Raw genomic sequence first — 115,343 nt, 5'->3', positions numbered from 1 at the left:
AGGCCCGGCCGGACGAGAACGAGCAGGTCGTGCGGCGCGTCGGCTCCTCGATCACCGCGATGCTCTTCGACGCGCTCGTCGTCCGCACCGCCGTGCCCGCGACCCTGCACCTCCTGAACGTGGCCGCCGGCCGGATCGACGCCTTCTGGCAGTTCGCCGGCGCCCGTGCGGACCTGCTGCCCGGGGCGCTGCTCGTCACCGAGGCCGGCGGACAGATCTCCGACGCCGAGGGCCGCCCCTGGACCCCGCAGAGCGAGAGCTTCCTGGCCGCCGCGCCCGGCCTCCACGCCGAGGCCGTCGCCACGCTCTCACGCTGACCGCGCATCACAACCTGCACGCACGGAAGGACCAGATCATCATGACCACGATCGCAGTTCTCGGAAACGGCCGCGTAGGCGGCAACCTGGCCACAGCCCTCACCCGGGCCGGGCATGAGGTGACCGTGGCGGACCGCGCGCCGGGCGCCGCCGCCGACGCTGCCCGGACAGCCCAGATCGTCATCAACGCCACCCCGGGCGCCGGCTCGCTGGACCGGCTCGTCGCCCTGCGCGAGGAACTGCGCGACAAGATCCTCGTCGACGTCTCCAACGCCACCACCGACGGACCGGACGGACTGCCCGCCGACCTGCTCTACCCCGGCTCAAGCCTCGCCGAGCAACTCCAGGAAGCGCTCCCCGAAACGCGCGTCGTCAAGACCCTCAACACCATGCTCTTCCCGGTGATGACCGCGCCGGCCACGCTCCCCCAGACGCCGACCGCGTTCCTCTCCGGCGAGGACCCGCAGGCCAAGCAGACCGTCCGTGAACTGCTCACCGACCTCGGCTGGCAAAAGGAATGGATCACTGATCTCGGCGGGATCCAGACCGCCCGCGCCACAGAGGCCGCGATCCTCTTCGTCCCGCACGTCATCCGCTCCAGCGGACTCGCGCCCTTCGCGATCTCAATCGCCCGCTGACCACCCGTACCCAGCGCACCGCCCTGGGAGGAATCACCTCGCCGGATCCTCCACTGTGGGCCTGGGGCAAGAAGCTTGCCACCAAAGGCTCGTGGATCAAGTTGCGCCTCGGGCAGAAATCCCGGACCTGACTGCCCAAGAACTCCACGGGCTGAATAGCGAAGCGCCTGGCCCACGACTGCGTCCCGATGGAGCTCGACTGACCCTGAAACACAAGATCTGCAGCGCCTTCTTGATCCCGGCAGGCCAGAGGGCCACGGCGGGGAGCTCACGCAGGGCTACTACAAGGAGCCCCTCGTATGGCCCGTGAAGAGCTGACCGGACGCCCGCGCAACAGGTGCGAAGCGCAACGGCGCCGACCCGGCAGACGTCCGCAACGCGAACCCCGGCCGTCGCCGCGCCATTTCCCGGACGTCGTCGGCCTGGTCCGCACCCGTATCCACCCCATCAACTCGCCAATTGTGGCGAATCGTGAGGAGAGAAACATGAACCATCTGCCGAGCACCGACGTTGGGGTCCTGGTCCCAGTGGATGTCCACTTCGACGATCTGGACCCGATGGGGATGCTGCACAACAGCCGGTATCAGGTCTGGGTCGAGCGAGCGTGGGTGGAGTTCGGCCGGGGGCAGGGCCTCGGCGGCGCGTCAGGCTTCGAAGGGGACGCCTTCCAGGTGGTGAAGGCGTTCGCCATCACCTACGACGTCCCTGTGATGGGCCTTGGTCAGTGCGCGGTGCACCTGTGGATGGAGCGCCTGGGCAGCGCTTCGGCCACCGCGGGCTATCGGGTGTGTTCAGACGAGGGCAGGACCACGCACGCGCACGGTACTCGCACCGTCGTTCGTCTCGACAGCACCACGCTGCGGCCCACGCCGTGGTCTGACCGAGCCCGTGAGGTGTCCCGGACCATCGAACGGCCGAAGAGCAGCGATCAGCCCCAGGTGGGGACGGGGCCCGCCTCTTGATGGCATAGCCATGTTGCTGCCTGACGGACCCCGTGCTGCCAGCCCCAAGCTGGCGGGCGACTGTACCGCGGGACGTCCGGCCATCGACGATTCCGGTCATGAAGGTGGCCGCGGTGCGGCCGTTCAACGGGGGGCGCCAGGGGGTGCCCCCAATCTCTTCGGTCACATTGTCTGGGCGTCCGCGGGGGTCATCGGTGCGAGCGTCAGTCGTCCGTGGCTGTGTCGGCCCCGGTGCATTCGTAGATCCAGCCGACGGGAGCATCGGCCGGAACGGACGGGCGTGTAGATGTGCCAGGCGGCAGGGTTGCGAGGTCCATGTCCCCGACCGCCGCGAGCACGGAGGCGTGAAGGCGGAAGCCCATCTTGATCGAGCTGGACGGTGCCCCCACCAGCGAGCACGGTGGCTATCCGTTCCTTGGCCTGCTGCGGCCGCCCGGAACGCTCGGGCGAGGCTAGAGCGGCATCACACCTTGGCCCTCAGGTCACGCCCGTGTCCCAGCTGGTGTGCCAGCGGTGTGAGTGACGGTCCTCTAACAGCGAGAACACCACGGCTCAAAAGGATCAGTGGAAGGCGATCAGCTTCTATGAATGGTGCCGAGACTCTCCTGCGCACCCTGCTCAACAACGGCGTGGACGTCTGCTTTGCCAATCCCGGTACGTCGGAGATGCAGTTCGTCGCGGCGCTCGACCGCCACCCGGCCATGCGCGGTGTGCTGTGCCTATTCGAAGGAGTAGCGACCGGGGCCGCCGACGGCTACGCCCGCATGACCGGCCAGCCGGCCGCGACCTTGCTCCACCTCGGCCCCGGCCTGGCCAACGGCCTGGCGAACCTCCACAACGCCCGGCGAGCGCACACCCCAATTGTCAACGTCATCGGCGACCACGCCCGCTCGCACAAGGAGCTCGACTCGCCCCTGGAATCCGACATCGATGCCGCAGCCGCGACCGTCTCCAACTGGGTGTGCCGGCCAATGACCTCGGCGGATATCGGTCCCGACACCGCCGCAGCCGTGGCGGCGGCGATGAGCGCCGGGGTGCCCGGCGCCCCGGACCAGTCACGCACCGGCACCTCCGGCGCGATCTCAACACTCATCATGGCCGCCGACCTTTCCTGGGAAGAGAGCGCCCCGCCCGCGCCACACCTCCCGGCACCGCCACTGCGGTCCGTCACCCGTGCAGACGTGGAAACCACAGCGGTATTGGTCGCCGGACCCGAGCCCGTCGCGCTGCTGATCGACGGCGCCGGACTGACTGAGCGCGGCCTGCAAACTGCCGCCCGGATACAGAAAACCACCGGAACCGCCGCCTTCTGCCCAACCTGGCCCGCCCGGTTGCGGCGCGGTGCAGGCGTACCGGCGATCCAGCCCCTGGGCTACCGGGCTGAAGCCGTCAACCAGCAACTGGCAGGCATCAAGCACCTGATCCTGGTCGGAGCACGCGAACCAGTGGCATCGTTCGCCTATCCGGGCCGTCCGGGCATTCTCACTCCACCGGGAACGCGCGTGCACCACTTCGTCCCCGACGAGGGCTTCGATGTCGTCAACGCGCTGACCGAACTGGCAGACATCGTCGCACCGGGCACCCTCGCAGTGCTGCCAGCACAAGACGCTCCGCCTCCAATCGTGAACGAGCCGTTGCGCACAGAGAATTGGGCACAAGTCATCGGCGCCCTGCTTCCACAGGAAACGATCATCGTCGACGAGTCCATAACCGAGGGGATGAACACCCTCTTCCCAGCGACCGCCAACTCTGCACCACACGACGTACTCGGCCTGACCGGCCTCGCCATCGGGCAGGGCATCCCCGTGGCCGCCGGCGCAGCCATTGCATGTCCCGAACGGCCCGTCGTCTGCCTGCAAGCCGACGGCAGCGCGCTCTACACCATCTCCGGACTATGGACCCAGGCCCGCGAGAAGCTCAACGTGACCACCGTCATACTCAACAACCGCTCCTACGCAATCCTCCGCGCCGAACTGGACCGCGTCGGCGGCAGCCAAGCCGGACCGGCCGCCAACGCCCTCTTCGACCTCAGCCAACCCGACATCGACTTCACCGCCGTGGCCACCGGCATGGGTGTCCCCGCGACCCGGGCTGCAAGCACAACCGAACTAGCCGAACAATTCTCCACCGCGCTGGCCACACCCGGACCACACCTCATCGAAGCGATCCTCCAGCCGACCTGAAATCGTCGGGAACAGCGACAGCCAAAGACCTCGAAACGGCATGCGGTTGCCGCACCTATTCGCGAGAATGGATTTCAGACAGACACTGAACACAGGAGCGGCCGAGTCGACCCCGCGCCCGCGGGGGTGCTCTGTAGACCAGCGGCACGCGGCCGCCGTCGTCCAGGTCGGCCCCGCGCTCGCGGGGATGCTCCAAGCATGACGCCGAAGCTGGAAACAGCTACGGCCGTTACTACCGCGGGCGCGGCAAGCACTCCGGCACCTACATCAGTCCCGAGATCTGCGCGGAGACCGACCGCAGGTTCAAGCCAGCCCGGGAACTGCTGCGCGAGTGGTGCGGAGCGGCAGCCATGGAGAGCATTGAAGAGCTCAAGGCCCTGTGTGAAGAAGTGCTCCGCATCGGTCGACTCATGGAGCAGGCCGTCGGCTGCCTCCGCCACGCCGGACAGACCAGAGCAGTCGACGGGCTGGAGCGTGAACTCGGCATCCCCCTCGAGACACTGCGCCAGGCCGAGCGCGACGACTGACACCATCCCGAGCGTTCCGCAACCGACACGCTGGGGATGGCCCGCCGGAGCCTGTCCGACCCCTCAGAGATCGCCTACTACCTCGCCTACGCATCCGTTGAGGTCGAGCTTGCCGGACTGGTCCGCGTCGCCGGCTCCCGCTGGGCGATCGAGGAGTGCTTTCAGGCCGCGAAGAACGAATGCGGCCTGGACGAGTACGAGGTCCGCCGCTACATCGGCTGGTACCGGCACATTTCCCTGGCCATGCTCGCCCACGCCGTGCTGACCGCACTCGCCGCCCAGGCCGACAACGAGGCCGCAAAGGGGGCTGCAGAATCGGATCAGCCTTCGTCCCGCTCACCGTGGCAGAGATCCGGCGCCTCCTGGACACTCTCATGCCCCGCCCCCGAGCCGACCGCGACCCCGTCACCCACGCACTGAACTGGTCAGCCTGGAGAAGGCACCACCAAGCCACCGCCCGCCGCTGCCACTACCGAAAACGCAGTCTGAAGCTTCCCTGCACCCTCACGCGATACGGCAACGGTTCCTGGTCGAGACGGCGTGCTTGGTCGCCGTTCCATAGGGTCGGACGCTGAGCCGGCACAACCTAACCCCGAGCGATACCGGCAGATGCGCGACGAACACGGCGCGCGTGAGCACCGCTTGGTGCAGTTCAGCGAGCCAAGCGGGTCGGCTGGTCCCGGTCAGGCTGCCGGGGCGGTCAGGACGGCCTTGGCCGCCAGCCGGAGATTCCTGATCATCGGATTCGGGTCGCCCTTGCGGCTGACCAGGACGACCTGACTGGGGGGAGCGCCCTCGATCGGGACGGTGACGAGGTTGGGACGCAGTGAGCTACGCCGATCGCCGACCGGTAGCACGGCGATCGCCCTGCCACTCGCGACGAGTTCGAGCTTGTCCTCGTAGCTCTCGATCGGCGGCACGCCGGCCCCGAGGATCCGGTAGGAAGTCCAGTCCGCGGTCTCGAACGCGCACGGCGCCGCCTCCTCGCCGGCCAGTTCTTCCGCGGTCACCGACGCGCGGTCGGCCAAGGGATGGCCGCGCGGGACCGCGAGCATCCGGGGCTCCTCGTACAGCGGGGTGGTGAACACGTCGTCAGCGGCGAGGGGCAGCGGGGCCCGCGCGATCAGGGCGTCGACGCGCTTGTCGGACAGCGCCCCGACGTCGCGGCAGCTCAGGTACCGGGTGGCGATCTCGGCGTCCGGGTAACGGCGGCGCAGTTCCCGTACGGCGGCAGTGATCACCAGGTCTTCAACGTAGCCGATGGCGATTCGTTCGGTCTCGGCTTGTTCACGCACGGCCAGCTCGGCCTGGCGGGCGGCCTGCAGCAGGGCTTGGGCCCGGGGGAGGAAGCTCTGGCCGGCCGGAGTGAGCCGGGTGCCCTGGGGTACGCGGTCCAGCAGTCGTGCGCCGAGATACTTCTCGAGCCGTTGGATCTGGCGGCTCAGCGCCGGCTGGGCCACGTGCAAGTCGGCGGCGGCCCGGCCGAAGTGCTGGTGCGCCGCCACCACGGTGAAGTAGCGCACCAGCCGCAGTTCCAGGTCCTGTCCGAGATCGTTCACCCTTCCAGCGTACGCGTCATGCCGTTTCGGAATGATTAGGTTGCCGAACCGGTCTTGGACGGCCATGCCGTCCTGGGCCTTGACTGAAGGAGCAACGTTTCCCCAAGAAAGCGACAGGCGCGATGAAGGCGATCCAGTTCCACGAAGCGGGCGGGCCGGAAGTTTTGCAGTATGACGAGGTGCCGGTTCCCGAGATCAGCCCGGGCGAGGTGCTCGTCCGGGTGCACGCGGCGGGCATCAACCCGCCGGACTGGTACCTGCGTGAGGGAATGAAGGTCATGCCGGCTGAGATGAGGCCGGCGCTGGAGTTCCCCCTGATCCCCGGAACGGACATGTCGGGCGTGGTCCAGGCGGTCGCTCCGGACGTGCTGGGGTTCGCCGTCGGTGACGAGGTCTTCGGCATGCTGCGGTTCCCCGGATTCGACGGCCGGACGTACGCCGAGTTCGTGGCCGCGCCGGCTTCGGACCTGGCTCACAAGCCGGCCGGTATCGACCACGTGCAGGCGGCTGGGGCGCCGATGGCCGTGCTTACGGCCTGGCAGTACCTGGTTGATCTCGGCCATGACGTGCCGTCTCCTTTCACCGGCCAGGTGCACCAGCCGGTGCCGATCACGCCAGGGATGACCGTGCTGGTCAACGGGGCCGCCGGTGGAGTGGGCCACTTCTCGGTGCAGTTGGCGAAATGGAAGGGGGCACACGTAATCGCGGTGGCCTCGGGCCGGCACGAGCAGTTCCTGCGCAAGCTCGGCGCCGATGAGTTCATCGACTACACAAGGACGCAGGCCGCGGACGTGGTCAGCGGTGTCGACCTGGTGATCGACACCGTCTCTGGCCCGGACAGCTCACGCTTCCTGACCGTGCTCAAGCGCGGCGGCACCATGCTTCCGGTGTTCTTCGCCCAGTACGACCCGGAAGAGACGGCGAGTCTGGGCATCACAGTCTCGAACATTCAGGTGCGTTCCAACGGCCCCCAGCTCGCCGAGATCGGGCGCCTGTTCGACGAGGGCAAGCTCCAGGTCGGGGTGGACAGCACCTACCCGCTGCCCGAGGCGGGCAGCGCACACACGCGAGCCGCGCAGGGCCACATCCAAGGCAAGATCGTGCTGACGGTGGTCTCGTGATCGCCGAACTCCAGCAGGCGGTGGCGAACTACGCCCACGCCCTGGACGAGCTGAATGTGCCCGAGCTGGAAGCGGTCCTGACCGAAGACACCACCTGGACCTTCACGATGCCCGGACAGGGAGTGCTCGGCCCGGTCACCGGACGCGCGGCGGTGCTCGACTTCATCCGTGACGGGCACACGGCCCAGACCGGAAGGGTGCGGCACCACCTGGGCAATGTTGTGGTCACGACGACGGACGCCGCCACCGCTGAGGTGCGGGCCTATCTGGTGCAGACGAGGAACACCGGCGAGAGCATCCAGATGATCTCGACCGGGGTCTACACGTTCGGCCTGCGCCGGTCGGACGGTGGGTGGCGGGTCGCTGAGCTCACCCTGACGCTGGACAACGCCTTTTAGGGCGGGGCCAGGCAGTGTGTCCGGCGGATCATCGGGTGCCTGCCGGCGGCGCCCGGGTACCGATTGGGCCGACGACGAACAGCACGGCCCTCTGTAGGGACATGGTCAGCCGGTCGACGCGTTGTTGAACGCCAGCAGGTTCGGCTACCCACTGGCAGATCGAGCAGGCGGTCGGGGACAGCCAGAATGGTGATGGCCTTTCCGACGGTCGCGGGGGTCAGATCCTTCGACGTGGAGAGCAGGGCGGCGAGTCCCGCCACGTGTGCCGCGGCCTGCGAGGCTGACGATGCCCGTTGTGTTCACCCTATGGTCCCTCGGCTCCGGGATGTGCGACATCCCGTGGGTTGCTCTGAGCCGCGCTGAGTCCTCGACCTCGTGGCCAGGGGGTTCGTCTTCTCTCCGGCAGTGGTTCGCGGGCTGACGTAACTTCGGGATTCCTGAAGCGTTCTCACCATGCCTGATCGATTCACGATCGAGGTGAAGGTGAGGGGGCTCGGGTTGGCGCTGGCTGTCGTACGGGACCTGCGCGATGTCCGGCCGCCGGCCACGGCGGAGGAGCTGGAGCAGTTCGAGACCGATGTGCTGGCGGGGTTCGTGCTGGCGCGGGCCTCGGCCGGGCTGGCGGACGGCACGATCCGCGGGGACGTCGGACACCTGGAGCAGATGCGGTCCTGGTTCGGCCGACCGCTGTGGGAGATGGAGCCGCCCGACGCCGACGCGTACTTCGGGAAGGTACTGCGGGCATCGCCGAGCGGCACCCGGCTGGGGCGCTCTCAGGCGCTGACCACGTACTTCCTGTTCCTGGAGCTGCGGTACAAGGTCGAGATCCACCGGATGACCGGTCGGGTGATCGAGTGCCCGATCGACGAGATGAACCGGCCGCGCGGGTCGAAGGACGCGGCACTGCGGATTCCGCCGTCCGGGCCGGAGGTCAAGACGCTGTTCACCGGGTGGGGCGGCGAGCTGGCGACCTGCCGGAAGTTCGCCCCGACCGCCCGGAACTACACCGCCTCCAAACTGATGTCCCAGGTCGGGTTGCGGGTCAGCGAGGCGTGCAAGCTCGATCTGGCGGACATCAAGTGGGACCTGGGCCGCTTCGGCAAGCTCCACGTCCGCCACGGCAAGGGCGCCCGGGGCTCGGGCCCGCGCGAGCGGATGGTCCCCCTGATCAACGGCGCTGACCGCACGCTCCGTTGGTTCATCGAGGACGTCTGGGCCCAGTTCGACGACGACCACACCCGCCCTGGCGCCCCGCTGTTCCCCTCCGAACGCAGATGCGCCGACGGCTCCTCGGGCCGGGTCGGCGACGATGCTCTGCGCGGTGGGCTCAAGGCCGCGGCCATGGCGCATCTGCCCGGCTGGGGCGACAAACTCACCCCGCACGTCCTGCGGCACTTCTGCGCGTCCGAGCTCTACCTTGGCGGACTCGACCTGATCGCCATCCAGGAAGTCCTCGGACATTCCTGGATCGCCACGACCATGCGATACGTCCACGTCCAGCAGACCCGGGTCGAGGACGCCTGGGTGGCCGGGCAGCAGCGGGCCGCGAAGCGGCTGGAAGGACTTCTGCAATGAAGTGGAATCTGCGGCTGACCGCCGCGAACAAGGGGATCTGGAAAGCCTCCGAGCTCCAGCGGAGCCTGGCCGAGCACGGCCTGGTGATCTCGACCGGGAAGATGTCCGGGCTGTGGTCTGGCCAGCCGGTCTCCCTGAAGCTGGAGGACCTGGACGTCATCTGCGTCGTCCTCGGCTGCGAGATCGGCGACCTCCTGATCCCCGAGCCGGAGAAGGTGCACCGCCCCGGCCAGGAGGAGACGGTCCGGGCAGCTGTCGGCTGGGGGACCGCCGTGCCGAACGTGATCCCCAAGCGCCGGGACGGCCGGTCGCTGCCCCCGGAGTGATCCGATGGGACGCTTCCCGAAGGGCTACGTCAAGCCCACCAGTTCCTGCCCAGGCTGCCTGGCCTGGGGCGACTTCCGCGGACGACTCTGCCACACCTGCTACATGTTCGGCCGCGGGCACGACGCGGCGGAATGCACCGGCTGCCGTCGCGTCCAGCCGCTGAAGTGGAACTACTGCCGCTTGTGCTGGTGCCAGGCCCGCTTCGGTGCCAAGACAGCCGACGGCCACCCCTCGGATGGGGCGGACGTGCGGGAGCGGCTCGCCGCCGTCCGGCACCATCAGTTGTTCTTCGTCCAGATGCACTACCGCAGGAGACCGACGCCCCCGGCCCGGCGGAAGGGAGGACGGCGTGGAGCCCCACGCAAACCACCTCCCGCGCCGGCCTGGCGCCCGGACCCCGGCTGGCGGCAGCCGCCGCTGTTCGAGCAGATCCCCCGGGACTTCGGCCGACTCGACCCGGCCGACGCCGACCTGGCCAGCCCGTGGCTGGCCTGGGCGAAGTACCTCGCTCACCGATTCGCCGAGGCCCGCGGCTGGGGACGCAACATCCGCTTCGCCGTCAACCGGGGCCTGGCCGTCGTCCTCACCGGCCACGTCGAAGGCGGCGTGATCCGGCACACAGAGATCTTCGCCCCGCTACGGGCCTTGGACCTGCCCGTCGGCCACGTCGTCACGGTCCTGGAGGAGATGGGGATCTTTGAGGACGACAGCGAACCGTCCTTCGAACGCTGGCTCGTCGGGCGCCTGGAAGGACTCGCACCCGGCATCCGCTCAGAAGCCGAGCGCTGGACCCGCGTCCTGCGCGACGGCGGCCCCCGCAGTCTCCCGCGACGGGAAGGAACGGTCTGGCTCTCCCTCAACCAAGTCCGCCCAGCCCTGCTGGAGTGGTCGAACCACTATCACCACCTGCGGGAAGTAACCCGTGACGACGTCCTCACCTACGTCAGGACACTGCACGGTCACCAGCGGCGTGACCAACTCGTCGCCCTGCGCTCGCTGTTCACCTGGGCCAAACGGCACGGGCTGGTCTTCCTCAACCCCACCAGCCGCGTCAAGGTCGGGCAGAACGAGTACAGCGTGCTCCAACCGCTCCTTCGGGAGCAGGTCGAGAGCTCTGTCGCGGCGGCCACCACCCCGGCGGCACGGCTCGTCCTCGCGCTCGCGGCGGTCCACGCCGCCCGGGTCTCCCAGATCGCCACCCTCACACTCGACGACGTCGACCTCGGCAACCGCCGACTGACCATCGCCGGACGCGCCCGGCCTCTTGACGACCTCACCCTGAAGCTCCTGACGGACTGGCTGGACCACCGACGCCGCCGGTGGCCGAGCACGGCGAATCTCCACCTGCTGATCAACGAAAAGACCGCCAACACGACCGGCCGGGCCAGCAACCACTGGATCAGTGCTCCGCTACGGGGGCAGGACGCCACCCTGGAGCGACTCCGCGTCGACCGGCAGCTCGAAGAAGCCATGGTCCACGGCCCTGACCCCCTCCACCTCGCAGAGGTCTTCGGGCTCGACGAGAAGACCGCGATGCGCTACGCGGACTCCGCACGGGCCCTCCTGGAACAGGCCGCCGAGACCGACCCCACAGGTTGACCACGAACCCACGGGCCCAACCGCCAGAATCAGGGAATCGACCCGTGGGTTCATGGTGAAGAACCTTCAGTTTCCCTGAACCCACGGGCCTCACCGCCCATGACCCAGGTGAAGCCAAAAGGGGCCATGGGTGGATCTTGAACCAGTAAACGACCTGGTCAACGGCCCGAGCAATATGGCCCGTTCGGCATCGACGAAGCGTCGGCCTCCCATTCTCGCTGCTCAGGAGGAGTACGAGATTCCAGCGGTGGCGTGTGACCCAGGTGAGCAAGATCGGGGCCATGGCCCCGATCTTGCTCACCTGGGTCACACGCCACTACCGGGTGACGGCGATCTCGAACAGCGGGTTGCCGCTACGGTCGGCGAACTCCAGCACGCCGTCCTGGTCGGGAACGACTGCCGCCGCGGAGCCAGTGACGCTCTCCCCCGGGCGCGGGTCGGGCTGGAGGAAGTCACCGACATCACCAAGGAACACTCCCGGCGCCGCCACCTGGGCGTTGGACGTCCACCGGCTCGCCACAGTCAACGGGTACAAGTCAAACTCGTCCGGTCCGGTGTTGGTGACCTTGAACTTCCAGATGACGACTTGCGTGCCGGGTTCTGCCTTCTGCACGCCGAAGTCCTTGGACACACGCACCTCCAGCAGGGTCACGTCGGCGGCACCGGCAGGGATCGGCCTGGCCAGCTCCGCGGGCGAGGTGGAGATGTGGAGGGTCTGTCCCACGGCCAGCCTGGGCGTGCTGCTGGTTGGTGTCTGCGATTGCTTGGGTGTCTGTGGCGTGCTGCTGGGCGGTGCTTTGGACGGTGTGGAGTTGCCTCCGCCGCCTCCGTCACCTCCGCAGGCTGTCGCGCTGCCGCCGACGGCTAGGACCGCGACGACCGCGATGCTGGCAGCCTTGTGTTTCATGACGATCCTCTTCGCGGGTCGCCCCCCTGCCTCTATGTCCATCATGCGCCGGACTCGCACTGACCGCTGCCGGTAGGTCACCCCATCAATGTTGCGTCGCTCCCGAGGGGCCTGGCAGCGGCCGAGGTGCTGTCCGAGCTGTTCGGTGACGCCGATCGGGCCGCCGTGCTGCGCAGCCTGGAGGCCGGGATCGAGGCAGGAGCGGAGCACTACCGCAGGCTCGTCGCCCGTGTGCGCGGGCAGAATTCGTCGCCCGACGCGACCGAGGAGCTGGAATGGCTGGCGCGAGCCCTGCGCGCCGCGGATCAGACCTGACCTGGTGCTCGACCTCGGCACGGGGGCAGGCCGCCGACCTTGCGGTGCCGCCGGGACGAGCTGATCGCCTACGGGCCGCGGCTGTCCGACAACGGCGCCACCCGGCTGGGGACGGCGGCATTGGTCCGGAGGCCGGACCCGGACACGGCACGCGCCATCCCGACCCCGGACCGGTACGCCGACCCTGGGTGCACAACTGGCAGTTCGGCAGGCGGTCGTGATGACCGAGGACATCCAGGCCGACGTCACCGCCGAACCCTTCGGATCGCTCAGCATCCTCGCGTTTCACCCGAACCCACGGATGCATCGGCCTGACGCACACCGATGGACCCGTGGGTTCGCACTGAAGGACCTCCAGTTTCCCTAAACCCACGGGAATTCGGGGCGTGAGTAGTTGAGGTACAGGAAATCCCGGTGAGATTGATCTGCACACCGGCGATCCGCGATTGTGAGCCGCAGGCGTCGGTCTGGCCGCCTCCACGGCCAGCACCGGCACGGACAAGCCGCTGCTGACGTTCAAGCAGATCGCCGTGGTGGTCGCGTGGACGTATGGGTGAAGCGGCCGGACGGCGCCGACTGCAACGCTCCGCGCATGGCCAGCGCGGTTCGCGCCGGCCCGCGCAGCCAGGCGTGGGGCGTGGTCGGTGTCGTAGCGCTGATGCCACGACAGGTATATCGGTGCCGACGGCAGTTCGAGCGGGAGGGGGAGCACGACCAGGCCGAGGCCGGCGACGCGCGGCGAGGTGATGCCCCGCCACGCACAGGGCGCAACCGGTGATCTTGGTGCCAACTATCCCTGTTTTGTGCCAACTAAAGACGGTGGTCGCACACGCTCAGCGCCGCACCCGCGGCATCCCCAGTCCGATCCAGGAGATGATCTCGCGCTGGATCTCGTTGTTGCCGCCGCCGAAGGTGAAGATCACGGCGGAGCGGTAGCCGCGTTCCAGTTCGCCGTGCAGGACGGCTCCCGCCGAGCCCTCCTTGAGCGGGCCTGCCGCACCGACGACCTCCATCAGCCAGGCATACGCGTCGCGGCGCGCCTCCGATCCGTAGACCTTGACGGCGGAGGCGTCCTGCGGGGTCAGGGTGCCCTCCTGGACGGCGCCCACCATCTGCCAGTTGAGCAGTTTCATCGCGTCGAGCTTGGTGTGGGTCTGCGCCAGTCGCTTGCGTACCCAGCCGAGGTCGATGACGCGCCGTCCGTCGGCGAGTTTGGTGTCGGCGGCCCAGCGCTGGACGTTGTGGAGGGCGCGGATGGCCATGGTGCCGTGGGCGGCGAGGGTGACGCGCTCGTGGTTGAGCTGGTTGGTGATCAGCCGCCAGCCCTTGTTCTCCTGGCCGACCCGGCGGGATGCCGGCACCCGGATGTTCTCGTAGTAGCTGGCGGTGGTGTCGTGCGAGGCGAGGGTGTTGATGATGGTGCAGGAGTAGCCGGGATCGGACGTCGGCACCAGCAGCATGGTGATGCCCTTGTGCGGCGGGGCTTCGGGGTCGGTGCGCACGGCGAGCCAGACCCAGTCGGCGGTGTCGCCGTTGGTGGTCCAGATCTTCTGTCCGTTGACGGTGTACGTGCCCGTGTCCTCGTCGCCCTCCCGTACGGCGCGGGTCTTGAGGGCGGCGAGGTCGGTGCCCGCGTCGGGCTCGCTGTAACCGATCGCGAAGTCGATCTCGCCGCAGAGGATCTTCGGCAGGAAGTGGGCCTTCTGCTCCTGGGTGCCGAACTGCATGATCGTCGGGCCGACGGTGTTGAGGGCCATGAGCGGCAGCGGTACGCCTGCCTGGGCGGCCTCGTCGAAGAAGATGAACTGCTCCATGGGGCTGAGACCGCGGCCGCCGTACTCCTTGGGCCAGCCGACGCCGAGCCATCCGTCGCCGCCGAGGCGGCGAATCGTCTCGCGGTAGAAGCGCTTCTGTTCGCCGGGGTCGCCGTAGCGGGCGTAGACGTTGTCCGGCACGAGTTCGGCGAAGTACGTGCGCAGCTCGGCGCGCAACTGCTGCTGCTCAGGCGTGTATTCGAGGTGCACGGCCCCTCCAGGAGTCTCGCGATCCGTCGCATGCGCGGCGCACACAGTAGAACGTGTTGCAAGAATCCGGAAGGGCCGTCGAGCGATTCGGGATCCTGCTACCGCAGCAGCCGGACCGCCTCATACAGGGCGTCCACCAGAGCCATCTTCCGTGGATCGTCGGCGATGTTGGGGCCCATGCGGTTCATGACGTAACCGAGGCTGATGCCCGCCTCCGGGTCGGCAAGTCCGCAGGAGCCGCCGAAGCCGTCGTGCCCGAAGGCACGGGGATTGGGTCCGTACGAACCGTTCTCGCCGCTCAGCCAGAGGCCGAGCCCGACCTCCGTCTCGTGCTCGAACCCGGCGCCGAGTACCAGGTCCCGGCAGCTGCCCTGGCCCTCGCGGACGCGTTCGGCCGCTTCGGGCGACAGCAGGCGCCGACCGGCGAACTCACCGCGGCCCGCGAAGATCCCGTAGAGCGCGGCGACGGCGCGTGCGGTGCCGTGGCCGTTGGCGGCGGGGATCTGGGCCGCGCGCCAGGCGGGGGTGTTGGCGTCCGCCGCCCCGACGATGGGGTTGACCAGGGCCGCCAGGGCGGCGGGCTGCAACTGGGCGAAGACTGCGGCCTGTTCGCTGCTGGACGCGGCGGGCGGATGCACCAGCTCGGCGACGCGCCCCGCCTCCTTCTCCGGCAGGCCGATGGTGAAGTCGATACCGAGCGGCCCGGTGACCTCCTGGTGCAGAAACTCTCCCGGGAGCTGTCCGGTGATGCGCCGGATCACCTCACCGACCAGGAACCCGTACGTCATCGCGTGGTACCCCGACCGGGTGCCCGGCTCCCACCAGGGCTCGGTGGCCGCGAGGCGGGCGCAGGTCAGCTCCCAGTCGTAGAGCTGGCCGAGGCTGTGCGGCTCACGGAGCCCGGACAGGCCCGCACGGTGCGAGAGCAGATGGCGTACGGGGAGGGTCTCCTTGCCCGCCGCGGCGAACTCCGGCCAGTAGGTGGCGACGGGGGCGTCAAGGTCGAGCAGCCCGCGGTCGGCGAGCAGATGCGCGCACAGGGCGGTGGGGCCCTTGGTCGTCGACCACACATTGACCAGCGTCTCGCGCTCCCAGGGGCGGGTGCGCGCCTCGTCGGCCCAGCCGCCCCACAGGTCGACGACGGACTCCCCGTCGAGGATGACGGTAACGGCCGCGCCCAGTTCGCCGCGCTCGCCGAAGTTCTCCTCGAAGGCGGCACGCACCGCGCGAAAACGATCGTCGCAGTGGCCTTCGATGTGGGGTGCACGTTCTGGCATGGGGGCCTCCGTCGCCTCTGACCGGTGGATTCCGGCCTGCCGGTGTCCAGCTCATGGAGAACGTACCGACTGGTCGGACTGCCGGGAAGAGTGCGAACAAGCCGCACCCGGCGGCCCCGCGCACGGTCGCGATGAACCCCTGCCCACGGACCGTCGGTCAGGGGTGAGCGAGGATGGGACCAGAAGATCCGTCCCGCGGAAGGAACACCTCATGGCTCTCGACACGGCCCTCGACGAGTCGGAGCCGGTACTGCTGCGCACCGAGGGCCGCGCCGGGTACATCACGCTCAACCGCCCGCGGGCTCTCAACGCCCTGACCCACCCCATGGTCCGCACCGTCGACGAGGCACTCGCCGCCTGGGAGCAGGACCCGGCCGTCGAGGTCGTGGTCATCGCGGGAGCCGGCGGGCGCGGACTCTGCGCGGGCGGCGACATCCGCGCGATCCAAGCGGACGCGCTCGCGGGCGGCAGCGCATCGGTGGCCTTCTGGCGCGACGAGTACCGCCTCAATGCCCGTATCGCCCGCTGCTCCAAGCCCTACGTCGCCGTGATGGACGGCATCGTCATGGGCGGCGGAGTGGGCGTGTCCGCGCACGGCGACGTGCGCATCGTCACGGAACGATCTGCCGTCGCCATGCCGGAGACGGGCATCGGCTTCGTACCGGACGTCGGCGGTACGCACCTGCTCGCGCAGGCGCCCGGCGAGCTCGGCACGCATCTGGCGCTCACCGGCTCGGCGGTGGGCGCCGCCGACGCGCTGCTGTGCGGGCTCGCCGACCACTTCGTGCCCTCACAGCGGCTGGCCGAGCTCACCGCTTCTCTCGCGGTGCTGGATGTCTCCGAGACGGTCCGGCGGTACGCGGCCGCAGCGCCCGAGGGGGAACTGGCCCTGCACCGCGAGTGGATCGACCACTCCTACGCGGCCGACACCGTGGAGGAGATCCTCGCGCGGCTGCTCGACTGCGGCGAGCCGGCGGCGAAGGAGGCCGCGGAGACGATCCTCACCCGGTCCCCCACCTCCTTGAAGGTGACCCTCGCGGCGATGCGCGGGGCCCGGGCGCTGGGTGAGCTGGAGCCGGTCCTGGACCAGGAGTTCCGCGTCTCGTGCGCGGCCTTCTCATCGCCCGATCTGATCGAAGGGGTCCGGGCCCAGGTCATCGACAAGGACCGCAGGCCGCGCTGGTCGCCCGCGGAGCTCTCGGAGGTGACGGAGGCGGACGTGGCCCGGTTCTTCGCACCCCTCGGTGAGCGCGAACTCGGTCTCGCCGGCTGAACGTCAGCCGCCGAGGAACGCGTGGAGGGAGGCCTTCATCCGGGCGACGAAGGCCTCGCGCACGCTGTCCTCGACAAGGTCCAGCGAGAGATACGGATTGAGATCCTCCAGCTCGACGAGCAGCAGCTCGCCGTCCGGTGCCCGGCAGGCGTCGACGCGCTGGATGCCGTGGTCCATGGTGTTCCAGTCGATGAACCGCTGCGCGAACTCCAGGTCGTCCGGGCCCGGTTCGTATGGCTCCAGCTCCCAGCGGCGCTCCGGGCGCGGGGCGTACAGGGCGTACTGGAAGTCCCGGTCGACGAAGTAGAACGACACCTCGTAGCGGAACGGGATCCTCGGCTGCACCAGGACCTCGCCGTACACGAGTCCGTCCAGGCCGTCTCTGTCGACGAACTCCATGCCTATCGAGTCCGCGCCGAGCTTGGGTTTGACGACGTACTGCGCCGCGTGCGGCAGCCGTCCGACGTGCTCGCCGCGGTCCACGGTCGGGATGACCGGAAATCCGGCGGCGCTCAGCTCCACCAGATACTGCTTGCCCGCCATGTCGGCTCGGCCCGTCGGCGGGTTGTAGAGGCGGACGCCGGACCGGCGGACGAGGGCCAGGAACGCGTCGTACTCGCGCTGGTAGTGGAGCACCGGACCGCTGTTGCGTACGACGACGGCGTCGAAGGGGCCCATGAGGCGCGCCGCGTCCAGCGGATGGCACAGGGCGATGTCGAAGTCCTCACGCAGGCGGCCGGAGAGCCGGATGTCCTCGTCGCAGTAGCGCCGCCCCTTGGCCTCGTAGCCGAGATCGGTGACGTAGAGGAGGCTGTTGCGTGCGGCGGTCATGGGGCTCCTGTGCTTGGCGTGACTGGTCATGCCGGATCCGCGGCGGCGCTCACGAACCAGGCTGCCGGGTGCGGGGCGGTCGCGCGCGTCGAGCCCGTGCGGTGCGGCTGGGCCGGGGCTGGATATGCGGCTCGGCCGCACATCCAGCCCGTCCGGCGTTTGAGGACATGCGGCCGAAGGTCGCATACGGGGGTCTGAGGGCTTTCCCCCAGTTCGGGAAGGGGGGTAGGGGACAAGCCCGCCGCAGGCGCCCCCTACGCCGCCGCCCCCACCCCCTCCTCCGCGACACGGACCTCCGTGCGGCTCGTGACGCCCGCAACCGTCACCGCCAGCGTCACCGTCCCCGGCCGCAGCGCCGTCAGGCGGCCCGTCCTCGGGTCGAAGGACGCCACATGCCGGTGTCGGGCATCCTCCGGCGCGCCGATGAACAGATTCGGCGAGCCCGTCCAGTCCGCGCTCAGCGGGAACGCGACCGGGATCCGGCGCGCGCCCTGGGTGACCGTCGCCCCCACGGCCCCGCTGCGGCCCGGCGGCAATGCCGCGGGCGCGTCGAGCGTCAGGCCGTCGACATGGGCGCGGGTCTGGACGGAGACCCAGTCGGGCAGTCCCTCCCACGGCCGGAGACGAGCGGTCTGCTGCTCCGACCGGGACACCGTGTCGACGCCGACCAGCGACCAGCCCGTGAAGCCGCCTTCGTTCACCGGCCCCGCCGGCGCCTTGCCCGAGTTGCCGTTGATCAGATACGGCACGCCGTCCACGTGGTCCGCGTGGAAGACGCCGACATGGCTGCCGATGAGCCCCGCCCCTTTCCCCGTAGTACGGCGGAACTCCGCGAGCCACTGCTCGATCAGCGCCGCCTCCTTGCGGTCGCTCAGCTGGCTGCCCTTCTGTACGGTCGGGTCGCGCGGCGGTACGTGCTCGACGAGCATCACCGAGCTGACGCCCGGGTCCTTCGCAGCCGCGTCCAGCTGCGCCCGTACCTCCTTGATCTGGGCGAAGCCGCCGCCCCGCAGGCTCAGGCTCGATGTGTCCAGTGTGAGAAAGCGCGTACCACGATGGTCGAACACACGGTGTGCGGGACCGAATTCGGCGATGAAGTTGTCGATCTTTCCGCCCATCACCTCATGGTTGCCCGGCACGTAGTACCAGGGCAGCTCGTCCCCCAGCTCCTCAGTCAGCACCCGCCGGGCGAAGGCAAGGTCCGCCGGCGAGCCCTCGTCGACCAGGTCGCCGTTGACGACGAGGAAGTCGGGCCGCGCGGCCTTGATCTCGCGCAGCGTGCGCCGCGCCTGGGCGACGATCGCGCTGTCGGGGTCGCGGGCGACGAACTGCGCGTCGGACATGACCGCGAACTGCCAGTCCCTGGCCTCGGTTTCGGCCGCCGGGTCGATCAGCGGATCGGCCGTACGCGGCTGCGCGGGCAGGTCGACCGTCGGCGGCACCTGCGCGCTCAGCCCGTCGATGACGATCTTCCCGGTGTACTGCTTCGCGGCCACGGTCTCGGCCAGATAGAAACGGAATACGGACAGTGGCGTCGCGGCCCCCGGCGGCACCGCGAAGGTCACCTGCCGCCAACCGGTCCAGGTGACGTACGGCCCGCGCAGCAGCTGGTCGGACCCGGCCGCGTCCTTGAGGTGGAGGGTGGGCCAGGCGCCCTTCCCGTCGCCCTTGATCCAGAGCGTGAAGGACTGCGGCTGACCGGGGACGGGGATCGTCGTGGGCGGGTTGGCGTACGCGGCGCGGGTCGCCGTCGACTGCGTGAAGTCGTAGGTGAGCTCCAGGCCGGTGCCGCTCTGGCCCTCGGGCGTCGCCGCGACCGAACCGCTCGCGCGCGCCTGGCTGAAGGTCCAGGCCGCGGCGTCGTCGAAGCCGGAAACGGCGTGTTCGGCGAGGCCGACGCTGACGGCCAGAACGGTGGTGACGCCGTCGACGGTCACCGTGATCTGCCCGGCGCCGCTGCCCGTGAGGGACCTGACGGTGAAGGAGCCCCGTCCGTCGTCGCGGATGTCGAAGAGGGTGTGGTCGTAGGCGAGTTCGGCGTCGGCCGGTTCAACGGGCGCGCTGTTGCCCTGCGCGTCGAAGCCGAGAATGCCGAACGTGCCGGTGGCGTTCGCCTCCGCGAGGCCGACGCGCCGGGTGGTCGGTTCGATCCGGGCGAGGTCGTCGAGGACCGTCAGCCGGGTGCTGCCGTGGGCGTCCGCGCGTTCCGCGCGTACCTCGGTGGTGCCGCTGTGCCCGGCCCGGAACACACCGTGGTCGTCGACCCGGCCCACCGAGGTCCTGACGGTACGCCAGTGCGGGGTCCCGGCGGCCGGTCCGTACGTCTCGTCGTAACCGGCGGCGGTGAGCCGGCGGGTCAGTCCGGGGAAGACCCGCTCGGGGTGGCCGCCCTTGACCGGGTCGGCGGTGGGAGCGTTCCCGGCAGGCGTACGGCTCTCGACCCAGAAGCCGCGCAGCCGTCCGCTGCCGTCGGGCGCGGTGAGCGCGAGCCCGTTGGGGACGGTGCGTTCGCTGCCGTCGGAGGGGCTGTTCTCCACCTGGAGCGCGTCATTGCCAGGTTCGCGGGCCACGAGTGTCGATGATCCGCCGCCGTCGAGGTTCAGGGCGCTGTGGGCACCGGCCTGCTTCATCATCAGGCCGAGCTCGGTGAGGGTGACTCCGCCGCTGTCGGCCTGTCGGCCGTCGACGGTGATGACCTGCATCGCGCGGCCGTCCTTGGAGAAGCCGACGGCGGTGCGGGGAGCGGCGGTGTTGTTGCCCTCGCCGTCGTGGTTCTGGGGTGTGCCGTCGACGACGAGGAGTTCACGGCCGCCGACCGCGGTGCGCGGGACGGGGCCGTTGTCGGTGCGCGGCCGGTACTCCAGGGCGACGGGGTCCCCCGGCCGCAGCGCGGCGAGCACCCCGGCGCCTGCCTCGCGGCCGACCAGGACGGTGGTGTCCGGCGCGATCGGCCCGCTGCCGGGCCTGCTCGCGACCTCGGTCACCTTGCCGTCACGAACGAGGACTTCGGCGACGGGAGTTGCGGCGTCGACGGTCAGCGCCCGGTCGGCCGTCCCCCAGGCCGCGGTGTACGCGCCGACGCCGCCCGCCGGGACATTGGCGGCGTTGTACGCGGTCAGCGGGTGCGTGCCCGATGGCAGCGTCAGGGTGCCGTCGAAGTACAGCTGCAGAACGCGTCCCGCGTTCCCGGGTCCGATCCCGACGGCCCGGTTGGCACCGGCAGCCGGTGAGTGGGTGACCTTGCCGTCCTTGATGCCGGGACCCTGCGGCGCGCCGGTCTGGTTGATGTCGAAGAAGTCGGCGTTGATGGCGGCGACTGTGCGCCGGCCCGGTCCCGGGTCGTGCCGGGCGGCGAGTTCGGAGACGGCACGGCGGTCGGCGACCTTGCCCGACGAGAGATAGTCCGCCTGTACGCCGCTGCCGCCGAGGTCGACAGAAAGCGCGTCGACCCGCAGCCACTTGTCCGATTCCAGGCGGTCGTACGAGGTGAGGCTGATGCCCGGAGCGATCGGCCGGGCGCTGCGCGCGGTCTCGATTCCGTCGCCGTCGGCGACAGCCCGGGGGCTTGTGGCCACGCTGCTCGCGGGCGGCGGCGCGAGCGGGCGCAACACTTCGGACACATCGCGGGGACGCGGGTCGGGGGTGGAATCGGCGACTGCGGGGGACATCGCCCCCGCCGCCAGGGCGGACACCGTCGCGACCAGCACGACGGAGCGTCTTGCTCTGCCAAGGCCCACAACTACTCCTGGAATACGGCGAGTTGAGTTCGCAGCAAGCGCTGTCGCCACAGCATCGCGGGGCTGGGACAACCGCACCAGGGGGCCGTGAGAACCAAGGGAGAACAGAGGCTGACGGCACGTCGACGCATCGGAGGACCGGCGGTCACGCTCACCGGGGGTGCGCCGGATCCGGCCGCCCGCGACTCTGCCCATACAGGCCACATTCGTGAAAGAAATCCGCAACAATTCAGCATGCGAGACGATTTCCGATGCTCATTGACGTGACCGGAAGTCGCTGTCATTCTCTTGGGTGTGAGTCAAGCTGACATTCTCGTATCGCGCCTGCACGTCGATCTTCGACGGCACGCCAGCGCACTCTGTGCCGCCGGCCGCTGAGACACGCTCAGCTGATCTCTTTCTCCGCCTCCGGCCCTTGCTCCGGGGCCCTTACGACGGGCTGAGCACATTCGCTCCCGTCACGCGGTAATTCCTCGGCAGGCCTTCCGCTGAATTCCCCTGCCGAATTACACCTGTCTCCTTCCTGAATGAACTGCGCCTTTCGGCATGGCGATTCAGGCATCTTCGCGTACCCCGAAACGGAATGACTGATGACCTCCAGACGCACCTTTCTTGTGCTCTCCGGCCTCTCGGCGCTGGCGGCCGCCGGCTGCGGCACGGCGAGCGGCAGCGGCATCCGCAACACCACGACGCTCCGCTACCAGGGTTCGGCCGGCGCGGTCACCCCACCCGAACTGGCCGCTTCCCTCGGCTTCCTGGACGATCTGAAGCTCGACTGGGTGGGCAACACCATCAGCGGCCCGCAGGACATCCAGTCCGCCGCGTCGGGCCAGACCGACTTCGGCGGCGCGTTCAACGGCGCGGTGGTCAAGCTCGCCGCCCGCAAGGCCCCCATCAAGGCCGTCGTCAGCTACTACGGCTCCGACAAGTACGCCTACAGCGGTTTCTACGTCACCGAGAACAGCGCGATCCGCTCGCCCCGCGACCTCATCGGCAAGAAGGTCGGGATGAACACCCTCGGCGCCCACCACGAGGCGATGCTCGACATCTACCTCAAGAAGAACGGGCTCAGCCGGGCCGAGGCCGAGCAGGTCGAACGGATCGTCATCCCGCCCGTCAACACCGAACAGTCGCTGCGCCAGCGGCAGATCGACGTGGCGGTCCTCGGCGGAATCCTGCGCGACAAGGCTCTTGCGACCGGGGGCGTGCGCAAACTCTTCAGCGACTTCGATCTGCGCGGGCCTTTCAGCGCCGGGACGTTGGTCCTGACCGAGCGCTTCATCAAGCAGAACCCGGAGACGGTACGCACCTTCGTCACCGGAGTGGGCAGGGCGCTGGACTGGTCCCGTACGACACCCCGCGAGGAGGTCGTGGCCCGGATGACGGAGATCGTCGCCAAGCGCAAGCGCAACGAGAGCCCCGACGCGCTCGCGTTCTGGCGCTCGTACGGCGTCTTGGCGCCCGGCGGCCGGATCGAGGAGAAGGAGCTGTCGGTCTGGGCCGACTGGCTGACCGAGCGCGGGGACATCAAGTCCGGCCAGGTCAGCGTCCGCGACCTGTTCACCAACGAGTTCAACACCAACCGGGCCAAGGCGGGGAGTTGACCCCATGACCGCGAAAATCAGCTTCCAGGGAGTCGGCAAGACCTTTCCCGTACGCGGGAAACAGGGGCAGGTCACCGCGCTCGACGGCATCGATCTCGATGTCGCCGCCGGTGAGTTCGTGGTCATCGTCGGCCCCAGCGGCTGCGGCAAATCGACGCTGCTCGACCTCCTCGGCGGTCTCTCGACGCCCACCTCCGGCCGGATCCTGCTGGACGGAGAGCCCGTCACCGGCCCGGGCCTGGACCGGGGCATCGTCTTCCAGCAATACGCCCTGCTCCCCTGGCGCACCGCCCTGGGCAATGTGGAGTTCGGCCTCGAAGCGACCCGGGTGCCCCGCCGGGTCAGGGCCGGGCGGGCCAGGGAGTATCTGGCGCTCGTCGGGCTCACCGGCTTCGAGGACCGGCATCCGCACGAGCTCTCCGGCGGTATGCGCCAGCGGGTCGCCATCGCGCGCAGCCTCGCGTACGACCCCGATGTGCTGCTTATGGACGAGCCGTTCGCCGCGCTCGACGCGCAGACCCGCGAGTCCCTCCAGGACGAGCTGCTGCGGATCTGGCAGCGCACCGGCAAGACGATCGTGTTCATCACGCACGGCATCGACGAGGCGGTCCACCTCGGACAGCGGGTCGCCGTGCTGACCTCGCGGCCCGGCCGGATCAAGGAGGTCGTGCCGATCGATCTGGGCGAGCGAGGCGCGGATGGCGATTCGCGCTCCAGCCCCGAGTTCGCGCACCACCGCCACCAGATCTGGAGCCTGCTGCGCGACGAGGTCAGCCGGGCCCAGCAAGAGGAGAGGGAGGCCGCAACGCTATGAGCATCACCACCGAGAAGGCGCTCGCGACAGCCGTCGATGTCGGCGGCGCCGCGCAGCGCACCGATCCGGCGCTCGCCGCCCCGCGCCGGACGCTGCCGACTCCCGTGCGGCGCACCGGCCGCGTGCTACTGGCGGTGTTCACGCGGACCGTGGCGATCGGGTTGCTCCTTGCGGTGTGGGAGACCGCCCCCCGGCTCGCCCTGGTGGACCGCACCTTCCTGCCGCCGTTCTCCGAGGTCGCCGTCGCCTGGTGGCGGCTGCTGCTCGACGGGCAACTCGCCGAGCACACACAGGCCAGCCTCGGCCGCTCGCTCGCCGGATTCGGGCTCGCGGTCGCACTGGCCGTACCGCTCGGCCTGCTGATCGGCTGGTACCGGCCGCTCGCGGACCTCCTCGGGCCGCTGCTGGAAGTCTTCCGCAACACCGCGGCGCTGGCCCTGCTTCCCGTCTTCGTCCTGCTGCTCGGCATCGGCGAGACCTCGAAGATCTCCATCGTGCTGTACGCATGCACCTGGCCGATCCTGCTGAACACCATCAGTGCCGTACGCAGCGTCGACCCGACCCTGCTGAGGCTGGCCAGGTCGATGGATCTGCCCGCGCCGAGGATCTTCCAGAAGGTGATCCTGCCTGCCTCGGTGCCGACGGTCTTCACCGGCATCCGGCTGGCGGGCGCGGTCGCGATCCTCGTCCTCGTCGCCGCCGAAATGGTGGGTGCCAAGGCCGGGCTCGGCTATCTCGTCAACGCCTCGCAGTTCAACTTCGCGATCCCCGACATGTACGCCGGGATCATCACCATCTCCGCCATCGGCGTCGGCTTCAACCAGCTGCTCGTGGCCCTGGAGCGCCGCTTCACGTCCTGGCGCACCCCGACCGGAAACTGAGGGATCAGCCCATGTCCGCCGACTCTCCACGCCAGTTCCATCTCAACGCCTTTCTGATGAACGCCGGTCATCATGACGCGGCCTGGCGCCATCCGCGCACCCAGCCGGAACGCATCACCGACATCTCCTACTTCCAGGAGCTGGCCCGTACCGCCGAACGCGGCAGGCTCGACTCGCTGTTCCTCGCGGACGGGGTCGCCCTGTGGGGCAATGCCCGCTACAACGCGGTCGGCGGGTTCGAGCCGCTCACGCTGCTGTCCGCGCTGGCTGTGGCCACCGAGCACATCGGCCTGATCGCCACCGTCTCCACCACGTTCAACGAGCCGTTCCATGTGGCACGCAAGTTCGCCTCGCTCGACCACATCAGCGGCGGACGCGCGGGCTGGAACATCGTCACCTCCGGGAATGTCGCCGAGGCCAGGAACTTCGGCCGCGAGGAACACCTGGAGCACGCGCTGCGGTACGAGCGGGCCGCCGAGTTCCTCGATGTGACCAAGCAGTTGTGGGACAGCTGGCGCGACGACGCGCCGGTCGTCGACCGCGAGCGTGGCGTCTACTCCGAGGAGGGTGCGGTAACCCCGATCGACCACCGCGGCACGCACTTCCGGGTCGACGGGCCGCTCAACGTACAGCGCTCACCGCAGGGCCATCCGCTGCTGGTGCAGGCCGGATCGTCGGAGGACGGCAAGGAGTTCGCCGCCCGGTACGCGGAGGCGGTGTTCACCGCCCAGCAGACCCTGGCGGACGGCCAGACCTTCTACAAGGACCTCAAGTCGCGGCTGGCGAAGTACGGCCGCCGACCGGACCAGTTGAAGATCCTGCCCGGCATCTGCCCCGTCATCGGCGCGACCGAGGCCGAGGCGCGGGCGCTGGAGGACGAGCTCACGGGCCTGCAGGTACCGGAGTACGGACTGCAGCAGCTGTCCGGGATGCTCGGCACGGATCTGAGCGGACTGCCGCTCGACGGCCCGCTGCCCGAGCTCCCCGAAGAGCAGGACATCAACGGCAACAAGTCACGCTTCACGCTGGTCGCGGACCTTGCCCGGCGCGAGCAGCTCACCATCCGGCAGCTGATCGCGCGGCTCGGCGGCGGGCGCGGGCACCGCGTCTTCGCCGGTACGCCCGAGCAGATCGCGGACCAGCTGGAGCAGTGGTTCACCCAGGGCGCGGCGGACGGCTTCAACATCATGCCGCCGTATCTGCCGGGCGGACTCGACGACTTCGTCGACCAGGTGATTCCGCTGCTCCAGGACCGTGGCCTGTTCCGCACCGAGTACGGCGGCCGCACGCTGCGCGAGCACTACGGCCTGGAGCGGCCGCCCGGCCGGGCCCACTGATCCCCTCCCGCCCCCGCACATTCCCTTACAGAGAGAGGAAGTTCCCGCATGACCAGCACCGGTTTCGACATCCGCCGGATCGGCGGCCGCATCGGCGCCGAGATCCTCGGCGTCGACATCTCCACGGACCTCGAGCCCGCCATCGTGAGCGAGATCAACGCGGCGCTCCTGGAACACAAGGCACTCTTCTTCCGCGGCCAGGAGCTCGACGACCCGGCGCAGCTCCGGTTCGCCTCGCTCTTCGGCGAACTCACCACGGCGCACCCGACCGTGCCGTCCGCCGAGGGGCAGCCGCACATCCTGGCGGTCGACGGCGACGAAGGAATCCGTGCCAACCAGTGGCACACCGACGTCACCTTCCTGCGTACCCCGCCCAAGGCGTCCACACTGCGCAGCCTCGTCGTTCCGCCCTACGGCGGCAATACCCTGATCGCCAACTCGGCTGCCGCCTACCGGGATCTGCCGGATGCGCTGCGCGAACTGGCCGACCGGCTGTGGGCGGTGCACACCAACGCCTACGACTATGCCGAGCCGAAGAGCGAGAAGGCAGCCGAGCAGCGCAGGCAGTTCGTCTCCAGGAAGTACCGCACCGAGCACCCGGTGGTGCGTGTCCACCCCGAGTCGGGCGAGCGCGGGCTGTTCATCGGCGGCTTCGCGCAGTCTCTGGTGGGCCTGTCCTCGTCCGAGTCCCGCGACATCCTGCGGATCCTGCAGTCGTACGTGACCCGCCCCGAGAACGTCGTCCGCTGGACCTGGGCGCCCGGCGACCTCGTCCTGTTCGACAACCGCATCACCCAGCACTACGCGCCCGACGACTACGGCGATCTGCCGCGCCTGCTGCACCGGGTGACGGTCGCGGGCGATGTCCCGGTCGGCGTCGACGGCACCCCCAGCCGGGTCGTCGAGGGCGACGAGGCCGCGCACTACACACCCGCAGTGGCCTGACAACGACGCAGGAAGGGCGGGCCGAGGGCCCGCCCTTCCCGTGTGCACCGCTGCGGCGGCGCTCCGCGGTTCGTTCCCCCGCGGCAAACGCGCCGGGGGTCAGTGCTGCGCGCTGCGCCGCTTGCGAGCGGCCCACATGATGCCGCCACCCGCGACTATGACCACGGCGGCAGCGCCGGCGATCAGGGGGGTGGAGCTGGAGGAGCCCGTCTCGGCCAGGTCACCCGAGGGGCTCGGCTTGGTCGAAGCCGGGGGCACCTCGGCGGAGCTGGTGGCGGTGCTCGGGGTGCTGCTGGGCGTGGGGGTGGACGTGCTGGGCGTCTCCGACGGGGTCGGAGAGGGGCTCGGCTTGTCCTCGCACACCGGCGCCGTCTTGCTCTCGTCGCGCGAGAACTTGTCGTCGTCGCCTGCCTTCACGACAAGGCGGACGGTGAGCTCCTTGTCGTGCTGGGGGAGTTCGAGCTTCTTGTGGAAGGCTCCCTTGAACGTCTCGGCCGGCAGCAGGTCCTTGCCGTCCACCGTGACGGTCACGGTGTTGTCTTCCTTGGGGCTGTAAGCGGTGAGGTCGACGCTGACCTCGGTGCAGGTCACCTCCCACACAGGGGTGTGCGCCTGCGCGGTGCCGGCGGCCAGGCCGACGCCGAGTGCACTGACCGTCGCGATCGTCGCGAGGGCTCCTGCCCGCCGCCACGATCTGTTGTTTGTTGTCACTCATTCCTCCACGGTTGCCGCGCCACCCATTTGGCGGTGCGCGCACAGTACCGCCAAGCTCCCAGAGGTTTACACCCACCCCACCCCCTTCTTTGACTGACTCGCGTCACCCAATCCGTCGCCCGCTCGGCGCAGTTGATGCGCTCGCCCGAAACGGCACGAGCGCATACGGTGACCGAAATGAAGCGCAACCATTCCGACGGAAAGACTCGCCTCACCGTCTTGGTGGCGCTCGCCGCGAATCTGGTGATCGTCGCGGCGAAGGCCGTCGGGGGTCTCGCGGCGGGCTCCCCCCTTGCTGTCTCCGAGGCCGCGCACTCGGTCGCCGACAGCACGAACTGCTCTCCGAGGGCGGCTCGCTGCTGCGTACCCTGCACCAGATGCGCGAGGAGAACGGGGCGCGAAACGTGGCCGGAAGCGGACCATGTCTTCCTCGACATCACGGAGGCGCCCGGCGACTGACGGCGGGCTCCCCCGCGCCGCCCGCGCAGGTCATTCGTCGGTTCGGCGGCTGATGGCGCGGGCCCAGAAGGGCAGGACGAACCAGCAGACGACGAACCAGGCGACCATCCCGACGACAAGCCACAGCGCGACCTCGTCGGCGACGACGATCCGCAGGATGAGCAGCAGCGCGGACGCCATCGTGCACAGCAGCAGAACCAGGCCCACGACCGTGAGGCGGGAGGCCCACTCGACCGTCTCCGGCTTGAGCCGCCGGCCGGTCAGGAGGCGATGGAAGGAGACGGGCCCGATGAGAGCACCGGTCGTCGCCGCCCCCAGCAGCATGGTGACCAGATAGATGTGTCGATCGGTGTCGGAAAGCCCGGCGAACCGGGGCTGGAAAGCCACCGCGAGCAGAAATCCGAACAGGATTTGAACCCCGGTCTGAGCGACCCGCAATTCCTGCAGCAGATCGGTCCATCTCCGGTCGGCCCTCTCCTCCGGCGTTTCGTCCCGGCCGCGGTCCGGGCTGTCGTCCGCTTTCTGTGTCATGTGGCACGTCCTCGATGTGTACGCCGAAGAATAGGGGGCACTCGCTTATCGGAGGTACAGACTATGGTTCCCATCCTGCTTGTTCTGCTTCTCGCACTGATTCTCTTCGGTGCCGGTTTTGCCGTGAAGGCGCTCTGGTGGATTGCCATCATTGTCCTCGTCGTGTGGCTGCTCGGATTCCTGATGCGGAGTACGTCGGCGGGCGGCACGCGGTCTCGCTGGTACCGGTGGTAGCGAGAAGAGAAATGAAATACGGCGGCCTTCGGGCCGCCGTATTTCTGCCTGTCAGCGAAGGGCACTGAGACGGTGCCTGGCAGGACCGAGTGCCCGGCCGCGACCGGGCGTGCCCGCCCAGGGCTTGGTGCGCGCCTGGTCGAGTACATCGGCCACGGTCCAGTGCCGGGCTGTGACGTCGGGGTCCTTCAGCTGGTCCCAGCCGATGGGGGTGGCCACCGGCGCGCCCGGTTTGGGGCGCACGGAATACGGCGCGACAGCCGTCTGCGCATAGGCATTGCGCTGGACGTCCAAGTAAAGGCGGCCGCCTCGCGCCTCTTTGCGTACCTCGGTGGTCAGCCGGTCGGGGTCGCGAGCGACGAGCGCCTGCGCAACCTCCTTGGCGAATCCCGCACCTCGTCGAAGCCGAAGTCGCCCGCCAGCGGAACGATCACGTGCAGGCCCCTGGAGCCCGTGGTCAACAGGGCGGATGGCAGTTGAAGCTGATCCAGCAGCTCCCCCAGTTGCTCGGCGGCCCGGCGTACGGACTCGAAGTCATCGTCCCCGGACGGGTCGAGGTCGAAGACGAGCCGGTCCGGCCGCCCCAGCCTGCCTGCCCGCGACTGCCGGCGGTGGAACGTGATGCACGCCTGGTCGACCAGATGGAGCAGGGTGGCGGTGTTGTCGCACACGGCGTGCGTCACGGTCCGTCCGCCTTGGCGACCTCCACCCTGCGCACCCAGTCCGGATAACTGTCCGGTGTCTGCTTCTGCATGAAGCGGGGACCGCCGATGCCGTCGGGGTGCCGCTCCAGCATCAGCGGCCTGCCGCGCAGCTGCGGCAGCATGAAGGGCGCGATCCGGCGGTAGTACTCGACGAGGTCTTCCTTGGTCAGGCCGTCGTCGGGAAACAGGACCTTGTCCGGACGGTGGACTTCCACCGTGCGCCGGCCGGCACGTACGCGGCGGGTGCCCATGCTCAGCGCACCACCACTTCTTCCACCAGCAGTCGTGCGGCGACCGCGATCGACTCCGCGTCGATACCGGAGACGCGCAACTGCTCCTCGGGCGTGGCCGATCCGGGCATGTTCCGGACTCCGAGCCGCACCAGCCGGGGCGCCGGGCGCCCGTCCGAGAAGACCTCCGCGACCGCGTCCCCCAGGCCGCCCTGCGGACGATGGTCCTCCACCGTCACCAGGCACCGTGTCTCGTCGGCCGCCTCCTGCAGTGTCCGCGCGTCGACCGGCTTGACCGAGTAGAGGTCGACAACCCGCACAGCGATGCCTTCGCCCTCGAGCAGCTCGGCCGCCGCCAGCGCCTCATGGACCGTCACTCCCGCGGCGATCACGGTCAACCGGTCCCGCTCGCTCGACCGCAGCACCTTGGAGCCGCCGACCGGGAACTCTTCGTCGGGTCCGTAGAGGACCGGCGTGTCGCCCCTGCTGGTGCGCAGATAGCTGACACCGGGCAGATCGGCCATGGCCTCGACCAGGCGGGCCGTCTGGTTGCCGTCGCACGGATAGAGCACGGTGCTGCCGGGCACCGCACGGAACATCGCCAGATCCTCGAGTCCCATCTGGGACGGTCCGTCCTGGCCGATGGCGACTCCCGCGTGTGAGCCGACGAGCCTGATGCTCGCTCGGCTGACGGCTGCCATGCGTATGAAGTCGTGGGCACGGGTCAGGAACGCCGCGAAGGTGGCGGCGTAGGGGACATAGCCCCGCGCCTGCATCCCCACGGCTGCCGCGACGAGTTGCTGCTCGGCGATGTAGCACTCGAAGTAGCGGCTGGGGTGCGCCTTCGCGAAGTATTCGGTACGGGTCGAGTCCCCGACCTCGCCGTCGAGCGCGACGACGTCGGCGCGCTCCGAGCCGAGTGCGGCCAGGGCCTTTCCGTACGCGGTACGGGTCGCGACCGAGTCACCGATGTCGAAGCGCGGCGGCTCGGCCTGCCCGCTGCGGGTGCCGTGCAGCACCCGTGCCGAGGGCGGCGGCTGGACATCGACGTGGATCGCGCGCGGTCCGCCGAGTTCCTCGATGGCTTCCTCGGCGTCGGGCAGCGGTTTGCCGTGCATGCCCTCCCGGTCCTCGACGGTGGAGACGCCGCGCCCCTTGTGGGTGCGGGCGATGACCGCGGTGGGCCGGCGGAAGGTGGTGCGGGCCTCGGCCAGTGCCTCGTCGACTGCGCCGACGTCATGGCCGTCGATCTCTATGGTGTGCCAGCCGAAGGCCTGCAATCGGCGGGCGTACGCGTCGAGGTCCCACTCGTGGCGCGTCGGACCGCGCTGGCCGAGCCGGTTCACATCGATGATCAGCGTCAGATTGTCGAGGTGTTCGTACGCTGCATGCTCGACGGCTTCCCAAACGGACCCCTCGGCCATCTCGCTGTCGCCGGACAACACCCACACCCGATAGGGGATCTGGTCGAGCTTCTTGCCCGCGAGCGCCATGCCGACACCGACCGGCAGACCCTGCCCGAGCGACCCGGTGGCCACGTCCACCCACGCCAGACGGGGGGTGGGATGTCCTTCGAGACGGCTGCCGAGGCGGCGGAAGGTGAACAGTTCCTTCTCGTCGATGACGCCCGCCGCCCGGTAGAGGGCGTACAGCAGCGGTGAGGCATGTCCCTTCGAGAAGATCAGCCGGTCGTTGCCGGGATGGCCGGGCCGGTCGAAGTCGTAGCGCAGATGGTTGGCCAGCAGCACGGCGGCCAGGTCCGCCGCCGACATGGAGGACGTGGGGTGCCCGGAGCCCGCCGCGTCGGCGGCACGGACGGAGTCCACACGCAACTGCTGCCCCAGTTCTGTCAGTTGTTCGTTTCGCATCTCACTCCTCCTTGGCGGTGGGGCCCGGCCCCGGGACACGGGCGAGTTCCGGTGAGGCGGTGTCCAGTGGAACCGACCAGGAACGGACGAGACCCAGCTGGACGGACTGACGCGGCAGCACGGCGTCCAGCAGCCAGTCGGCGGCGACACGCACCCGGTTGCCGGGCATGGCTGCCAGGTGGTAGCCGCGGGTCACGGCGCCCGCGAGCGGCCCGGACAGCGCAATGCCCAGGGGGTTCGCGGCGGCCTGGACGCCTCCGAGGTCCACGGCGAAGCCCAGATCATGATGTTCGTACGGGCGCTGGTCGCCGACGCCGATTGAGGCTGCGACATTGAGTCCGGCCAGCTTGCCCTGGCGCGAGGCGTGCTGGGCGGTCATCGGCGTGTACTCGCCGGGCCGGGTCAGGTCCGGCACGGCGGCCGCGTCGCCGCAGGCGAAGACCTCGGGATGTCCGGGCACGCCAAGCCGGGGGTCGACCACGAGACGGCCGCGTTCGACGGGCAGTCCGACCTCGGACACCAGCGGGTCGGGACGTACGCCCACACACCAGATCAACGTCCTCGTGTCGATGAACTCCCCGTCGTCCAGCAGCACTCCGGCCTCGGTGGCCTCCTTGACCGAGGTCCCGGTGCGTACGTCGACACCGCGCCGGCGCAGCACCCGGCCGGCCGTCGACGACAGCCTGCGGTCCAGCTCGGGCAGGACGCGGTCGGCGATGTCGAGCAGCACCCAGCGGGCCCGCCCGCTCCTGTTCCCGGCGCGCCGCTTGCGGGTCAGCGCGTCCGTGAACAGCTGCCCCTGAGCGGCGACTTCCGTTCCGGTGTACCCGGCGCCGACGACCACGAAGGTACGGCGCGACGCGCTCTCCCCCGCACTGGCGGCGACATCGGCCAGCTCGATCTGCCGGGTGATGTGGTCGCGCAGGTAGAGCGCCTCGGGAAGGCCGCGGAAGCCATGGGCGTGATCGGCGATCCCGGGCACGGGGAGCAGCTTGTTCACACTGCCGACGGCAAGCACCAGACGGTCGTACTCCAGCGTGCCGGAGCGGCCCTCGGGATCGGTGAAGCGGACGCGCCGCGCGTCCAGATCGACTCCGGTGGCCTCCCCCAGCTGCAGACGTACCCGCGGCAGTGCGCCGGGGAGCGAAACACTCACTCGTCGGGGTTCCAGGATCCCCGCCGCGACCTGCGGCAGCAGCGGCAGATAGAGGAAGTAGTCGGTGGGATTGAGCAGGACGATCTCGGCCTCGTCCCGCGCGGTCCTGGAGAGCGCGCGGGCGGCCTGGAAACCGGCGAATCCGGCTCCGACGACAACGACACGGGAACGATTCACGATCGACTCCGGCGCGAGTGGGGACTGAGCCTGACGAGCCCGGCGGGTGCCCCTGAGCCAAGGCGCCAAACCGGCGCCGTTACTCGTAGCTGCGGCGGTCGCGCTCTGCGTCGACCACCGGCGTCGACGGCGGCACGATGACGCGCCGGCGCTTGGCGATGCTGGTGAACGTGGCGACGCCGATGATGCCGACGGCCATCAGGATCAGGCCCACCACGTCGAGATTGGCGCCCTCCACCTTCCAGTCGGTGGCGAACGTCAGTATCGCTCCGGCGGCGATCAGGATGATGCACCCGCCAAGACCCATGTGACTCACCTTCCCTGTACGAATCCCTGCCTACGAACCGCTGCGCAGGGACGGTCACGGCCGGGTACCCGTGCCGGGAGGCAGAAAACGCCGGGCAGCGGGTTTGGCGGCGGCGCGGGAGTGGACTCGGCGGGCGCGCCGCTCGCGAGGACGCCTCCTCGGCGAGAGGATGGGCTGCGTCAGCCGACTCCCGTCACCCCCGCCGCTCACGCGCATTCGATCAGGACACCGAGGGTTATGGACAACGAACCGAGAGCAGTCAGATCGCAGACTGCCCCATCGAGCGCGTCCGTGTTCGGTGCGCCGTGCTGGGTCAGCCTGATGACCCGGGACCTGCAGGCCGCGCAGGACTTCTACGGTGCGGTACTGGGATGGCGCTTCCGCAAGGGCCGCATGGGCGAGGAGTTCAGCGTCGCCTTCTCCGACGGCGCGCCGGTCGCGGGCATCGGGGCGCTGGCGCCCCGGCTGCAGGTCGCCGTCGACTGGACTCCGTACTTCGCCGTGACCGACACCGACGAGGCGGCGGCCCGCGTCCGGGAGCGCAGCGGCACGGTCGCGGTCGGCCCGCTGTCGTTCGCCATGGGGCGGGGAGCCCTGGCGGCGGACCGCGACGGCGCCGTCTTCGGCATCTGGGAAGGGATGCTCATTCCCAACTGGCACCGGTGGCGCAAGAGCGCTCCCGCCTGGCTGCGCCTGCGCACCCGCAACGCCTTCGATGCCGCCATCTTCTACGGGGAGGTCCTCGAGTGGGCGACGGAACGCCCGGGCTGCTGCCAGGTCAGCTATGAGGGGGAGGAGGTCGTGCTCCGCAGTGAGGGGCACGTTCTGGCGCGCATCAGTTCCGGCGCGTCGGGAGAGGCGCCCGATCCCATGATCAGGCCCAGGTGGCATGTCCACTTCCCCGTCGAGGACGTAGCGGCCACTGTCGATGCGGCCCTGGACCACGGCGCCGTCGTCCTGGAGCGGCAGTCCTCGCCGCAAGGCCTTCAGGCGGCGCTGCGCGATCCCGACGGCGCCCTGTTCACCGTCACCTCCGCGCAGCCGTAGGGTCCGGCGCACAGCCCGCGCGGTGACGCGGCTGCCGGAGTCAGCGGCCCAGTGAGCGCTTGAGCTCGTCCTTGTTCATGGACGACCGGCCATGGATGTTGCGGCGCTGCGCCTCGGCGTACAGCTGGTCGTAGGTCGGCCCCTCGGATCCGCTGTGGGAACGCTTGCCACCGCGCCGCGAGGAGGACATGTCCTCGATGGAGCTCCTGCTCGCCGTGCGGGACTCCCCCGAGCGTGCTCGCTCCTTGTTCACCGTGCGCGCGGCGATCTCCTCGGCGCGCTTCTCGCTCTCGCCGCGCTCCTGAGCGCTCTCCTTGATGTGTTCGTACTGGCGTTCTCGCTTGGCGCTTGAACCGCGAGGCATGACAACTCCTTCGTGGCCCCGTCCGGATGGTTCCCCCACCACCCTGCGGCGGTCCGCCTGCGGCCGCAATCCGGGTCACCGCCGCGTAAAATCCAGATCGGGCGCGATCGCCCGCATCGCGCCGTCTGCCCGGGATGGGGGTAGTCGTGATCATGCCTGCGCAGGAGCCTTCGGGCCTCAGCGGCGGGCACGACGAACTGTCCGCCGCGCTCGCCGGTCTCGCCGCCGACAACGCGGGTCTGCGCGAGCAGCTCACGCGGCGGCATCTGATCGATCTGGCCACCGGGATCCTGGTGGCGCAGCTGCAGGCGTCGCCCGCCGAGGCCGCCGAGCACCTCGCCCGGCTCGCCGAGGCTACGGGGGTGAGTACGGAAGACCTGGCCGCGGACATCGTCAACGGCGTGGCGGGAAGCATCGCCATCGCGCCTTCCACGGGGGGCGAGGACGCTCTCGCCGGGGCCCGCCGGATGCGCCAGGTCGTCACCTCGGCCGAGGCGAACGAGGCGGTGAGCGAGGCGGCGGCCACCTTGCTGGACGGCGGCCTGCGCCCGCTCGGCGTGCAGAGCCTGTGGCTGTGGCGGCGTATGGAGTCCGACTGTCTGCGCCTGGCCGGACACGCCGGGGTGAGCGCCACCGAAGCCGCACGATGGCAGTGGATCCCGCCCGGCCTCCCGGCGCCCTTCCAATCGGTCCTCAGCGAGGGCTCGCCGGTGTGGCTGGCCACGGGGCTGCCCATGGACGTCGTCCTTCCCGGCCCGGGACCCGAAGCCGCCCGCGCACTGCTGCCGCTGCGGCTCCAGGGCGCGACCGTGGGGCTGGCCCTCGCCGTCTGGCCCGGCCGCGCGGATCTCGACGAGAACCTGCGCCGCGCGCTCACCGATCTGATCGACGTGGCGGCGAGGGTACTCAACGCCACGGAGGCCGAACCGTCGCGGTCACCGCTGCTCGACGACCTGGTCGAAGCCCTGGCCCATCCGGCGGCGACGGTGCGCCGGGGTCCGGATTCCTCGACGCTGTCGGTCGAGCACCTCAACGAGTCGGCGTCCGAAGCACTCGGCGGGACCTACCAGGCAGTGGGGCAGCCGCTCGAAGTGGCCTTCCCCCGGCACCATGCCGACCTCGCGCCGCTCATCCGGCGCGCCTACGAAGCCACTTCACTCCAGCGGGCGGCTCGCGTCCCCGTGGAACACCGCGAGGGCTCCCCCGCCCCTCTCCTCGATGTGCGGGTCCTGCCGGCCGGCGACGAACGGGCGGTCGTCCTGTGGCACACCGGCAGCGACCTGCGGACCGCCGCCACTCGCGCCGTGAGCCATCTCCAGGGTGTCGCGCCGTTCGAGGACGATCTCGTCTCCGGCACATCGAGCTGGAGCGAGCAGGCGTACGGAATTCTCGGCGTCGATCCGAAGTCGCAGCCGATCCCTCTCTCGAAGCTGCTGCCGCGCGTGCATCCGGAGGACGGCGACGATCTGACCGAGCTGCTGTCGACGCTCACCGAGCGGCGCAAGGGAGCGGTCGCGGTCGTGCGCGTCATCCGGGACGACGGTGGGCTGCGGCATGTACGGATCGCCGCCGAGCCGCTGCTCGACGAGGGGGTCCTCACCGGGCTCACCGGCGTGTATCAGGACGTCTCGGCCGGGTTCCACGCCGAGGTGGCTCTCACCGCCACCTTCGACCAGCTCACCGCCGTGCAGGCGCAGGCAGCCCTGCGGCACCGGCTGGCTCTCCAGCTCCAGCAGGCGATCGTCCCCGAGATGCCCGCCCTGCGGCGACTGCCCGGGCTGCAGGCGACGGCCCGTTACCGGCCCGCGGTCCAGGAGTACCGCGTGGGCGGGGACTGGTACGACGTGCTCCCGCTGCCCAACGGCAGGGTGCTGGTCGCGGTCGGCGACATCGCCGGGCACGGCATCGACTCCGCCACGGGAATGGTGGCCCTGCGCAACGCCCTGCGCGGGCTGGCCTTCACCGGTCACACACCGGGACGGCTCATGCAGTGGCTGAACGAGGTCACCCTGAACACGCAGGGACACCCGACGGCCACCGCGGTCTGCGCACTCTACGATCCGGCCGACCGGACGCTGTGCTGGGCAAGCGCCGGGCATCTGCCGCCGCTGCTGCTGCGGGACGGCACGGCGCAGCTGATCGACCCGCCGCGCGACATCCTGCTGGGGGCCGTACCCTCCTTCGTCTACAGGGAGACGACCACACAGCTGAAGCCCGGCGACACGCTTCTGCTGTACACCGACGGGCTCATTGAACGCCGTCACGACGGGCTGGACCAGGGCCTGGAGACGCTGCGGCGGGCTGCCCAGGAGCTGAGCGCCTGCGAGGTCGAGGAACAGGCCGACCGGCTGCTGAGCCAGGCCACGGGCGACACGGACGACGACACCAGCCTCATCGCGATCCGCGTGGTCTGACGTCGGCGCTCACTCAGCGTCCGCGCGCCAGCCAGGTACGGATGCGCGCCATCAGATCGTCCGCGTCCACGGGTTTGGCCACATAGTCGTTGGCTCCGGCCGCCAGGGCCTTGGCGCGGTCGCCGGGCATCGCCTTGGCGGTGACCGCGATGATGGGAACCTCGGCGAAACGCGGCAGTTCCCTGATCGCCGCCATGGTGGCGTTGCCGTCCATACCGGCCATCATCACGTCCATCACGATGAGATCCACCTCGCCGTGCTCCATGAGCAGATCGATCCCGACCCTGCCGTTGTCCGCCTGGAGCACCCGCATGCCCTCTCGCTCGAGGATCTGGGTCATCGCGAAGATGTTGCGGATGTCGTCGTCCACCACCAGGACCGTGTGTCCCGTGGCCGGTTCCTCCTCGCCGGGCGCTCCGGCCGGATGCTCCTGACTGTCGGCGCGGTCCTGCCGTCCGCGGTGCAGGGCCCGGACCGGCAGGTAGAGCGTGAAGGTGCTGCCAAGGCCCACCGTGCTCTCCACCACGATGGCGCCGCCGAGGAGTTGTGCCACCTCACGGCTGATGGACAGGCCGAGTCCGGTTCCGCCGTAACGGCGGGACGTGGTGCCGTCGCCCTGCTGAAAGGCTCCGAACACACTCTGGAGGCGGTCGGCCGGGATGCCGATTCCGGTGTCGGTGACCCGGAAGGCGACCACCGGCCCGGCATCGCGCAGGGCGGGCGGCAGCTGCTCGTCGGTGACGGTGTGGACGCGGAGTTCGACACTGCCCTCCTCGGTGAACTTCAGCGCATTGGACACGAGGTTGCGCAGCACCTGCCGCAGTCGTGCCTCGTCGGTGGTGAGTTCGTCGGGGATGCCCGACTCGGCCACCACCCGGAACGCCAGCCCGCGATCGCTCGCCACCGGCCGGAAGGTCGCCTCGACGTACTCGAGAAGCTGATGCAGCAAGACCGGCTCGGGATGGATGTCCATCTTTCCGGCTTCGACCTTCGACAGATCCAGGATGTCGTTGATCAGCTGGAGCAGATCGGAACCGGCGGAGTGGATCACCTCGGCATAGTCGACCTGCTTCTGTGTCAGGTTGCCTTCGAGGTTCTGGGCGAGCAACTGGGCGAGGATGAGAAGGCTGTTGAGCGGCGTACGCAGCTCATGGCTCATATTGGCAAGGAACTCCGACTTGTACATCGAGGTGCGCGACAGCTGCTGGGCGCGGGCCTCCAGTTCCTGACGCGCCTGCTCGATCTCCAGGTTCTTCTGCTCGATGTCGCGGTTGCGGTCGGCCAGCAGCGCCGCCTTCTCCTTCAGTTCGGCGTTGGAGCGCTGGAGCTCTTCCTGGCGCGCCTGCAACTCCCCCGAACGGGTGCTCAGTTCGGCCGTGAGGCGCTGCGACTGGTCGAGGAGTTCGTCCGTACGCACATTGGCGATCAGCGAGCTGAGGTTCACGCCGACCGTCTCGATGAACTGGTCGAGGAAGTCACGGTGGATGACGGTCAGGGGGCGCAGCGCCGCGAGTTCGATGACTCCCAGGACCTGCCCCTCGACGACGATCGGCAGCACGATGAGGTTGCCGGGGTCCATGCGGCCGGTGCCGGAGACGATGGTCGCGTAGCCGGGCGGCAGGTCCTCGACCGTGATGGTGTGGCGGCTCTGCGCGGCCTGCCCGACGAGGGACTGGCCGAGCCGGAAGGAGCGGGGTCCTGCCGCCGGGTCGTCGGGCACCCCGTACCCGGCGATCATGACCAACTCGAGCCCCTCGCCCCCGTCCTGGGCCAGGAAGAAGCCGCCGTACTGCGCGGAGACCAGCGGGGGCACCTCGGTCATGATCAGCTCGGCGACCGCGGAGAGGCTTCTGGTGCCCTGCATGAGGCTGGAGATACGGGCCAGATGCGTCTTGAGCCAGTCCTGCTCCTCATTGGCCCTTGTCGTCGCGCGCAGGGACTCCACCATCGCGTTGATGTTGTCCTTGAGGTCGCCGACCTCTCCGGGGGCCTCGACCGTGATGGACCGGGTGAGGTCGCCCTCCGCGACCGCACTGGTCACCTCCGCGATGGCGCGCACCTGCCGGGTCAGATTGCCGGCCAGTTCGTTGACGTTCTCGGTGAGTCTCTTCCACGTACCGGAAACGCCCTCCACCTCGGCCTGGCCGCCCAGCCGGCCCTCGCTGCCCACCTCGCGGGCCACGCGCGTGACCTCGGCGGCGAAGGAGGACAGCTGGTCGACCATGGTGTTGATGGTGGTCTTGAGCTCCAGAATCTCCCCGCGCGCGTCGACATCGATCTTGCGCCTCAGGTCGCCGCGTGCCACGGCGGTGGTCACCTGGGCGATGTTGCGTACCTGGTTGGTCAGGTTGTTCGCCATGGAGTTGACGTTGTCGGTCAGGTCCTTCCAGGTGCCCGACACGCCCTGGACGGTGGCCTGCCCGCCGAGTTTTCCGTCCGTGCCCACCTCGCGGGCGACCCTGCTGACCTCCTCGGCGAACGATGAGAGCCGGTCCACCATCGTGTTGATGGTCTCCTTGAGCTCCAGGATCTCCCCGCGGGCGTCCACTCTGATCTTCTGCGTGAGATCGCCGCGCGCCACGGCGGTCACGACCTGGGCGGTTGACCGGACCTGCGAGGTCAGATTGTCGGCCATGGTGTTGACGCCCGTGGTGAGTTCCCGCCAGACGCCACGCACATGGGGTTCCCGTGCGTGACCGCCGAGCAGCCCCTGGCCACCCACTTCCCGGGCGACCCGGGTGACCTCGGAGGTGACCAGCGTCAGCTGCTCCACCATGGCGTTGTAGATGGTCGCGATCTCGCCGAGCAGCCCGCCGGCGTCGTCGGGCAGCCGGGTGGAGAGGTCTCCGTCCCGCACGGCCGTGAGTCCGGCCAGCAGCTTTCTCAGCCCGTCCTCACCCAGCTCAGCGGGGGGCCGGGCCCGGTGTGGATCGGGCGTGTGGGCGGGCACATCCATCGCTGACCTCGCGCTGTCGTGGCTCAACGGCGCCCTGCTGTCCGACCGGGCGGACAGGCGGTCGGGGCGGCTCTCCCCACTCTGACACGCCGTACCGGCGCGGACACCCCGGGCGCCGGAAAACCGCAGCTCACCCGGTCCCTGGGCCTCTGGGTCACTCGGGAACGCCGACCACGAACCAGACGGCCTTGCCCGTTCCGCGCGGCACCCAACCCCAGCCGTCGGAGAGCTGCTGCAGCAGATACAGGCCGTGCCCCGAGGACCTGGCCGCCCGGTGCGGGCCGTGCGGTCGGGGCCCTGCCGGGCTGGTGTCGGTGACCTGGACCCACAGCCGCCCGGGAGCCCTGTCGAGCCCCAGCTCGACGGGCGTCCCGCCGTGCAGGCACGAATTGGTGACGACCTCGGAGACAAGCAGCAGTACGTCCGCCTTCAGGACGCTTCCGGACGGGCCGGAGAGGCTGTACCACTCGTCGAGCACCTGCCGCGTCAGGTCGCGGCACCGGCCCACCACACCCGGCCCGCCCGGCCCGCCCGGCCCGCCCGCCAGCGGAAATCGGCGGCTGTCGGTCGCCTGCACTTGTTTCTGTGCCCGATCCATAGGGTGCGAGTGCCCCATCCGGCGGCATCAAAGCACCGTAAATGGGCATCTTCAAGGCAGACGCTCATACGACGGTCACGCTGCATCGGCAGCGCCGGCCTCCGCCCCGTCGAGGAAGCCTCATGGCCACCAGGACTCGAACCGAGCCGATCGATACCAACCAGGCAGGCGTCGCACACCGTGGCGCGCCGGACGGCATACCGGAGATCGCGGACCCGATGTCCGTCAGCACCGTGGACGCACGGACCCTGTCGACCTCGCTGTTCAAGCGTCTCGCCACGCTCGAAGAGGGCACCGCTGAGTACTCGTATGTCCGCAACACCCTGGTCGAGCTCAACCTCAGCCTCGTGAAATTCGCCGCCCGGCGGTTCCGCAGCCGGTCCGAGCCCGCCGAGGACATCATCCAGGTCGGGACGATCGGCCTCATCAAGGCGATCAACCGCTTCGACGTCGAGCGCGGCATCGAATTCACCAGCTTCGCCCTGCCGACCATCGTCGGCGAGATCAAGCGCTTCTTCCGCGACACCAGTTGGGCCGTCCAGGTGCCACGCCGTCTCCAGGAGCTGCGTATCGACCTGGCCCGGGCCCGCGACCAGATGGAACAGCACCTTGGCCGCTGTCCGACCGTCGCCGAGCTGGCCGGCCATCTCGGGATCACCGAGGCCGAGGTGGTCGAGGGGGAGCAGGCGGCGAACGGTTACATGGCTCGCTCCCTGGACGCCCCGGTCAACGAGGACGACGCCCTGGGCGCCCTCACCCGCGGCCTGGGCAACGAGGACCCGGCCTTCGACATCGTGGAGGCCGTCGCGGCCCTCAAGCCGGTGATCGCCTCGCTCGGGGAGCGGGACCGGCTGATCCTCTCCCTGCGCTTCGGCGAGGAACTGACGCAGTCCGAGATCGGCGCCCGGCTCGGACTGTCGCAGATGCATGTCTCACGGCTGCTGGCCGCCATCTACGCGACGCTGCGGGCCGCACTCCTCGACGACGCCAGGCCCTGAACCGCTCGGGACCTACGGGGGCGGCCGCCCCCCCACCGCGTGCGCCGGAGTGCCGACTTCCAGCCAGACGACCTTGCCGTCGCCCACGGGCGCCCAGCCCCAGCTCCGCGCCAGCCGCTCAATCACGATCAGGCCGTGACCCCCGGGCTGCGAGACGACCTGCGGCACCCGCGGCCTCGGATGCTCGGGGCTGGCGTCGGCGACCTCGATCCGCAGCCGGTCGCCCGTGTGGTTGAGCATGAGCTCGGTGGGCCCGCCGGCGTGCAGACAGGCGTTGGTGACGAGTTCCGACACAAGGAGCAGTACATCCTCGGCAAGCTCCGCGTCCTGCCGCGTCCGGGCCGGCGTCCATCCCCAGTCTGCCAGGGCCTGTTCGGTGAAGTCACGGCAGCGGCTCACTACCCCCTTCGTACCGAACAGCGCCAGTCGGCGGGTCTGCCCCTGCCCGCGGACGCTCACGCCCATCCGTTCCTCGCCTACTTCGGCCGCTCGTCCGCCAGCGCCTCGTCGAGGCCGGCGTACACCGGGAACACCGCCTGGGCACCGGTGATGTCGAACATGCGGGCCACCGGCGGCCGCAGCGCGGTCAGCGCCAGACGGCTGTCCGCCTCGCGCGCCGCCAGCCGCGCCCGCAGCAGCAGGTTCAGGCCGGTGGAATCGCAGAAGCTCAGGTCCGCGCAGTCGACCACGATCCGCTCGGGTGCGGCCCGCACAGCGTCCGACAGGGCCTCACGCAGCGGCTCGGCCGTGTCGTGATCGAGTTCGCCCGAGAGTACGAGGACGACGGCACCGGCCACCGGCCTCACTTCGACGCCGAGGCGTCCCTTCTGGGCGGCACCATCCCCCTGCGGCTGTCCGGCAACTCCCGACACCATGGGGGTTCTCCCGCTCCTCGACGTCCATCCGGTCATGTCGATGCTTTCGACGTTGGCAGGGCGAGACCGCCTCCGCCACCGGGCCCGTTCCCGCGCCCGCTTCCCGAGACTCAGGAGAAGTACCCCCTGCCCGGGTCTCCACACCCCGAGGAGCTTGCTTCGACGAAGCCGTCAGGACCGGCGCGGGAGGGCGCTGACGATTTCGTGTGCGGTGCGGTACGTGTGGTGGGCGGGCAGCCGGTTCACCATGTCGACCAGCCGGTCGGGAGCATGCCGCGCGGTCAGAGTGTGTACCAGTTCGCGACGCGTGGCCGGGAAGGCCGTACGGCCCAGGTGTCGCGCCAGTTCGATCCCCAACTGCTCGTCGGGGCCCAGCGAGCCCATCGTGGTCACAAAGCCCGACGCGATCTCCAGGTCGTCGTCGGCTCCGGGCTCGGGGTCGTGCCACTCCTCCACCCGTGTGGGGTGTCCGGAACGGAGCAGACCCTGCAATTCATGCTTCATCTCTTCGTCCTTGTGGACGCTGAGGCGATCACTGCCTCGCTGCATGTCCTCCTCCTAGATCGTGGGGAGACTGTGCACGTACCCGATCGACGCCGTCCGACACAGGCCGAAGGCGCACGTTTCCGAGAGGTTGGACCGGGCACCTGCGTCATGTGCTCCGGACAGGCGGCACGTCCCGTGAGAGCGATCAGCGCCGGGCGTGCACCGGTCCTGCCCGGCGGATCTCCGGTGATCCGACTGGTCCTGTCCGGCCGATCAGGCCGGATCAGTGAGCGGGGTCTGGCGTGGCGCATCGCAAGGCGGAGGAGAGAGCCCACGCGGAGCGTCGGCGACTGACGACAACGCAGCGAGGTGCCGTGCCAGGGCACGCGAGCCCGGCAAGATCGGCCGGACAGGACCTACGCCCGCCCGAATGAGGAAGACCACTCTCAGGGAGCTGCGAGCACCATGCGTACCAACACGAACGGCAAGCATCCGCACGACGACGCACCCGACACCACGGACGCGTTCCGGAGGATGGCCGCACTGCCCGAGGGCGCCGAACGGCGGCTCCTGCGCCAGGAGATCGTGTACGCCTGGCTGCCCATGTCGGAACGGCTGGCCGGCCGCTTCCGCAACCGCGGGGAGTCCCTCGAGGATCTGCGGCAGGTCGCCGCCCTCGGCCTGGTCAAGGCCGTCGACCACTACGACCCGTCCCGCGGCCACGCATTCGAGAGCTACGCCGTACCGACCGTGGTCGGCGAGGTCAAGCGCCACTTCCGCGACCACATGTGGGCCCTGCATGTCCCGCGCCGGGTCCAGGATCTGCGCAACCGTGTCCGGGTCGCCCGCCAGGACCTCGCCCAGTCCATCCCCGGCCGTGACCCTTCCGCGGCCGAAATCGCCCATCACACCGGAATGACCGAGGAAGAGGTGCGGGAGGGTCTCGAGGCGCTCGAGAGCTTCACCGCGCTCTCCCTCGACGCCGAAACAGCCGGTTCCGAGGACGGATACTCACTGCGCGACACCCTCGGCACACCCGACCCGGCGATCGACGTGCTCGTGGACCGCGAGGCGGTCAAACCAGAGCTGAGCAAGCTCTCGCAGCGCGAGCAGCGCATCCTCTACCTGCGCTTCTTCCGGGACATGACCCAGAGCAGCATCGCGAGGGACCTGGGCATCTCCCAGATGCATGTGTCCCGGCTGATCAGCCGCTGCTGCGAGCATCTGCGCGAACAGGTCATGCAGGAGGCCGCGTAACCCGTGCCGCCCCGGCCCGCACGCACCGCGCGCGGACCGGTCAGCGGGACGCGGCCCGCCGCGGGCGTTTGCCGCGTGCCCACCGGCGTACGGCGGAGATCCACGGATACCGTTCGTGCTGCTCCCGGGTCACCCGGTCCAGTTCCTCCATCAGGCGCTGCGAGCGGTGGTCCATGTCCAGCTCGTCGAGGATCCGGTCGATCTCCGTGAGCAGCGCGCCGTGCAGCTGCCAGTCGCGCGGATGCCGTTGCACACCCTCGAGAAGCAGCTCCGCGGCCTTCTCCCGCGCGGCGGCGGCCGCGGCGAGCTCGTCGGCCAGCCGGGACTCCGCCGCGTCGGCGCTGCGGCTCACCTGTGTGGTCACCAGTACGGAGAAGCTGACCAGCGCATCGGCGACATGGCTCAGCAGTTCCTCGAGGGCGACGCCGACCGTCGGCGGGAAGACGTCCTGCCCACCGCGCTTCTTGGCGAGGTCGGTCATCGTGCGGGCCAGTACGCGCAGGACCACCGCACAGATTTCGAGGGTGTCGAGCCCCGTACGCAGCACTACCCGGTGCAGCAGCCCTTCCTTGACCCGCGGATTGAGCCGAAGGCTGTCCTCCGCCTGCCGCAGGGCCCCGTCGACTTCCGCGATGTTGTTGTCGAGGCGGCGTGCCTCATGAAGACGGGCGGCAGCGCGCTCGACGGGAGTGGGGCCGCTCAGCTCCTCGCCGATGCGCAGGAGCAGTCGGCGCATGCGCCGGGCGAGGTCCTCGATGGAGTCCCCGGCGGGACCCACCCATACCGGGGGCACGAACACGACGTTGAACATGAGCCCCACGACCGCACCGATCAGTGTCTCCAGGACCCGGTCCCAGGCCGCGCCGCCGACCTGGGTCACACCGAGCACGAGCATCGCGCTGATCGCGACCTCGGGCACGAACTCGTCGACGCGGACCAGTCGTCCGACCACGAGCGAAGCCACGATGATCAGCCCCAGGCTCCACCATGTCAGGCCGACGAGCGCACTGAAGCCGATGGCGATCAGTACGCCCGCGACGACGGAGTTCACCCGGCGGATGCCGGTCGTGAGGGTGGAGTAGAGGGTCACCTGGACAACGAGGAGCGCCGTGAGGGGCGCGGTGAGCGGCGCGGGTTCGCTGCTCAGCTGCAGGGCGACGACGTACGAAATCGTCGCGGCCGCCGTCGAGCGCACCGTCTGGACGACGGCGGGCTCGCGGCGCCGGCGGACCAGTTCGGCCACCGGCGCCGTCACGGACTTGGTTACCTCACGCACTCCTTGATCCTTCCCGCTCGTCAGCGGGCGGACCCGGGCAGTCGTCGAGCGGTGCCCCGGTCAGCTGACCGTGGGTGACGAGCGCTGCCCGGAGGACCCCTTCGTGTGCCGGGTCCGGGCGATGTAGCGCTCCGCCGCGAGCACGGCCTCTCTGGCCGTGCGCTCACCCATCAGCACGCACAGCGTGTACGCCGTGTCCTCGAAGCGCATCCGCGCGCCACGGTCGTGGGGCGCGTGCAGAAAGTGGTGTTCGTGTGCCCGATAGCGAGCCATCAGGCGGGCGATCACAGCGGTGTCCGGCATCAACATCAGTGCCCTCCTTGAGTGAAAAGCACCAGCGGGCGGTCCGATCCGGCCCCTAGGTCGTGTCTTCAACGTCCCGTCTGCCTGGCGACGCCAGGTCCGCCCTTCGGGCGGACGACGCTGCTTTGAAGACACTCCCTGGGCACGGACGGCCGCAGCGGGCCTGCCGTACGTCCGGAAGAGTCATCCGGCCGTTCATTTTCGCCCGGGGTTGTCACACCCGCCATTCGCGTGACTACCGTCAGCGACCTTCGGTTACCGAAGCGGCATACGCCCGTCCGGGGTGCCGCGGATTCCGGGGCGGGCGACAGTGGGAGCAACGGCCGGGAACCGGTGGATCCACCGGCACGGTGCGAAGGAGACGAGATGCACCCCGTGGAGGCGCTGGAACGGATCGCGTTTCTGCTGGAGCGCAGCGGCGCGGAGACCTATCGGGTCCGTGCCTTTCGCACCGCGTCCGCCGTACTGGTGGAGATGTCCGACGACGAGATCCGCCGGCGCGCGGCTTCGAGATCCCTGGAAGCGGTCAAGGGCATCGGCCCGAAGACCGCCGGTGTCGTACGCGAGGCCCTGGCCGGTGAGGTGCCCGCCTACCTTCGCCGGCTGGAGGACGAGGCCTCCGGGCCGCTGGCCGACGGCGGTACTCACCTGCGTGCCCTGCTGCGGGGCGACTGTCATCTGCACTCGGACTGGTCGGACGGCGGCAGCCCGATCGAGGCGATGGGGCGGGCGGCGATCGCGCTGGGGCACGAGTGGGCCGTGCTCACCGATCACTCTCCCCGGCTGACGGTCGCCAGTGGTCTGTCGGCCAAGCGGCTGCGCGAGCAGTTGGAGGTCGTGGCGGAGCTCAACGCCCGCTGGGCCCCGTTCAGGCTTCTGACCGGCATCGAGTGCGACATTCTGTCGGACGGCTCGCTCGACCAGGAGCCGGAGCTGCTCGACCAGTTGGACCTCGTGGTCGTATCGGTCCACTCCGAACTGCGGATGGAATCCGCACCGATGACGCGGCGCATGGTCAAAGCCGTCCAGAACCCCCTGGCCGATGTGCTGGGCCACTGCACGGGCCGGCTGGTCTCCGAAAGGCGACGACCGGAGTCGCGGTTCGACGCCGAAGAGGTCTTCGCCGCCTGTGCTGCTCACGGCACGGCCGTGGAGATCAACAGCAGGCCCGAGCGCCGCGATCCGCCCAGGCGCCTGCTGCGGCAGGCGGTGGCCGCCGGGGCCTTCTTCTCCGTCGACTCCGACGCGCACGCCCCCGGACAGCTCGACTGGCAGATCATCGGCTGTGCCCGGGCAGAGGAGTGCGAGGTGCCCACGGAGCGAGTGATCAACACCTGGAGCGCCGAGGACCTCGTCGACTGGACCGTGTCCCGGGCGGCCCCGGCCTCCTGACCCGTAACCCGGGGCCCCTAAACGCCCAGTTCGCGCCATTTCCGGGGCTCCGCCGGGCTGTTCGCGGTGAGTACCTCGCTGTTTCACGCGTACGACACCACCTCTTCCCTTCCGCTCGTTCCTCTTGGAAACTCCGCTCACTCCTGTTTCCTCACACCACCCAAGAGGGCCACACTCATGCCTGAACTCAATCGGCGGCGCTTCCTGCAGATCGCCGGCGCGACCGCCGGTTTCGCCGCCTTGTCCAGCAGCATCGACCGTGCCGCCGCCATTCCCGCGGCACGCCGCTCCGGCACCATCCAGGACGTCGAGCACGTCGTCGTGCTGATGCAGGAGAACCGTTCGTTCGACCACTACTTCGGCGCCATGAAGGGCGTACGCGGCTTCGGCGACCCGCGCCCCGTGTCCACGGGCCCCGGCAAGTCGGTCTGGTACCAGGCGGACGGCAACAAGGAGGTGCTGCCGTACCACCCGGACGCCGAGGATCTCGGCATGCAGTTCATCGCGGGTCTCGACCACGACTGGGCGGGCGGCCACAAGGCCTGGAACAACGGCAAGTACGACCAGTGGATACCGGCCAAGTCCGCAGGCACGATGGCGTATCTGACGCGCCAGGACATTCCGTTCCACTACGCCCTCGCGGACGCGTTCACCGTCTGCGACGCGTACCACTGTTCGTTCATCGGAGCCACCGACCCCAACCGCTACTACATGTGGACGGGTCACACGGGCAACGACGGCAAGGGCGGCGGTCCGGTCCTCGGCAACCAGGAGGCCGGATACGACTGGACGACGTACCCGGAGCGGCTGCAGCAGGCCGGTATCTCGTGGAAGATCTACCAGGACATCGGCGACGGCCTGGACGCGGCCGGCTCCTGGGGCTGGATCGAGGACGCCTACCGCGGCAACTACGGCGACAACTCACTGCTGTACTTCAACCAGTACCGCAACGCCAAGCCCGGTGACCCGCTGTACGACAAGGCCCGCACCGGCACCAACGTCAAGGGCGGCGACGGCTACTTCGACGTACTCAAGGCCGATGTGCAGGCCGGGAAACTCCCCCAGGTCTCCTACATCGCCGCCCCTGAGGCCTTCACCGAACACCCCAACTGGCCCGCGAACTACGGCGCCTGGTACATCGCGCAGGTCTTGGACGCGCTCACCTCCAACCCCGAGGTGTGGAGCAGGACCGCGCTGTTCATCACGTACGACGAGAACGACGGTTACTTCGACCACGTGCCCCCGCCCTACGCGCCCGCCTCGGCCGCGCAGGGCCTGTCGACCGTGGACACCGCGCTCGACAACTTCGGCGGCAACGCCTCCTACGCCGCGGGCCCGTACGGCCTCGGCCAGCGCGTGCCCATGCTCGTCGTCTCCCCCTGGAGCACCGGCGGATTCGTCTGCTCCGAGGTCTTCGACCACACCTCGATCGTCCGGTTCATGGAGAGCCGCTTCGGCGTGAGCGAGCCGAACATCTCACCGTGGCGGCGCGCCATCTGCGGCGACCTGACCTCGGCCTTCGACTTCGGCCTCAAGAACACCGAGCCGGCCGCTCTCCCCGACACCGACGGGTATCAGCCGCCGGACAACTCGCGGCACCCGAGCTATGTCCCGAAGCCTCCTGCCAAGCCCGCGCTGCCCAAGCAGGAGGCGGGTTCGAGGCCCGCGCGTCCGCTGCCGTACGCGCCGGTGGTGAACGGGGCGTCGACGCCGTCGACCGGCCGCTTCACGCTCACCTTCAGCGGTGGCGCCTCGGCGGGTGCCCAGTTCCTGGTGGCGTCCGGGAACCGTACGGACGGACCGTGGACCTACACCGCCGCCGCGGGGAAGCAGCTCTCCGACACGTGGAACACGGCCTATTCCAACGACGTGTACGACCTGACGGTGTACGGACCGAACGGATTCCTCCGCGGCTTCAAGGGACCCGGCAAGACCGCGGGACCCGAGGTGACGGCCCGCCACATCGCCTCCAGCGGCAGCGTCGAGCTGACGATGACGAACGCGGGCAGCGCCACCTGCCGTCTCACGGTGACGCAGGCGTACGGCGGGGCGAAGCAGACGTTCACCGTGCGCCCGGGCGCACGCGTCGTGCACACGGTGGATCTGTGCGCCAGCAAGCGCTGGTACGACCTGAGCGTGGTGTCCGACAGGAACGCGACCTTCCTGCGCCGGTTCGCCGGGCATGTCGAGAACGGCCGGCCGGGCGTGAGTGACCCGGCGATCATGACCGTCTGACCCCCGGACTCCGGACCGAAGGGGTCGCCCGCCGTCGGCGGGCGACCCCTTTTCCCTCGAATGGCGCGCGCGTCGGCCGATCGTGCGGATCCCTCCCGTGCTTTTGTCGATTATCGGTTGAGATCCGATGGGATTCGATGTCGGAGGAGATCTCTGTGCGCAGCTTCACCCTCTCCGCTGTTCTGGTCGCCACGCTGGCCTCGGGCGGCTCCCTGTGGACAGCCGATCAACTGGCATCCACGTCCTCCCGCGCGGACGAATCCAAGGGCACCAATGTCCTTCTCGTCGGAATCGACCGGCGCACCGGGATGTCCGCCGAGGAGATCAAACGCCTGCACGTCGGCGGCAAGGGATGCGACTGCACGGACGTGATGATGCTGGTGCACATCGCCGAGGACGGTCGCCGGATGACGGCAGTCTCCATTCCCCGTGACTCCTATGTGGAGTTCGCTGATCACGCGCATCCGCGGCACTCCGGAAAAATCAACGGCGCCTTTGCGCACGGCGGCGGAGATCTGGCGGTTCGGACCGTGGAGAAGGCGACCGGCCTGAAGATCGACCACTATCTCGAGACGGACTTCACCGGTTTCGTGAACACCGTCGACCGTTTCGGCGGCGCGAAGGTGTGTACGGACAAGCCCCTGGTCGACCTCGGCTCGGGGCTGAACCTGCCGGCGGGAACACGCGTGCTGGACGGGCGCCGCGCCCTTCGCTACGTCCGCGCCCGCCATCTCTCCCCGCCCGGCGATCTCGGCCGGGTCCGGCGCCAACAGCGCCTGCTCATCGACATGCTCTCCCGGCTGAGGGAGGAAGGGGCGTTCGCCAACCCGACCGCCGCGGCACAGACGGCGCTGGCGCTGCACCAGTTCGTACGCGCCGATGAGGACACGAGCCTCGCCGATCTCGCGCATCTGGGCTCACTGCTGGGCAAGCTGAAGGCGGATCAGACGGAGTTCGTGACCGTCCCGATCTCGGAATTCGATTACCGCGTGCCGGAGTGGGGCTCCTCACTGCTGTGGGACACGGAGCGCTCCACGGCGCTGTGGGAAGCGCTGCGCGAAGACCGGTCGATCATCGACGACGCCGGGATCCGCCCGAGCAATGACGTTCCCGTGGAGATTCCGCCGGCCTGGATTCGTGTGCGGGTGACGGACGCTGAGGTCGCCGGTGCGCTGCAGGACAACGGCTTCGTGATCGAGGACGGCTCGGGGCAGGCCGAGGCGCCGCGCCCCGAGGGTCCGACCGTCATCACCTACGACCCGTACTGGGAGCGGTACGCGGTGACCGTCAAGGCCGCGATCCCCGGCGCCGAGCTGCACCCGGTCGCCGGGCACGGCCCGGTCTTCGACGTCGCCGTCGGATCGGATGCCGCCTCGGTCGTCAAGGTCGTCTACGACCGGAGCAGCGTGGAGGGAGCGCCGGTCACCGGAGACCGGCTCCGGTGCGGAACCACCGAGTGAGGTGCCGGGTGCCGCGCAGCGGACGTCTCAGTTCATCTGGAGCACGGACAGGGTGTTCCCCGACGGGTCCGTGAACCAGGCGATCGGCGGGCCCTCCGCGCGCATGACGCCCTTCCCGTCCTGGTCGAAGCCGGCGTACCGCTCGAAGGTCACACCGCGCCGGGCCAGTTCGTCGACGGCTTCGTCGATGTCGGGGACCGGGAAATTGAGCACGGTGAAGTTCGCCGCGACGTGGTTCGGTTTGGGGTAGACGAAGATCTCCGCGCCGCTCCCGAGATGCAGCGTCAGCATGCCGCCAGGGGGGCCGGTCTCCTCGGTGACCCGAAGGCCGAGCGTCTGGCCGTAGAACTCCTTTGCCTTCTGAAGATCGTTGACGGCGAAACCGCTGAACGCCTTGCTGTTCGTGAGCATGATCGCTTTCCTTCCGTCTGCCGTACGGATGAGCGGTACGAGTATTCACACGGGACCGCCGGGCCAGGGCTGCGAACCGGTCCGGGGCGCGGGATGAGGGGAGCGATTCCCCCCGATGGCCGAGGCGATGGCCGAGGCAGCGGTCAGCTGTCCTGGCCGACCGGTTCGAACTCGCACCAGACCGCTTTGCCTTCGCCCCTGGGCTCCACGCCCCAGCGTGAGGCAACCGCGTCGATCATCATCAGTCCCCTTCCCGAGGTCGCCGCTTCACCCGGCGTCCTACGGCGCGGCCAGACGCTGGAGCGGTCCTTGACCCACAGCCGCACGCGCCGTACCGGTTCGGGCAGGACTTCGAGCGTGAGGACGGCGCCGCCCTCCGTGTGCAGGAGTACGTTCACCAGCAGCTCCCCGGCGGCCAGTTCCACATCGTCCGCGAGGCCGGCCAGCCCCCAGTCCTCCAGGGCATGACGCAGCGCGGTGCGTGCCTCGGCAAGACCCTCGGGGTCGGCCTGGTGGATGTACAGGTGGATGCGTGGCGCCCGGTGGGTGCCGGGGTCGGGTGCTCGGCGCAGCACGAGCAGCGCGACATCGTCGCCGCTTCCCCAGCGCTGCCACAGCCGGTCCGACAGATGGTCGGCGAGGGCTCCCGCCTCCTGGGGACCCGTACGTACGGCGTCGGCGAGCGCGTCCATCCCGGCCGCGATGTCGAGGCCGGGTTCCTCCACCAGGCCGTCGGTGCACAGGACGAGGGTCTCGCCGGGTACCAGGTCCAGCCGGGACTCGGGGTACTCCTCCTCCCTGAAGGCCGTGGCCAGACCGAGCGGAAGTCCGCCGCGCAGGTTCGGCCGGCCGACCCGTCCGTCGGTGTGCCGGATCATCGGCCCCAAGTGCCCCGCGCGGACGGCCCGTACGCCTCCCGAGACCAGGTCGACCTGGGCGTACGTACAGGTGGCGAAGCGCTCGGTGTCGAGTTCCGCGAGAAAGCGCGACGACCGTGCCAGCACGGTCGAGGGGTCGTGCCCCTCCCCCGCGAACGCCCGCAGTGCGATGCGCAGTTGGCCCATGATGGCGGCCGCGTGAGTGTCATGCCCCTGGACGTCGCCGACGACGATCCCGACCCGCCCCCGGGGCAGCGCGATGACGTCGTACCAGTCACCGCCCACCTCCCGGCCGCTCCACGCCGCGTGGTAGCGCACGGCGATCTCGGCGCCGGAGAACTGAGGGATGTGGCGCGGCAGCATGGAAGCCTGCAGACCGGTCGCGAACTCCCGCTCCTTGTCGAAGAGAACGGCTCGTTGCAGTGACTGGGCGACGATTCCCGCAAGACCCAGGCACAGGGTGCGGTCCTCGGAGGAGAACCTGGTCCGGCCCCGGTAGAAGAGCGCCAGCCCGCCGATGGGACGGGCCTGGGCGACCAGCGGGAGGAAGGCGGCCGCGTCGACTCCGAGCCCGCGGATGTGCGGCTCGAGCTTCGGAAACTTGTCGACGAGCTCGACCAGCGAGGTCACGAACCGTGGCTGCTGGGTGAGAACGGCCTCGGCGAGCGGCAGCGATCCGTCCAGACGATTGAGGGTGAGATCGGCCAGGACTTCCGTCCCCATCCCGGACATGGCGATGATCTTGAGCGTGGAGCCCTCGACCAGTCCCAGGGCCAGCCCGTCGGCGCCGAAGCGCTCCAGGCCGCCGCTGCCCGTCAGGGCGGCGGTGACATCGTCCACGGTCACCGCTCTCGACAGCACTTCCGTGGTGCCCTGGACCATGGCGGTCATCCGCTGCCGGTCCGCCTCCAGCGGGCTGATCACCGTGAATTCGGTGAGCTCGGTGGTCGCGTTGCGCACGATTCCGACGACCCGGTAGGCCTCGCCGTGCGCATCGCGCAGGATGCGCCCCCGCGCATGGGACCACTGCCGGATCCCGTTGCGGCGTCTGACCTGGAAGTACGCACCGTACGAGGATCGTCCGCGCTCGATGGCCTGCTCGAACGCCGCATCGAGGCGCAGTTGCTCCTCGGGAGGCACCCGGGGCTCCAGGGACTCGGGCCTGCCGTCGTACTCCCCCGGGCCCAGGTCGAAGACGGCCTGCGCGGCCTCGTCGAGTTCGAGGGTCCCGTTCCGCAGATCCCAGTCGAAGCTGCCCATGCGGTTCAGGGCCAGCCTCTCGCCCGGACCAATCGCGGGCCAGTGCCGTCCTGCCATGCGCTCGCTCCGAAGGAGGGACCGGAAGTTCCGGTCTGGCGGCCAGGATCGTGGCCAGCATAGCTTTGCGAAATTTGCCCCGCACTATGGCGTTTTCTCGGCGTACGGCTCCCAGTGCAGCGGGTAGTCCTCGGCCCCGGCGTCCTCCACCCAGCGCAGCCGGTCGCTCACCAGGGGACGCCGCTCGGCCGGGCACGCCTCCAGCAGCCGCCGCAGCATCGTGCGGATCCTGAGCAGCACCATGGGTGAATTGACGGCGGCAACGGTGATGTCGTCGACCGAGATGGTCACATACCGCTCCCATGCGGGCACCGGGACGATCACCCTGACGGTTCCGCCGGCGTCGGCGACCCGGCCGATGTCCAGGTCGCGGTCCGCGAGGCGGATCAGCAGGTCCTCGATGTGGTCCAGCACCTGTACGGAGGTGGCGGGATCGTTGACCGCGGGCGAGAGCGCCTTGAGCGCGATGTCGGCCAGCAGCCGGAAGGGGAATTCGGGGTCCTGGGCGAAGCTGCGCTCCTCGCCGGTCAGCAGCGCCCCGCGCAGCACCTCCTCGGGCAGCTCCCCGCCCCGCACCTCGGCGAGCGCCATCCCGCGCGCCATCATGGCGCCCACCGACTGACGCAGGGTGATCACGCAGCCGTACTGCTTCGCCACGGCGACCAGCGCGGGCACATCGATCTGTTGGAGGACCGCCGCGCGCCCGGTCCACCGTACGGTGACGGCCTTTCCCGGGCCGGGCGGTGCACCGGCAGCGGGCGCGGCGTCCCCGTACGGCTTCGTGTACAGCACATCGAATACGTGGTGCGCCCGTGACGTGATGGCCGCCAGCGTGGGTGCCAGCTGGAGGGACTGGAACGCCCTGGTCTGAAGGTTGCGCATCAGGAGCAGTGCCACCAGCGCGAGCAGCACAGCCACCCACGGCAGAAAGGCCGACACCCTCTGCTCTGTCCCGATCGCCAGCCCCGCGGTCATCGAGAAGACGAAGACCCCGATGGCGAAGGCGAAGGTCCGCCACACGATGGGATCGTCCCGGAACAGGCCGAGACGGGGGCTGAACGTGGTGGCGTTGAACTGCACGACCAGGAACAGCACCGAGTAGATGATGCTCACCAGGCTGACGACGCCGAACCCGACGGTGAAGAGCAGGTTCACCACACGGCCGGCGTCGACCTGCGGCCCCGCCGTCACCTCCGGGACCGCCAGACCGAGGCCAAAGCCCACGACGGCGCAGATCAGCTGGCTCAGCTCCGCGCGCATCGCACGCCGGGGCCGGTGGAAGAGCCCGGGGGGCCGCCTCCGCCCCCATGGCCGCGTCCGGGCGCCGCGGGGTTCGCCACCATGGTCCGCTCGCTCGGCCATCCGGCCTCCTACCGGTCTCGGACGACGCATCGAAAGCCCGGGTGAGGGGTCATCACACCGCCCGGTTCACGTATCGGAAGGCTGAGTTCACGGTACGAAAGGACCGTCCACGCCGCGCGCCGGACACTCGATCGGCCCAATCGCGAACGCCCCCGCCAGGACATTTACCGTGCGAGCCCGCAGGCTGAGGCGTGAGAGTCCCGGACGAGGCACCGGGAGCACCGGACAGGCGCGCATCCCCAGGAGGCCGCTCATGACCGCAGCCGGCGGACTCGCCCTCATCGCCCTCGGAGCAATACTCAGGTTCATCGTCACCTGGCACCTCGGCTGGGTCGACGTCGATGTCCTCGGCTCCGGCTTCATGATCGCGGGCGCTGCCGCGCTCGCCTTCGGCACCGTCATGGCCTTCAGCAGAGAGCGCCGCATCGCGCGCCGCGTCAGGTCCCATTCCTACGAGCAGCGCTGGTACGACGAGCCGCCCCAGTCGTGACGTGACCGAATCGCGCTCTGGCAGGGCGGGCACCGGGGCCACACTGTCGACTGCCGCCCCGCGGGCAGCTGCGGACTGGTCGCCTACTCCTCACGGGTCCGCGGGCCCGATTCCGTACGGGCACGGCTGACCTTCGACCCGGACCAGCCGCTTCCCTGAGCCTCGAAACGCCGGGCTCTCAGGCCGATTCGAGCGGGAGCCCGGCGTCCGCCCGCGCCCATGCGCTGTCGCGATCAGCCGGTCCAGGTCCAGTCGGCGACCTCCGGGAGGTCGGTGCCGTGCTCGCGGATCCAGGCGTGGTGGCGGGTGCGCGTGTCCGCCATCTCCTGGCGTACTGCCACGGCCCGTACACCGAGCCCGGGGACCCGGTCGATGACATCCATGACGAGCCGGTACCGGTCCAGGTCGTTGCGTACGACCATGTCGAAGGGCGTCGTCGTCGTGCCCATCTCCTTGTAGCCGCGGACGTGGAGGTTGGGGTGGCCCGCCCGGCGGTAGGCCAGGCGGTGGATCAGCCAGGGGTAGCCGTGATACGCGAAGATCACCGGCTTGTCCCGGGTGAACAGCCCGTCGTACTCGAAGTCCGCCATCCCGTGCGGGTGTTCCTCCTGGGGCATCAGCCTCGTCATGTCGACAACGTTGACGACGCGCACCGCGAGGTCGGGCAAGTGCCGGCGCAGCAGCTGCGTGGCGGCCAGCACCTCCAGGGTGGGCACGTCGCCTGCGCAGCCGAGGACGACGTCCGGTTCACGTTCGTGGTTCGTACCCGCCCAGTCCCAGATCCCGGCTCCGCGTGCGCAGTGGGCGCGGGCCTGGTCCATCGACAGCCAGTCGAAGCAGGGCTGTTTGCCCGCGACGATGACGTTGACGTAGTCGCGGCTGTGCAGGACATGGTCGGCGACGGACAGCAGGGTGTTGGCGTCCGGCGGCAGGTAGACCCGTACGACCTCGGGGCTCTTGTTGAGGACATGGTCGACGAAGCCGGGATCCTGGTGCGAGAAGCCGTTGTGGTCCTGCCGCCAGACGTGCGAGGTGAGCAGGTAGTTGAGGGAGGCGACAGGCGCACGCCACGGCAGCGACCGGGCGGTCCTGAGCCACTTGATGTGCTGGTTGACCATCGAGTCGACGATGTGGACGAACGCCTCGTAGCAGGAGAACAGTCCGTGCCGGCCGGTGAGCAGATAGCCCTCCAGCCAGCCCTGGCACAGATGCTCGGAGAGCACCTCCATGACCCGGCCGTCGTGGGTGAGGTGTTCGTCGGTGGCCCTGGTCTGTGCCTGCCACGCCTTGCCGGTGACGTCGAAGAGTGCGTCGAGGCGGTTGGACGCGGTCTCGTCCGGTCCGACGACACGGAAGTCCCGGCGTTCGGCCGTGTCGGCCATGATCTGTGCGAGAAGGCCGCCCAGTACGCGGGTGGGTTCGTGCACGGTCGCACCCGGCTTGTCGACGGGGACGGCGAAGTGTTCCAGCGGGGCTACGGGCAGATCCCGGACGAGAACGCCGCCATTGGCGTGCGGCGTGGAGCCGAGTCGCCGCTCGCCCCCGGGGACGCAGGCCAGCACCTGCGGGCTCGGCCTGCCCGAGGCGTCGAAGAGCTCTTCGGGACGGTACGAGCGCAGCCAAGCCTGCAGCTGGGCGAGGTGCTGAGGGTTGTCCCGTACGCCGGAGAGGGGGACTTGGTGGGAGCGCCAGGTTCCTTCGACGGGGACCCCGTCGACCTCGTGGGGCCCGGTCCAGCCCTTCGGCGTACGGAGCACGATCATCGGCCAGCGCGGCCGTTGCCGCTCTCCCCCGCTGCGCGCTTGCTGCTGGATCCCTTCGATGCGGTCCAGCGCCTCGTCCATCGCCGCGGCCATCGCCCGGTGCACCTGCTCCGGTTCGTCGCCGGTGACGTGGAGCGGCTGATGGCCGTATCCACGCAGCAGATCGTCGAGTTCTGCCTCGGGCAGCCGGGACAGGACCGTCGGGTTGGCGATCTTGTAGCCGTTGAGGTGGAGGATCGGCAGCACCGCGCCGTCGCCCGCCGGGTCGAGGAATTTGTTGGAGTGCCAGGAGGCGGCCAGCGGTCCGGTCTCGGCCTCGCCGTCGCCGATCACACAGGCGACCAGGAGCTCCGGATTGTCGAGCGCCGCGCCGTAGGCGTGGGCGAGAGAGTAGCCGAGCTCCCCGCCCTCGTGGATGGAGCCGGGCGTCTCGGGTGCGACGTGGCTGGGCACACCACCGGGGAACGAGAACTGCCGGAAGAGCCGTTCCATACCTGCCGCGTCCCGGCTGACGTCCGGATAGACGGCGCTGTAGCTGCCTTCCAGCCAGGCGTTCGCGAGGACGGCGGGTCCCCCGTGGCCCGGACCCCAGATGCACAGGGCGGACAGATCACGGGCCTTGATGACCCGGTTGAGATGCGTGTGGACGAGATTGAGACCGGGTGAGGTACCCCAATGGCCCAGCAGCCGCGGCTTGATGTGCGCGGGCCGAAGCTCCTCGGTCAGCAGGGGGTTGCCCATCAGATAGATCTGTCCGACCGCGAGGTAGTTGGCGGCCCGCCAGTGCGCGTCGAGCGCTTTCAGCTCCTCGGCGCCCAGCTCCGTGCGGTCCTTGACCTTGACCTTGCGCGTCATCAATTCCTCCATAAGGTCGTTGCATGGCAGTCAAGAAGGGGTCGGCGCGGCCGGCGAGAGTGCCGCGTGAGCTGTACGAACGCGAGCTGTACCGGTTGCAGACGGAACTGGTGAAACTCCAGGAGTGGGTGCGGGCCGAGGGCGCCCGCCTCGTTGTCGTCTTCGAAGGGCGCGACGCGGCCGGCAAGGGCGGCACCATCAAGCGGGTCGCGGAACATCTCAATCCGCGCATGGCGCGCATCGTCGCGCTCCCCAAGCCCAGCGAGCGCGAGCGCAGCCAGTGGTACTTCCAGCGCTACGCCGCACATCTTCCCGCCGCCGGGGAAATGGTCCTCTTCGACCGGAGCTGGTACAACCGGGCCGGTGTCGAGCACGTCATGGGCTTCTGTACCAAGGAAGAGCACCAGCGCTTCCTCCACCAGTGCCCGATCTTCGAGCGGATGCTGGTGGAGGACGGGATCCTGCTGCGCAAATACTGGTTCTCGGTGAGCGACGCCGAACAGGAGCAGCGGTTCCGCCGGCGGCTCGAGGACCCCACTCGGCGCTGGAAACTCTCGGCCATGGACCTGCAGTCGATCACCCATTGGGAGGCGTACTCCCGGGCGAAGGACGAAATGCTCGTCCACACCGACATCACGGAGGCGCCGTGGTTCGTCGTCGAGAGCGACGACAAGCGCCGGGCACGGCTCAACATGATCGCCCACCTGCTGTCCACCGTGCCCTACCGCGATGTGCCGCCACCGGCGCTGACACTCCCGCCGCGGCCGCCTTCCTCGGGTTATGAGCGGCCGCCGCGGGATCTGCAGACCTACGTGCCCGATCATGCGGCGGGGCTCATGGGCTGAGGCGTCCCGGCCACCAAGGGCTGTTCCATGATGTCCATCCCCTTTCGCGCGACTTCGAGTGAAGTCCCTGTCCGTACGGTCGCACCGGGGGCCCGCCCCGGTGGAGGGGCGGTTCGGCCCTTGTCGGGGACCTTTGGCCCCCTCGTGTGACCGAGCAGCCCATGGGGCTCGGGCATCCCTCCGCGGAGGCTGGAGCTGAGGCAGCCCCCGGCTCAGCCATCGGTCGGCCGAGACGGCCGTGCGCAGAGCGGCTGCGCACGTTCTGAGCCCGCGATCCGAGAGGAGAATCAGCCATGACCGCGAACGTGCTGGTCGCGTACGCCACGAAGAACCAGTCGACCGCCGCGATCGCCCGCACGATCGCCGAAACCCTCGACGAACAGGGCGTGCCGGCCGTGGCCCGTCCCGCCGGCGAAGTGCTCGACGTCGGCGATTACGACGCCGTGGTGCTCGGCAGCGCCCTGTACGCGGGCCGCTGGCTCAGGCCGGCGCGCGGCTTCGCCCGGCGCCATCAACGCGCGCTCACCGGACGCCCGGTGTGGCTGTTCAGCAGCGGCCCACTGGACGCGTCCGCGCACGAACGCGACATCCCCGCGGTGCGCGGTGCCGTTCGCGTCGCCGAGCGGCTCGGCGCCCGCGGACACGTCACCTTCGGCGGCCGGCTCGACGAAGGCGCGACGGGAAGGATCGCGAGAATGCTGCTCCGGCAGGGCCGCGGCGGGGACTTCCGCGACGAGGAGCAGATCAGGTCCTGGGCCCGCGACATCGCCAAGGAACTCAACCTCGAAGGGGCCCCCTGACGAAACCGGCCCGCACAGCGTGAGCGACGTGCTCCGTGACGGGCGGCCGACGGGACGGCGGGGCCGCCGGCCGGGTCCTGACGACGCCTCCTCGTCGGCTCTCAGTACTCCTGCCGCCCATCCCCGCCGCCCGAGGGCCCGTACAGGTCGAGCAGCCGACCGCGGGCAGACTGCAACCGGTGCGCGATCACCTCGGCGACGCGGTGCGTGAGGACCCGGTCGAACTCCGGATCCTCGTCGCACAGGGTTCGTACCCTCACGGCGTCGAATTCCATGGCCCGGACCGGAGTGGCCGCCCGGGCGCCCAGATGCCAGTTGCGCGGCGGGAACAGCCAGGACCAGCCCAGCAGATCTCCCGGGCCGAGCTGCTCGACGACGGCAGCCCGCCGACCCGGCACATGCAGGTCGAGATCGACGGCCCCGGTGCGGATGATCCAGAAGTGGTCGGCGCGGCCGCCTTCCTCGAAGATGCGTGCATTGGCCGGGAACGCCTTCTCCTCGGCAAGTTCCATCAGCCTGTCCCGGCCTTCCGGTGGCAGGACGCTCAGCAGCGTGGACATCGTGGTCATTGCCGTCTCCGTCCCTCGGGGCCGCGTCAGGGGCCGAGGTGGTCGTCTTCAACCTTGCACCCAGCTTGCGCGGACGGCGAGGCAACCCGGCAGGGGCCCGGAGGCCCCGCGCTTGGGCCGGACGGCCCCTGTGCGCCCCGCACCACGCGGAACACGCTGGTCGGGAAGGGATCAGGCGCAGCACATGAGGAGAGGAACACCATGAAAGCACTCGTTTTCCATGGCCCGGGCCAGGCCTCATGGGACAAGGTGGCGGATCCGGGTATCCAGGAGCCGACGGACATCGTCGTCCGGGTCGACACCACGACGATCTGCGGAACGGATCTGCACATCCTCAAGGGCGACGTACCCGAGGTGACCCCCGGCACGGTCCTCGGACACGAAGCCGTCGGCGAGGTCGTCGAGGCGGGCAGTGACGTCCGCACCATCCGCCCCGGGGACCGGGTGCTCGTCTCCTGCATCTCCCCCTGCGGCCGCTGCCGTTACTGCCGCGAGCAGATGTACGGGCAGTGCCGCGGCAACGGCGGATGGGTGCTCGGCCACCTGATCGACGGCACGCAGGCCGAGTACGTACGTGTTCCCTTCGCCGACTTCTCCGTCCACCCGCTGCCCGCGGCGGTGCACAGCAGCGACGCCGTACTGCTGTCCGACATCTTCCCCACCGCGTACGAGGTGGGGGTGCTCAACGGAGGTGTGCTGCCGGGCGACACCGTCGTGGTCGTCGGGGCCGGACCGATCGGACTCGCCACCATCGCGACGGCGCGGCTGTTCTCCCCCGGCAGGATCATCGCCGTGGATCTGGCCGAGTCCCGGCTGGACGCCGCTCGTGAACTCGGCGCGGACGCCGTCGTCAACGCGGCGGAAGGACCACAGTCGCTGGTCTCGGACCTGACCGAGGGGCTCGGGGCGGATGTGGCCGTCGAGGCCGTCGGTGTCCCCGAGACCTTCGAACTCTGCACCCGCGTGGTCCGGCCGGGAGGCCGCGTGGCGAATGTGGGCGTGCACGGTAAGCCCGCGACGCTTCACCTGGAAGAGCTCTGGATCAAGAACGTGACCATCAGGACCGGTCTCGTGGACACGTACTCCACACCGGTGCTGCTGGGCATGCTGGCGGCCGGCCGGCTGCCGACGTCCGCTCTCGCGACCCATCGCTTCGAGCTCGCACAGATCGAGGAGGCGTACGACGTCTTCTCCAAGGCGGCCGACACGGGCGCGCTGAAAGTCGTCCTCGGCAGTCCGGAACACAAGGACGTGGAGCCTCTTCCGGGGGCCGCCGGGCACCACCCGCGGCCGGCTTCCGCATGACCGGGGCGCCCGGCGCGCGCAAGCTGGAATCAGCCCTTGATCTGCGAGGGCCCGTGTAGGAAGGAGCTGACAGCCATGACGACGACTCCGGCGGCGTACGACCCGGTGAGAGTGGATGCGGTGCTCGAGGCACCGCTGTCACGCTGGATCTGGCTGGTGAAGTGGCTGATGCTGATCCCGCACTACATCGTGCTGTTCTTCCTCTGGATAGCCGTCTTCCTGGTCAGCGTGGTCGCTTTCTTCGCCATTCTGATCACGGAGCGTTATCCCCGGCCGCTGTTCGACTTCACCCTCGGAGTGCTGCGCTGGACCTGGCGGGTCTCGTACTACGGATACGGAGCGCTGGCCACCGACCGCTACCCGCCGTTCAGCCTCGGCGAGGAGCCCGGCTATCCGGCCCGACTGGACATCGCCTATCCGGAGCGGCTGTCTCGGGGCCTCGTCCTGGTGAAATGGTGGCTGCTCGCCATTCCGCAGTACATCGTGATCGGCTTCTTCGCGGGCGGCTTCCACGCCGGCTGGTGGGACGGGGGGCTCATCGCCCTGCTGGCCGTCATCGCCGGTGTCATTCTCGCCTTCACCGAGAAGTACCCGAGGGACATTTTCGACTTCGTCATGGGTCTCAACCGGTGGGTTCTGCGGGTCGCCGCGTATGCGCTCCTGATGACCGACGCCTACCCACCCTTCAGGCTGGACATGGGCGGTACCGACCCGGCGCCCCTGCGCTGAGCGTGCGCGGCCACCACCGCTGCCACTGCCCGCAGCGCGGCGATCACGCGCTCACACGCGCTGCGGTACGACGGCCACGGGGCATGCGGCGTGGTGGAGTGCGGCGTGGGCCAGCCGGCCGAGCTGGAGGCCGAAATATCCCTGCCTGCGCCGGGCTCCGACGATCAGCAGGTCCGCGGCGGCCGAACGGTCGAGCAGCACCTTACGGGCCTGCCCCTCCAGCGTGGTCCGGCGCACGAGGACATCCGGGTGATCGTCCACAGCACCGCCCAGCGCCTCGTCGACCACAGTGGCAGCCCGCATCTCGTGGTACGCGGCCGCGTCGCCGATGAGCAGCGAATGGTCGGTCGTCTCGTGTGCGGGGCAGCGCCAGGCTCGCACGGCATCGAGCGTGCAGCCACGCGCCGCCGCCTCGCGGAAGGCGAAGTCCACCGCGCCGGATCCGCGGGCGGCCTCGCCGATGCCCAGCAGGATCCGCCCATGACCGGCCGACTGGGCCGCTGCTTCGCCCCGTACGACGATCACCGGGCAGCTTGCACCTGCCGCCACCGCCAGACTCACCGAGCCGAGCAGCAGACCGGCGAGTTCCCCGCGGCCCCGTGATCCGGTGACGACCGCGAAGGCGTTGTGCCCCTCCGTCAGCAGCGCGGTCGCCGCCTCCTCGGGCAGCACCGCGGTGGTCACCTTCACGTCCGGGTCGCGCCGGTGGGCGCGCTCCGCGGCGGTGGCGACGATGCTGTCCGCGAGCACCTCGTCGGTGGGGCGGCCGAGGCTGTACGCGGGCGTCTGCCCTTCGTAACGCTCCCAGAGGGACGCGTACACGAGCCTCAGCGCAAGACCGTGCCGTGCAGCGTCCTCCACCGCCCAGTCCACGGCCTTCAGGCTGGATTCCGAACCGTCCACACCCACGACGAGGGGCAGCTCCATCGTCCCCACCACCTTTCTTCCGGCTGATCGAAGGCGTTGCCTTTGCCACCGTTCCACCGTGCGCCGGGCGGCGAGGAGGGACTCTTCGGCCAGCCCACGTCCGGGACGTTCGGCCCTACGCCGCCGCTCACTGTCCTGCGGGGGGAACCGCTCCCGCCACGGCTTCGGCGCGAAACTGATCACAGCGTCGCACGACGGCCCGGCGTCCACCGCCGGAGTCACCCCAGGGCAGGGCGTGCGCGTGGACGGCCGCGCGGCCGCATCCAGCAGATGCGCGTCCTCGGCGCTCGCCAGGGCCACCTGTCCGGCGTGACACTGGAAGACGGAAGGCGTCCCGACGCTGCGTGCCGAGCGCGGCACGCTTGCTGTCCATCAGGGTCCCGGTGCCGGACACGAAGGCGGGCACCCGGACCATCCCGGTGCGGCATGCCTGAGCGCATATCCGCCAGGAGCCGCACACACCTGCGCGTCCGGAGCGAGGCCGGGCGCGCAGGCGCTTGGTCAGGCCCGGTTTCCGCCTGAGACCGGGACCATTGGGCCCCTGCGCCGTGCAGGGTGCCACCTCACACTGGAGGCATCGGGCACGTATCGGACCTGGGAGGTTCTGATGAGCGCCGACCCGACGACGGATACGGCCAGCGCACCCCTGCTGCTCGACGGGGCGCTGCCGGACTTCCGGTTCACCCGCCTGGAATGCGTGATGATCGCAGCCCCGCCCTCCGCGGTGTACGAGGCCACGCGCGAGCTGGACCTGCTCACCATTCACTCACCGCTGTTCGACATGGTCATGTGGGCGCGCGGGGTACCGGACCGGCTTCGCAGCCGCCCCCTGCCAACGCCGCCGACAATGCGGGTGGCCGATCTCTTCGACGCCACCGACAAGCATGACCAGAATCAGCCTTGGGTGGCGCTCGGCGAGACCCCACGACGGGAACTCGTCTTCGGAGCGGTCGGCAAGGTATGGAAGCCTGCCATCGAATGGCGCCGGATCGAGCCGGAGGCGTTCACCGCCTTCGACGAGCCCGGCTGGGCGAAGATGGCCGCCGCTTTCACCGTTCATCCGTACGGCACGCGGCGCTCCCTGCTGGTCTACGAGGCGCGCACCGCCTGCACCGACCCGGAGTCCACGGCCCGCTTCGGCCGCTACTGGACGCTCGTCTCACCTGGCGTCGGCATCGTCCTGCGGGCCGCGCTGCGGTCGGTCAGGACGGCCGTGGAACACAGGGACAGGCCGGGGCCCGTCCGGGTGGACAGCTCGGAAGGGGCTGAGACGTGATGCCTGTCGTCATTGTGTAGGGGCCACGGCTGCCAACTCGCCGCGGAGCCCGAGGGGGAGCTCAGCCGGGCGAGGGCTCGGGCGCCGGGCTGGGACCGAGGCAACCCGTGCCGCAGTCCGTGCCTCACAGCCGCCTTCCGTCGATACTGGGCTGGGTCGGCAGGCAGCCCGCTCCACTCACCAGGAGGTACCCGTGAGGATGCTCATCAATGTGCCAGAGACCGTCGTCGCCGACGCCCTCCGCGGTATGGCGGCGGCACACCCCGAGTTGTCCGTCGATGTGGAGAACCGGGTGATCGTGCGGCGTGACGCTCCCGTCGCCGGGAAGGTCGGGCTGGTCTCCGGGGGTGGTTCGGGGCACGAGCCGCTGCACGGCGGCTTCGTCGGGCCCGGAATGCTCGCCGCCGCATGCCCGGGAGAGGTCTTCACAAGTCCGGTGCCCGATCAGATGGTGCGGGCGGCCGCCGCCGTCGACAGCGGCGAGGGGGTGCTGTTCATCGTCAAGAACTACACGGGCGACGTCCTCAACTTCGACATGGCCGCCGAGCTCGCCGAGGACGAGGGTGTACGCCTCGCCAAGGTGCTGGTGAACGACGATGTGGCGGTGACCGACAGCCTCTACACGGCGGGCCGGCGCGGCACCGGCGCCACCCTGTTCGTCGAGAAGATCGCCGGTGCGGCCGCCGAGGAGGGCGCGCCGCTGGAGCGGGTCGAGTCGATCGCGCGGCAGGTCAACGAGAATTCCCGCAGTTTCGGCGTCGCGCTCAGCGCCGGCACGACGCCCGCGAAGGGCAGCCCGACCTTCGATCTCCCGCCGGGCGAGCTGGAGTTGGGCATCGGCATCCACGGCGAGCCGGGCCGCGAACGGCGCCCGATGATGACCTCGCGCGAGATCGCGGACTTCGCCGTGAACGCGGTGCTGGAGGATCTGCCGCCGACTTCTCCGGTGATCGTGCTCGTCAACGGCATGGGCGCCACCCCGCTACTGGAGCTGTACGGCTTCAACGCCGAGGTGCAGCGGGTGCTGAGCGAGCGCCGGGTGCCCGTCGTCCGTACCCTCGTCGGGAACTATGTGACGTCGCTCGACATGGCCGGCTGTTCAGTGACGCTCTGCCAGGTCGACGAAGAGCTGCTGCGGTTGTGGGACGCGCCGGTGGAGACGGCCGCCCTGCGCTGGGGCCGCTGAAGCAGCTGTCCCCGAACGACTCACCCCAGGGAGTTCATGTGCTCGACGCCGACTTCTTCCGCCGCTGGCTGACGGCAGCCGCGGCCCGTGTGGACCGTGAGGCGGACCGGCTGACCGAGCTGGATTCGGCGATCGGCGACGCCGACCACGGCACCAACATGCAGCGCGGGTTCACGGCGGTGATCGCGGTCCTGGAGAAGGAGGAACCGCAGACGCCCGGGGCCGTACTGACCCTGGCGGGGCGGCAGTTGATCTCGACGGTGGGCGGGGCGTCGGGTCCGCTGTACGGGACGCTGCTGCGGCGTACGGGCAAGGCGCTCGGCGACGACGCCGAGGTGACGCCCGGGCAGCTTGCCGATGCCCTGCGCACGGGAGTGGCGGCGGTCGCACAGCTCGGCGGGGCCAAGGCCGGGGACAAGACGATGCTGGACGCGCTGGAGCCGGCGGTGGGGGCACTCGGCGACAGCATCGATTCGTTGGCGGCCGCACGCGAGGCGGCCGAGGCGGGCGCGCTCGCGACCGTACCGCTGCAGGCGCGCAAGGGCAGGGCCAGCTATCTGGGCGAGCGCAGCATCGGGCACCAGGACCCGGGCGCGACCTCATCGGCGCTGCTGATCGCGGCACTTGCGGAGGCCGCGGAGGTAGCGGGATGAGCGAGGGCAAGCCGGTAGGGATCGTCCTGGTCTCGCACAGCAAGGAGGTGGCGGCGGCCGTCGCCGAACTGGCCAAGGGACTCGCGGGCGGCGGCCCGACCGCCCCCGTCGCCCCGGCGGGCGGTACGCCCGACGGCGGCCTCGGCACCAGCTCGGAGCTGATCTCGGCGGCCGCGGCCTCGGTGGACGGGGGCACGGGGGTGGCCGTACTCGTGGATCTGGGCAGTGCCGTACTGACGGTGAAGGCGCTGCTGGCCGAGGGCGACGAACTCCCGGACGGGACACGGCTGGTGGACGCACCCTTCGTGGAGGGCGCGGTGGCCGCGGTGGTGACCGCGTCGGCGGGCGGGGATCTCGACGCGGTCGAGGCCGCGGCCTCGGAGGCGTACGACTACCGGAAGGTGTGAGCCCGGGGCGGCGCGGGGCGGCAGGCCGGGAGTTCGTCACCGAGGGGATGGACAGCGGCGCCTACGGCGAGGTCCTGCGCTCCAAGGGTTCTTCACGCGGCCGGGCGCGAGCAGGTCGCCGGTCTGTGGTCGCAGGCGGGCGCCGTCGCCCGTTGCGAGCCCTCGGGCAATCGTCGGCGCGGCGAAGACGGGACCGTGGCACGATCCCTTCCCGGCCCGGGACGTGCACCTCACCGAGGAACACCTTCCGAACGGGTGACGCCGTCACCCCGGTGGCCCCCGCCGTCGCGGCGCAGGAGTCGGTTCGGCCGGGGCGCCCGGGCATGCCGGGTGACCTGGCACGACCGTTACGGCCGCGGCGCCCGACGGGGGTGACACGCCGCTCACATACGCCCCGCGCCACATGCGCCACCCCCGTCGGCCCTCCTAGCGTCAGTCTCAACGAGGGGCATTTATCCCATTTCACCGAATCTTCCGCCATAGCTCCTCGGGAACATGGAGAACTGACCATGCGTGCGATACGTGTCGCCTCCCTCGCCCTGATCGGCACCGCCGCGCTGGCTCTCGGCGCCCCGGCCGCCCTCGCCGACGACGGGAGCAGCATCACCTCATTCGGCTCCACCCTCCCGCCCACGACCGCCGCGCCGGGCGACACCGAGACGCTCAACGCCACCGAGTGCGAGGCCGAGTACGACCTCACCTCGGAATGCCTGGGCGGGACGGGCACCGCTCCCCTCACCGCCGCCGACGGCTCGGACCTGCACACCGGGCCGACGGAGTTCGCGGAACCGACGGATACGACCGGAGCGACCGATACGGCCGAAACGACCGGCAAGGCTGAGCCCGCCAAGCCCATGGAGCCCGTCGAACCCGCCAAGCCTGCCAAGTCCTTCAGGCCCGTCAAGCCCGGCGGAGGCGTGAAGGGCGGCACCGGCGGCAGCTTCGCCGATCTGAGCCCCACACAGATCGGCGTCGGCTCCGCGCTCATCGCGGGCGCGCTCGCCGGTGGCGGTGTCCTGATGCTGCGCCGCCCCACCCAGAACTGCAGCTGACCCAAGGGAAGGCCCATGCCCACGTCCAGCAGACGCGGCACCTGGTTCACGCTCGCCTGTGTCCTGCTGCTCGGGCTCTTTCTCGTACGCAACGGAGCAGGCGCGGCGACCGGCGGCCCACCCCAGCCCGCCGCCGCCGCCGCGGCGCACAAGAGCGTGGCCGACCCTCTGCCGGCGGCGCCCGGCCCGCTCCCCCATTCCCCACCGCGCCGGATCGCCGTCCCGTCGCTCCGGGTCGACGCCCCGCTGACCGAGGTCGGCCTCGACGCCGACGGCTGGGTCGACGCGCCGCCGCTGCAGAACAGCAATCTCGCCGGCTGGTACCGGGGCGCGGTCAGCCCTGGCGAACGGGGCACGTCCGTCGTCGTCGGCCATGTCGACAACGCGGCGGGCCCGGCCGTCTTCTACTCGCTCGGCTCGCTCCAGCGGGGCAGCCGCATCGAGATCCTGCGTGGCGACGGGCGTACGGCGGTGTTCGCCGTCTACGCCGTCCAGGTGTTCGCCAAGAAGAGCTTCCCCGCGGAGCGGATCTACCGGGACACGCCTCGGCCGGAGCTGCGGGTCATCACCTGCGGCGGCGGATACACGAAGAAGACCGGTTACGACGGGAACGTCGTGGCGTCCGCCCGGCTGACCGAGGTGCGCTGAGGTCCTGCCGAAGCTCCGCCATAGCCGACCGACGACGGCGAGGGACACGTCGTCGGTGCCCACCCGGCGTGCGCCCGCCGCGCCGCTGTCCTGTCAGTCCGGGCTGGCAGACTGGAGCCATGTCCGCTCCCCGTCGTCGCTGCCCCGTGTGCCGCCGTGAAATCGCCGTCGTCGCCGGGCGGTTCGCCCGCCATGACCCTGCGGGCGCGCGGACTGCGGCCGAGCTCGTCTCCTGTCCCGGATCCCGGCGTCAGGCGCCGCTCGATCCGGCGCTGCAGCCGGATCTCGACGGCGCCGTCGTGCCGGACTTCCCGGGCCAGCTGCCCCTGTTCTGAATCGTTCTGAACCGCGCCTCTACGTCGCGCTGCGCTCGCTCGCCATCCGCAGGTCGCTCTCGCTCTCGCCCCCACGCCCCGCCCGCAGCAGTTCGCGCCAGCGCTCCGTACTCCAGTCGGCCGGCCCGGTCGTCTCGACGAAGTCCTCGACCAGTGCCAGAAAGCGCGCCGGGTCGACGTGAAAGGGAAAGTGGCCTGCGCCCTCGAAGATCTCCAGCCGGCTTCCGGGCATCGCCGCGTGCGCACCGTACGCATGCTCCACCGGCACCACGCTGTCGCGCGATCCCCACAGCAGCATGGTCGGCATCCCCTCGGTGAGATAGCAGCGGTCGAGCATGGTCACGACCTGGCCCCGCCAGTCGACCACCGCCCGCAGCGTGCGGATGAACGCACTGCGCGAGGTGGCGTCCGGCAGCGCGTCCACGAGGTTGAGCAGTTCGGGGGCGTCCTGTCCGAGGTCGGTGTCCAGCCGCCTGATCAGCTCGTTGAAGAGGTTGGTGACCGTGCGCATCCCCGGCAGCGAGAGCGTCGAGAGCAGCAGGTCGGCCCCCGGCAGGGAGACGGCCCGCAGCACGGGGTTGACCTGGCGGCCCACCCCGCCCGCGCTGACCAGGACCAGCCGCTCGGTGCGCTCGGGAAACTGGTAGGCGAACTGCATGGCGACGCCGCCGCCGAACGAGTGACCGACGAGTGTGGCCGAGTCGATGCCCAGCACGCCGAGCAGATCGCGGATGCCGTTCGCATAGGCCGCCACCGAGTAGTCGGCGCGCGGCTTGTCCGAGGCCCCGTGGCCGAGGAGATCAGGTGCGATGACGGTGTATCTGCGTGCCAGTCCCGGAATGAGGTCCACCCAGGTGGCCGAGGAGTCCCCTATGCCGTGGATGAGGAGGAGCGCCGGCCCCTCTCCGGCGATCCGGTACGCGCGGCGGTAGCCGTGCACCACATGGTGGCGCAGCTGTACGTCGCCCTCGCTGACGGAGCGCAGCCTGCTCCGGTCCGATGTGTGCGGTCCGAGGCCGGTGACCACCCGCTCACCTCCCATGGCGTCCTGATCCGAGCGTAGAGGCGCCGTCGCACCGGGGATTTCCGTCAGGTTTCACCCGGGGTACGTCTGCCACGGGCGACAGAAGCCCCTCCCACCAGGTAGATTGGTCTACACCACTTGCGCCTTCAGAGACAGGGATCTTCGTGGAAGTTGTCATCGTTCCGGACTCCGCCGTCGGCGGCGAGCTCATTGCCGAAGCCATGGCCGACCTGCTGCGAAGCAAGCCCGACGCTCTTCTGGGCGTCGCCACGGGATCGACTCCACTGCCCATTTACGAAGCCCTCGCGGCCAAGGTGCGCGCCTTGGAGGTGGACGCCTCCCGGGCCAGGATCTGCCAGCTCGACGAGTACGTCGGACTGCCGTCCGGACACCCCGAGTCCTACCGTTCGGTCGTCCTGCGCGAGGTGGTCGAACCCCTCGGCCTGACCGAAGCCTCCTTCATGGGACCCGACGGCACCGCCGAGGATGTCGCGGCAGCATGCCTCGCCTATGACCGTGCCCTCGCCGAGTCCGGCGGCGTCGACCTCCAGCTGCTGGGCATCGGCACCGACGGACACATCGGCTTCAACGAGCCCTGCTCGTCCCTCGCCTCCCGCACCCGGATCAAGACGCTGACCCAGCAGACCCGGCAGGACAACGCCCGGTTCTTCAACGGCCTCGACGAGGTCCCCCACCATGTGATCACCCAGGGCATCGGCACCATCCTGGAAGCCCGCCATCTGGTCCTGCTGGCCACCGGCGAGTCGAAGGCCGACGCCGTGGCGCTCGCCGTCGAAGGCCCGCTCTCCGCGCTGGTGCCCGCATCGGCGCTGCAGCTCCACCCGCACGCCACGGTCGTCGTGGACGAGGCGGCGGCCTCCAGCCTCAAGCTCGCCGACTACTTCCGCGCCACCTATGCCGCCAAGCCCGATTGGCAGGGCATCTAGGTCGTGTCTTCAAAGTCCCGTCTGCCTGGCGACGCCTGGCACGCACGCTCACTGCGTTGTCGTCAGTCGCCTACGCTCCGCGTGGACTCCATCCTCCTGAGCCCTAGCACGATAGTTGTCGTTAACCTCCCACCCCGACCTGGCCTTTCTTGAAGCACTGAGCACGATATCTGTCGCCGAATTCGCATCGTTGTTGACGTGTTCCGTGCTTTTTGCAGGCAAGTTGGCCGCAAGCAGGCACCCCAGCCCGAGAAGCGGGCAAGGTCAGGACCGCGCGGTCCGGAACGCGAGATACCGGCTGAAGGCTTCGTGGCTGTCGGGGGTGAAGCGCCACTCCAGCAGGGCCGACCGCAGCTCCGGCTCGGTCAGCCAGCCATGCCAGGCGACCTCATCAGGATCGGCGGCCACGGCGTCCGGCACCACGGCTTCGTGCACGCTGAGCCAGTGAGGGCTCAAACCGCTGCGGTTGAGGAACGTGAACAGCAAGCGCGGCAGCACACGGATGCCCAGCTCTTCGGCCAGCTCCCGTGCGGCGGCCTGTTCATAGGACTCACCGACATCCACGGCGCCACCGACCACGACCTCGTAGAGCCCGGGGAAGCGCGACAGTTGCTCCGACCGCCGGTGAACGAGGATCCGCCCACGCTCATCACGACACACCGTCACGGCGACCCGGTGCAGCCAACCCTCCCGGATGGCCTGCCGGCGGCTGACCACCACCCCCAGCACACGATCTTGATCGTCGACACGCTCCACCAGTTCGTCCACGACGCACACCCTGGCAGAGCCCACTGACAACGCCGCTTCTCGGAGCCCCGTGGAGGCCGACCCAGGAGAACCTGCACCAGGAGGCCGGACGCGGATGACGACAGTTGTCGTGCAAATACGACACCTATCGTGCTCAGGCTCACCTCCGCCTTGCGATCGCACGCACCAGACGCCGCCAGGCCTGCCCTTCGGGCGGACGACGCTACTTTGAAGACACTCCCTAGGGCCTGCCGGGCTCCCGCGCCTCCCGGCCGGAACGGGAATGTTCCAGTCGAGACATAATTCACGCCTCAACAGCTCGACATCGCCCATGAGTTGATACGGTGCGCTGGCTCAGCACTTTTGACGCGCGTTCAGACGGCGCGCAACGACGCCGCCCCCTGACCCCGCGCGGGCGGTCGGTGCTTCACAAGGGCGCGGGGGATACCCATGAACGACGACATCGATGTGGTCAGAGCGAGCCTGGAGCGGGTCAGACGACGGGCCTCCCACGTGGTCCGCTACTTCTACGCGCATCTGTTCAGCCATCATCCGGAGCTGCGCCCGCTGTTTCCGGCCGTGATGGACGATCAGTACGAGCGTCTGTTCACGGCCTTGGTGCATGTCGTGGACCATCTCGACCACCCTGGCCTCCCGGCCCATCTCGAGCGGCTCGGCCGGGATCACCGCAAGTTCGGGATAGTCGACGACGATTACGCGGCGGTGGGCGAGAGTCTCGTCGCCGCCGTCCGGTACCACAGCACGTATTTCTGGGACGACCGGACCGAAGCTGCCTGGAATCGCGTCTACACAGGCGCCGCCGAGGCCATGACCGGCGGCGCCCGGCTGTCTCTCGCCGCGGGCGAGCCAGCCTCGTGGGAGGCCACAGTCGTCTCGCACCGGCTGCACGCCGGGCACACGGCTGTCATCCGTGCCGCTCCGTCGGCCCACTACCCGTGGCTCCCCGGCCAGTACGCCACGATCGAGCACCCCGATCTGCCGGGCGTGTGGCGGCCCTACTCCCTGGCGGGCCACCCCGACCGCGGCGGTGCGCTCGAATTCCATGTCGGCCGGGTCGACGAAGGCCTGTTGAGCAATGTGCTGTGCGACGGCACCGAGCCGGGCCAGATACTCCGGCTGGGCGGCGCCTCGGGCTCCGCGCTGGCCCCGCCGCCCGGCACCCCGGCCGTCACGCTGATCGCCGCCGGTACGGGCTGGGCCCCGGTCAAGTCGGTCCTGGAGGAGTTACTCGCCCGCAAACCCTCGCCCCGTATCCGTGTCGACGTCGTGGCGCGCGGCGAAGCCGACTTCTACGACGGAGACGCACTGGTCGACCTACTGCGTGCCCACCCCTGTCTCAGCGCCTACTGGTGGTGCCAGGAGCGCAACGAGGGCAGGACGCGGGCCGCCGAACGGCTGCAGAGCAATCTGAGCGGGCGCCGGGAGTGGCCTGGCGAGACCGTCTACCTGTGCGGTCCGGTGATGTTCGTCCAGGAGACGGCCGCGCTGCTGTACGAGTCCGGCTTGCCCGCAGAATCGCTTATTCGTGACCCGCTGCCCACCTCGGTGCAACAACGCGGACATGTCTCCCACTCGGAACAGTTCTTCGACCCCCGCCCCGTCATCTGGATCGATCCCGAAGCCCGCACCCGGCCGCTCTGTCTCCCGGCGCCCCGGGCGGCGACGCAGCCGGAGCCCGGGCCGGACGACGGCGGCTGGTTCGAACCGATCAGGAAGCAGGTCAGAGCGCCGGGGTATTCGGCGGCTCCCAGGTGACCGCTCCATCTCCCCGAGGCCGGGCCAGTTGGAAGAACTGCCGCCGTACGGCCGACCGGGCACCCGGAAATCGGGCCTGTAGCCGAGTGCGGGGTTTTGGGAGCGCGGCCTGAGAGCGCTTTCCTCCGATTGCCGAAAGGCGTCCCGAGTTTCGATCATCCACAAACGGGTGTATCACGGAACGTAGCGGCGCATCTGCGCATCCCGCGTGGCTGATCGGCGAAAGGCCGCACCATGCAAAACCTTCCCGACGGGCCTCCCGCATCCCTGCCGACGCAGACATCCGCGGTGGGCGAGAAAGGGCTCAAGCGCGGCGCCCTGGGCCTTGTCTCCTCCGTGGCCATCGGCCTCGCCTCGACGGCCCCCGCGTACAGCCTGGCCGCCACACTCGGCTTCATCGTCCTGGCCGTCGGGCTCCAGTCCCCGGTCGTGGTGATCCTGGGATTCGTCCCGATGCTCTTCATCGCCTACGCCTACAAGTCCATGAACGCCGTGGACCCCGACTGCGGCACCACCTTCACCTGGTCCGCCCGGGCCTTCGGACCGCGCACGGGCTGGATGGGCGGCTGGGGCATCATCATCGCCGACATCATCGTGATGGCGAATCTGGCGCAGATCGCCGGCCAGTACGGATTCCAGCTGGTCGGAGCCGACGGCGTGGCCGAAAGCCGCTGGTGGACGATGTTCGCGGGTGTGATCTGGATCGCCGTGATGACGTTCATCTGCTACGTCGGCATCGAGATCTCCGCATTCCTTCAGAAGTGGCTGCTCAGCATCGAACTCGTACTCCTCGCCATCCTCTCCATCACGGCGCTGGTGAAGGTCTACGGCGACAACCCGCACCCGGAGTCCCTGCACGTGTCCGGCTCCTGGTTCAACCCCTTCGAGATCGATTCGGCCAGCTCCCTGACCCAGGGCGTCCTGCTCGCCGTCTTCATCTACTGGGGCTGGGACACCGCCGTCTCCGTCAACGAGGAGACCGCCGACCGCGAGCGCACCCCCGGCCGCGCCGCCGTCATCTCCACCGTCCTGCTGCTCGCCATCTACCTGCTGGTGACGACATCGGCCCAGGCCTTCGCCGGTATCGGCGAGAAGGGAATCGGACTGGCCAACCCCGACAACTCCGGGGATGTGCTGGGCAGTTTCGGCGACGATGTGTTCGGCACGGAGGGATTCGGCGGGTTTCTGTCGAAGCTGCTGGTCCTGATGGTGCTCACATCGGCCGCCGCCTCCACACAGACGACGATTCTCCCCACCGCCCGCACCAGCTTCTCGATGGCGACGCACAAGGCACTTCCCGCGGTCTTCGCGCGTGTCCACCCGCGCTTCCTGACCCCGACCTGGTCGACGGTCGCCATGGGCCTGGCGTCGATTGCCTTCTACGCAGGCCTGACGACCATCAGCGGCAACGTCCTGGAGGACTCGATCGCCTCGGTCGGCCTGGGCATCGCGTTCTACTACGGACTGACCGGCTTCGCCTGCGTCTGGTACTTCCGCAAGGTCCTCACCCGCAGCGCCGCCGACTTCTGGCTGAAGGGTGTTCTGCCGCTCCTCGGCGCCCTGATGCTGCTGTACTTCTTCTGCTACGCGGCCTTCAGCGTCTACGCCGATCCCGAGTACGGCACCACCGTCATCGACCTGCCATGGCTCGGCGACACCGGCGGAGTCTCCGTCATCGGCATCGGCGCCCTGGTGATCGGCGCCATCCTGATGCTCATTCAGCAGGCGGTGCAGGGCTCCTGGTTCCGCAACCCCGACGTGCCCGTCAGCGACGCCTCCAAGTACCCCACCCAATAAGCCCCATTTGACCCCCAAAGGGACACAAGGCGGCGCGCCGCAACCAGTTGCATTCGGCTTGTTTCCCACACCTGATCCAATTTTCCTGTGAAGTGATCGTGAATTCCTCTTCATATTCGGCCAGCGATATCCCTCCGACCACGTCAAATCACCCGTCGCCGACGCCTCCGACGATGATCGCCGGATGACCGAATCGGCCCCTTGACCCGCCCATGAGGTGCAAACCAGACTCTTCAGAGGCACTCATGCATCAGGAGCCACAAGCACAGCGCACATGCCGATGGCCCTGCGAGACCGATATCGCACGGGGTGTGTGACGGGGGAATGCAGTGAAGAGCGCGTATGCATGCTCGACGCATACGTGCGGCTTCTTCACCTCCCCTCCTCATCTCCTGTTGCGCGCGAAGGGAATGGAGGGGGAATGCCGACGCACATGGGCTATCCCGGCGTATACATCGAAGAACTTCCCAGCAGCATCCGTACCATCGCCTCCGTCACCACCTCGGTGACCGCGTTCGTGGGGCACACCCGCCGGGGTCCGCTCAACCAACCCGTGCGGATCACCAGCTTCGCCGACTTCGAGCGCCGCTTCGGCGGACTCACCTCGCAGAGCGCTGTCAGCTACGCGGTGCACCAGTTCTTCGGGAACGGCGGCACCGTCGCGGTGATCGTCCGCGTGGCCAAGGCCGGCACCGGCGAGGAAGCCTGCGTCACGCTCAACTCCACCGAGGGGCACAGCGAGTGCCCGGTGCTCGAGGTGCACGCCAAGGAGCCCGGCGTATGGGGCTCGGGCCTGCGGGTGGCCGTCGACCACGACACCCCCACCCCGGACAAGACCTTCAATCTGCACATCCTCGACGCGCGTGGCGGCGCCCGCGAGTCCTTCACCGGACTGTCGATGCACAGCGGTCACGGCCGCTTCGTGGAGACGGTCGTGGGCGCCGGTTCCTCGCTGGTCCGGGTGAAGGCGCTGGACGAGGACCGGCCCGACCCCTCCGGCACGGTCTCCAAGCCGTTCGCTGCCGAACTGCCCGACCTGAACGTCGAGTTGAAGGTCAAGATCGGCGATGTGGAGCGCGAGTTCACGCTCTACGAGCCCGACCACGACGGCGAGCCCCCGGCCAGTGTCACCGAGCTCGCCCTGCTCCTGGAGCGCAAGCTGCGCGCGCTGCCCGACGCCCCCGGCAAGCACGCCTTCGCCGGAGCCGAGGTCACCGCCTTCGGCCGGCGCCTCCAGGTCGTCGCCGGGTCCGTCGACCCCGACGATGTGGTCCGCTTCGTCGGCGAGTGCGCCAACGACCTCGGTCTCGAAGCCTCGGTCAACCCGCCGGTCTTCCCGCTTCAGGGCGGCAAGGACGGCGACCCGCCCGGGCCGCGCGACCTCATCGGCAGCGAGGCGCGCAAGACCGGCGTCCAGGCGCTGCGCGACGTGGACGACGTCAACCTGCTGGCTCTGCCGGAGCTTTCGGCGTACGAGTCCACCGACGACATGGTCACGGTGCTCTCCGCGGCCGAGCAGCTGTGCCGGGAGCGGCGGATCTTCCTGCTCGTCGACTCGCCGTCCACCTGGGGCAGCGTGGACGCAGCCCGGGCCGGAATCGGCGCGTTCGAGCCCGTACGCAGCAATCACGCCGGGCTCTACTTCCCGCATCTGCAGCTCAACGACCCATTGACCGGACGGCTGCGGTCCTTCCCGCCCTCGGGTGCCATCGCGGGTGTCATCGCGAGGACCGACGGCGAGCGTGGCGTGTGGAAGGCGCCGGCCGGTACCGAGGCGCGGCTCGCCGGTGTGCGGTCCCTGTCGGTCAAGCTCACCGACCGGGAGAACGGTCTGCTCAATCCGCTGGGCATCAACTGCCTGCGCACCTTCCCCGTGGTGGGCCCGCTGGTGTGGGGCGCGCGCACGCTGGAAGGCGCGGACGCGCTCGACAGCGAGTGGAAGTACGTGCCGGTGCGCCGTCTCGCGCTGCATGTCGAGGAGAGCCTCCACCGCGGTCTGCAGTGGGTCGTGTTCGAACCGAACAACGAGCAGCTGTGGCAGCAGATCCGGCTCAAGGCATCGGCATATCTCAACGACCTGTTCCGGCAGGGCGCGTTCAAGGGCGGCACGCCGCGCGAGGCGTACTTCGTCAAGTGCGACAAGGACACCACCACCGACGCCGACATCGACGCCGGAGTGGTCAATGTCGTGATCGGCATCGCGCCGGTCAAGCCCGCGGAGTTCGTGATCGTCAAGATCCAGCAGATGGCCGGGCAGTTCGACCTCTCGTAACCCAAGGAAAAGGAACACGAAGGAAACCGATGGCTGAGTTCCAGATCAACGCCCATCGCTTCGACCCCTACAAGAATTTCAAGTTCCTGGTCCTCTGGGACGGTCGAACGGTCGCGGGCATCAGCAAGATCAGTCCCCTCAAGCGCACCACCGAGGTGGTCAAGCACCGCCACGGCGGCGACCCGAGCTCTCCGCGCAAGTCGCCGGGCCGCTCCGAGTTCGAGGGCGTCACGCTCGAGCGCGGGGTCACCCACGACCCGGAGTTCGACCGCTGGGCCAACAAGGTCTGGCAGGTCGGGGCCGGGCTCGGCTCGGAGGTCTCGCTGCGGGACTTCCGCAAGGACATCATCATCCAGGTCCTCAACGAGGCCGGGCAGGTGGCTGTCTCGCACAAGCTCTACCGGGCCTGGGTGAGCGAGTACCAGGTGCTCGGCGAGCTGGACGCCAACGCCAACGCCGTCGCGATCCAGAGCGTCAAGCTCGAGTGCGAGGGCTGGGAGCGGGACTACGAGGTGGAGGAGCCGGTCGAGCCCTCGTTCACCCATCCCGCCTGAACGACGTCTGCGCACCGGAGGAATGAGGGATGACGCCGACGGGGCCTGCCGCGCTGCTCGCCACCTGGGAGGCCGGGCTCGCCCAGCACGACTCGGGAAGGTCTCTGCTGCTGCACCGGGCGGCCCGCCCGGGGGCCGGCACCGACGCGTTGCTGTCGATGCCGGTCGGCGAGCGGGAGGCTGATCTGTTCGCGCTGCGCCGGGCGTTGTTCGGCGAGCGCATGCAGGTGCGGGTCGAGTGCGCGGCATGCGGCGAGGCCATGGAGTTCGACCTCGACGCGACGCTGTTCGGAGCCCGGGCCAAGACACCGGACGGGCCGCTGCGGGTGGAGGAGGGTGAGTGGGCGATCGAGTTCCGGCTGCCCACCGTCGCCGACCTCGCGGCGGCCGGTGCGGTGCCGGATCCGGACGAGGCCCGTCGGCTGCTCATGGCGCGCTGCACTGTTTCGGCCGTACGGAACGGGGAGGCGGTTCCGAGCGATCGGCTGGCCGCACTGCTGCCCGAGGGCGTACAGCGACAGCTCGCGGAGACGGCGGCTTCGGCGGACCCGGCGGCCGACGTGACGCTGAACGTCGCGTGCCCCGAGTGCGGTGAGGCCACCCCGGCCGAGCTGGACATCACCTCCTATCTGTGGACCGAACTCGACACCTGGGCGCGGGACTTGATGCTCGACGTCCATCTGCTCGCCACCGCCTACGGGTGGAGCGAGCCGGAGATTCTGGCGCTCAGCCCGCTGCGGCGTCGTTACTACCTGGAGCTGTGCGCAGATGCCTGACTACTTCGACCGGCTGCTCGCCCGGTACACACCGGTGCCGGCGGACGGTGGTGGCGCGGCGCGGGTCCGGCCGCGGCTGCCCGGTCCGTTCGAACGGGTCGAGGCGCTGCGGAGCGGACCACCGGAACCCGACGAGCCGGCGGCGCTGATCCCTTCGGCGCCCCAACCTGCCTTCGGACCGGCCGAGTTGGTACGGCGTGAGCGCGAGGTGCGGACGGATCGCGAGACCGTCGTACGGACCGAGGCCGCGGCCGTGGCGGGTGAGACCGAGCGGCGGGCGGTGCAGGCCGTGCAGAGTCCGGGGCCGTTGCTGCAGCCTGCCGTGCCCGCGCCTGTGGCGCCGCGCCCGGCCGCCGCGGATGTTCCGCGGGCGGGGCAGCGGGGTACTTCGGCCGAGGTGCCCGTGGCACCGCGCACGCCGGCTGCCTCCGCGCAGCGGGCCACGGAAGCGGTCCCCCGGGCCGCCTCGGCACCGGCCCGGCCGCGCGGTGCCGATACGGCCGCGGCCCGCGGGGCTGCGCTGAGCGGCGTGGGACGGCGCGCGCCGCGGCCCGCCGAACGCGTCGTGCACGTACAGATCGGACGGCTGGAGGTCAGCGCGGCTCCGCCGCCCCGCCCCGACGGCGGCCGCCCCGACCACACCGGACGGCGCGCGCCCGCGCTGACGCTGGACGACTATCTGTCACGCGGCGAGAAGAGGGACTGAGGTCATGAGCAACGCACTCGCCATCGCGACGGTCACCCAGGCACTGGCCCTGCTGATCGAGAACAACCTGAGCCCCGAGATGGACATCGCGGTCAAGGTCGAGACCCGTAAGCCACCGGCCGAACCGCCCACCGAGCCGACCATCAACGTCTTCCTGTACCAGGTCACACCGAACCCCTCGATGCGCCACACCGACCTGCCGACACGCGCCTCGGACGGCACGCTCCTCAAGCGGCCTGCGGCCGCGCTGGATCTGCACTTTCTGATCAGTGCGTACGGGGAGGAGGCCGAGCTGGTCGGGCAGCGGCTGATCGGCTGCGTGGTGCGGACACTGCACGAAATCCCAGTGCTGCCGAAGGAGTTGATCGAGCTCGCGGCCGAGCGGCCGTATCTGGCGGGCAGCGATCTGGCCGAGTCGCCGCAGAAGGTGCGGTTCACACCGACGGTGATGGACATCGACGAGACGTCGAAGCTGTGGGGGATGCTCCATCAGACCCCGTACACCCTGTCGGTGGCGTACCAGGCGTCGCTGGTCCTGATCGAGGGCCGCGAGAGGCCGGTCCCTGCGAAGCCCGTGGAGCGGCGGACGGTGAAGGTGCTGCCGTTCGGGGCACCGGGCGCGCCGGTGCCGCCGGGGCGGCCGGAGGCGGCGGTCGAGGTGGACGGTCCCGAGCCGTCGCCGGACCCGCAGCCGGAGCCTGCGCCTGACGCGGAGCCCAAGGCGGCTGTGCCCGTGAGGAAGCGGGCCGCGGCGAAGGCCACCAAGGCTGCAGCGAAACCCGTCGCGAAACGGGCCGACCCCGCTCGTGCCCGTAAGAGCACTGAAGCGGGCGCAGACGACAAGGAGAGCTGAGACACGGTGCGCAACACGGGGGCGGGTGAGGGTATGGGCACGTTCGACGGGACGGATGGGTCCACCACGGCGGACGGCCGTGCGTTGTTCGCGGCGGTACGGTCCGTGCTCACCCGTATCGACGCCCATGCGGCCCGGGCGCAGGGACGGCCGGGCCGCGGTCAGAACGCCGCGGCCGACGGAGCAGGCGGCCCCGCGGGCACGGACGCTCCGGGCGCCGGTGACCACCGCGCCGCCGCGGCGGGTGGGGCGGATGAGCCCGGGCGGCAGGGCGGCGACCCGGGCGCCGCGCCCATTCCGCGGAGCGAACTCGCCGCCGGAGACAGCACCCCCACCGCCGCAGCCGGCGGCGAACCGGCAGCCCAGGGCCTTCTCGCAGCCGCCCCCGGGGTGCGCGGGCCCGCCACGCTCGACTCGCTCGTCGCCTGCTTCGGGCTCAGCCCCTTCGAGCGCGATGTCGTCCTGCTGGCCGCCGCCGCGGAGCTCGACCCCACGACCGGTGGACGGTGTGCAGCCGCGAGCGGAGACCCCGAGCGCGCCCACCCCACCTTCTCGCTCGCCCTTGCCGCGCTCGACGGTGCCCACTGGAGCGCGCTGACCCCTGTCGCCCCGCTGCGCCGCTGGCGGCTCGTCGAGCTGGACGACGAGACCCGGCTGACCACCTCCCGGCTGCGGCTGGACGAGCGCATCCTGCACTTCCTCGTCGGCTCGCCCTATCTGGACTCCCGGTTGCACGGACTGCTGCGCCGTGCGCCCGTACCGGCGTCCCTGCCCGCCTCGTACGATCTGGCCGCGAGTCAGGTCGCCGCGGGCTGGGCGGGAGCCGGAGCGCATGCGCCGCTGCGGGTCGAGCTGGTCGGCGGGGATCTGCGGACCCGTGCCGACATCGCCGCTGCGGCGGCCCGCCGTTCGGGGCTGGGGCTCTATGCCATGGCCGCCGACGACATGCCCACCGATCCGGCCGAGCGCGACCGCCTGGCGCGGCTGTGGCAGCGCGAGGCGATCATGCTGCCTGCCGCCCTGCTCGTCGAGGTCGGCGAGCTCGACCGTGACCAGGCCGCGGCGACGGACGCGTTCATCGAGAGCGCGGCCGTTCCGCTCGTCGTCTCCAGCCTCGATCCCCGGCAGACTGCCCGGCCGCGCGGCGAGCGCGTGACAGTGCCCCCGCTGGACGCCGATGAGCAACTGGGCGTGTGGGCGGACGCCTTCGCTGACGTACCGGAGGTGAGCGAGGAGGATCTGCGGGATCTCGTCGAGCAGTTCTCGCTGCCGCCTCATCTGATCCGGTCCGCCGGCGCGGCCGTCGTACGGGATCTGCCGGGCGAGGACGAGCTGGACGCCACCGCTCTTGCCTGGCGGGCCGGGCTCACCGAGGCCCGGATGGGCATGGACGAACTGGGCCGGCGGATCGAGCCGCGGGCGGCGTGGGGCGATCTGGTGCTGGCCGAGCGGCAGTTGCGGATTCTGCGCGAGATCGTCGCCCATGTGCGTCAGCGCTCGACCGTGTACCAGGAGTGGGGCTTCGCCGAGACGCTGCGCCGCGGACTCGGCGTCACCGCGCTCTTCGCGGGCGGTTCCGGCACCGGAAAGACCCTGGCTGCCGAGGTCATGGCCAAGGAACTGGGCCTGGACCTGTTCATCATCGATCTCTCGCAGGTCGTCAGCAAATACATCGGCGAGACCGAGAAGAATCTCCGCAAGGTCTTCGACGCGGCCGAACGCGGCGGCGCACTGCTGCTGTTCGACGAGGCCGACGCCCTCTTCGGCAAGCGCAGCGAGGTCAAGGACAGCCATGACCGGTACGCCAACCTCGAGGTCAGCTATCTGCTGATGCGGATGGAGGCGTACCGGGGGCTCGCGATCCTGACCACGAACATGAAGCAGGCGCTGGACACCGCGTTCATGCGCCGTATCCGCTTCGTCGTCGACTTCCCCTTCCCCGGTGAGAGCGAGCGCGCCGAGATCTGGCGGCGGGTGCTGCCCGCGCGGGCCCCGATGAAGGGCATCGATCCCGAGCAGCTCGCCCGGCTGACGGTGGCGGGCGGCTCGATCCGCAATATCGCGCTGTCGGGCGCCTTCCTCGCGGCGGAGGAGGGCGACCGGCTCCAGATGCGTCACATGCTGGAGGCGGCGCGTACCGAATACCTCAAGCTGGACCGCTCCTTGACGCCCTCGGAGGTCCACGGATGGGTCTGAACGAGGCACCGCGCCCGGCGGAGCGCACGATCCGCGTGGACATCGGCGAGCTGGTGCTCGACGGTTTCGAACGGCTCGACCCCGACCGGGTCTCGGCCGCGTTCGAGGCGGAGCTGTCCCGGCTCGTACGGGAGCGTGGCGTGCCGCTGGCCGCCGACGGCGGCCGGGCCCTGGACGCCCTGTCCGGGCTGCCACCGCTGCCCGCGACCACCTCGCCGGGGCGGCTCGGCGAGGCGCTTGCGCGTGCCGTGCACGCGGGACTTTCGGGGCGGGGTGAGCCGCGATGAGTACGTCACATGCCCAGGACGCGCAGACGGCCCAGGCCGAACGGCGGCGCAAGCGCAAGGAGCGCGCCAAGTCCCGTACGCCGGAGCCGAAGAACATCGTCAGCGGGGCCGGACAGCCGCTCGATCTGAGCGTACGGCGGGAGCTGGAGGAGCAGCTCGGCCACGACTTCAGCCGGGTGCGCCTGCACACCGACCGGGACGCGGGCACGCTCACGGAGCTGCTGGGCGCGGACGCGGTCGCGGTCGGCCAGGACATCTTCTTCCGCGAGGGCGCCTACCGCCCCGGCACGGCGGACGGGCAGCGGCTGCTCGCCCATGAGCTGCTGCACACGGTGCAGAACCCGGACGGTCTGGGTGCGTTGCGCGCGGGCCGCGATCTGGGTGCGGTGAGCCTGCCCCAGCAGGCGATGGAGCGCGAGGCAGAGTCGGCGGCCCAGGCCCTCGTACGGGACGAGGAGCAGGCCCCCGAGGTGGAGCCGGAGCAGTCCACGCCCGGCTGGCTGCGGTACGCCACGGTCGACGCCGACCGGTCCCGTATGGAACAACTGGACCCCGCCACGCTGGTGGACCGTCTTGCGAACGGCGTGCTGCGCTCCCTGCGCGGCGACCCGGCGGACCTTTCGGGACGCGTTCGTCTCCAACTCGCGCGGATGTCACCGCAGTTGCAGGACTCGGTGCTGGACCGGCTGGAAGTGCGGCTGCTCTCGAACGAGTACGACCGGCTCCTCGACCTCGCCGAGGAGTCCGAGACCAAGCCCCTGGACCTCCAGCCGGCCGAGGTGCCCGAGCCGGAGACGGACCTCTTCGAGCTACTGGGTGTCGAGCGCACCCAGTGGAAGCGGCAGGAAGAGGGCGGGCGTGGCTCGAAGGACAAGCAGGCCGAGGACTCCCGCGAGGAGCAGAAGGACGCCAGGGCGCGGGACGAGAAGCGCGGCGGCGACCGGAGCAGGGCGCGCTCCGACGCGGCGGCCGAGGACCAGGAGGCCGCCCAGCGCAAGGACCAGGAGGACGAGCGAGCCCAGTCCCGGCAACAGGCCGCGCAGGAGCAGCGGCAGGAAGAGGAGAAGCAGGGCCAGGACCGCCAGCAGGTCGACGAGGCCGCGGACGAACGCGACCAGGGACAGGCGGACGGATCCGAGCAGGCCAAGGAGGAGCGCAAGGAACAGCGCGACCGGGAGGAGCAGGACCCGGAGCAGGCGAACGCCCCCGGCGCCGACAAGCGCAAGCGCAAGGACGACGCGAAGAAGCCGGCGGACGGCTCGAAGCAGGAGAACCTCGACCCGAAGGCGAAGGGCCAGCCCGGTCCCGTACGCCCGGAGAAGGTGGACGAGCGGGCGGAGCAACGGGACAGCGCCCTGTCGGAGCACGGGCTGCACGAGAAGGACGAGGACGAGGGCGAGCCGCGCGAGGAGGAGAAGCCGCTCGGGCTCGAGGCGGGTGCAGACCGGGAGATCGGTGGTGAGCAGGACGGCGACCGCGACAAGGGCGGTGCTCCTAAGGGCGAGCCTGAGCTGAAGCCCGAGGACTATCTGCCGGACGCCGACCTGGACGTGTCCTCCGTACCGACCGCCGACCAGATGACACCTGGTGCCGCGGAGCCGTCCGTCCCTACGTTCCCGACACCGCCCCCGACCAAGGCGGAACGGGTCGAACAGCAGCGCGAGAACGAGGCCAACGAGGAGGACGAGGAGTCCGCCGGGCCCGAGGCGAAGGCGCCGGGCGAGGATGTGGGTCCGGTCGAGGGCGAGGCGCCGAAGCCCGAAGGCGGGCCCGCGGCCGAGGCCCAGGACCGCAGCGCGAAGGACCTGCAGCCGGAGAAGCCGACCGATCAGGAAGTCGGGCCCGACCCGGAGACCACCGAGAAGGACCAGCAGGAGCCCGAGGCCGAGAAGACGGACCCCGCGCAGCAGCAGGCCCAGGAGGGCAGGGGCGAGGACTCCGGCGAAGCCGAGGAGCGGCCGGACGCCAAGGACGCGCAGGACGAGCAGCAGGAGCTGAAGGAGCGCGGGCAACAGGAACAGCGGGGCGAACAGCGGCAGTCGCAGGGCGCTTCCGCGCCGGACACGTCGCCCGGCCCGGCGGCGACGCGGCCCGCGGGTGCGCAGACGCAGAAGGCGCCTGCGGAGGACCGAAACCCCTCCCCGGCAGCGCGGCGTGACGCCGAGCCGCCCAGGAATGAGCGGGAAGCGGCCGGACCCAAGAGCCGGATCCCCAAGGAAGCCGGCCCCGGTGCGGCTCCCCGCGGGACGGTCGGCGGCGGCGAGCAGGCGGGTCCGACAGCAGCGGCGGGACCTGGCGCGGCCCCGTCCGCGGCACAGGCGGCGGTCAGCCCTGCGGGCGAACAGACCGACAGCCCCGGCAGGATGGGCGCGCCCGCACCGGAAGGTGCCCAGGCTGCTCCGGAGGCGTCGCTCGAGAAGGACGGCGGCGGCTGCGCCCCGCCGGAGCCCGCGGCGGAGAAGGAAGAGGGCGGCGGCAGCTGCGGCGGAGGCGGCGGTGGAGCAGCTCCCGAAGAGAAGCAGGAGGAGCCGCCGGACGTCTCGGGCCAGGACCCAAAGGCCGCCATCGGTACGGTCAGCAAGCTGGCTCCGGACCAGGCGGCTGCCGCCATGCCTGGTGTGGACGCCGCGGCGGACAAGAAGGTCGGCGAGGAGCAGCGGCGGCTGGACGCCAACCCGCCGAGGCGGGAACGTCCTTCGGGCGCGCCGCAGACTCAGTCGGGCCCGCCCGAGGCGGCCGCGCCGGCCGACCAGGTGACGGGCAAGGTCGAGAAGCTCGGGCCCGAGGATCGCATCGAGAAGCAGAAGGCCAAGGGCAGCGAAAAGGCGGAGGGTGCGAAGCCCACCGACAACACTCCCCCGCCGCCGCCACCTGTGGCGGACAAGCTGACTGCGGAAGAGGCCAAGAACGTCGACGCCGCGGCCGACGCGGTCCCGACCGTCGACCCGGAACTGCAGAACAAGACGGTCGGCCCCGCCCCCAAGATCAGGCTTGAGGGCGAGAGCGACCCGAAGCGCACGGACGACCAGGCCAAGGCGCTCAAGGAGAAGCAGTCCGACATCCAGAGCACGGGCCGTGAGGACGCGGCCAAGCCGATGGGCGAGGACCAGATCTTCCCCGACGCGCCCCAGGAGCAGCTGGTCGGCAAGGCCACGGCCGGCGGAAAGCGGGGCGGCGGGGGCGGTCTCGAGGCCGGGTCCGCGCCCAAGCCGGGCGTCGGCGCGGTCGCCAAGCAGGAACGCGGCTCTGAGATTCAGGGGGCCGCGGGCCAGGCTCAGGGCGACCTGACCGTCAAGGAGAAGGAACAGCAGCAGGGCGAGCAGCAGGCCAAGCAGGAGAAGCAGACCGAGATCGACCGCGAGGTCACTCAGAACGCGGAGAAGCAGACGGCCGAGCGCGGCCGTGCGGCTGAGGATGCCCAGCGCGAGCGCGAGAGCTGGCGCACCGAGCAGGACCAGAAGATCGAGGACGCGGACAAGAAGTCCGAGAAGGAACACACCGACAAGAACAAGGAAATCGTCAAGGCCCGCGACGACAAGGACAAGGAGGTCAACGACCGGAAGGAGAACGACAACAAGCAGATCGACACGGAGCGCCAGAACGCGGAGAAGGAGGCCGAGAAGAAGAAGGAGGAGGAAAAGCCTTCCGGGGGCTTCCTCGGCTGGGTCGCCGACGCGGTGAAGAGCGCGTTCAACGCGATCCTCGACGCGGTGACCAAGGTCTTCGACGCCGCGCGCAAGGCCGTCAACGGCATCATCGACACGTTCAAGGAGTGGGCCAACAAGGCCATCGACTTCGTACGAGACCTCGCCATCCAGGCGATCAACGTGCTGGCGGATGCGCTTATCGCCATCGGGGACGTGCTGCTCGCGGCCTTCCCGGAGCTGCGGGACAAGTTCCGCAAGGCGATCGAGGGCCTGCGCGACAAGGCGATCGCGGGGGTCAACGCGCTGGCGGACGGCCTGAAGAAGGCGGTCAACGCGCTGCTCGACGCCCTGGCGGCGGGCCTGAACGCGCTGTTAGACGTCCTTGAGGCGGGCATCAAGGCCGTCATCAAGCTCTACCAGGCGGTCATCCTCGGCGCGATCAAGTTCGCCCAGGCTGCGATCGAGGCGCTGGGCAAGTTCGCCGCGCTGGTGGCGGACATCGCGCCGGACCCGGGTGGCTGGATCAGCAAGGCGGGAGGCTCGGCGAAGTCCGGTATCCAGGACCACCTGTGGGGCGCGATCAAGACCGGCGTCAAGCGGTGGTTCGACACGAAGGTCGAGGGGATCCTCGGCTTGGGCAAGGCCGTCATCAATGTCCTGGTGAAGGGCTGCGTCTCGATCAAGCAGATCGGGAAGATGGCGTGGGACGCGATCATCGCGTCGCTGCCGATGATGATCGCGTCGCTCGTGATCGAGAAGGTCGTCTCGATGATCGTCCCCGCGGCGGGCGCGATCCTCACGATCGTCCAGGGCCTGATGGCCGCCTGGCAGAGCATCAGCTCGATCCTCTCGGCATTCAGCAAATTCTGGGCCTACTTGAAGGCGGTCAAGGCGGGCCCGGCGGCCTGTCTGTTCGCGGAGGCGGTGGCCGCGGGCGTTGTCGCGCTGCTGGACTTCATCGCCAACTTCCTTCTGCAACGCCTCGGTTCTGCGACCAAGGGTGTCGGCAAGCGCCTCAAGGCAATGGCCGAGACGATCATGAAGGGCCTCAAGAAGACGGGCAAGGGCGCGAAGAAGGCGGCCGGCGAGGCGGTCAACAAGGCGCGGGGCGCGATCCGGAACGCCAAGCAGACCCTGCGCAAGCCCGCCGTGTCCCCCAAGCCGAAGGCGAAGCCTTCCCCGAACCCGAAGGCCCCGCCGAAACCGAAGGACACGGCGACGCCGAAGTCTCCTGCGAAGCCGGAGCCGACGTCGGCGAAGCCGAAGGACACGACACCTGGAGGCACGAAGGGTAAAACGCCCGAAGCCTCCAAGAAGAAGAAAGAGATCGAGGGCCCCAAGCCCACCAAGCCCCAGAAGCCGAAGTCCCCCTTGGGCAACGCCCTCGGCAGGGCAAAGAGGGCGGTCAAGTCGGCCTTGACGAAGGTCCGCAACGCGGCGAAGACGCTGGGCAAGAAGCTCAAGAAGAGCAAGCCGGGCAAGGCCCTCAAGAACAGCGCGTCGAAGCTGCGCAACGTCTTCAAGCAGAAGCGCGACAACCTGCGCGACCACAAGAAGAAGCAGACGGACCAGAAGAAACAGAACAAGGACGAGCACAAGAATAAGAAAGATCAGCAGCACGGCGATCGGCTCGCCAAAGCTGTGGCCCGCATGCGCCCGGCCCTCAAGGCCATGCTGCGCAAAGGGGTGCCGCCGCGCCTTCTCAACGCTGCCCTCAATGCGATGCGGGTCTGGTACCGGCTGTCCCGAGTGGCGGCCGACGGCGCCCGGAAGTTCACCATCCGGGCATGGGCCAGCCCACCGGCGATCGTCGTACCCGGCACGACGGTCACCATCGAACCCCGCGAGGCGCTTGCCTTCGTCCAAGAACTCTCAGCGGAAGTGCGCTCCAAGTCCGCTGCCAACGAGAACCGCAACAGCCCGGCAGAGGTCATCCGCGACCCGGAGACCGGGAAAGTGAGTCAAGTAAAGGTGAGCGAGGGGACTCGTATGAGCGAACTCGTCGCAGACCTGGACGACCTCCAAGCCGGCGGCGAATTCCCGGAGCACGGCGCCAAGAAGGGGGTGAAGGATGTACTGAAGAAAGACCCCGAGACAGGAAAGAAGGTGAGCACCGGAGAGCAGAAGCAATACGACCTCCCTGGCGAATGGGACCTGGACTGGGAAGGCGAAAGCGGCGGCGTAAAGATGCACGAAATGCCCGGCGGCGTTAACACCGTGGCCCACATGCGCCAGGAAGGACAGGTAAGGGGAGACGCACCGCCCTACTCCAAACTTGCCAAGCGGGAAGGCGTTCATGGCTACGCATACCTCGAACAGCACGGTGAGAACTATCTGAAGCTTTTCAAAGGAGACAAGGTCGGCCGGGTCATGGGGGATACGGAGCGCAACAAAGCGCGAACTCTGATGGCCATCACCGGCTACAGTGAGAAGCGCCGGGATGAATCGTCACGAGTATATTCGGCCATGCTGGCGAAGATGCTGGCACGCGCATCCGTCAAGGGCGACACAGGGCTGCTGAAATCTGCCCTGGAGGATTACCCGGTCGCTCCCGGGGGTGCGCAGAACGCCATTCCGAGCAAGGACGCGTGGATCGCCGGAAAGAGCAAAGAAGGTCAGCTGAAGGAGTTGCAGCAGCGGTACGAGCAACGCATGGACGAGGCAAGCACGAAGGAGGAAGAGAAGGGTCTGAAGAGGCAGCGAACCAAGGAGCGGACTGGGATAAGCGGTGCACCGAAGCGCAAGAAGCCGCTGATCGGGGGCGAGGACCTCGCGGAGCGCGAGGCGAAGTACATCGAGATGTTCCTCAGCGGCTACACCTTTGATTTCAGCGAGGACGTGCCACCTGAGAAGGTTAAACGAGAAGTGTTCGAGAAGATTCGACAGGAGATCCTGGACGCTCACGGATTGAACTGATCCGACACCGCCCGAAGCGGCCATACACATCGGAAGTAGCAAGGTGGATCCCATGCCAGCAAATCACTCGACACGCACTCGCCGTCTGGTACTCAAACAGCGCGACTGGACGGAGGCCAGCCGCTTCGCCGAACAGCACAGCTGGCCTGAGGAACCCGCTGAGGACAGTGGAACGGGAAGGAAGTCCATGGTCTGGTCCCTCGATGAAGACACCGTCTTCCAGGTGACCCGGGACCGCACCTCCGGCGAATTCTGCTGTTTCTTCTACGGCTCGGACCGCGACGAACTGGTGAGGCTGCTCGGTGAAGCGGAGCAGGAGCTGGACGTCTGGCGCATCCCCGAGCTCCTCAACGAACCCTACGAGGAGACCGACCCACGCATGCTGGTCCAGTCCATCTTCCGGCTGGGGCTGGGCGCACCACCGGTCCACTCCCCTGAGTTCATGCCTCCGCTGGCGAACGCCCTTGCCCATGAGAACCCCATGGTGCGAGCCGCGGCAGCCCGTACCACCGCCTACATGGAGTGGCCGGAACTGTTCCCGATCGTCCAGGCGATGGCGGAAGGCGACACAGACCAACGAGTGCAAGCGGAAGCGGAGAAGATCGTGACTGTATATCGTCGAGCCGGGCTCGGTGACGCATGACCCGCTACGCAGACATCCCCAAGCCCATCCGCTCCGGCATCGTCGTCGTCGACCCCGAGCGCGGCACCCCCCAGCGCATCATCGTCCTCCAGTTCAACCCCGACACCCTCGAACGCTCCCTCGCCCCCCAATCCGCCGGAGGAAGCGGTGACGCCGGCGGAGGAGGCAGCGGAGGGGACCGCAACGAGGCCCTCCGGCTCAAGGGGCCCGCCGAGGAGAGTTGGAAGTTCACCGCGGAGATCGATGCCACCGATCAGTTCGAGGTCGCCGCGCCCGACGGGATTCATCCGCAGCTCGCGACGCTGGAGATGCTCGTGCATCCCACCAGCGCTCAGCTTCGCGAGGCCTCCCGCCGGACCCAGAAGGGCACCATCGAGATCAGCCCGATCGAGATGCCGCTGACCCTCTTCACCTGGGGGAGCAAGCGCGTCATGCCCGTGCGGCTCACCGAACTGTCCATCAACGAGTCGGCGTTCGACGTCAATCTCAATCCCATACGGGCAAGCCTCGGCATCGGCATGAAGGTGCTCAGCGTGAGCGATCTGCCCGCCGGGCATCGCGGGGCCGACCTGTATCTCGCACATCTGGCGCAGAAGGAACGGCTCGCCGCCGCCGCGCGGGGCGGGCGGCTGGCCGAGCTCGGGCTGGGACGGGGGCTGTAGGACGTGATCGATCCTTATGAGAGTGCGCTGGACGCGATCCCGGGGGCGCATCCCTACCCCCGCACCAGCCGGTACCACGACGCGGAGATCGGCGTGCACCGCCTCCCGGACGGCACCGAAGTGCGGTACACCAAGCGGCGTTTGCTGCCTCCGCTCAGCGAGGCCGCCGGCGAGACCGCGCCGCACACGGTCAGCAGCGGCGAGCGGCCCGACCATCTCGGGCAGCGCTATTTCGGCGACCCCGGGCAGTGGTGGCAGATCGCGGACGCCAATCCCGTACTCGACCCGCAGGAGCTGACCGCCGAGCCGGGGCGGACGATCGACATTCCTCTGCCGGGTGGGTTCCATGGCTGATGAGCCCATCGGGAGCGGGCCCGTCCATCTCACCCTGCACATGGGGCCCAAGCTCACCCGCCCGGTGCCGGCCGAGGTGGCCGAGGCTCTGCTGTCCGCGCAGATCACCATGACCGCCGGGGAACGGAGCGGGTTCCAGTTCGCCTTCGATCTGACCAAGCGGGGGCTGATCACACAACGGCTGCTGCCCGAGGGGTTCTTCGATCCGAAGACCAGGGTGATCGTTACGACGTCCGTCAAGGGCACGCCGACGGTGATCCTGGACGGGCTGATCGTGCGGCAGGAAGTGGGCGCCAGCAATCAGCCGGGGCAGACCACGCTCACCGTCACCGGTGAGGATCTGACCCTGCTGATGGATCTGGAGGAGCGGACGGACCGGTATCCGAATCTCGGCCCCGCACAGCGCGTCGAGCGGATTCTGCGGAGGTACGCGGACTACGGAATCGATCCCTGGATCATTCGTGAGCAGATCCATCAGCCGCCTCGCGAGCAGCTGCGCGTCGACTACCAGACCGGCACGGATCTGCAGTATCTGAACGAGCTGGCCCGCGCCAACGGATACACCTTCTATCTGGAGCCGGGACCGGGCATCGGCCGGTCCGTCGCCTTCTGGGGTCCCGAGCAGCGACTCGGTCAGCGCCAGCACGCGCTGAACGTCAACATGGACAACAACTCCACCGTCGACCAGCTGACCTTCGCCTACGACGGGACGGCCAGGGAAGAGCCCCAGGCCCGCGTCCAGGATCCGCGCACCCGCGACGTGCGGCTGCTGGCGCAGCCCGACATCAGCCCGCTGCGGCCACCGCTCGGCCTCCGCGCCTCCCCCGCCCTCAAGCGCAAGACCCTTTCCGGTACGGCGAAGAAGGAGCTCGGGCAGGCCGAGGCCGAGACCCTCGCCAGGGCCGCGACGTCCGCGGACGCGATTTCCGGATCGGGGTCGCTGGATGTCAACCGGCACGGATATGTCCTGCGGCCACGGGAGTTGGTGGGGGTGCGCGGCTCGGGCGTGACGTACGACGGCGACTACTACGTCAAGAGCGTGACGCACAACCTCAGGCCCGGCTCGTACCAGCAGAACTTCACGCTCTCCCGCGAGGGCCTCATCGCCCGCAGCAGGACAGTGCGCCCGTAAAGACGCGTCCGCAGAGACGTGAGGACCAGGAGAACTTCGCATGGCTGCAGGACCGAACAACCGGTTTCTCGGCAAGTTCCGGGGGCGGGTGATCGACAACAAGGACCCGCTCAAGCTCGGCCGGATCACGGCCCAGGTACCGGATGTGCTCGGCGACGAGGCCTCCACCTGGGCGCTGCCCTGTCTGCCGTTCACCGGACGGCAGGCGGGTCAGTACGTCGTGCCCGAGATCGGTGCCGGTGTGTGGATGGAGTTCGAGCAGGGGGACCCCAGCTTCCCCATCTGGACGGGGAGTTGGTACGGAGACGCCTCCGAGCTGCCGCCCCGGGCGAGCGCCGAGCTGCCCGGCTCTCAGCCGGTGGTCATCCAGACGCCGGGCGCTCACAAGCTGGTGATGTCGGACGTGCCCGGCGGTACGGGGATTCTCCTTGAGGCCAAGGGCGGCGCGTACATCCAGATCGACGAGAAGGGCGTGACGATCGGCAACGGCAAGGGGGCGTCGATCGTGCTGATCGGCGACGAGGTCAACATCAACGAGGGCCGGCTGATCGTGCCGAAGAAGCGATGAGCACAGGGCCCAAGGGAACGGGGAGTTACGTGTTGTCGGGGAATCTCGTGAACGGCGGCAGCGTGATCAGCTGCCCGCACGGCGGCCGGGTCGTGCCCGCCTCCGCCCCGTCGTCCGGCGTCCGGATCGACGGCCATCAAGTGCCCACCGCCGCCGGCGTCTTCATCGTCAGCGGCTGCCGCCACACCGTCGACGGCGTACCGCATCCGTGCGCCACCGTCCGCTGGACACCGCACCGCGACAGCGTGCTCATCGACGGCTCACCCGTGCTGCTGGACAGCACATCCGCGCTCTGCTTCAGCGCAGCGCTGGTGCCGCAGGGCCCGCCGGTGGTCACCGCGTCGGCGCGGGGGGTGTCGTCGCGATGAGGAGCGATATCGCCTTCCCCTTCCGCACGGACCGGCGGGGACGCACCGCGCACGCCGCGTACGACGAGCATGTGCGTGATCTGATCGAGCAGTTGCTGTTCACCAGCCCCGGCGAGCGTGTGATGCGCCCCGACTTCGGCTGTGGGCTGCTCGATCTCGTCTTCACGCCCAACAGCCCCGAACTGGCTTCCGCGCTCGAACTGTCGGTGCAGGCGTCCCTGCAGCGCTGGCTGGGTGAGCTGATCGAGGTGGAGGCCCTGGACGTGGTGAGCGAGGAGAACGTGGTCCGGGTGTATCTGCGCTACGTGGTGCGCTCCACCGCGAGCCGGCGCGACGACGTGTTCGAGGGGAGCGGCCCGGCATGAGCGGTACGAGCAAGGAGTTGGTCTGCCGTGCGGACGGCAGGCGCGCCAAGGTACGGGCCGCGCAGCTCGGCGGTGTGGACGCCGTGGAGGTCGGTGACGACGGGCTGACGCTCACCGTCACCTTCCTCGGCAAGGCGCCCCACGGGCTGTGCCCGGAGAACATCCGCATCGACGGCGGGCGCCGGATCACCGGCATCGAGGCCGTCGAGGTGTCCGTCGAGCGCGAGGAGGACCCGGAGCTCGACGACCGGCTGTTCGTGACGCTGGACCGCACGGGCGACACGTCCCGGTACACGCTCTCCGTCGTGGACACCGATCCGTACGGACGGCCCGGCACCGAGCCCTTTCCCGGCTTCGACCAGCGCTATTTCTCCGCCGGGTTCGACTTCCGGCCCGACTGCCCGACCCCCTTCGACTGCAAGGACGAGCAGCCCGACTGCCCGACTGCCTTCCCCGCCGCACCGGTCATCGACTACACCGCGCGCGACTACGACACGATCCGCCGCCTGATCCTGGACCGGCTGGCGCTGACCACGCCTGACTGGGTGGAGCGCAATGCGGCCGACCTCGGCACGACGCTGGTCGAGCTCCTCGCCCACACCGCCGACCGGATCAGCTATCAGCAGGACGCGGTGGCGACAGAGGCGTATCTCGACACGGCCCGCCGCCGCGTCTCCGTCCGCCGTCATGTGCGGCTCATCGACTACCCGATGCACGACGGCGTCAACGCACGCGCTTTCGTCGCGGTCGAGACCGAACGGCCGCTGACGCTGCGTCCCGGCTCATACCGCTTCGCGGCCGTCGACGTCCGCAGCCTGGGGCCGCGCGACAGGCCGGCGATCGGCACCGTCATCGACGACCGGGACCTGGCCGTGCTGGAGGAGCGAGGATCGGTCGAGGTGTTCGAGCCGGTCGTCGCCGACGAGCCGCTGGCGCTGCGCCCCGAGCACAACACCATCCGCTTCTGGACCTGGGGCGACGAGGTGTGCTCGCTGCCCAAGGGCGCCACATCCGCGACGCTGCGGGACGCGTGGGCGGACGAGGAGTGCTCGGTCAGGTCGCTGGAGTTGGCTCCGGGCGATCTGCTGCTGATCGAGGAGGTGCTGGGGGCACGCTCCGGTACGCCGGGCGACGCCGACCCCGCCCACCGTCAGGCCCTACGCCTCACCTCGGTCACGCCGGGCGTGGACCGGCTGGCCGACCAACCAGTGCTGGAGGTCACCTGGGCGCAGGAGGACGCGCTGGCCTTCCCCGTCTGTCTGTCGACGCGGGGCGGCTCGGACTGCGAGACGGTCGAGGATGTGAGCGTGGCGCGCGGGAATGTCGTGCTCGTCGACCATGGGCGCTCGCTCACGTTCTGCGGCGGGACGCCGGAGACGGTCACCGTGCCTCCCGCGACCGCCGTCCTCGGTTCCTGCGATCCGTCCGGCTTCGGCTGCTGGGACCGCAAGGAGGGCAACGCCACCGCGGATCTGATCAACGCCCGTCTGGAGCAGACCCGTTGTGGGCGGCTGCTGACCGCCGATCAGATTCGGGAGCTGTTCACCGTCGTCGGCGAGGACCAGACGGGACGCGCCGGTCTCGGCCTGGAACTCGCGGGCCGCCGACGGGAGAAGGTCGTCCCCGGTACCGCCTACGAGCAGGCCGAGGCGCTTGAGACCCTGCTGGCTCAGGTCGTCTACCCCGGTATCCCGGCGCGCTTCCGGCCGGTGCTGCAGCGCTCCCCCGTCGTCCAGTCGGTGCCGTTCCCCGACCCGCGTCATGTCTCGGCGGGACAGTCCACCCGGCTGGCCGCCATCCCCGGACGCGTCCGGCAGCGGCTGGTGGAACTGTGGCGCAGCGCCCGCGACTGCGACGGACTGACGGAAGCTGAAATCGCCGAGCTGACAGTGCTGTTCGGCCTGCGGGTGCTGGAGCGTCTGGAGCTGCGCCGTCATCCGGTGCGCGCGCTGCGGGAGTTGCTGCATCGCAGCGAAAGGCTGCTGGCCGCGAAGCTGCGTCGTCTCGAGGTGCTGACGGCCCGGGCGCGGGCCGGTGCGGTGCTGGACGACTCCATCGCCTGGGAGATCACCCACACCTGGGGCGCCGAGTACTCGGCGGGGATCGATCCGGACGAGCCGGTGCTGCGGGGTCCCGCGGCCTCGCTCGTACAGGATCCGCGGGCCGCGCTTCCCGCCGTGACACTCGCGGACGGCGAGACGTGGTGGACCGCGAAGCGGGATCTGCTCGACTCGGGTGCGCGCGAGCGGCACTTCGTCGGTGAGCTGGAGGACGACGGCCGGATCGCGCTGCGGTTCGGGGACGGGCGCCACGGCGCCCGCCCGCAGCCGGGCGCACGGCTGGAGCTGCACTACCGGCTCGGCGGTGGCACCGCCGGCAATGTCGGCGCGGAGTCCATCAACCATCTGGTGCTGTGCCGTGATCCCGAGGACGCGGACGCCGGGAACCCGATGCCCGTCGCGGGTGTACGCAATCCGCTGCCCGCCGTCGGCGGCACGGAGCCCGAGCCGGTGGAGCAGGTGCGCCAGCTCGCCCCGCTCGACCTGAAGCGCACCCGGCTGCGGGCCGTCACCGCCGAGGACTATGCGGCACTGGCGTCGAAGCTGCCCGGCGTGCAGCGCGCGGCCGCCGAGATCCGATGGACCGGCAGCGTGCAGGAGGCGCATGTCGCCGTCGACGCGCTGGGCAACGGGGACGCGTCCCCGGAACTGCTCGACTCGGTGGCGTACGCACTGGAGAGCTACCGCCGGATCGGGCACGACCTGGTGGTGGGGCCCGCGCGGTCCGTGCCGCTGGACATCGCGCTGGCGGTGTGCGCGGCGCCCGGTCATCAGCACGGCCAGATTCTCGCCGAGCTGTACCGGCTCCTCGGCAACCGCCCGCTGACCGGCGGACGGCTCGGCTTCTTCGACCCCGACGCGCTGACCTTCGGTGAACCGGTGCGGCTGAGCCGTCTGGTGGCGGCAGCCGCGGCGGTGCAGGGCGTGGAGAGCGTACGGGTGACCCGGCTGCGACGGCTTTTCCACGAAGACCCACTCGACGACACGGCACTGGAGGCAGGCGTGCTGCGGCTCGGCCCGCTGGAGATCGCGCGTTGCGACAACGACCCCGACCGGCCGGAGCTCGGCCGGCTCTCGATCGAGCTCGGCGGAGGTGCGCGATGAGCGGCTCCTGCGGTTGCGGCTGCGGCGGGCACGACGAACGCCACGCGCCCAAGGCCCTGTACAACGCTCCGGGCCGCACGGCCCTGAACTACCGGGTCGGGGAGTACGGCTCGTTCCTGGCGGCCATGCTCGACCGGCTCGCCTCCCCCGCCTATCCGGCGCTGCGCGGGCTGACCGTCCGCACCCCGGACGATCCGTCGATCGGACTGCTCGACGCGTGGGCGGCCGTGGGCGATCTGCTCACCTTCCACTCCGAGCGCATCGCCGACGAGGGGTATCTGCGCACGGCCGACGAGCACCGTTCGCTGGCTCTGCTGGGGCGCCTTGTGGGACACCGGCCGCGGCCGGGCATCGCCGCCGACACCCATCTCGCGTACACGCTGGACAGGGATCCGCGGGCCGAGGACGTGCCGGTGCTGATCCCGCGCGGCGCGCGCGCCAACAGCGTGCCCAGCACCTCCGACGAGGAGTCGCAGGCCTTCGAGACCGGCGAAGACCTCATCGCGCGCTGGGCGTGGAACGAGCTCGCGGTGCGCCGGCGCCGGCCGGCGCTGCTCACCCCGGACGATCTGCGCGGGCGCCCGGAGATCTTCGTCTCCGGGACCGACACCTCCCTGCAGACCGGGGACAGGCTGCTCTTCGTCTTCGGCGGGGACAAGGACACCCCCGGGCAGCGGCTGCTGCTTCCAGTGGCACGTATCCGCATCGACCGGGACGACGAGGTCACGGCGATCGGGCTGCCGCAGTCCGCCCCGCCCTCGCTGTCCGAGCTGGTGGCCGAGCTGCGCGAGTGGATCACCGAGGACGAGCGGGAGGTCGAGGAGGGTGACCCGACCCCCGACAACCCCAACCCGCGCCCTGTCAGCCGGATCATCGAGGACTTCGACACTCAGGTGCTCGCGCCGCTGCGTGCGGATCTGGCCGGGATCAAGACGCCCGCGCAGTTCGCGGCGCGGCTCGTCGAACCGCACGACCGGCTCGCGGAGGCGCAGGCGATAGCCGCGCCGTACGAGGAAGTGGCCGCCTGGTTCGAGCAGTTGGAGGCCGTGGTCGGCGAGCTGATGGAGCGGGCGGCCGATCTGGAGCCTTCCCGCGCACAGACTCCGGAGGCGGCTTCGGACTCACCGGCGATGCGGGCGCTCGGCGCCGTACTTCCCGCGCTGCGCACCCGCGTGGTGCGGCCGCCCTCCGGGGCGCGCACGCTGTCCCACGATCCTGGCCGGTACTTCGCGCCGGGTTCCGACCTCGGTGCGCAGCTGCTGTCGGCGCTCGATCCGCGGGTCGCCGACGGCATGTACGCGGCGTGGCGGCGGGCGGCGCCTGCCGTGCCCGCGCTGCTGCGGGAGCTTCAGGCGATGCGGGTGACCGCCGCGCCGTTCGGGGCGACGGCGCCGCTCAAGCCCGTGCAGGACGAGCGCGGGCGGGTGATCCGGCAGACGGACTGGCCGGTGAGCGGCGGGGAACTCACCACGATGCGGATCGTGTACGACACGGCCGGACGGGTTCCGGTGCGCGCCGAGTTCCAGCACATCGAGACAGGGTCCTCGTGGCAGCGTTCGGAGAATCTGCCCACGGACACGAGCTTCGGTCTGGGGCCCGGCAGGGTCTCGCTGCAGACCCGGGTGGGCCAGGACCACGATCTGAGCTGGCTGACCAGGCGACCCGCGGACTCCCAGGAGCCCGGTGTGACGGCCGAGTTCTCCCAAGGGCTTCCGGAGCGGACGCTGTTCGTGTCGAGGCCCGCCGAGGACGGGCGGGTGCATGTGGCGGTGCAGAACGGCCAGCCGCTCAACTGGCTGCTGGCTCCCGGTGAGCACAAGCAGGTCACCCACGGCGGTGTGGAGGTGACGGCGCGGTACACGGTCGGCAGCGAGCCCGCGAATGTCGAGATCGGCATCGCGACCGTGCCGGAGCAGGCGAACCGTCATGTGCTTCCGCTCGACTCGGTACAGGACGGGATCACGGTCGGCAGCTGGGTCGCGATCGAGCGTCCCCGCAAGGGCTCCGGGGAACCCGACGGCATCCCGGGCGACAAGAAGCTCGCGTTCGTGACCACCCGGGTCACCGCCGTGCGCACGGCCGCCTACACCAATTACGGGATCACCGGCCGCGGCACCGAGCTGACGCTCGCCGATCCGTGGCTGGACGAGCACGACGTCCTGCTCTCGGCGATCCGGGACGCGACCGTGCACGCGGGCGGTGAGGCGCTGCGGCCCGCCGACGAGCCGCTGGGCGAGGACGTTCACGGCAATGAGCTCGAACTGGCCGAGCTGTACGACGGGTTGCGGCCCGGCCGTCATCTGGTGGTCTCGGGCGAGCGCACCGACATCCCCGACACGGCAGGGGTCCGCGGCACCGAACTGGTGGTGATCACGGCCGTTGAGCAGCAGCTCGACCCGCACCTGCCCGGCGATCACGTACATACGAAGCTGACTCTCACCACGGATCTGGCCTACCGCTACCGCCGTGACACCGTGCGCGTCCAGGGCAATGTGGTGGCCGCAACCCACGGCGAGAGCCGCGACGAGCCGATCGGCAGCGGCGACGCCGACCGGGCCAACCAGACGTTCACGCTGTGGCAGTCGCCGCTGACGTGGCTGCCCGCCGACAATCCCCTGGGCGCGACGCCCACCCTTGAGGTGCGCGTCGACGGACTGCTGTGGCACGAAGTGGACAGTCTGGCGGGGCGTGGTCCGCGCGAGCGCGCATATGTCTCGGGGACGGCCGGGGACGGGCGTACGACGGTGACCTTCGGCGACGGGGTGCACGGCGCACGGCTGTCCACCGGGCACGAGAACGTCCGGGCCCGGTACCGCTTCGGCACCGGCAGGGCCGCCAACGTGCGGGCGGATCGCATCACTCAGGCGGTCTCCCGGCCGCTGGGCGTCAGTGCCGTCACCAACCCGCAGCCCGCCACGGGCGGCGCGGACGCCGACGGTCCGGGACTGACCCGGCGCACGATCCCGCTGGCGGTCTCGGCGCTGGACCGGCTTGTGTCCGTCGAGGACTACGAGGACTTCGCGCGCTCGCGTGCGGGCATCGGGCGGGCCGCGGCCCGCGAGATCTTCGACGGCCGGCGCCGGGTGCTGCATGTGACGGTCGCCGGGGTCGACGACATCGCGATCGCCGAAGACTCGGAGGTGCTGCGTGCGCTGCGCTCGTCGCTGGCCGAGTACGGCGACTCGCGCCTGCCGGTCAGGGTGGACGTGCGCGAGCTGGTACTGCTGCTGCTCGCGGCGAAGGTGAAGGTCGCCCCCGACCACACCTGGAGCGTCGTCGAGCCACGGTTGCGACGGGCGCTGCTGACCCGATTCGGCAGCGGGTGGCGCGAGTTGGGCCGCCCCGCGCGCCTGTCCGAGGTGCTGGCGACCGCCCACTCGGTGCCCGGTGTCGACTATGTCGACGTGGATGTGTTCACCGGTGTGCCCGCGTCCGTGACGCCCGACGAGCTGACAGGGCTGGCGAGTTCGCTCGACCGGCCGCGCACCGCGGTCGGGGCTCGGCTCGCCGAGTACGACGAAGCAGTGCACCGCGTCACCGCCGACGACGGCGAAACGCTCACCCGGGTCGCCGCCGGGCACGGCATCTCGCTCGCCGAACTGCTGCGGCTGAACCCGGACATCACTGATACCCGGCGGCTGGAGAAGGGCCGGGCCGTGTTCGTCTTCCGCGGCATCCGGCCCGCACAGCTCGCCCTGCTCTCCCCGCATGTCGCGGACACGCTGATTCTGACGGAGGTCACCTCATGACCAGGGAACCGGACGGCCTCGCTGATCTGCTTCCGCAGTGGCACCGCCTGCGGGACGCCGAGGGCGGGGAGCCGCTGCGGGCCCTGCTCGCGGTGATCGCCGAGCAGGTCGACAGGGTGCGGGACGGGGTCGAGCAGGGCTACGAGGACTGGTTCGTGGAGACCGCGGCGCCCTGGGTGCTGCCGTATCTCGGCGATCTGGTCGGCTACTCCCCGCTGCCGGGCTACGAACGCGTGCAGGCGCAGGGTCTGGAGGGTGAGGGCGGGGACGATTCGCGCCTGCGGCTCGCCGAGGCCTTGGCACCGCGCCGCGATGTGGCAGCCACGGTCGCCAACCGGCGCCGCAAGGGCACCCTCGCCCTCCTTGAGGAGCTGGCGGAGGACGTCGCCGGATGGCCTTCGCGAGCCGTGGAGTTCTCCCGGCTCGTCTCCCACCAGCAGCCGGTGAAGCTGTACGGATCGGGCACTCAAGCCGCCAACGCGCGCCGCCGGGAGCGCGGCAGGCTCGTGGACGTACGCGAGGGTGCGGCCCTCGATCTGGCGGGCGGGCCGTTCGGGACCGTGGCGCAGTCGGTGAATGTGCGGCGGGCCAACTCGGCGCGCGGTCAGGGCGGTTACTCCCCCGCCGGGGTGGGCCTCTTCGTCTGGCGGCTGAAGCCGTACCCCGTGACCGGGGCGCCCGCGTACTGCATCGACCGGGCCCGCAACCTGTACACCTTCTCGATTCTCGGCAATGACACTCCGCTGGTGACCAAGCCGGTCCCCGAGCCCTCGGCGACCCATGTCGCGACGATCGACAACGTGCCCGCCCACATCCGGCGCCGGCAGCTCGCCGACCGGCTCGCGGACTACTACGGACCGGGCAAGAGCTTCACGATCTGGCGCGACGGCCAGGACGAGCCCGTGCCGCTCTCGGACATCGTGGTGGCGGACCTGACCCACTGGCGCTACCGGCCCAAGCGCGGCCAGGTGGCGGTCGATCCGGCGCTCGGCAGGATCGCGTTCGGTTCGCGGTCCGCGCCGCGGCAGGGCGTCTGGGTCACCTACCACTACGCGTTCGCGGACGATACGGGCGGCGGCGAGTACCCGCGTGAGCGTGAGGCGCCGACGGCGGCGAAGGTCTACCGGGTCGGCCCGGACCAGAGCTACCAGCGGATCATGGACGCGTACAACGACTGGCAGCGCGAGCGGCGTTCCGGGCAGTGCGGCCCCGAAGGCATCATCGAGATCACGCACAGCGGTGCCTACCAGGAGCAGCTGGACTTCGATCTGGATCCGGGCGACCGTCTTGAGGTGCGCGCCGCCGAGGGAACCAGGCCGGTCATCCGGCTGCTCGACTGGTACAGCAACCGGCCCGACGCGCTCAACATCCGCGCCCAGGAGGACTGCGAGGGTGAGCCTCCGCGGATCGTGCTCGACGGTCTGCTGATCACCGGTCGCGGGCTCAATGTCACCGGTCCGGTGGGCGCGGTCGGACTGCGGCACTGCACGCTCGTACCGGGCTGGTCGCTGGAACCTGAGTGCCATCCGCACTCCCCCGACGAACCCAGCCTGGTCCTGGACCGCACCACCGCGTGTGTGTCGATCGAGCGCAGCATCCTTGGCACCATCGAGGTCATCGGCGACGAGGTGAACCACGACCCGCTGCCCATCCACATCCGGGACAGCATCCTGGACGCCACCGGCCACGACCGGGCGGCTCTGTCCGCGCCGGACTGCCGCCTCGCGCACGCCGTGCTCCACGCGCATCGCACCACCGTCATCGGTGAAGTCCACACCCATGCCGTGGAGATCGCCGAGAACAGCGTCTTCACCGGGCGGATGCAGGTGGCGCGTCGGGGCATCGGCTGTATGCGTTTCTCGTACGTGCCTCCCGGCTCACGCACTCCGCGCCGCCACCACTGCCAGCCGGACCTGGTGGGCAGTCAGAACGCCCAGCCGGTCCGCCCGCTGTTCACCAGCGAGCGCTATGGCACGCCCGCGTACGGGCAACTCGCCGCCGGCTGCGCGGAGGAGATCAAGCGGGGCGCCGAGGACGGTTCCGAGATGGGCGCCTTCCACGACCTGTACCAGCCCCAGCGCGAGGACAGCCTGCGGGCCCGGCTCGCCGAGTACACCCCGGCCGGTACCGACGCCGGGATCATCCCCGTCACCTGACACGACATCAACTGCCCAATCTTTGAGGGGGACCCCTTCCATGCACGCAGACATCTCCCGCAGCACCTTCCGGCCGGACCGGCACTACTCGGCTGTGATCGCCCAGCAGGGCCGCGTCCAGCTGGACGCCGATGCCAATGAGCAGACCGCGATCCAGCTGGCGCAGGCCCGTACCACCGCGGCCGATCTGATCGGACAGCACGGCGGGCCGCGCGGCGCGACCGGCTTCGAGCTCCACTTCCTGGGCGGGAGCCGGGAGTTGGACGATCTGTCCATCGGCGGCGGCCGCTATTACGTGGACGGCATCCTGCTGGACGCGACCCGCCCGCAGCCGGGCGTCCCGGTCGTGGACGACGCGCACAGCGCCGAGGAGGACGAGAAGGACGCGCCCGCCGACGCGCCCGCGCCGGCCGCGCCGCCGACCACCTGGACGTACTGGGACCAGCCCGACGGATACCGGGACGCCGAGCGTCCCGGCGACCGGCTGCCTTCCCAGTTCCCGTATCTCGCCTACCTGAAGGTGTGGGAGCGCTCGGTCACGGCTGCCGAGGACCCGCTGCTGCGTGAGGTCGCGCTCGGGTCGGCGATGCCCGACACCGCCGCCCGGCTGAAGGTCGTGTGGCAGGTCGTTGCGCTGCCCGGCTCGCAGCTGGAGCTGGCGGACGGGGCGACGAAGGACCAGGTTCGGGCGGCCTTCACGAAGTGGGCTGCCGCGCAGGCGCCGAGCGCGCGGATGGCGGCGCGCAGCGAGCGTCCCGAGCACGCTGACGAGGACCCGTGCCTGGTGAAGCCGGACGCCCGCTACCGGGGCCAGGAGAACCAGATGTACCGCGTGGAGATCCACGAGGGCGGCGCGGCCAAGGACGCGACCTTCAAGTGGTCGCGGGAGAACGGCTCGGTGACCTTCCCCGTAGACGGACTCGACGGCACCTGGGTGGAATTGGCCTCACTCGGCAGCGACGACAAGCTCGATCTGAACGTCGGTGACTGGGTCGAGTTCGCGGACACCGCCTACCTCAGCCGCAACGAGCCGCTGCCGCTGCTGCGGGTCGAGGAGCTCGACCTGCCAGGACGCCGGGTGCGGCTCTCGGCCGAGCCGGAACCCTCGGTGGGCCGCCGCCCCGAGCTCCACCCCTTCCTGCGGCGCTGGGACCACCGCTCGGGCTCCGGGCGCGCGAGCGGTTCCGGCCGTGCGAAGCAGGGCGCGGCCAAGCTGCGCCATGGAGCCCTGCGGATCGAGGAGGGCGGCTGGCTGCCGCTGGAGGACGGTGTGTTCGTCTACTTCGAGCCCGGCAAGACCTTTTCGACGGGCGACTACTGGACCGTGGCGGCGCGCACGGCGACGGGCAATGTCGAGTGGCCGACGGATGCGGCTCGCCGGCCGCTCCTCCAGGCCCCGGCGGGCAACCATGTGCACTATGCGCCGCTCGCCTGGGTGCTCGGCGAGGGCTCGGTGGCCGACCTGCGCCAGACCTTCGCCCCGCTGGCGGCGCCCATCCCGGCGGCCGATGCCGAGGCGCTGGCGGCGGAGGCCACGTACGAGGCGGAGGCAGCGGCCGCGGAGAGCACGGCGGCGGGCGGTTCGGACCCCGGCACGGCGGGGCAGGACGTCGAAGGACAGCCCGACCACTGACGTAGCACCTGGAAAGGAGCACCACGATGGCAACGCCTCTGACCGCCTCCCAACTGGTCAAGGTTCTGCGTGACGAAGGGCTTCAGGTCGTCGAGGAGCGGAGCTGGCGCACGCACAACCGCAACCACAAGGGGCCCTGGGGCCCCATGCACGGCGTGATGATCCATCACACCGTCACCAAGGGCACCCAGAACTCCGTGGACATCTGCTACGACGGCTACTCCAGCCTGCCGGGACCGCTGTGCCACGGGGTGATAGCCAAGGACGGCACGGTCCACCTGGTCGGCAACGGCCGGGCCAACCACGCCGGACTCGGCGACGACGACGTCCTGCGCGCGGTGATCAACGAGGCCGCCCTGCCCTCCGACAACGAGGCCAACACCGACGGCAACCGCTACTTCTACGGCTTCGAGTGCGTCAACCTCGGCAACGGCTCGGACCCGTGGCCTGCGGCGCAGCTGGAGGCGATCGAGAAGGCCGCGGCCGCGATCTGCCGGGCACACGGCTGGACGTACCGCTCGGTGATCGGCCACAAGGAGTGGCAGCCGGGGAAGGTCGACCCGCGCGGGTTCACGATGGACTCGATGAGAGCGCGGATCAAGGCGCGTCTGGGCGGCAGCCCGGACGGCCCGTCGAAGCCGCCCGCGCCGAAGCCGCCGGCGACGTTCGAGCCGTTCCCCGGCGCCGCGTTCTTCGCGCCGGGGCGGCGCAGCCCGATCATCACCGCGATGGGCAAGCGGCTGGTGGCCGAGGGCTGCGGGCGGTACGAGGAGGGCCCGAGCCCGGACTGGTCGGAGGCCGACCGGAAGTCGTACGCGGCGTGGCAGCGGAAGCTGGGGTTCTCGGGGAGCGATGCGGATGGGATCCCGGGGAAGGCGAGCTGGGACAAGCTGAAGGTGCCGAACGTCTGACCCGAGCCTTGCGGGTGCCTGTTCCCCGACCCGCCCTCCCCCAGACTCCGTCCGGGGGGACCCCCAACCTCCCCGCTCCTCAAACGCCGGACGGGCTGAAGTTCAGCCCGTCCGGCGTTTGAGGACATGCGGCCGAAGGTCGCATACGGGGGTCTGGGGGGCCTGCCCCCAGTTACGGGAAGGGGCGGGGTGGGGGAACGGCCCGGACGGTGCCGCGGGCCGCACGCGCCGGCCGGGTAACGTTCCGCCCCGCAAGGGCCCCGCACCGGAGGACCGCATGAGCCAACCCACCGTCATCGACGCCGACGACCTCCGCGCCGCCCTCCCCATGGCAACCGCCGTCACCGCCATCCAGCACGCCCTGCGCGACGGGCTCGACCCCGAGGCCGACCCGGCCCGTTCCGTCGTGCCGGTCGAGCACGGGCAGCTGCTGCTGATGCCCTCGCACTCCCGCCACTACGCGGGCGTCAAGATCGCCACCGTCGCGCCCGGCAATCCCGCGCTCGGGCTCCCCCGGATCCAGGGCAATTATCTGCTGCTGGACGCAGAGACGCTGAGCCCCCTCGCCGTGCTGGACGCTGTCGCGCTGACCGCGATCCGTACCGCCGCGGTGTCGGCGGCCGCCGCCGATCTGCTGGCCGTGGCGGAGCCCGAGCGGCTTGTCGTCTTCGGCACCGGCCCGCAGGCGCACAGCCATGTCGAGGCGCTGCGCGCGATTCGCCCGACGCTGCGGCACATCACGGTCGTGGGCCGCGACGAGGGCCGACTCGCCGCCTTCCTCGCGCAGTACGGTGATGCGGGACCGACCGTCGAGGCGGGCGCCCCCGACGCCGTGGCGCGCGCCGACCTGGTGGCCTGCTGCACCACGGCCCGTACTCCCCTCTTCGACGGCTCAACTCTGCCCGCGCATGCGACGGTCGTCGCCGTCGGCTCGCACGAACCCGAGGCGCGCGAGGTCGACGACACAACGGCCCGGCGGTCGATGGTCGTGGTCGAGGCGCACGGGGCCGCGCTGCGCGAGGCCGGTGACGTCATCCTCGCCGTCCGGTCGGGTGCGCTGGATGCCGGTTCCCTGGTGGGTCTGGCGGACCTCGTACGCGGCACGGTGAAGGCAGACACCTCTCGGCCCCGGCTCTTCAAGAGCGTCGGCATGGCCTGGGAAGATCTGGTCGTCGCCGGGGTCGTATACGAGTCCCGCCAGGCGTAGGGAAGTTCACTCGCCGCCGGGCGCCGTGCGGGCAATCCGGCAACCTCAGCGGCTCGCCGAGGGCTCCGCTCCGTGCCACACCGTGGTGACATTGCAGAACTCGCGGATCCCGTGACCCGACAACTCCCTGCCGTAGCCGGAGCGCTTGACGCCGCCGAACGGCAGCGCGGGATGGGAGGCAGTCATTCCGTTGAAGAAGACTCCACCCGCCTCGATGTCGCGGATGAAGCGGCTCACCTCCGCTTCGTCGCGCGTCCACACGTTGGAACTCAGCCCGAAGGGCGTGTCGTTGGCCAGATTCACCGCCTCGCCGACATCGGCCACGCGGTACACCGTGGCCACCGGACCGAATGCCTCCTCGTGGTGGATACGCATCTCGGGCTTCACGTCGACGAGGACCGTGGGCTCGTAGTACCAGCCCTCGTCCAGCTTCTCGGGGCGCTGTGCCCCGCAGCGGGCCGTGGCCCCCAGGCGCAGGGCGTCGACGACGAGCTCCTCCAGGTCGGCGCGGCCCTGTTCGGTGGAGAGCGGGCCGATGTCGGTGGAGTCCTGCATCGGATCGCCGACGGTCAGCTTCCGCATTCCCGCGGTGAAGCGTTCAAGGAAGTCCTCGTACACATCGGCGTGGACGATGAAACGCTTGGCCGCGATGCAGGACTGGCCGTTGTTCTGCACGCGGGCGGTCACCGCGGTCTGCGCCGCGCGTTCGATGTCGGCCGACGGCATCACGACGAAGGGGTCGCTGCCGCCGAGTTCCAGCACCGTCTTCTTCACCTCGTCACCGGCGATCGCCGCCACGGACCGGCCGGCCGGCTCACTGCCCGTCAGTGTCGCGGCGGCGACCCTGCGATCGCGCAGAACTCCCTCGACCGCGCCGGATCCGATCAGCAGCGTCTGGAAGCAGCCCTCCGGGTATCCGGCGCGCCGGAACAGCTCCTCCAGGTAAAGGGCGGTCTGGGGCACGTTCGACGCGTGCTTGAGCAGTCCGACATTGCCCGCCATGAGGGCGGGGGCGGCGAAGCGCACGACCTGCCAGAGGGGGAAATTCCACGGCATGACGGCCAGCACGACGCCCAGCGGGCGGTAGTGGACGCTCGCCCGCGAGGCTCCGGAGTCCCTCACATCGACGGTCGAGGGGGTCTCGTCGGCAAGGAGCTGCTCGGCGTGGGCGGCGTACCAGTGCATCGCCTTCGCGCACTTGGCCGCCTCGGCACGGGCGGCCGTGATCGGCTTGCCCATCTCGGTCGTCATGGTGCGCGCGATGGAGTGCTGATCCTCTTCCAGCAGGCTCGCGGCACGGTCGAGCAGTCCGGCCCGATCGCCGAATTCCGTGGTGCGGTGCTTCTGGAAGGCGGTCACCGCGAGCGCGAGACGTCGCTCGATCTCGTCCGGTCCGAGTGCGTCGAACGTCCTGAGCGTCTCACCGGTCGCGGGATTCACGGTGGCGATTGCCATGGCAGGTCCTCCTCGAACTATCCGCTGCCGCTCTCGAGAAGAAGCTGGACGTCCTTCTCCTGGTCACCCGCTGCCATGCCCTGCGCCTTGACGGCGAAGGCGTCGGCCAGCGTCTCGGTCATCCGGTCCACTCCCCAGTAGGTGCCCTGGAGATCCACTCTGACGGGCGCCGTCAACCGCACCGGTCCGGGCCTGGCGTGCAAGGGCGCGACCTCGAAGGTCGACGTCCACACGCTCGTGTGGACGTCCGAAGTGTCGTGGGAGGTGTAATCGGGTACGTCGTCGTCCGCGCGGTCCGAGGCGAACGACTGCCTCAGCAGCCGAAAGACGCTGTGTGCGTCCTCCTTGGCGCAGCTGCTGAGCGTCACGACGACAGGTGTCGTGTACTCCTGGGTGCTGTTCACGGTGATTCCTGCCTCTCGGGATCCGGTGCTGTGCCCTCCGCCGCCGGGCGGGCCCGCTCCAGCGAAGGGGTGCGCCTCCTACAGACTCACCCGGTGAGCCACCGTCTGCGACCGGACTCAGCCGGAGGGCTCGTCCGGCACGGGCTGCTCGGGGTGCACCGCGCGTCCGAGTCGTGGCTGCCGGCAGTCCTCAGCGGGGCGCCGTCCTCCTGCGCCTGCTGATCGGGCAGGTCGCGGGGCACCTGCGTGCCGGGGTGCTACCCGTGCGGGTACCCACACGGCGTGCGGCCAACCGGAGGTACGGATGCCGGTTCGCGGCGCTGCCCGCGCTGCGCCGAACGGCTACGCCCGGGCCGTTCCCGGGCCGGCCGGGCGCTGCCGGACCCAGCGGTACAGGACGACGGAGGCCACGGCGGCCAGCGCGCACCAGGTGGAGACGAATTCCAGCCGCCACAGCAGCGCGCACGCGACGGCCCCGAGCCCGGCGACCACTCCCAGCAGCCGGAGCACCGGATCCCCGCCGAGCAGGAGTGAGCCGACCGTGGCCAGCAGATAGCCGATGATGATCAGCGGGGAGCGCGGCAGATCCAGGACATAGCCGAGGGTGTGCCCCCGCATTTCCGCGGTCACGGACCTGGTCGCGAGGCTGTACGCGAGGACAGCGGCGGTGGCGATCCCGACGGCGGCGAGCACCGAGAGCCTGCGCCGGGCGGGCGGCGGCGCCGCGAGGAGTACGCCGAACGGCACCCACACAGGCAGCAGGGGCAGGGCGATGACGGCCCAGGCGACGGTGGCAGGACCCGTGCCACCACCGGAGCGCCAGACCACCGACTCGATGATCTGGTGGGCTCCGAGCAGCAACGGCAGCGCGGCGAGCGGCAGATCGCGGAGGTGGCGCACCTGCGCGACGCAGGCCACTCCGATCGCGGCGACGCATGTCCCCGCCGCGAGGTCGGCTGTCGCACTCCAGCACATGGCGTCAAGCTATATCCCACACGGCCGTACGGATCCGTGAACACAATGAGTGCTCGCCATGACAGGGAGGAAACGCCCGATGCCCAAGCTGTCCAACGGGTCGAACGTCGATGTCGTCCTCGCCTGCATGGCGAGTTACATCGCTCAGGACCGCGACACAGCGGACCGACTGATCGCCGAGGACTTCGTGTTCACCAGCCCGCAGGACGACCGTATCGACAGGGCGGCATTCTTCGAACGCTGCTTCCCCACGGCCGACCGGCTGCGGTCCCAGGAGATCATCGAGGCCGTCCCGGCGTCGGGCGACGGCGTGTTCATCGCGTACGAGTACGAGCTCAAGAACGGCGAGCACTATCGCAATGTCGAGCTGAGCACTGTCCGGGACGGGCGGCTCACCGAGACCCAGGTCTTCTTCGGCGGCCGCGTTCACGGCCCGTGACCGGCGCGGCGGGGGCAGCCTGCGGGGCCGCAGCAGCCGGAGCGTCTTCACCCCGGTGGCCGGTTGTTGACCGGGCGGTCATGCGGTCGTCGTCCCGGGCGGTCACGCTGGTCCCCTGGACGTCACCCCTCTGGCCCGCGCCCTTCTGGATCCCGTACCGGCGCACCGCACTGCCGGTATCGAGGTGCTCCGCGCCGCCGACGGTGTCGCGGAAGTCGCCCTGTCGACGCCCCAGGCGCTGACGAATGTGATCGGGTCCCTGCACTCCAGCGGGCTGATCACACTGATCGACGCCGCCGGGCTCGCCGCGATCATCGGGGCGGCCGAGGACGAGAAGGAGTTCCACGGAGTCGTGCCGCTGGGGGCCGCCGCGGCCATGGATTTCCTGGCGCCCGCCCGGGGCAGGCTGGTCGCGTCCTGCCGGCTGGACGAGCAGGCTCTGCGGGAGCTGCGTCCGGTCCTGGTGGGGGCCGCGCTCCGCGCCCGGTTCACCACCGACGCCGAGGTCGTCGACTCGACGGGTGTGCTGGTGTGCCGTGGCAGCTTCGACTGGAGCGTACGGCGCACGGCGGGCGCGGTCTGACGTGAGGCGCCGGGCCGCTCGGCGCCGCCGGGTCAGGTGTTCTTCGGAGGCTCGTGCAGGCCGAAGGGCGAGCCCTGATCGTCGTGGCAGAGCGTGAACCGGCCGAAGCGGGCGACGCTCTCGTCGTCGCTGCCCGCGTCGAAGTCGTCGACCGTGCCGCCCAGTTCATGGACCCGTTCGAGCGCGGCCTTCATGTCGTCGACCCTGAAGAAGAGATACGGGCTCGCGCCCGCGTCACCGCCGTGCACTCCGCCGGGGACGTTGGGCGTGCCGATCGTAAGGCCCCCGCCCTCGGTCGGCCCCGGCTCGAAGGTCCAGCCGAACAGGCTGCCGTAGAAGGCGCGGGCCGCCTCGAAGTCGCCCACGCCCAGTTCGAAGAAGGAGATCTCACCGGCCATCGCGGGTCCCGCCCTTCCGTACGGAGACTGTCCGTCCCACCGTGTGCATCCACGTTACGGCCGCCCCCGCGCCCGTGCACCCGGCCCGCTCACCCCGTCAGGGGCCGGAGGTGTCCGGCCGGACCGCCGCGAGATGGGCGAGGATCGCGTCGCGGTTGCGCGCCAGACAGTCGATGCGCTGTTGGATCCGGTCCACCTCGCCCCGCAGCAGCGCCGCGGTCTCCTCCGTCAGGCACCCGGGATGGACATGGATCTCGTTCGGCTCGGTGAGGAAGGGCAGGATCCTGCGGATGATCTCCGTGGTCAGGCCGGAGTCGAGCAGCCCGCGGATCTGCTGGACCCGGTAGACGGCAGACGTGTCGTAGGCGCGGTAGCCGTTCTCGGCCCGCTCCGGGTGCAGCAGGTCCTGTTCCTCGTAGTAGCGCAGCATCCTGGTGGGGACGGCGGTGCGGCGGGACAGTTCGCCGATCTTCATGGCTCAGCTCCCTTGCCTTCACACTGATGTGAAGGTCTCACCATGGTCGCATGTCGACCGCTGCTCCCGGCCGGGCTGCTGCCCCGGATGTGTGAGGACCTGGTCTTCGGCGTCGCCACGGTCGCCGGGATCTGGACCGTCGGCGTTCTCGTCGACCGCCACCTCCGGTCGGCCCTGCTGACCGCGCCGACGCTGATCGCGGCCGCGAGGCTCTTCCTCGGTCTCTTCGGGCAGGCTCCCGCCGCCCTGCTCATCGGCGCAGCTGTGTGGGGCGCGGCCTTCGGCGGAGCGCCTACGCTGCCGCAGACCGCGCTGGTCGACTTCTCGGGACCGGCACACGCGGACGTGGCCACCTCCCTGCAGGCCACCGTCTACAACATCGGCATCGCCGCCGGTTCCCTGATCGGTGGAATCGTCCTGGAAGGCGCAGGCGCGGGCGACTTGCCCTGGACGGCACTCCCGCTGATCGCCACCGCACTGGCCACCACCTGCGCGGCCCGCGGAATAGGCCATCGCGAGCGAAGGATCAAGGGCGGTCCTGAGAGTGCAAGGTCACAGCCTTCTCCCCTGCTGCACCTTTGCGCCCTTGACCTAGCATCTGAGCATGACGGTCCTCCCCGATGACGGGTTCTCACTGGCCGCCGAATTCCCGGATGCGACCCACGAGCAGTGGCAGCTGCTGGTTGCCGGCGTGCTGCGCAAGGCAGGCAAGGACGCCCCGGACACGGCGGCCGATGACGTGCTGTCCACGGCCATGGAGGACGGGCTCGCCACCCGCCCTCTGTACACCGCGGACTCGGCACGCGACGGCGCGGACGGCGCCGGCTATCCGGGCTTCGCCCCCTTCACCAGGGGCGGCAGGCCCGAAGGCGGCGCGGTCTCCGGCTGGGACGTACGCCAGCGCCACGACCGGCCCGATCCGCTGCGGGCGAACGAGGCGGTGCTCGCGGACCTGGAGAACGGGGTCACCTCGCTCTGGCTGTCCGTCGGCCCGGCCGGAGTTCCCCTCTCCGCACTGGCCGGCGTCCTGGAGGGCGTCTATCTCGACCTCGCCCCGGTCGTACTCGACGCGGGGGCCGAATTCGACGCCGCCGCCCGGGAATTGCTGCGTCTGTACGAGGAGCGGGGCGTCGCCCCCGAGGCCGCTCTCGGCAATCTCGGCGCCGACCCGCTGGGGCACGCCGCTCGCACCGGCCGGTACGAGGACATCGTCGGACTCACGGCCGCGGCGGCCGAACTCGCCCGGCTGTGCCACGCGACGTACCCCGGGCTGCGGGCACTGACCGTCGACGCGCTGCCGTACCACGAGGCCGGCGCCTCGGCCGCCCAGGAGCTGGGCTGTTCGCTGGCCACCGGTGTCTCACTGCTGCGTGAGCTGACCGCGGCGGGAATGAGCGTCGAAGCGGCCTGCGGCCAGTTGGAATTCCGGTACGCGGCGACCGCCGACCAGTTCCTCACCATCGCCAAGCTGCGTGCCGCGCGGCGCGTGTGGGCCCGGGTCGCCGAGGCCTGCGGCGCGGACCCGGCAGCGGGCGCGCAGCGCCAGCACGCCGTGACGTCCGCGGTGATGATGAGCCGGCGCGACCCGTGGGTGAACATGCTGCGCACCACGGTCGCCTCCCTCGCCGCCGGCGTCGGCGGGGCCGATGCGGTGACCGTGCTCCCCTTCGACCACGCGCTCGGACTGCCCGACGCCTTCGCCCGCCGTATCGCCCGCAACACCTCGACGATCCTGGTCGAGGAGTCGCATGTGGGCCGCGTCATCGACCCGGCAGGCGGCTCCTGGTACGTGGAGCAGCTGACCGACGAGCTGGCGCAGGCCGCCTGGGCCTGGTTCCAGGAGATCGAGCGTGCCGGGGGCCAGGAGGCAGCGCTGCGCGCCGGTCTGGTGTCGACGCGGATCGGCGCCACCTGGGAGAACCGTACGAAGAACCTCGCCAAGCGGCGCGAACCGGTCACCGGGGTCAGCGAGTTCCCGATCCTTGACCAGCCTCCGGTCGAGCGCGACCCCGCGCCGGCGGCACCCTCGGGCGGACTGCCGAAGGTGCGCCGCGACGAGGCCTTCGAAACCCTGCGGGCCCGCTCCGACGCCCATCTGGCGGCCACCGGCGACCGGCCGCGCGTCTTCCTGGCGGCGCTCGGTCCGGCGGCGGCGCACACCGCACGCGCGTCCTTCGCCGCCAACCTCTTCCAGGCGGGCGGCATCGAACCGGTCCATGACCCGGTGTCCGTCGACGCGGCCTCGGTCGCCGAGGCGTTCACCGCCAGTGGAGCGAGCGTGGCGTGCGTCTGCTCCAGTGACACGCTCTACGCCGAGCAGGCCGCGCCGGTGGCCGAGGCGCTGAAGGCGGCCGGGGCACGGCGGGTGTTCCTCGCGGGCCGTCCCGGTGAGCAGCGTGAGACGTATGTACGGGCCGGAGTCGACGAGTTCGTCGTCGCGGGCGGCGACGCGGTCGCCGTTCTGACCTCCGCGCTGGACCGAATGGGAGTGGCGTGATGAGGATCCCCGACTTCTCAGGTATCGAACTCGGGCACGGCAGCGCGTCCGGCGTGTCCGGGGACCAGTGGCGCAGCGCCGTGAAGGAGTCCACCGGCAAGGGCGCGGGCGATCTGGTGTGGGAGACGCCCGAGGGCATTCCCGTCAAGCCGCTGTACACGGACGAGGATCTGGCCGGGCTGGACTTTCTCGGCACGTATCCGGGCATCGCGCCGTTTCTGCGCGGCCCCTACCCGACGATGTACGTCAATCAGCCGTGGACGATCCGTCAGTACGCCGGGTTCTCGACCGCCGAGGAGTCCAACGCCTTCTACCGGCGCAATCTCGCCGCCGGGCAGAAGGGTCTGTCGGTCGCCTTCGACCTGCCGACCCACCGCGGCTACGACAGTGACCATCCCCGGGTGACGGGCGATGTCGGTATGGCCGGCGTGGCCATCGACTCGATCTACGACATGCGGCAGCTCTTCGACGGCATTCCGCTGGACCGCATGAGCGTGTCGATGACGATGAACGGCGCCGTCCTTCCGGTGCTGGCGCTGTACATCGTGGCGGCCGAGGAGCAGGGCGTACCGCCCGAGAAGCTGGCCGGGACCATTCAGAACGACATCCTCAAGGAGTTCATGGTCCGCAACACCTACATCTACCCGCCGCGGCCCTCGATGCGGATCATCTCGGACATCTTCTCGTACACCTCGCAGAAGATGCCCCGCTACAACTCGATCTCCATCTCCGGCTATCACATCCAGGAGGCCGGTGCGACGGCCGATCTGGAGCTGGCGTACACGCTCGCCGACGGCATGGAGTATCTGCGGGCCGGTATCGGCGCGGGACTCGACGTGGACGCCTTCGCGCCGCGGCTCTCGTTCTTCTGGGCGATCGGCATGAACTTCTTCATGGAGATCGCCAAGCTGCGCGCCGCGCGGCTGCTGTGGGCGAAGCTGGTGAAGACGTTCGACCCGAAGAACCCCAAGTCGCTCTCGCTGCGCACCCATTGCCAGACCTCTGGCTGGTCGCTGACGGCGCAGGACGTCTTCAACAACGTCACCCGCACCTGCGTGGAGGCGATGGCCGCGACCCAGGGGCATACCCAGTCGCTGCACACCAACGCCCTCGACGAGGCGCTGGCCCTGCCGACCGACTTCTCGGCGCGCATCGCCCGCAACACCCAGCTGCTGCTCCAGCAGGAGTCGGGGACCTGCCGGGTCATCGACCCCTGGGGCGGCAGCGCGTACGTCGAGAAGCTCACCCACGATCTCGCGCGCCGCGCCTGGCAGCACATCGAGGAGGTCGAGGCCGCCGGCGGCATGGCGCAGGCCATCGACGCGGGCATCCCCAAGCTGCGCGTCGAGGAGGCGGCGGCCCGTACGCAGGCCCGTATCGACTCCGGACGCCAGCCCGTGATCGGTGTGAACAAGTACCGCGTGGAGACCGACGAGCAGATCGATGTGCTCAAGGTCGACAACTCCTCGGTGCGCACCCAGCAGATCGAGAAGCTGCGGCGGCTGCGTGCGGAGCGGGACGAGAACGCCTGCCAGGACGCGCTGCGCGCGCTGACCGCGGCCGCCGGGTCGGGTCCGGGCTCCGGCCTGGAGGGCAATCTGCTGGCGCTCGCGGTGAACGCGGCCCGTGCGATGGCGACCGTCGGGGAGATCTCCGACGCTCTGGAGAAGGTGTACGGGCGGCACTCGGGGCAGATCCGTACGATCT

Annotated in this window: 100 protein-coding genes and 6 pseudogenes (2 of these 106 cut by a window edge); 71 read left to right on the top strand and 35 right to left on the bottom strand. The window is 69.9% G+C overall.

Annotation, left to right across the window (positions count from 1 at the left end; all coding sequences use genetic code 11):
- The 3 genes from OG905_RS36320 to OG905_RS36310 form a co-directional block, all read left to right on the top strand.
- A protein-coding gene (locus OG905_RS36320) for an inositol monophosphatase family protein (RefSeq protein ID WP_328681189.1) crosses the window boundary here: on the top strand, positions 1–317 show its 3' portion. It extends 502 nt beyond the left edge of the window; 317 of the gene's 819 nt are visible here — the last part of the coding sequence; its start codon lies beyond the left edge, outside the window; it ends in the stop codon at positions 315–317.
- 41 nt (positions 318–358) lie between these two features.
- Positions 359–955, top strand: coding sequence for an NADPH-dependent F420 reductase (locus OG905_RS36315; RefSeq protein WP_328681187.1), 597 nt, complete (start codon positions 359–361; stop codon positions 953–955).
- A gap of 299 nt (positions 956–1,254) precedes the next feature.
- Complete coding sequence (locus OG905_RS36310; protein ID WP_328681185.1) at positions 1,255–1,917, top strand: acyl-CoA thioesterase; 663 nt, start codon at positions 1,255–1,257, stop codon at positions 1,915–1,917.
- Positions 1,918–2,120: 203 nt separating this feature from the next.
- On the opposite strand, the gene OG905_RS36305 is transcribed toward OG905_RS36310, so the two are convergent.
- Positions 2,121–2,306, bottom strand: coding sequence for a hypothetical protein (locus OG905_RS36305; protein ID WP_328681183.1), 186 nt, complete (start codon positions 2,304–2,306; stop codon positions 2,121–2,123).
- Between the two features lie 195 nt (positions 2,307–2,501).
- On the opposite strand from OG905_RS36305, the gene OG905_RS36300 reads away from it, so the two are divergent.
- The 3 genes and pseudogenes from OG905_RS36300 to OG905_RS36290 form a co-directional block, all read left to right on the top strand.
- Positions 2,502–4,100 carry an acetolactate synthase large subunit gene (locus tag OG905_RS36300; protein ID WP_328681181.1) on the top strand — a complete coding sequence of 533 codons (1,599 nt, stop codon included), beginning with the start codon at positions 2,502–2,504 and terminating at the stop codon, positions 4,098–4,100.
- A 350-nt stretch (positions 4,101–4,450) separates the two neighbouring features.
- On the top strand, positions 4,451–4,627 hold the full coding sequence (locus tag OG905_RS36295) for a hypothetical protein (protein WP_328681179.1): 177 nt from the start codon (positions 4,451–4,453) through the stop codon (positions 4,625–4,627).
- A 36-nt stretch (positions 4,628–4,663) separates the two neighbouring features.
- Positions 4,664–5,047: pseudogene (locus OG905_RS36290) on the top strand (IS701 family transposase); the annotation flags it as partial.
- A 263-nt stretch (positions 5,048–5,310) separates the two neighbouring features.
- On the opposite strand, the gene OG905_RS36285 reads toward OG905_RS36290, so the two are convergent.
- The gene (locus tag OG905_RS36285) at positions 5,311–6,186 is read right to left on the bottom strand and encodes a LysR family transcriptional regulator (protein WP_328681176.1); all 876 of its coding nucleotides are present in this window, start codon (positions 6,184–6,186) and stop codon (positions 5,311–5,313) included.
- A gap of 122 nt (positions 6,187–6,308) precedes the next feature.
- Here OG905_RS36285 and OG905_RS36280 point away from each other — a divergent pair, with 122 nt between their 5' ends.
- From OG905_RS36280 to OG905_RS36260, 5 genes are all read left to right on the top strand, one after another.
- Positions 6,309–7,307 carry an NADP-dependent oxidoreductase gene (locus OG905_RS36280; protein WP_328681175.1) on the top strand — a complete coding sequence of 333 codons (999 nt, stop codon included), beginning with the start codon at positions 6,309–6,311 and terminating at the stop codon, positions 7,305–7,307.
- Entirely contained in the window at positions 7,304–7,705 is a 402-nt protein-coding gene (locus OG905_RS36275; protein ID WP_328681173.1) for a nuclear transport factor 2 family protein, read from the top strand. The genes OG905_RS36280 and OG905_RS36275 overlap by 4 nt, the downstream gene beginning before the upstream one ends.
- A 453-nt stretch (positions 7,706–8,158) precedes the next feature.
- Positions 8,159–9,280: a tyrosine-type recombinase/integrase gene (locus tag OG905_RS36270; RefSeq protein WP_328681171.1), complete on the top strand. Its 1,122-nt coding sequence runs from the start codon at positions 8,159–8,161 to the stop codon at positions 9,278–9,280.
- Positions 9,277–9,606: a helix-turn-helix domain-containing protein gene (locus OG905_RS36265; RefSeq protein WP_328681169.1), complete on the top strand. Its 330-nt coding sequence runs from the start codon at positions 9,277–9,279 to the stop codon at positions 9,604–9,606. The genes OG905_RS36270 and OG905_RS36265 overlap by 4 nt, the downstream gene beginning before the upstream one ends.
- Positions 9,607–9,610: 4 nt before the next feature.
- A complete protein-coding gene (locus OG905_RS36260; protein WP_328681167.1) occupies positions 9,611–11,206 on the top strand; it encodes a hypothetical protein in 1,596 nt (531 codons plus the stop codon).
- 316 nt (positions 11,207–11,522) lie between these two features.
- Here the strand turns inward: OG905_RS36260 and OG905_RS36255 are convergent, their stop codons facing one another.
- A complete protein-coding gene (locus OG905_RS36255) occupies positions 11,523–12,113 on the bottom strand; it encodes a hypothetical protein (RefSeq protein ID WP_328681165.1) in 591 nt (196 codons plus the stop codon).
- 126 nt (positions 12,114–12,239) lie between these two features.
- Between OG905_RS36255 and OG905_RS36250 the strand changes: the two genes are divergently transcribed.
- Positions 12,240–12,428, top strand: coding sequence for a hypothetical protein (locus OG905_RS36250; protein WP_328681163.1), 189 nt, complete (start codon positions 12,240–12,242; stop codon positions 12,426–12,428).
- 1 nt (position 12,429) lies between these two features.
- A pseudogene (locus OG905_RS36245) lies at positions 12,430–12,649 on the top strand (YciI family protein); the annotation flags it as partial.
- A 295-nt stretch (positions 12,650–12,944) separates the two neighbouring features.
- On the opposite strand, the pseudogene OG905_RS36240 reads toward OG905_RS36245, so the two are convergent.
- The 3 genes and pseudogenes from OG905_RS36240 to OG905_RS36230 form a co-directional block, all read right to left on the bottom strand.
- A pseudogene (locus tag OG905_RS36240) lies at positions 12,945–13,167 on the bottom strand (hypothetical protein); the annotation flags it as partial.
- Positions 13,168–13,261: 94 nt separating this feature from the next.
- Positions 13,262–14,452, bottom strand: a complete 1,191-nt coding sequence (locus OG905_RS36235; RefSeq protein ID WP_328681162.1) for an acyl-CoA dehydrogenase family protein — start codon at positions 14,450–14,452, stop codon at positions 13,262–13,264.
- Between the two features lie 98 nt (positions 14,453–14,550).
- On the bottom strand, positions 14,551–15,729 hold the full coding sequence (locus OG905_RS36230) for a serine hydrolase domain-containing protein (protein ID WP_328681160.1): 1,179 nt from the start codon (positions 15,727–15,729) through the stop codon (positions 14,551–14,553).
- 211 nt (positions 15,730–15,940) lie between these two features.
- On the opposite strand from OG905_RS36230, the gene OG905_RS36225 reads away from it, so the two are divergent.
- A complete protein-coding gene (locus OG905_RS36225) occupies positions 15,941–17,002 on the top strand; it encodes an enoyl-CoA hydratase/isomerase family protein (RefSeq protein WP_328681158.1) in 1,062 nt (353 codons plus the stop codon).
- Positions 17,003–17,005: 3 nt separating this feature from the next.
- Here the strand turns inward: OG905_RS36225 and OG905_RS36220 are convergent, their stop codons facing one another.
- Both OG905_RS36220 and OG905_RS36215 read right to left on the bottom strand, forming a co-directional pair.
- Positions 17,006–17,833, bottom strand: a complete 828-nt coding sequence (locus OG905_RS36220; protein WP_328681156.1) for a hypothetical protein — start codon at positions 17,831–17,833, stop codon at positions 17,006–17,008.
- 254 nt (positions 17,834–18,087) lie between these two features.
- The gene (locus tag OG905_RS36215; RefSeq protein ID WP_328682783.1) at positions 18,088–21,501 is read right to left on the bottom strand and encodes a phosphodiester glycosidase family protein; all 3,414 of its coding nucleotides are present in this window, start codon (positions 21,499–21,501) and stop codon (positions 18,088–18,090) included.
- 363 nt (positions 21,502–21,864) lie between these two features.
- Between OG905_RS36215 and OG905_RS39250 the strand changes: the two genes are divergently transcribed.
- The 6 genes from OG905_RS39250 (at position 21,865) to OG905_RS36190 (ending at position 27,151) form a co-directional block, all read left to right on the top strand.
- Entirely contained in the window at positions 21,865–21,948 is an 84-nt protein-coding gene (locus OG905_RS39250) for a putative leader peptide (RefSeq protein WP_351446407.1), read from the top strand.
- A gap of 212 nt (positions 21,949–22,160) precedes the next feature.
- Entirely contained in the window at positions 22,161–23,174 is a 1,014-nt protein-coding gene (locus OG905_RS36210) for an ABC transporter substrate-binding protein (protein ID WP_328681154.1), read from the top strand.
- A 4-nt stretch (positions 23,175–23,178) separates the two neighbouring features.
- Positions 23,179–23,988, top strand: a complete 810-nt coding sequence (locus OG905_RS36205; RefSeq protein WP_328681153.1) for an ABC transporter ATP-binding protein — start codon at positions 23,179–23,181, stop codon at positions 23,986–23,988.
- Positions 23,985–24,869: an ABC transporter permease gene (locus OG905_RS36200; protein WP_328681151.1), complete on the top strand. Its 885-nt coding sequence runs from the start codon at positions 23,985–23,987 to the stop codon at positions 24,867–24,869. The genes OG905_RS36205 and OG905_RS36200 overlap by 4 nt, the downstream gene beginning before the upstream one ends.
- Positions 24,870–24,880: 11 nt before the next feature.
- Complete coding sequence (locus OG905_RS36195) at positions 24,881–26,206, top strand: LLM class flavin-dependent oxidoreductase (protein WP_328681149.1); 1,326 nt, start codon at positions 24,881–24,883, stop codon at positions 26,204–26,206.
- A 48-nt stretch (positions 26,207–26,254) separates the two neighbouring features.
- Positions 26,255–27,151, top strand: coding sequence for a TauD/TfdA dioxygenase family protein (locus OG905_RS36190; protein WP_328681147.1), 897 nt, complete (start codon positions 26,255–26,257; stop codon positions 27,149–27,151).
- Positions 27,152–27,250: 99 nt separating this feature from the next.
- Here OG905_RS36190 and OG905_RS36185 read toward each other — a convergent pair whose 3' ends face one another.
- Positions 27,251–27,862, bottom strand: a complete 612-nt coding sequence (locus OG905_RS36185; protein WP_328681145.1) for an LAETG motif-containing sortase-dependent surface protein — start codon at positions 27,860–27,862, stop codon at positions 27,251–27,253.
- A gap of 180 nt (positions 27,863–28,042) precedes the next feature.
- Between OG905_RS36185 and OG905_RS39245 the strand changes: the two are divergent.
- Positions 28,043–28,201 (top strand): annotated as a pseudogene (locus OG905_RS39245) (cation diffusion facilitator family transporter); the annotation flags it as partial.
- A gap of 153 nt (positions 28,202–28,354) precedes the next feature.
- On the opposite strand, the gene OG905_RS36175 reads toward OG905_RS39245, so the two are convergent.
- Positions 28,355–28,855 carry a DUF6328 family protein gene (locus tag OG905_RS36175; protein WP_328681143.1) on the bottom strand — a complete coding sequence of 167 codons (501 nt, stop codon included), beginning with the start codon at positions 28,853–28,855 and terminating at the stop codon, positions 28,355–28,357.
- A gap of 63 nt (positions 28,856–28,918) precedes the next feature.
- Here OG905_RS36175 and OG905_RS36170 point away from each other — a divergent pair, with 63 nt between their 5' ends.
- Positions 28,919–29,089, top strand: a complete 171-nt coding sequence (locus OG905_RS36170) for a hydrophobic protein (RefSeq protein WP_328681140.1) — start codon at positions 28,919–28,921, stop codon at positions 29,087–29,089.
- Between the two features lie 51 nt (positions 29,090–29,140).
- Here the strand turns inward: OG905_RS36170 and ligD are convergent.
- The 4 genes and pseudogenes from ligD to OG905_RS36150 form a co-directional block, all read right to left on the bottom strand.
- Positions 29,141–30,044 (bottom strand): annotated as a pseudogene (gene ligD / locus OG905_RS36165) (non-homologous end-joining DNA ligase).
- A 2-nt stretch (positions 30,045–30,046) separates the two neighbouring features.
- On the bottom strand, positions 30,047–31,891 hold the full coding sequence (locus OG905_RS36160; RefSeq protein ID WP_328681138.1) for a transketolase: 1,845 nt from the start codon (positions 31,889–31,891) through the stop codon (positions 30,047–30,049).
- A gap of 1 nt (position 31,892) precedes the next feature.
- Positions 31,893–33,224 (bottom strand): NAD(P)/FAD-dependent oxidoreductase, encoded by a 1,332-nt coding sequence (locus OG905_RS36155; protein WP_328681136.1) that lies wholly within the window; start codon positions 33,222–33,224, stop codon positions 31,893–31,895.
- Between the two features lie 79 nt (positions 33,225–33,303).
- The gene (locus OG905_RS36150) at positions 33,304–33,531 is read right to left on the bottom strand and encodes a DUF6458 family protein (RefSeq protein ID WP_328681134.1); all 228 of its coding nucleotides are present in this window, start codon (positions 33,529–33,531) and stop codon (positions 33,304–33,306) included.
- Between the two features lie 237 nt (positions 33,532–33,768).
- Between OG905_RS36150 and OG905_RS36145 the strand changes: the two genes are divergently transcribed.
- On the top strand, positions 33,769–34,578 hold the full coding sequence (locus OG905_RS36145; RefSeq protein ID WP_328681132.1) for a VOC family protein: 810 nt from the start codon (positions 33,769–33,771) through the stop codon (positions 34,576–34,578).
- Between the two features lie 40 nt (positions 34,579–34,618).
- Here OG905_RS36145 and OG905_RS36140 read toward each other — a convergent pair whose 3' ends face one another.
- A complete protein-coding gene (locus tag OG905_RS36140) occupies positions 34,619–34,942 on the bottom strand; it encodes a plasmid stabilization protein (RefSeq protein WP_328681130.1) in 324 nt (107 codons plus the stop codon).
- Between the two features lie 152 nt (positions 34,943–35,094).
- On the opposite strand from OG905_RS36140, the gene OG905_RS36135 reads away from it, so the two are divergent.
- Positions 35,095–37,356, top strand: a complete 2,262-nt coding sequence (locus OG905_RS36135; protein WP_328681128.1) for a SpoIIE family protein phosphatase — start codon at positions 35,095–35,097, stop codon at positions 37,354–37,356.
- Positions 37,357–37,369: 13 nt separating this feature from the next.
- On the opposite strand, the gene OG905_RS36130 is transcribed toward OG905_RS36135, so the two are convergent.
- Complete coding sequence (locus tag OG905_RS36130; protein ID WP_328681127.1) at positions 37,370–40,312, bottom strand: HAMP domain-containing protein; 2,943 nt, start codon at positions 40,310–40,312, stop codon at positions 37,370–37,372.
- Positions 40,313–40,466: 154 nt separating this feature from the next.
- A complete protein-coding gene (locus OG905_RS36125) occupies positions 40,467–40,910 on the bottom strand; it encodes an ATP-binding protein (RefSeq protein ID WP_328681125.1) in 444 nt (147 codons plus the stop codon).
- Between the two features lie 122 nt (positions 40,911–41,032).
- On the opposite strand from OG905_RS36125, the gene OG905_RS36120 reads away from it, so the two are divergent.
- The gene (locus OG905_RS36120; RefSeq protein WP_328681123.1) at positions 41,033–41,908 is read left to right on the top strand and encodes a SigB/SigF/SigG family RNA polymerase sigma factor; all 876 of its coding nucleotides are present in this window, start codon (positions 41,033–41,035) and stop codon (positions 41,906–41,908) included.
- 12 nt (positions 41,909–41,920) lie between these two features.
- Here OG905_RS36120 and OG905_RS36115 read toward each other — a convergent pair whose 3' ends face one another.
- From OG905_RS36115 to OG905_RS36105, 3 genes are all read right to left on the bottom strand, one after another.
- A complete protein-coding gene (locus OG905_RS36115; protein WP_328681120.1) occupies positions 41,921–42,373 on the bottom strand; it encodes an ATP-binding protein in 453 nt (150 codons plus the stop codon).
- Positions 42,374–42,384: 11 nt separating this feature from the next.
- Positions 42,385–42,783 (bottom strand): STAS domain-containing protein, encoded by a 399-nt coding sequence (locus OG905_RS36110; RefSeq protein WP_328681118.1) that lies wholly within the window; start codon positions 42,781–42,783, stop codon positions 42,385–42,387.
- A 171-nt stretch (positions 42,784–42,954) separates the two neighbouring features.
- Positions 42,955–43,287, bottom strand: coding sequence for a DUF2795 domain-containing protein (locus tag OG905_RS36105; protein WP_443044029.1), 333 nt, complete (start codon positions 43,285–43,287; stop codon positions 42,955–42,957).
- A gap of 447 nt (positions 43,288–43,734) precedes the next feature.
- Between OG905_RS36105 and OG905_RS36100 the strand changes: the two genes are divergently transcribed.
- Positions 43,735–44,526, top strand: a complete 792-nt coding sequence (locus OG905_RS36100) for a SigB/SigF/SigG family RNA polymerase sigma factor (protein ID WP_328681115.1) — start codon at positions 43,735–43,737, stop codon at positions 44,524–44,526.
- Positions 44,527–44,566: 40 nt separating this feature from the next.
- On the opposite strand, the gene OG905_RS36095 is transcribed toward OG905_RS36100, so the two are convergent.
- Together OG905_RS36095 and OG905_RS36090 are read right to left on the bottom strand one after the other, a co-directional pair.
- On the bottom strand, positions 44,567–45,802 hold the full coding sequence (locus tag OG905_RS36095) for an FUSC family protein (RefSeq protein WP_328681112.1): 1,236 nt from the start codon (positions 45,800–45,802) through the stop codon (positions 44,567–44,569).
- A gap of 60 nt (positions 45,803–45,862) precedes the next feature.
- The gene (locus tag OG905_RS36090) at positions 45,863–46,105 is read right to left on the bottom strand and encodes a DUF5133 domain-containing protein (RefSeq protein ID WP_443044028.1); all 243 of its coding nucleotides are present in this window, start codon (positions 46,103–46,105) and stop codon (positions 45,863–45,865) included.
- A 366-nt stretch (positions 46,106–46,471) separates the two neighbouring features.
- On the opposite strand from OG905_RS36090, the gene OG905_RS36085 reads away from it, so the two are divergent.
- The 3 genes from OG905_RS36085 (at position 46,472) to OG905_RS36075 (ending at position 51,192) form a co-directional block, all read left to right on the top strand.
- On the top strand, positions 46,472–47,497 hold the full coding sequence (locus OG905_RS36085; RefSeq protein WP_328681110.1) for a PHP domain-containing protein: 1,026 nt from the start codon (positions 46,472–46,474) through the stop codon (positions 47,495–47,497).
- Between the two features lie 177 nt (positions 47,498–47,674).
- A complete protein-coding gene (locus tag OG905_RS36080; protein ID WP_328681108.1) occupies positions 47,675–49,732 on the top strand; it encodes a phosphocholine-specific phospholipase C in 2,058 nt (685 codons plus the stop codon).
- A gap of 155 nt (positions 49,733–49,887) precedes the next feature.
- Positions 49,888–51,192 (top strand): LCP family protein, encoded by a 1,305-nt coding sequence (locus OG905_RS36075; protein ID WP_328681106.1) that lies wholly within the window; start codon positions 49,888–49,890, stop codon positions 51,190–51,192.
- A 27-nt stretch (positions 51,193–51,219) separates the two neighbouring features.
- On the opposite strand, the gene OG905_RS36070 is transcribed toward OG905_RS36075, so the two are convergent.
- The 3 genes from OG905_RS36070 to OG905_RS36060 all read right to left on the bottom strand — a co-directional run bounded on the left by OG905_RS36070 (position 51,220) and on the right by OG905_RS36060 (position 55,160).
- Positions 51,220–51,603 carry a VOC family protein gene (locus OG905_RS36070; protein WP_328681104.1) on the bottom strand — a complete coding sequence of 128 codons (384 nt, stop codon included), beginning with the start codon at positions 51,601–51,603 and terminating at the stop codon, positions 51,220–51,222.
- 143 nt (positions 51,604–51,746) lie between these two features.
- Positions 51,747–53,798: a SpoIIE family protein phosphatase gene (locus OG905_RS36065; RefSeq protein ID WP_328681102.1), complete on the bottom strand. Its 2,052-nt coding sequence runs from the start codon at positions 53,796–53,798 to the stop codon at positions 51,747–51,749.
- 84 nt (positions 53,799–53,882) lie between these two features.
- On the bottom strand, positions 53,883–55,160 hold the full coding sequence (locus tag OG905_RS36060; protein WP_328681100.1) for a DUF2254 family protein: 1,278 nt from the start codon (positions 55,158–55,160) through the stop codon (positions 53,883–53,885).
- A gap of 253 nt (positions 55,161–55,413) precedes the next feature.
- Between OG905_RS36060 and OG905_RS36055 the strand changes: the two genes are divergently transcribed.
- The gene (locus OG905_RS36055) at positions 55,414–55,650 is read left to right on the top strand and encodes a hypothetical protein (RefSeq protein WP_328681099.1); all 237 of its coding nucleotides are present in this window, start codon (positions 55,414–55,416) and stop codon (positions 55,648–55,650) included.
- Between the two features lie 233 nt (positions 55,651–55,883).
- On the opposite strand, the gene OG905_RS36050 is transcribed toward OG905_RS36055, so the two are convergent.
- Positions 55,884–58,268, bottom strand: coding sequence for a phosphoketolase family protein (locus OG905_RS36050; RefSeq protein WP_328681096.1), 2,385 nt, complete (start codon positions 58,266–58,268; stop codon positions 55,884–55,886).
- 23 nt (positions 58,269–58,291) lie between these two features.
- On the opposite strand from OG905_RS36050, the gene ppk2 reads away from it, so the two are divergent.
- The gene (gene ppk2, locus OG905_RS36045) at positions 58,292–59,113 is read left to right on the top strand and encodes a polyphosphate kinase 2 (RefSeq protein ID WP_328681094.1); all 822 of its coding nucleotides are present in this window, start codon (positions 58,292–58,294) and stop codon (positions 59,111–59,113) included.
- 293 nt (positions 59,114–59,406) lie between these two features.
- Positions 59,407–59,913 (top strand): flavodoxin domain-containing protein, encoded by a 507-nt coding sequence (locus tag OG905_RS36040; protein WP_328681091.1) that lies wholly within the window; start codon positions 59,407–59,409, stop codon positions 59,911–59,913.
- Between the two features lie 101 nt (positions 59,914–60,014).
- On the opposite strand, the gene OG905_RS36035 is transcribed toward OG905_RS36040, so the two are convergent.
- Entirely contained in the window at positions 60,015–60,473 is a 459-nt protein-coding gene (locus OG905_RS36035) for a cyclic nucleotide-binding domain-containing protein (protein ID WP_443044108.1), read from the bottom strand.
- Positions 60,474–60,683: 210 nt separating this feature from the next.
- Between OG905_RS36035 and OG905_RS36030 the strand changes: the two genes are divergently transcribed.
- Positions 60,684–61,787, top strand: coding sequence for a zinc-dependent alcohol dehydrogenase family protein (locus tag OG905_RS36030; protein WP_328681087.1), 1,104 nt, complete (start codon positions 60,684–60,686; stop codon positions 61,785–61,787).
- Positions 61,788–61,862: 75 nt separating this feature from the next.
- Complete coding sequence (locus OG905_RS36025) at positions 61,863–62,516, top strand: DUF4389 domain-containing protein (protein ID WP_328681085.1); 654 nt, start codon at positions 61,863–61,865, stop codon at positions 62,514–62,516.
- Between the two features lie 51 nt (positions 62,517–62,567).
- Here OG905_RS36025 and OG905_RS36020 read toward each other — a convergent pair whose 3' ends face one another.
- Entirely contained in the window at positions 62,568–63,443 is an 876-nt protein-coding gene (locus OG905_RS36020; RefSeq protein WP_328681083.1) for a universal stress protein, read from the bottom strand.
- A gap of 607 nt (positions 63,444–64,050) precedes the next feature.
- Here OG905_RS36020 and OG905_RS36015 point away from each other — a divergent pair.
- From OG905_RS36015 to OG905_RS35980, 8 genes and pseudogenes are all read left to right on the top strand, one after another.
- Entirely contained in the window at positions 64,051–64,719 is a 669-nt protein-coding gene (locus OG905_RS36015) for a hypothetical protein (RefSeq protein ID WP_328681080.1), read from the top strand.
- A 193-nt stretch (positions 64,720–64,912) separates the two neighbouring features.
- A complete protein-coding gene (dhaK, locus tag OG905_RS36010) occupies positions 64,913–65,905 on the top strand; it encodes a dihydroxyacetone kinase subunit DhaK (RefSeq protein ID WP_328681078.1) in 993 nt (330 codons plus the stop codon).
- Between the two features lie 38 nt (positions 65,906–65,943).
- Positions 65,944–66,558, top strand: a complete 615-nt coding sequence (gene dhaL / locus OG905_RS36005) for a dihydroxyacetone kinase subunit DhaL (protein ID WP_328681076.1) — start codon at positions 65,944–65,946, stop codon at positions 66,556–66,558.
- The gene (locus OG905_RS36000; RefSeq protein WP_328681075.1) at positions 66,555–66,965 is read left to right on the top strand and encodes a PTS-dependent dihydroxyacetone kinase phosphotransferase subunit DhaM; all 411 of its coding nucleotides are present in this window, start codon (positions 66,555–66,557) and stop codon (positions 66,963–66,965) included. Before dhaL ends, OG905_RS36000 begins: the two co-directional genes overlap by 4 nt.
- Positions 66,966–66,997: 32 nt before the next feature.
- Positions 66,998–67,139 (top strand): annotated as a pseudogene (locus OG905_RS35995) (GTP-binding protein); the annotation flags it as partial.
- Between the two features lie 335 nt (positions 67,140–67,474).
- Positions 67,475–68,017, top strand: a complete 543-nt coding sequence (locus tag OG905_RS35990; protein WP_328681073.1) for a hypothetical protein — start codon at positions 67,475–67,477, stop codon at positions 68,015–68,017.
- A 15-nt stretch (positions 68,018–68,032) separates the two neighbouring features.
- Complete coding sequence (locus OG905_RS35985) at positions 68,033–68,665, top strand: class F sortase (protein WP_328681071.1); 633 nt, start codon at positions 68,033–68,035, stop codon at positions 68,663–68,665.
- A gap of 119 nt (positions 68,666–68,784) precedes the next feature.
- Positions 68,785–69,000, top strand: coding sequence for a hypothetical protein (locus tag OG905_RS35980; RefSeq protein ID WP_142215680.1), 216 nt, complete (start codon positions 68,785–68,787; stop codon positions 68,998–69,000).
- A 19-nt stretch (positions 69,001–69,019) separates the two neighbouring features.
- Here OG905_RS35980 and OG905_RS35975 read toward each other — a convergent pair whose 3' ends face one another.
- Positions 69,020–70,042 carry an alpha/beta fold hydrolase gene (locus OG905_RS35975; protein WP_328681067.1) on the bottom strand — a complete coding sequence of 341 codons (1,023 nt, stop codon included), beginning with the start codon at positions 70,040–70,042 and terminating at the stop codon, positions 69,020–69,022.
- Between the two features lie 146 nt (positions 70,043–70,188).
- On the opposite strand from OG905_RS35975, the gene nagB reads away from it, so the two are divergent.
- Entirely contained in the window at positions 70,189–70,971 is a 783-nt protein-coding gene (nagB, locus tag OG905_RS35970) for a glucosamine-6-phosphate deaminase (RefSeq protein ID WP_328681065.1), read from the top strand.
- Between the two features lie 264 nt (positions 70,972–71,235).
- Here nagB and OG905_RS35965 read toward each other — a convergent pair whose 3' ends face one another.
- Positions 71,236–71,739, bottom strand: a complete 504-nt coding sequence (locus OG905_RS35965) for an NUDIX domain-containing protein (RefSeq protein WP_443044027.1) — start codon at positions 71,737–71,739, stop codon at positions 71,236–71,238.
- Between the two features lie 429 nt (positions 71,740–72,168).
- On the opposite strand from OG905_RS35965, the gene OG905_RS35960 reads away from it, so the two are divergent.
- From OG905_RS35960 to OG905_RS35850, 23 genes are all read left to right on the top strand, one after another.
- On the top strand, positions 72,169–73,494 hold the full coding sequence (locus OG905_RS35960; protein ID WP_328681061.1) for a globin domain-containing protein: 1,326 nt from the start codon (positions 72,169–72,171) through the stop codon (positions 73,492–73,494).
- A gap of 234 nt (positions 73,495–73,728) precedes the next feature.
- Positions 73,729–75,291 carry an APC family permease gene (locus tag OG905_RS35955; RefSeq protein WP_328681059.1) on the top strand — a complete coding sequence of 521 codons (1,563 nt, stop codon included), beginning with the start codon at positions 73,729–73,731 and terminating at the stop codon, positions 75,289–75,291.
- A gap of 421 nt (positions 75,292–75,712) precedes the next feature.
- On the top strand, positions 75,713–77,563 hold the full coding sequence (locus OG905_RS35950; RefSeq protein ID WP_328681057.1) for a phage tail sheath C-terminal domain-containing protein: 1,851 nt from the start codon (positions 75,713–75,715) through the stop codon (positions 77,561–77,563).
- A 29-nt stretch (positions 77,564–77,592) separates the two neighbouring features.
- Positions 77,593–78,117 carry a phage tail protein gene (locus tag OG905_RS35945; protein WP_030352235.1) on the top strand — a complete coding sequence of 175 codons (525 nt, stop codon included), beginning with the start codon at positions 77,593–77,595 and terminating at the stop codon, positions 78,115–78,117.
- Between the two features lie 29 nt (positions 78,118–78,146).
- Positions 78,147–78,893, top strand: a complete 747-nt coding sequence (locus OG905_RS35940) for a T4 family baseplate hub assembly chaperone (protein WP_328681013.1) — start codon at positions 78,147–78,149, stop codon at positions 78,891–78,893.
- Positions 78,886–79,599 (top strand): hypothetical protein, encoded by a 714-nt coding sequence (locus tag OG905_RS35935; protein WP_328681011.1) that lies wholly within the window; start codon positions 78,886–78,888, stop codon positions 79,597–79,599. The genes OG905_RS35940 and OG905_RS35935 overlap by 8 nt, the downstream gene beginning before the upstream one ends.
- 4 nt (positions 79,600–79,603) lie before the next feature.
- The gene (locus OG905_RS35930) at positions 79,604–80,452 is read left to right on the top strand and encodes a DUF4255 domain-containing protein (protein ID WP_328681010.1); all 849 of its coding nucleotides are present in this window, start codon (positions 79,604–79,606) and stop codon (positions 80,450–80,452) included.
- Positions 80,453–80,485: 33 nt separating this feature from the next.
- Positions 80,486–82,648: an ATP-binding protein gene (locus tag OG905_RS35925; protein WP_328682781.1), complete on the top strand. Its 2,163-nt coding sequence runs from the start codon at positions 80,486–80,488 to the stop codon at positions 82,646–82,648.
- Positions 82,639–82,935: a hypothetical protein gene (locus tag OG905_RS35920; RefSeq protein WP_328681009.1), complete on the top strand. Its 297-nt coding sequence runs from the start codon at positions 82,639–82,641 to the stop codon at positions 82,933–82,935. The genes OG905_RS35925 and OG905_RS35920 overlap by 10 nt, the downstream gene beginning before the upstream one ends.
- Positions 82,932–89,498, top strand: a complete 6,567-nt coding sequence (locus OG905_RS35915; RefSeq protein WP_328681008.1) for an eCIS core domain-containing protein — start codon at positions 82,932–82,934, stop codon at positions 89,496–89,498. Before OG905_RS35920 ends, OG905_RS35915 begins: the two co-directional genes overlap by 4 nt.
- A 187-nt stretch (positions 89,499–89,685) precedes the next feature.
- Positions 89,686–90,141: a HEAT repeat domain-containing protein gene (locus OG905_RS35910; protein ID WP_328681007.1), complete on the top strand. Its 456-nt coding sequence runs from the start codon at positions 89,686–89,688 to the stop codon at positions 90,139–90,141.
- A complete protein-coding gene (locus OG905_RS35905; RefSeq protein WP_328681006.1) occupies positions 90,138–90,803 on the top strand; it encodes a hypothetical protein in 666 nt (221 codons plus the stop codon). Before OG905_RS35910 ends, OG905_RS35905 begins: the two co-directional genes overlap by 4 nt.
- Positions 90,804–90,806: 3 nt before the next feature.
- Positions 90,807–91,157 carry a hypothetical protein gene (locus OG905_RS35900; protein ID WP_324979539.1) on the top strand — a complete coding sequence of 117 codons (351 nt, stop codon included), beginning with the start codon at positions 90,807–90,809 and terminating at the stop codon, positions 91,155–91,157.
- Entirely contained in the window at positions 91,150–92,289 is a 1,140-nt protein-coding gene (locus OG905_RS35895) for a hypothetical protein (protein WP_328681002.1), read from the top strand. The genes OG905_RS35900 and OG905_RS35895 overlap by 8 nt, the downstream gene beginning before the upstream one ends.
- A gap of 40 nt (positions 92,290–92,329) precedes the next feature.
- Positions 92,330–92,857 (top strand): phage baseplate assembly protein V, encoded by a 528-nt coding sequence (locus tag OG905_RS35890; RefSeq protein ID WP_328681001.1) that lies wholly within the window; start codon positions 92,330–92,332, stop codon positions 92,855–92,857.
- Positions 92,854–93,225, top strand: coding sequence for a hypothetical protein (locus tag OG905_RS35885; protein WP_328681000.1), 372 nt, complete (start codon positions 92,854–92,856; stop codon positions 93,223–93,225). Before OG905_RS35890 ends, OG905_RS35885 begins: the two co-directional genes overlap by 4 nt.
- Positions 93,222–93,590 (top strand): GPW/gp25 family protein, encoded by a 369-nt coding sequence (locus OG905_RS35880; RefSeq protein WP_266487781.1) that lies wholly within the window; start codon positions 93,222–93,224, stop codon positions 93,588–93,590. The genes OG905_RS35885 and OG905_RS35880 overlap by 4 nt, the downstream gene beginning before the upstream one ends.
- Positions 93,587–96,754, top strand: a complete 3,168-nt coding sequence (locus tag OG905_RS35875; RefSeq protein WP_328680992.1) for a putative baseplate assembly protein — start codon at positions 93,587–93,589, stop codon at positions 96,752–96,754. Before OG905_RS35880 ends, OG905_RS35875 begins: the two co-directional genes overlap by 4 nt.
- Entirely contained in the window at positions 96,751–100,503 is a 3,753-nt protein-coding gene (locus OG905_RS35870; protein ID WP_328680989.1) for a putative baseplate assembly protein, read from the top strand. Before OG905_RS35875 ends, OG905_RS35870 begins: the two co-directional genes overlap by 4 nt.
- Positions 100,500–102,659, top strand: a complete 2,160-nt coding sequence (locus OG905_RS35865) for a hypothetical protein (protein ID WP_328680988.1) — start codon at positions 100,500–100,502, stop codon at positions 102,657–102,659. The genes OG905_RS35870 and OG905_RS35865 overlap by 4 nt, the downstream gene beginning before the upstream one ends.
- Before the next feature lie 40 nt (positions 102,660–102,699).
- Positions 102,700–104,292 (top strand): DUF6519 domain-containing protein, encoded by a 1,593-nt coding sequence (locus tag OG905_RS35860; protein WP_328680986.1) that lies wholly within the window; start codon positions 102,700–102,702, stop codon positions 104,290–104,292.
- 26 nt (positions 104,293–104,318) lie between these two features.
- Entirely contained in the window at positions 104,319–105,203 is an 885-nt protein-coding gene (locus OG905_RS35855; RefSeq protein WP_328680984.1) for a peptidoglycan-binding protein, read from the top strand.
- Positions 105,204–105,480: 277 nt separating this feature from the next.
- Complete coding sequence (locus tag OG905_RS35850; protein WP_328680983.1) at positions 105,481–106,410, top strand: ornithine cyclodeaminase family protein; 930 nt, start codon at positions 105,481–105,483, stop codon at positions 106,408–106,410.
- 45 nt (positions 106,411–106,455) lie between these two features.
- Here the strand turns inward: OG905_RS35850 and OG905_RS35845 are convergent, their stop codons facing one another.
- From OG905_RS35845 to OG905_RS35835, 3 genes are all read right to left on the bottom strand, one after another.
- Positions 106,456–107,865, bottom strand: coding sequence for an NADP-dependent succinic semialdehyde dehydrogenase (locus OG905_RS35845; protein ID WP_328680981.1), 1,410 nt, complete (start codon positions 107,863–107,865; stop codon positions 106,456–106,458).
- Positions 107,866–107,882: 17 nt separating this feature from the next.
- Positions 107,883–108,269 carry a hypothetical protein gene (locus tag OG905_RS35840; RefSeq protein ID WP_328680979.1) on the bottom strand — a complete coding sequence of 129 codons (387 nt, stop codon included), beginning with the start codon at positions 108,267–108,269 and terminating at the stop codon, positions 107,883–107,885.
- 342 nt (positions 108,270–108,611) lie between these two features.
- Complete coding sequence (locus tag OG905_RS35835) at positions 108,612–109,244, bottom strand: DUF6629 family protein (RefSeq protein WP_328680976.1); 633 nt, start codon at positions 109,242–109,244, stop codon at positions 108,612–108,614.
- 79 nt (positions 109,245–109,323) lie between these two features.
- Between OG905_RS35835 and OG905_RS35830 the strand changes: the two genes are divergently transcribed.
- On the top strand, positions 109,324–109,683 hold the full coding sequence (locus OG905_RS35830) for a nuclear transport factor 2 family protein (protein WP_328680974.1): 360 nt from the start codon (positions 109,324–109,326) through the stop codon (positions 109,681–109,683).
- Positions 109,684–109,798: 115 nt separating this feature from the next.
- Positions 109,799–110,266 (top strand): PaaI family thioesterase, encoded by a 468-nt coding sequence (locus OG905_RS35825; protein ID WP_328682779.1) that lies wholly within the window; start codon positions 109,799–109,801, stop codon positions 110,264–110,266.
- A 32-nt stretch (positions 110,267–110,298) separates the two neighbouring features.
- Here OG905_RS35825 and OG905_RS35820 read toward each other — a convergent pair whose 3' ends face one another.
- Entirely contained in the window at positions 110,299–110,664 is a 366-nt protein-coding gene (locus OG905_RS35820; RefSeq protein WP_328680972.1) for a VOC family protein, read from the bottom strand.
- 97 nt (positions 110,665–110,761) lie between these two features.
- The gene (locus OG905_RS35815; RefSeq protein WP_328680970.1) at positions 110,762–111,139 is read right to left on the bottom strand and encodes a MerR family transcriptional regulator; all 378 of its coding nucleotides are present in this window, start codon (positions 111,137–111,139) and stop codon (positions 110,762–110,764) included.
- A 42-nt stretch (positions 111,140–111,181) separates the two neighbouring features.
- Between OG905_RS35815 and OG905_RS35810 the strand changes: the two genes are divergently transcribed.
- The 3 genes in view from OG905_RS35810 to scpA are tightly spaced (each overlapping or abutting the next) and all read left to right on the top strand, a layout consistent with a single transcriptional unit that may run on beyond the window.
- Positions 111,182–111,763, top strand: a complete 582-nt coding sequence (locus OG905_RS35810) for an MFS transporter (RefSeq protein WP_328680968.1) — start codon at positions 111,182–111,184, stop codon at positions 111,761–111,763.
- Positions 111,744–113,636, top strand: a complete 1,893-nt coding sequence (locus tag OG905_RS35805) for a methylmalonyl-CoA mutase family protein (protein WP_328680967.1) — start codon at positions 111,744–111,746, stop codon at positions 113,634–113,636. The genes OG905_RS35810 and OG905_RS35805 overlap by 20 nt, the downstream gene beginning before the upstream one ends.
- Positions 113,636–115,343, top strand: the 5' portion of a protein-coding gene (gene scpA, locus OG905_RS35800) for a methylmalonyl-CoA mutase (RefSeq protein ID WP_328680965.1). 494 nt of this gene lie beyond the right edge of the window; 1,708 of the gene's 2,202 nt are visible here — the first part of the coding sequence; the start codon lies at positions 113,636–113,638; the stop codon falls past the right edge of the window. Before OG905_RS35805 ends, scpA begins: the two co-directional genes overlap by 1 nt.

This window comes from Streptomyces sp. NBC_00322, assembly GCF_036147535.1.
Classification (GTDB): Bacteria; Actinomycetota; Actinomycetes; order Streptomycetales; family Streptomycetaceae; genus Streptomyces.
Note: the sequence above shows the minus strand (reverse complement) of the source record. Positions and strands in the feature narration are given on the sequence as shown.

Coding starts and splice junctions, on each gene's coding strand:
- OG905_RS36315 (WP_328681187.1), top strand. CDS start 359: ATGACCACGATCGCAGTTCTCGGAAACGGCCGCGTAGGCGGCAACCTG.
- OG905_RS36310 (WP_328681185.1), top strand. CDS start 1,255: ATGGCCCGTGAAGAGCTGACCGGACGCCCGCGCAACAGGTGCGAAGCG.
- OG905_RS36300 (WP_328681181.1), top strand. CDS start 2,502: ATGAATGGTGCCGAGACTCTCCTGCGCACCCTGCTCAACAACGGCGTG.
- OG905_RS36295 (WP_328681179.1), top strand. CDS start 4,451: ATGGAGAGCATTGAAGAGCTCAAGGCCCTGTGTGAAGAAGTGCTCCGC.
- OG905_RS36280 (WP_328681175.1), top strand. CDS start 6,309: ATGAAGGCGATCCAGTTCCACGAAGCGGGCGGGCCGGAAGTTTTGCAG.
- OG905_RS36270 (WP_328681171.1), top strand. CDS start 8,159: ATGCCTGATCGATTCACGATCGAGGTGAAGGTGAGGGGGCTCGGGTTG.
- OG905_RS36265 (WP_328681169.1), top strand. CDS start 9,277: ATGAAGTGGAATCTGCGGCTGACCGCCGCGAACAAGGGGATCTGGAAA.
- OG905_RS36260 (WP_328681167.1), top strand. CDS start 9,611: ATGGGACGCTTCCCGAAGGGCTACGTCAAGCCCACCAGTTCCTGCCCA.
- OG905_RS36255 (WP_328681165.1), bottom strand. CDS start 12,113: ATGAAACACAAGGCTGCCAGCATCGCGGTCGTCGCGGTCCTAGCCGTC.
- OG905_RS36230 (WP_328681160.1), bottom strand. CDS start 15,729: ATGCCAGAACGTGCACCCCACATCGAAGGCCACTGCGACGATCGTTTT.
- OG905_RS36225 (WP_328681158.1), top strand. CDS start 15,941: ATGGCTCTCGACACGGCCCTCGACGAGTCGGAGCCGGTACTGCTGCGC.
- OG905_RS36220 (WP_328681156.1), bottom strand. CDS start 17,833: ATGACCGCCGCACGCAACAGCCTCCTCTACGTCACCGATCTCGGCTAC.
- OG905_RS36215 (WP_328682783.1), bottom strand. CDS start 21,501: ATGTCCCCCGCAGTCGCCGATTCCACCCCCGACCCGCGTCCCCGCGAT.
- OG905_RS36210 (WP_328681154.1), top strand. CDS start 22,161: ATGACCTCCAGACGCACCTTTCTTGTGCTCTCCGGCCTCTCGGCGCTG.
- OG905_RS36205 (WP_328681153.1), top strand. CDS start 23,179: ATGACCGCGAAAATCAGCTTCCAGGGAGTCGGCAAGACCTTTCCCGTA.
- OG905_RS36200 (WP_328681151.1), top strand. CDS start 23,985: ATGAGCATCACCACCGAGAAGGCGCTCGCGACAGCCGTCGATGTCGGC.
- OG905_RS36195 (WP_328681149.1), top strand. CDS start 24,881: ATGTCCGCCGACTCTCCACGCCAGTTCCATCTCAACGCCTTTCTGATG.
- OG905_RS36190 (WP_328681147.1), top strand. CDS start 26,255: ATGACCAGCACCGGTTTCGACATCCGCCGGATCGGCGGCCGCATCGGC.
- OG905_RS36175 (WP_328681143.1), bottom strand. CDS start 28,855: ATGACACAGAAAGCGGACGACAGCCCGGACCGCGGCCGGGACGAAACG.
- OG905_RS36170 (WP_328681140.1), top strand. CDS start 28,919: ATGGTTCCCATCCTGCTTGTTCTGCTTCTCGCACTGATTCTCTTCGGT.
- OG905_RS36160 (WP_328681138.1), bottom strand. CDS start 31,891: ATGCGAAACGAACAACTGACAGAACTGGGGCAGCAGTTGCGTGTGGAC.
- OG905_RS36150 (WP_328681134.1), bottom strand. CDS start 33,531: ATGGGTCTTGGCGGGTGCATCATCCTGATCGCCGCCGGAGCGATACTG.
- OG905_RS36145 (WP_328681132.1), top strand. CDS start 33,769: ATGGACAACGAACCGAGAGCAGTCAGATCGCAGACTGCCCCATCGAGC.
- OG905_RS36140 (WP_328681130.1), bottom strand. CDS start 34,942: ATGCCTCGCGGTTCAAGCGCCAAGCGAGAACGCCAGTACGAACACATC.
- OG905_RS36135 (WP_328681128.1), top strand. CDS start 35,095: ATGCCTGCGCAGGAGCCTTCGGGCCTCAGCGGCGGGCACGACGAACTG.
- OG905_RS36130 (WP_328681127.1), bottom strand. CDS start 40,312: ATGGATGTGCCCGCCCACACGCCCGATCCACACCGGGCCCGGCCCCCC.
- OG905_RS36125 (WP_328681125.1), bottom strand. CDS start 40,910: ATGGATCGGGCACAGAAACAAGTGCAGGCGACCGACAGCCGCCGATTT.
- OG905_RS36120 (WP_328681123.1), top strand. CDS start 41,033: ATGGCCACCAGGACTCGAACCGAGCCGATCGATACCAACCAGGCAGGC.
- OG905_RS36115 (WP_328681120.1), bottom strand. CDS start 42,373: ATGGGCGTGAGCGTCCGCGGGCAGGGGCAGACCCGCCGACTGGCGCTG.
- OG905_RS36110 (WP_328681118.1), bottom strand. CDS start 42,783: ATGGTGTCGGGAGTTGCCGGACAGCCGCAGGGGGATGGTGCCGCCCAG.
- OG905_RS36105 (WP_443044029.1), bottom strand. CDS start 43,287: ATGAAGCATGAATTGCAGGGTCTGCTCCGTTCCGGACACCCCACACGG.
- OG905_RS36100 (WP_328681115.1), top strand. CDS start 43,735: ATGCGTACCAACACGAACGGCAAGCATCCGCACGACGACGCACCCGAC.
- OG905_RS36090 (WP_443044028.1), bottom strand. CDS start 46,105: ATGCCGGACACCGCTGTGATCGCCCGCCTGATGGCTCGCTATCGGGCA.
- OG905_RS36085 (WP_328681110.1), top strand. CDS start 46,472: ATGCACCCCGTGGAGGCGCTGGAACGGATCGCGTTTCTGCTGGAGCGC.
- OG905_RS36080 (WP_328681108.1), top strand. CDS start 47,675: ATGCCTGAACTCAATCGGCGGCGCTTCCTGCAGATCGCCGGCGCGACC.
- OG905_RS36070 (WP_328681104.1), bottom strand. CDS start 51,603: ATGCTCACGAACAGCAAGGCGTTCAGCGGTTTCGCCGTCAACGATCTT.
- OG905_RS36065 (WP_328681102.1), bottom strand. CDS start 53,798: ATGGCAGGACGGCACTGGCCCGCGATTGGTCCGGGCGAGAGGCTGGCC.
- OG905_RS36060 (WP_328681100.1), bottom strand. CDS start 55,160: ATGGCCGAGCGAGCGGACCATGGTGGCGAACCCCGCGGCGCCCGGACG.
- OG905_RS36055 (WP_328681099.1), top strand. CDS start 55,414: ATGACCGCAGCCGGCGGACTCGCCCTCATCGCCCTCGGAGCAATACTC.
- OG905_RS36050 (WP_328681096.1), bottom strand. CDS start 58,268: ATGACGCGCAAGGTCAAGGTCAAGGACCGCACGGAGCTGGGCGCCGAG.
- ppk2 (WP_328681094.1), top strand. CDS start 58,292: ATGGCAGTCAAGAAGGGGTCGGCGCGGCCGGCGAGAGTGCCGCGTGAG.
- OG905_RS36040 (WP_328681091.1), top strand. CDS start 59,407: ATGACCGCGAACGTGCTGGTCGCGTACGCCACGAAGAACCAGTCGACC.
- OG905_RS36035 (WP_443044108.1), bottom strand. CDS start 60,473: ATGTCCACGCTGCTGAGCGTCCTGCCACCGGAAGGCCGGGACAGGCTG.
- OG905_RS36030 (WP_328681087.1), top strand. CDS start 60,684: ATGAAAGCACTCGTTTTCCATGGCCCGGGCCAGGCCTCATGGGACAAG.
- OG905_RS36025 (WP_328681085.1), top strand. CDS start 61,863: ATGACGACGACTCCGGCGGCGTACGACCCGGTGAGAGTGGATGCGGTG.
- OG905_RS36020 (WP_328681083.1), bottom strand. CDS start 63,443: ATGGAGCTGCCCCTCGTCGTGGGTGTGGACGGTTCGGAATCCAGCCTG.
- OG905_RS36015 (WP_328681080.1), top strand. CDS start 64,051: ATGAGCGCCGACCCGACGACGGATACGGCCAGCGCACCCCTGCTGCTC.
- OG905_RS36000 (WP_328681075.1), top strand. CDS start 66,555: ATGAGCGAGGGCAAGCCGGTAGGGATCGTCCTGGTCTCGCACAGCAAG.
- OG905_RS35990 (WP_328681073.1), top strand. CDS start 67,475: ATGCGTGCGATACGTGTCGCCTCCCTCGCCCTGATCGGCACCGCCGCG.
- OG905_RS35985 (WP_328681071.1), top strand. CDS start 68,033: ATGCCCACGTCCAGCAGACGCGGCACCTGGTTCACGCTCGCCTGTGTC.
- OG905_RS35980 (WP_142215680.1), top strand. CDS start 68,785: ATGTCCGCTCCCCGTCGTCGCTGCCCCGTGTGCCGCCGTGAAATCGCC.
- OG905_RS35975 (WP_328681067.1), bottom strand. CDS start 70,042: ATGGGAGGTGAGCGGGTGGTCACCGGCCTCGGACCGCACACATCGGAC.
- OG905_RS35960 (WP_328681061.1), top strand. CDS start 72,169: ATGAACGACGACATCGATGTGGTCAGAGCGAGCCTGGAGCGGGTCAGA.
- OG905_RS35955 (WP_328681059.1), top strand. CDS start 73,729: ATGCAAAACCTTCCCGACGGGCCTCCCGCATCCCTGCCGACGCAGACA.
- OG905_RS35950 (WP_328681057.1), top strand. CDS start 75,713: ATGCCGACGCACATGGGCTATCCCGGCGTATACATCGAAGAACTTCCC.
- OG905_RS35945 (WP_030352235.1), top strand. CDS start 77,593: ATGGCTGAGTTCCAGATCAACGCCCATCGCTTCGACCCCTACAAGAAT.
- OG905_RS35940 (WP_328681013.1), top strand. CDS start 78,147: ATGACGCCGACGGGGCCTGCCGCGCTGCTCGCCACCTGGGAGGCCGGG.
- OG905_RS35935 (WP_328681011.1), top strand. CDS start 78,886: ATGCCTGACTACTTCGACCGGCTGCTCGCCCGGTACACACCGGTGCCG.
- OG905_RS35930 (WP_328681010.1), top strand. CDS start 79,604: ATGAGCAACGCACTCGCCATCGCGACGGTCACCCAGGCACTGGCCCTG.
- OG905_RS35925 (WP_328682781.1), top strand. CDS start 80,486: ATGGGCACGTTCGACGGGACGGATGGGTCCACCACGGCGGACGGCCGT.
- OG905_RS35920 (WP_328681009.1), top strand. CDS start 82,639: ATGGGTCTGAACGAGGCACCGCGCCCGGCGGAGCGCACGATCCGCGTG.
- OG905_RS35915 (WP_328681008.1), top strand. CDS start 82,932: ATGAGTACGTCACATGCCCAGGACGCGCAGACGGCCCAGGCCGAACGG.
- OG905_RS35910 (WP_328681007.1), top strand. CDS start 89,686: ATGGTCTGGTCCCTCGATGAAGACACCGTCTTCCAGGTGACCCGGGAC.
- OG905_RS35905 (WP_328681006.1), top strand. CDS start 90,138: ATGACCCGCTACGCAGACATCCCCAAGCCCATCCGCTCCGGCATCGTC.
- OG905_RS35895 (WP_328681002.1), top strand. CDS start 91,150: ATGGCTGATGAGCCCATCGGGAGCGGGCCCGTCCATCTCACCCTGCAC.
- OG905_RS35890 (WP_328681001.1), top strand. CDS start 92,330: ATGGCTGCAGGACCGAACAACCGGTTTCTCGGCAAGTTCCGGGGGCGG.
- OG905_RS35885 (WP_328681000.1), top strand. CDS start 92,854: ATGAGCACAGGGCCCAAGGGAACGGGGAGTTACGTGTTGTCGGGGAAT.
- OG905_RS35880 (WP_266487781.1), top strand. CDS start 93,222: ATGAGGAGCGATATCGCCTTCCCCTTCCGCACGGACCGGCGGGGACGC.
- OG905_RS35875 (WP_328680992.1), top strand. CDS start 93,587: ATGAGCGGTACGAGCAAGGAGTTGGTCTGCCGTGCGGACGGCAGGCGC.
- OG905_RS35870 (WP_328680989.1), top strand. CDS start 96,751: ATGAGCGGCTCCTGCGGTTGCGGCTGCGGCGGGCACGACGAACGCCAC.
- OG905_RS35865 (WP_328680988.1), top strand. CDS start 100,500: ATGACCAGGGAACCGGACGGCCTCGCTGATCTGCTTCCGCAGTGGCAC.
- OG905_RS35860 (WP_328680986.1), top strand. CDS start 102,700: ATGCACGCAGACATCTCCCGCAGCACCTTCCGGCCGGACCGGCACTAC.
- OG905_RS35855 (WP_328680984.1), top strand. CDS start 104,319: ATGGCAACGCCTCTGACCGCCTCCCAACTGGTCAAGGTTCTGCGTGAC.
- OG905_RS35850 (WP_328680983.1), top strand. CDS start 105,481: ATGAGCCAACCCACCGTCATCGACGCCGACGACCTCCGCGCCGCCCTC.
- OG905_RS35845 (WP_328680981.1), bottom strand. CDS start 107,865: ATGGCAATCGCCACCGTGAATCCCGCGACCGGTGAGACGCTCAGGACG.
- OG905_RS35835 (WP_328680976.1), bottom strand. CDS start 109,244: ATGTGCTGGAGTGCGACAGCCGACCTCGCGGCGGGGACATGCGTCGCC.
- OG905_RS35830 (WP_328680974.1), top strand. CDS start 109,324: ATGCCCAAGCTGTCCAACGGGTCGAACGTCGATGTCGTCCTCGCCTGC.
- OG905_RS35820 (WP_328680972.1), bottom strand. CDS start 110,664: ATGGCCGGTGAGATCTCCTTCTTCGAACTGGGCGTGGGCGACTTCGAG.
- OG905_RS35815 (WP_328680970.1), bottom strand. CDS start 111,139: ATGAAGATCGGCGAACTGTCCCGCCGCACCGCCGTCCCCACCAGGATG.
- OG905_RS35810 (WP_328680968.1), top strand. CDS start 111,182: ATGGTCGCATGTCGACCGCTGCTCCCGGCCGGGCTGCTGCCCCGGATG.
- OG905_RS35805 (WP_328680967.1), top strand. CDS start 111,744: ATGACGGTCCTCCCCGATGACGGGTTCTCACTGGCCGCCGAATTCCCG.